Below are 88,509 nucleotides of genomic sequence, written 5' to 3'. Positions count from 1 at the left end.
CGAATCATTTGTAGAGTTGATACTACAAAGGTAACTTCAGCTTAACTATTTTCATTCTCTTTGGCGAGTTTTTTTTATCTCATGGGGATTTCATATTTATACTTGTATTATCCATAACCATTTCTACTACAGGAGGGTGCATTAAATAATGGTTTATATTTTTATTAAACTCTTCATTAGTCATATATAACGGTTGTGCTCCCTCAACCTGATTTACATGTTTATCTCCTTCTTGGAAAGCACTTCTACAAAGAATAGAGCCTCCGGTAAAGTAAGATTCAAATGAATGAGCATCTACAATAGGGATACCCAAACGCAGAAAACCAGAGAATAGAGGATAATTGGTAATAACAACTCCCAATATGGTTTTATCCTTATAATCTCCAATTAGATTGCAGAAATGTTCATGATTATTTTTAATATATTCCTTTTTCCTTTGAGCCTGGGAACATCCTTCTTTCAACCGTTTAAGTGCATTATGGTAATCTCTGACTTCCATCGGATATCGTATGCATTTCACTTCTGCTACAATCAGGGTCGAATCCATACTAATTAATAAGTCGATCTCTTCGGATTTCCCCCCGTCAATACGAAATTTCTTCTGTTCTATTACTATATAAGGAAACGTCTGTTTGGGTCTTCCGCTTATCAGTTTTTTTATAATATACTGCTCCAAATGTTTACCGCGGTCTTTCAATGATATCCCTCCTTTTTCCAGCCAATAGTCAATCAGGTTATAAGTCATTGGAAAAGTCAACGGCAATAAAGTAAACAGATAATCCGCTCCCTGACAAAGAAACGGAGTATTCCATAAATTAAGATACCCTGTCCCGTCATATTCTAAAAGAGATAAAAAAGAATGTATTTCTCCAGAACTAAAACCTGCACGTATTTTCAGATATTCTATTAAATCTCTTTTCGCAATTCTAAACGGATAAGAATAAAATCTTTCTTTTTCCATTATTGCAGTTTCCGGTATCTGAAGCTTAGAAGCAACGGTAAACAAATATGATACCAGGTTAAACATAAAAAACACTTTATCTATATCCAGGTTACCGTATGCCGAAAACGGGACTTTTTTAAGAAATTCGTAGTATGCGTTCAGGGATGCCTGCATATTCATGCCATGAGATATTTCTTCTTTATCCTGTCCATCAGAAAGTTTATATTTTAAATAACCATTCTCTACAGAACAATTCTTTATCCGCTTTTTTGCCTGATACGGATATTTGAAAGAAGAAGACATAAGGATCGAATACTGGCTAAAAACCCTCTGATACATTATCCGAAGGCCTGTTGCTTTTAATTTAAGTTCATGATGAGAGAAAAAATCAATTTTCAGCACCTTTTCATTTAATACAAAAAAGCCTTCATTCCAAACTGCATTTTCATAATTATATTTCATCATATTTATAATATTGCAGCTTTGGCATAAGTCCATGATAGTATCAACGCTATCCAGGTTCCCTTCAATCGGATCAACTATAAAATCATTTACATCTTTATACAGCAAATATTTCACAAGTGTATTCAAAGAGTCGACACCTGCTTCGACAAGTCCTGAGGCACTTATTTCTCCAATTGATTGATCCGGAGACTTTATTTTAAAATCGGCCTCATTTATAAATGAAAATACCTTTCCACCTTTATCCCTTTCCTTGTCAGGTTTGGCTCTATCCGAAAGCTCTTTCTGCACAAGTTGATAATCGCGGCTCAAAGCCGCAAACGAAAAATAAAGCAATTCTTTTTGTGAAAAATTACTTTTGGCTATAAGACTATCTAAATGTGCATATCCCTTTTTACTGAAATCACTCATAAGGAATGTTGTATCACATAAATGAAGTATCTGAATTATTCCAGACTTCTTTTCTTCATTCATATTAGTTTCCGAATTTGCAACAAATACAATATCTTCACGTATCTTCTTTATATTCTCTTTAGAAAAAGAAGGACTAAAAGGATTAAAGCCTTTTTGCTCCCTAATATTTTTCAAAGTATTATCAAATAGCAAATTAAGTTTTTCCATTTCCTTACGATTATGTATATCCGATAAACAGCAAATAAACAATACCTTATTACTTCCTCTTAAAAAGCAGTTATCCTTCTTCTCCCCTATGCTTCTGTTTGCGGGAATAAAGTTTCTTGGACTGGTGCACACGGTCGGATGAATGAAAGCCCGGGCCAAGCAGTTCTTGTTCGGCCATGCGATTTCCTTTTTTGGAGGCTTTGATGTAATCTTCTATTGAGATACTTTTCCTGACCTTGTTCCTCTGTATTTTCATAAATTCAATATTTACCATATTCACATACGAAGTTATACATAATATTTATATTTATTATCTTTACACGTAATTATACGACTTATATAAACTTAATACAGATATAACTACATTTGCTACTTAAATAAACAGAATATGGCAGACAACTACCTCGAAAAAAAACTAGAAGCTTATCAGACACGGAAAACATCCGGTACGAAAAGAGTAAACATTTTCCATAAAACCAGAAGGGTTTTTATTACCGGAGGAGCCGAAGGTATAGGTAAAGCCATAGTAAAAATGTTTCGCAGCGCAGGCCATCGGGTTGCTTTTTGCGACCAGAACGAGATAACAGGAAAAGAGACTGCTCTTCAAACAGGAACGGATTTTTATCACGTAGATATAAACGACAAAGATGCTTTAGAAAAGTGTATGCAACACCTATTTGCTGACTGGGGAGATATCGATATCATTATTAACAACGCAGGTATCAGCCAGTTTTCTCCTATTACGGAAACCAGTGTAGAGGATTTTGACCGGATTCTATCCGTCAATCTCCGCCCGGCATTTATCACCTCCCGGCAGCTTGCCCTGCACAGGCAATCGCAAGAAATCCCGAACCGGTTTGGACGGATTATCAATATAAGCTCCACCCGTTACCTGATGAGTGAACCGGGCTGCGAAGGATATGCGGCCTCCAAAGGCGGTATCTATTCGCTTACTCACGCATTAGCTATGTCACTGGCAGATCTGCACATCACTGTCAATTCCATTGCCCCGGGTTGGATACAAACACGTGACTACGATCAGCTTCTACCTGCCGATCATGCCCAACATCCTTCCAAACGGGTCGGAAAACCAGAAGATATTGCACGTATGTGCCTATTCCTAAGTCAGGAGGAAAACGATTTCATCAATGGAGAAAATATCACCATTGACGGAGGAATGACGAAAAAGATGATTTACACCGAATAGCATGGTACGCATATTAACTGAATTACACACGTCATTAGAATAACATTATAAACCAGGCTAACAGAATATGATAGAATTACCCGAAGCATACAGCAAATTATTTGCAGGCAAACGCATTGATTCGACAGAAGGGAAAGGGATATTTGTAGACATCAAGTTCGACAATAAGATATTCCTAAGTATTTTCGACGGTATAAATATGCGCTATAACGAGAGCAAAACAACTATTCCAAAGAAATACCAGATGCTGGGCGGCTACAAGTCGATATTGTCGAAAAACACATACGATTTGCCTTGTCCGCTCTGTGGCTACGGCATTGTGAAAGAAGCCTATATGGGAGGATCGGTTTACTATTGTCCCGAATGCCAAAAACTATAAAACCGCGCGGCATGTTTCATTTACTTCATATACAGGATTCGTCCCCTGCCCTGCCTCAACGGTTTACCTATCCTTTCCATTATATACCTCATCCGTTATGTGTACAGGCCGCCCAAGAAGTGCAAGCTTATCTGGAAAAACAAGAAGAATGGAGAGAGGAACTGGAACAAGGGAAGATGTTTGGTGTATTGATCACAAAGAACCATATGGGAAAACTGGGCTTTCTGGCAGCTTTCTCGGGTACGTTGGCCGGAAAGAACCTACATCCCTACTTCGTTCCTCCTATTTATGATTTGTTGGAACCGGAGGGATTCTTCAAACCGGAAGAAGACCGGATATCATCTATAAACAAGCAAATCGAAGCAATTGCAGGAAGTAAAGAATACCAGGCATGCAAACAACATCTGAGGCAACAAACAAAGGAAGCTGAATTGTCTTTAAAAGTTGCAAAAGCACAGTTAACCAATGCAAAAAAAAAGCGGGATGCATGCCGTATGAATCATCCGGATGCGGTAGAGCAAGCTGCTATGATACGTGAAAGCCAATATGAAAAGGCGGAGTTTAAACGGTTGAAAAATCACTGGAAAGAGCGGATCAGTTCTTTGCAAGCAAATGTAGAAACATTTGAACAAGAGATAAACCGGCTAAAGGCAGAACGGAAGGAACGCTCCGCCGCTTTGCAACAAAAACTTTTCGAACAATTCAGGATGCTAAACGCACGTGGTGAAAGCAAGAACCTGTTAGCAATCTTTGAGCAGGCTAAACATCAACTGCCTCCTGCCGGTGCTGGTGAATGTGCCGCTCCCCGTCTTTTGCAATATGCTTATCTGAAGAAACTGCATCCCATAGCGATGGCCGAATTCTGGTGGGGACAATCGCCCAAAGCGGAAATACGGCGGCATGGCTATTATTATCCGGCCTGCAAAGGGAAATGCGAGCCAATTCTCAACCACATGCTTCAGGGATTAGAGGTAGATCCGAATCCATTGGCAGAAGAGCTCCCAAAGGAAACAGAACTCCGTATCTTGTGGGAAGACGAATGGTTGGCGGTAGTGGATAAGCCAGCCGGAATGCCTTCTGTTCCGGGTAAGCTGCATCTGAACTCGGTCTACAGTGAGATGCAGAAACGATATCCGGAAGCAACCGGCCCTTTGGTGGCACACCGGCTCGACATGGCTACTTCCGGGCTATTGATAGTAGCCAAAACAATGGAAGTATATCAGAATCTGCAAATCCAGTTTAGTAACCGGACAATTAGGAAACGCTACATCGCTTTATTAGAGGGAAAGGTTTCTTTATTTCAGGGCATAATTGACCTACCTCTTTGCCTTGATCCGGAGGACAGACCCAGACAAATGGTGAGCGATAAATACGGAAAACGGTCTGTTACGGAATATCAGGTTCTAGGATATAAGGATGGCATAACCCGAATTGCATTCTATCCGTACACTGGACGAACGCACCAATTACGCGTTCATGCAGCTCATACATCAGGGCTGAATGCACCTATAATCGGAGATGAATTATATGGAAAAAAAGCTGAACGGCTTTATCTGGACGCCGTTGCCATAACATTCCGCCATCCTGTTACAGGAGAAACGATCTGCGTGGAGAAAGAAGAAACCTTTTAAAAAGAATCAGCGTTTAAACTTCAGGAAAGGAAGAACCAGGAAAGCCGGAATACAGCAAATCATTACCCAGACGAAGAAATACTGGTAGCCAATCTGCTCCTGAATCCAACCGGAAGCCATACCTGGCAACATCATGCCTAGAGCCATAAATCCGGTACTGATGGCATAATGTGAAGTTTTATATTCGCCTTCGGCAAACAACATCAGATACATGGTATAAGCAGTAAAACCGAAACCATAGCCAAACTGCTCGACAGCGACACAGGCGTTGATAATGAATATATTATCCGGCATAGCATACGCCATGTATAAATAAACCAGATTTGGCAATGAAATAGCCAAAGCCATAGGCCAAAGCCACTGCTTCAATCCTTTCCGCGCAATAGCCAGTCCGCCCAAAATGCCTCCCAGCAACAAAGACACTACACCAACCGTGCCATAAGCAAAACCTACCTGTGCCGTAGACAGCGCCAATCCGCCAGTCTCGCGACTATCCAGCAAAAAGGGAGAAGCCAGTTTCACCAGTTGCGATTCACCCAAACGATAAGTAAGCATAAAGAGTATTGCCGGAATAATACCTTTCTTACGAAAAAAACTGGCAAATGTCTTCATAAACTCAACCATGATGACAGACGGCGTAACCTGAGGACGCGGAGCATCTTCGGCCGGGCGAGGCAATACAGATCGATGCCATAAAGACAGTCCAACAAACAGACCTGCTATAATAAAGAAGATAATGCTCCAGGAGAAAGGAATACGTCCGGTAGACTTTTCCAGAAAACCGGCTAGCATAACCAGCAGACCTTGCCCGGTAATCATGGCCACCCGATAGAAGGTATTACGTATGCCGATGAAGAATGCTTGTTGATCCTGCGTCAGTCCCAGCATATAAAAGCCGTCGGCGGCAATGTCGTGTGTAGCCGAACTGAAAGCCATCAACCAGAAGAATGCCAACGTAGCCCGGAAGAAGAAATCGCCGGGAAGGACAAATGCAACGCCTGCCATGCCGGCTCCGATAAACAGTTGCATGGCGTAAATCCACCAACGCTTCGTCTTGATCAAATCCACAAACGGACTCCACAACGGTTTGATAACCCACGGAAAGTAAAGCCAACTAGTGAATAAAGCTATATCCGTATTAGATATATCGAGCCGCTTGTACATAATGACAGAGAGCGTCATTACGGCCACATAAGGTAAACCTTCCGCAAAGTACAATGAGGGAATCCAACTCCAGGGATTTTTCATAACTGAAAGATGTCTGCATCCTTCCATGCCGGAAATTTAGCACGAAAGTCATTTAGTTCGTTTTTCAGGAGCGTACATGTACGCATTATCTCTTCCCGCTTACCGGCATCGGCCATCTTTTTACCCCTGGGATCAAACACCATCGAATCTCCACGGTAAGAGAATCCTTTTCCATCTACACCCACACGATTCACGCCACATACATAACACATATTCTCTATGGCACGTGCCTGAAGCAGCACTTTCCATACTTTCTTGCGCGGCTCAGGCCAGTTCGCCACATAAATAAGGAGATCATATTCATTATTTACGTTCCGGCTCCAAACCGGAAAACGGAGGTCATAGCATACCAGCAAACGAATATTCCAATCTTTGTAACGAACAATTACACACTCATCACCGGCAGAAAAATGTTTATCTTCACCGGCCATGCGGAATAAATGACGCTTGTCATAGTAATATTCTTCGCCATCAGGCGTAATAAAGAATGCACGATTATAATATTTACCGTTTTCCTTTACTATAAAACTGCCGACAATAGCTATACCATACTTATGAGACCATTTTTTTACAGAACGTATTGTTTCGCCATCCATTGTATCTGCCTGCTTCTCTACTTCCATAGAAAAGCCGGTAGTAAATGTTTCCGGCAGAACGGCTATATCCGTTTTACCGCTTACACGGCGAAGCAACTCTCCATAATATTCCAAATTTTCATTCCGGTCTTCCCATATTATATGAGACTGAACCATACTGATACGCAAATTGTCGGCCATATTATTGCACATTAAATTTCAACAAAATTCTCCGGATGACAAGCCGTAATTCCACGATAATGCATACGTATTTCGTGTATATCCTTATCAACATCTCCCGTAGGATAAAATACACCTTTTGTTCCGACTTCTTTCTTTCCATAATCAAAGTAAGCCATCACTATCGGCACATTTGCTTTGAAAGCAATATAATAGAAACCCTTTTTCCATTCTTTTGCCCGCTTGCGCGTACCTTCGGGAGTAATTGCCAACTGGAATTTATCACGCGTATTAAATATTTCCACCATCTGTTCTGTAACAGATGTTCGTTTTTCGCGATCAACCGGAACTCCACCCAACCAATTAAACAACAGGTTAAAAGGAAAAAAGAACCATTCCTTCTTTATAAGGAAGCCTGCATTACACCCAATTGATGTATAAAATAACTTTCCTACGATAAAATCCCAGTTGCTGGTATGAGGCGCAACACATATTATGCATTTCGGCAATTCAACACCATCAACCGGGCCAAGTTTCCATCCTGCTAACCGGAGTATTGCTTTACAAATTTCTTTCTTCATGCTTACTTTTCTTTGCTCAGAGAGCCAATTTCGGTAGCAATGGCATTTACCTCCGACTGCAAGTCAGCTCTGAGCTTGCGATAATATTCTTTTACTAATGCCTTATTTTCCTTCGCATCAGGACGATTGGCACGACGTACATATTCATCTTGCATATCCAAGATTCGAGCCATCACAACATCGGCTTTTTCTTGATTTACGCCGGGAATATACAACTTGCATACTAGTGCTTCTGTAAATAAATCACCAGCCACATAGCTGATGTCTTTCTTTAAAATTCTTCTTTTAGCCATACTTCATTTGTATTTAAACTTCCACAAAGTTAGGAATATTGTTATTAAATACCTTTGAATAGTGAAGAAAAAACATAAAATAGACTATCTTTGCAAGCGTGAAATTACTGATTATAAACAATATCATATATGAGCAATAACATAACGACGCCAGAGTACCTGTTTGAAAGTAGCTGGGAAGTTTGTAATAAAGTAGGAGGAATTTACACTGTCCTTTCAACGAAAGCGCATACATTACAACAAATCTTTAATGACAAAATAGTTTTCATTGGCCCGGATGTATGGACAGACACAAAAACTCCTGACTTTATCGAAGATACAGTCTTGTTTGCCGATTGGAAACAACATGCATTATCCCAAGAGAAACTAAATATCAAGGTCGGCCGATGGAATGTTCCTGGAACGCCTCCTGTAGTCTTAGTCGACTTCAAACCTTTTTTCAAAGAGCGTGATGCTTTCTATTTTTCTATGTGGGAACATTTCAAGGTTGATTCGATGCATGCTTACGGAGACTACGACGAATCTTGCATTTTCGCTCTTGCTGTTGGCAAAGTAATAGAAAGCTTTTATCACTTTTATAAGTTGGAAAACAAGAAAGTAGCCGCCTTATTCAATGAATGGATGTTGGGAATGGGGGCACTTTATATCCAAAAACAACTTCCGGCCATTGCCACATTATTCACAACACATGCCACATCTATCGGTCGTTCCATTGCAGGCAATAACAAAGCTTTGTATGCCTATATGGATGGTTATAACGGAGATCAGATGGCCAGAGAGTTGAATATGGAAGCCAAACATTCACTGGAAAAACAAGCGGCTCACTATGTAGATTGTTTTACTACGGTTAGTGATATTACTGCCCATGAATGTAAGCAATTATTAGACAAGGCACCGAATATTGTTACTTCCAACGGCTTTGAACGCAACTTTGTTCCGGAAGGAAAAGTATACACAGAAAAACGAGCTATCGCACGTCGCACATTAATTAATGTAGCAGAGAAACTTTTGGGCAGCCCTATATCTTCGGATGCTTTATTAATTTCTACCAGCGGACGTTATGAATATCGAAACAAAGGTATCGATGTATTTATCGAAGCGATGAACCGCGTACGTACATCCGGTCGTTTGCAACGCGAAGCAATAGCATTCATTATGGTTCCGGCATGGGTTCGTGATGCCCGTGCAGATTTGAAAGAAGTTATAGAAAAAGATATTAAAACGACTTCACCTCTACAAGTACCTTTTATTACACACTGGCTACACCAAATGCGGGAAGATAAGGTATTAAACTATATTACACATGCAGGCTTTACGAATAAGGCATCCGACAAGATGAAAATTATCTTCGTACCTTGTTATCAGGACGGATCCGACGGTATATTCAATAAAGCTTATTACGATTTGCTCATTGGCATGGATGTCACCGTTTACCCTTCATATTACGAACCTTGGGGCTACACCCCATTGGAAAGTATAGCGTTTGGCATTCCTACAATTACAACAAACCTGGCAGGTTTCGGATTATGGGCTGCAAAAACAGTATCGGGAAATGATATTAACGAAGGCGTTGCCGTTGTTAATCGTACAGACTTCAATTATTTCGAAGTTGCCGATACTATTGCAAATTATATATTGTCTTACGCACAGAAAGACAAAAAAGAAACTGAAACCATCAAACAACATTGTTTTGACATTGCCAGCAAAGCCGAATGGAGCAAATTTATTACTTATTATAAAACAGCTTTCGGCATAGCATTAGAGCAAGCCCAGAAAAGAAACAACTAAACATAACTCATAATTAAGAAGATAATCCTATCTTTGCACAGTTTTACAAAAAGAAGAAAGATTATCATTTATTCATAAAAAGAAACTTATTAAACTTCACGATAATGAAAATCAAGGCGAATAACGCAAACAGTCCGATCTGGAAAGAGGTTTACTCACATTCAAAGCTTCCTCAGCAGTTGGAACCGCTTTACGAAATGGCTACTAACCTTTGGTGGGTATGGAATCATGAAGGTGCCAAACTATTCCGCAAATTAGATGAAAAGCTTTGGCAAACAACAGAAGGCAATCCTGTACTATTGCTACAAAAACTTCCATATAAACGTATAGAAGAAATTTTGGCAGACAAAGCTATTATAGCGGAAATGGAAAAGGTGTATGCCGATTTCAAAGCTTACGTAAATGTAAAGCCTGATACAACAAAACCATCGGTTGCTTATTTCAGTATGGAATATGGTTTAACGAATGTGTTAAAAATATATTCAGGAGGTCTCGGTGTACTGGCCGGCGATTATCTGAAAGAAGCCAGCGATTGTAATATAGATTTATGTGCCGTAGGCTTCTTATACCGTTACGGATATTTTACACAATCTTTGTCTATGGACGGACAACAGATTGCAAATTATGAAGCTCAAAACTTCAATACATTACCACTTACACAGGTAATGCAATCCAACGGAGAACCCATGTTATTGGAGGTTCCTTACCCGGGAAGAACAGTTTATGCACATATCTGGAAAGTAAGCGTAGGACGTATTCCTTTGTATTTGATGGATACAGATATTCCTCAGAACAGTGAATGGGATCGCTCTATCACCCATCAGTTATATGGTGGCGACTGGGAAAACCGTATGAAGCAAGAATATTTGCTGGGTATCGGCGGTATCATGATGCTAAACAAACTTGGTATCAAAAAACAAATCTATCACTGCAATGAAGGCCATGCAGCACTTATCAATGCTCAACGCCTTGTAGATTATATTCAAAAGGATGGATTGACCTTCAATCAAGCCCTTGAAGTAGTCCGTGCATCTGCTCTTTACACAGTTCATACTCCGGTTCCTGCTGGTCATGATTATTTTGATGAAGGCCTATTCGGTCGGTATATGGGCGAATTCCCAGGCAAACTTGGTATCAGTTGGCAAGAATTTATTGATATGGGACGTGAAAACCCCGGATCAAATGAAAAATTCTCAATGAGTGTATTTGCTTTGAATACATGCCAGGAAGCCAATGGTGTAAGCTGGTTGCATGGTAAAGTATCTCAAAAAATGTTCGCTCCGGTTTGGAAAGGATATTTCCCGGATGAACTACATGTAGGATATGTTACAAATGGCGTTCACATGCCAACTTGGGCTGCTACAGAAATGAAGAAATTCTATGCAGAAAAATTCGATAAAAAGTTCTTTAGCGACCAATCTAACAAGAAATACTGGGAAGCAATTCAAAACGTTCCTGATGAAGAAATCTGGGAAATACGCAAGACTTTAAAGAACAAACTGATTGATTATATCAAAGAACAATACAAAGGTAACTGGTTGAAAAACCAAGGTGATCCTTCAAAAGTAATGTCAATCCTTGAAAAAATCAATCCGAATGCACTAATGATCGGTTTCGGTCGCCGTTTTGCTACATACAAACGCGCTCACTTGTTATTTACTGATTTAGACCGTTTGGCAAAAATTGTAAATAACGAACAATACCCAATCCAGTTTGTATTCACAGGAAAAGCTCACCCGGCTGATGGTGGCGGACAAGGCCTGATTAAACATATTGTAGAAATTTCACGTCGTCCGGAATTCTTAGGAAAGATTATTTTCCTGGAAAACTACGATATGCGTTTAGCCCGTCGTTTAATCTCAGGCGTTGACGTATGGCTGAATACACCGACCCGTCCATTGGAAGCTTCCGGTACGTCTGGAGAAAAAGCGGAAATGAATGGTGTTCTTAACTTTTCCGTACTTGACGGATGGTGGTATGAAGGCTATCGCGAAGGCGCTGGTTGGGCATTAACCGACAAGCGTACTTACGAAAACCAACAGTATCAAGATCAATTAGATGCCGCAACAATCTACCATATTCTGGAAACCGAAATAATCCCGACTTATTATGCTAAGAACAGCAAGGGATATTCTCCAGACTGGATTCAGTATATCAAAAATTCAATCTCAAAGATTGCTCCCGACTATACAATGAAACGCATGTTAGATGATTATGAAAACCGTTTCTATAGTAAACTGGCTACACGTTCGGCTCATCTTCAGGAAAACAATTACGCAATGGCAAAAGAGATTGCAGCATGGAAAGAAGAAGTGGCAGAGCACTGGGATAGTTTCCAGGTAGAATCATTCACTTGCGACCAAGACTTATTGTTAAACGGTCCGGTTATTGGGCAGAATTACACATTTAATTTAGTTATCGACCGTCACGAATTACGAGGTATGCTCGGAGTTGATATGGTAATAACTAAAGAAGATCCGGAAAAACATACACTGGAACTTGTTTCTGTTGAATCTTTCAAACTGATGAAAGAAGAAGGTTCTAAATTATTCTTCTCTCTTACAAGTACTCCGACAGAGGCAGGCAACCTAAACTTAGGCTTCCGGGTTTATCCGGTAAATAAAGAATTACCTCATCGTCAGGATTTCGCTTATGTTCGTTGGTTACAACAATAATAATTCTGATAAACTATAAATATCAAAATGAAATGAACCCCGAAAGTTTTTTATCTAACTTTCGGGGTTCACTTCATTTTGCCACAACCTCTTACTGAATATTTTAGTTTTGTCCAATAACTGTAACGGTTTAGAGTGACTAATCACAAATCAAAAAACTCCTTAGAACGCATACGAAACACCTATAGAAGGCATTAAAGCATATACATTGTAATGTCCACCGAATGTACGAGGTTTTCCTAACAGATCGAGATCCGTATAAGAACCGTCGCGTCCGAAACCGGTCACATAAGAAAATGCGAAATCAACAGACAAAGATTCCAGCGGACGGAAACTCAAACCGGCCGTGATACCCAACTTATTCATACTCGGAGTCTCCGGATTCAGGTAATTATCCTCTACCGGAGTTTCATCGAAATAAGCACCTAAACGAAGATCGAGACGATTTGTTGCTGCAAACTGAGTTCCCAGACGATAAATACGTGAGTTTTTGTATTTCTTCGGAGCATCGATATCATATTGGCTCAATTCTGAAGCCGGATAGAAATTCACAACCAATGAGTTGTAAGCACCCCAACCGACGAACTGAACTTCTCCCGATACGATCCAACGATCCGTAGGCTTGTAAGTCAAACCGACATTCCAGTTATCCGGTAGCGGCAATTCAGCTGAGAAAGTAGCCTGGTCTAACGGGGGAATCTGAATACCATCTTTAGGAATACCCGGTATAGAACCCAGTTGGCTAATCAAACCATTCACCTGTTCCAACAATCCTTTGAAGCCTAATTCATTGGCATAGCTCAAACGAACATCACCTTCTTTTACACGGGCTTTTACTTTTGAACGGTAAGATACACCGACAGTAAATTTATCGTTAATATCGTACATGGCTCCGACATTGAACCCCAGACGAATACCGGCATCCCCCTTCAAAGAAGCAGAAACTGCAGATGTTTCGTCATATTTGGACATTTCTGACACGAGTTGATCAACAATCGGCTTATATTGAGGCATAGCTTCCAATATCGGACCGAGTTGCCCCATCATACTTTCAGCCAAACCTGTCATTGCACGCGGCGCTATCAAGGCACGGTTCAGTTCGATATTACCAAATTCCATCATCAGACCGGCACCAATACTCAGGTTATCCATAATCTTCCAGGAAACAGTAGGTTGAATATTGAACGCTTTTAAAGAGATATCCTGTACCAGGTGAGCGCCTTTCCAGTCGCGCCCCCAGTTAATGGCACTACCATAAGGGGTATTTACACTGATACCGGCAGCGAGGAAATCATAAATCTTAAAACCGGCATATACAAACAAAGGCGTACTTGCCTTATTATCCGTTTTTTGAACGTATCCATTATCTCCCGCAAACTTACCGTTGGCAAACACACCAGTTATACCGGCCGATAAGTCTACACTCTTATCCATAAAAACCATACCGGCCGGATTAAAATGCATACTTTCGGCCCCCAGTTTCATAGCAGTACCCACATGGCCCATACCAGACTGCTTTGTGCTTTGTGCATTTACCTGATAACCTTCTGCCGCAGCATAAGACATTGGAAGCATGGAAAGACATGCTAAAGCGATAATTTTCTTCATAAATTATTAATTAGTTAATACCTCATTCTATTGCCATCCCTGGCACAAACGGGGACAAAGATAAAATACTTTTCCTTACCATTGCACATTTTTAGTCAAATTGTGCGGCACAAAGAAGTGCTTTTTGTGCAAAACAGTTTATCAAACAAATGTACAATTGGTTTTAATGACTATCTTAGCTCATTATCTACAAATATTCATAGTAATGATTCAAAAAAACCATTATTATGATTTTCCAAAATCTTTACTATGAATTCGTTTTTTGCCAGAGGTCTGAAGGTTACTACTTTCGGAAATGTGATTCGTAAATTCAGTAGCCTACCGGTGTAGTAAAAAATAAATGTGAACTAATTATGTACTTATCTGATGAACCATGAATACAGCCAAAAGAAAAAGCCACTCCCGGATAATCCGGAAGCGGCTTTCTTCTATGACGTTTTACAGCTATTTCTAAAAGCTATTACTTACTTTGAGATGAATAATTTTTATTCAGATATTCTATCAATTCACCTGTAATATCATAAGCATCACCAGCCAATAAAATATTATCACCTACAGTATTGCTGAAAATTACCTGGAAATGTTTATCCTTATTAAATTCTTTCAACTGTGAAACCAGTGTATCACGAAGTTGCTCACTTACCCTCTGTTGTTCAGCAACCAATTCCTGAGCCAACTGATTATCCAAGTTCTGTAGTTCCTGTTGTTTATTGATCAAACGTTGTTGTTCAGATTCTGCGCGTTCACGGGTAAGAAATGCGTTATTTTCCACTTTACGCTGAAAGTCCTGCATTTCACTTTGCAATGACCGGGCTTTTTGTGTAATACTGGCACGGGAATTTTCTGATTTTTTCAAAATAATCTCATTCAGGTCTTTTGAATAATTGTAATTCTGTAAAAGAGAGTCAACATTGACATAGGCAATCGGAAGTATCCCTGTTGTATCCTCCCCGGAAGTAAATGTTCTTGTGACCTCAGATTCCTTTTTATCGGAAAATTGCATAATAAACAATATTATTACAGCCACAGCAAGCACACCGTTAATAACGTAGTTAATGTTCTTCATAAAGTGTAAATTAAATCTTTATTTATTCTTTTATTTCTTTCATTCTATCATATAGATTCTTTTGAGCCGCATCTTCTCTGTCCTGTGTTTTTGCACAATGTATACCCTTCTTTCCTAATGCCCTGTTACCATCGATATGTGTATTAGGAAACCTTCCTCCCTTTTTCAGCAACACTTTGATAGATAATAACACAACACTTATAACAAGAATTATGACAGCAAGCAATAACGTTGTAAGCATTTTCTCTATATTTGTGGACGCAAATATAAGAGTTTAACTGATTATAAAATATCTTTTCGGTATTTTATTCTACTTTTTTTCGAACATTATCCTTAGAGATACCATATTATTAACTATAGAGTAACATCTATAATACATCGTAACATTATGAAGATTACAGATTTAAAGCCAGAAATCGTATGGAAATTTTTCCATCAGGTAACACAAGTTCCCCGTCCGTCAAAAAAAGAGGGTAAAATGATCCAATTCCTTGAATCATTTGCCAAAGAGTACAATATAGCTATCAAAAAAGATGCTGCAGGCAATATCTTAATGTCTAAGCCGGCTACTCCGGGAATGGAAAACCGTCCAACCGTTATTTTACAATCGCACATGGATATGGTTTGCGAAAAAAATAACGGAACCGTTCACAATTTCGATAAAGATCCTATTGAAACTGTCGTAGAAGGGAATTGGCTCCATGCAAACGGAACTACACTTGGTGCGGATAACGGCATCGGCGTAGCTGCAGAATTAGCCATCCTGGCTTCCAACGATATTGAACATGGTCCTGTCGAATGTCTTTTCACAGTTGATGAAGAAACCGGGCTTACCGGAGCAAAAGCCATCGAAAAAGGATTTATGACCGGAGAAATCCTGCTAAATCTTGACAGTGAAGATGAAGGTGAAATATTTATGGGTTGTGCCGGAGGCAAAGACACACAAGCCGTTTTTCATTATCATCCGCAACCAACCTCTCCCAACATGCAATATTTCCGTATTGATATAAAAGGATTGAATGGAGGACACTCCGGCGGCGAAATACACAAAGGTTTAGGTAATGCCAATAAAATTCTGGTTCGTTTCTTATTCCTTTTAAAACAGAAATATCCGTTTGTTTTATGCTCTATTGACGGAGGTAATTTACGCAATGCCATTGCCCGCGAAGCACATGTTGTAATAGGCATTCGTCCGGAAGACAAAGAAAACGTACGCATCATGCTGAATCATTTCACTGCGGATATTGAAAATGAATTAAAGCATATCGACCCGAAAGTACAAATTACAATGGAATCTGCCGATCGTCCTGAAGTGCATATTGATAATACAACTACAGAAAAACTAATCCTTGCATTACATGCGTGCCCGCATGGTGTTATTGGCATGAGTCACGATATTGAAGGGCTAGTCGAAACTTCGACAAACCTGGCTTCCGTAAAGATGAAAGAACACAATACAATTGTTATAGGAACCAGCCAACGCAGTTCCATTGAATCATGTAAAATAGCCGTTGCCAACCAAGTAGCATCAACATTTTTACTTGCAGGCGCAGATGTAAGCCATGGAGACGGTTACCCCGGATGGGCTCCAAATCCAGATTCCAAAATACTGAAAGTTGCCCAGGAAACATACAAACGTTTATTTAATAAAGATGCCAAAATTATGGCTATACATGCCGGATTGGAATGTGGATTATTCCTCGAGAAATATCCTAACCTGGACATGATTTCATTCGGTCCGACTCTACGTGAAGTTCATTCGCCGAATGAACGCATACAGATTGATACTGTTGGTTTGTGGTGGAATCATCTAGTTGAATTATTAAAGAGTATTCCTGCAAAATAAAACAAAGTATTGTCCGTTATAAGAGAGGATGTACATAGCAATATGTTAATCCTCTTTTTTATGCCTCGATTTGGAAACATAATTAGAAAAAATTTGTTTATTGATAAGAAACAGAACAAAAAGGCATATTATTTAACATTTACAGAAAATGAAAAGATTAACCATAATAATATTCATTCTTTCCGCTGTAATACTGAATCTTTTATCAGGATGCGACGGACTGGACGAACATTATTCCACAAACCCAAACCACAGGCTGGACTTTTCTAAAGATACAGTAGCTTTTGACACCATATTCAGTACAATTGGTTCCACCACAAAACAATTGATGATTTATAACAACAATTCAGAAGCACTCAATATTGAATCCATCTTGCTGGCAGGAGGAGGAACGACAGGTTTCCGTATTAATGTAGACGGCAGAAAAGGAGACTCTTTCAGTAACGTCAGCATTCTTGCCAAAGATAGCATGTATGTTTTCGTTGAAGTGACAGTAGACCCAAATGGAACGGATCAACCTTTATTGATTGAAGATTCTATCGTGTTCGTCACAAACGGAATGCAACAATCTGTTATACTTGAAGCTTATGGACAGGATGTAAATTTATATAAAGGTGGGGTTACCATCACTAAAGACAGTATACTTACCGCCAATCGTCCTTATCTGATCTACGACAGTCTGGTTATCGCCCCCAACGCAAAAGTAACCATTGAAAAAGGTGCGACATTTTACATGCACGACAAAGCAAACATTATTGTACGTGGAACAATGGAAGCCAACGGCACCCAAGATCAACCGGTCATATTCCGTGGAGACCGGCTGGATTTTATATTGGATAATGTATTGCCTTACGACCGAACTCCGGGACAATGGGGAGGAATTATATTCAAAAAAGCCAGTTTTAACAACACAATGAATTACGTTATTGTCCGTAATGGCACGACAGGCATTTCTTGCGAATTATCAGAACCTGAATTAAGCAAACTAGAGATCAGCAATTCGCAGATAACAAATATGAGTAAAGATTTATTCAGTGCTATCAATTGTAACATTACAGCAACAAACAGTGAATTCAGTAATGCAAAAGGCAGCGTTGTTACGCTCATTGGTGGTAAATATTATTTTGCACATTGCACATTGGCCAATTATATGGTCTTATTAACGCGAGACAGCCAAAGCAAAGGTGAAGTGCCTAGTAAGACACTCAGAATATTTAATAATGCTACGGTCAACGAAAGCGGCCCATATCCAATTATACAGGCACAATTTGACAACTGTATTATAGATGGCAGCTTTTCAGCCGGAGAAAAGGAATTAGGAGGAGAGTTACAAATCACGTCCGGAGCAACCTTTAAATCGGAAAACACCAGTTTCGATTTTCTTTTTAATCATTGTCTGATTAAAACTAAAGGCGAAGCTAATAACAATTTTAAGGACGTTATCTTTATAACAAAAAGTCCGGAGTATATACAAACAGGAGAAAAAGAGAACAAATATGCTTTCGATTTCCGGCTTGCCAGTGATAAAGAAGAAGGCATAGGCAAAGCTGATTTATCTGTTGCCCGGAAATATCCAAAAGACCGTTATGGTATAGACCGGTTATCTAGTACTAACGGTCCAACTATTGGAGCGTATGAATATGTTCCAAAAGAAAACAATAAGCAATGAGATAAACCAGAACCTGAACTATGAAACTATTTACGTTTTTCTTCTTTTTGGTTACTTTCTCCGCGACAGCTCAAACCAATTTCAGAGTAATGAGTTATAATGTAGAAAATCTATTCGACACAACAGATAATCCGGATAAAGACGATAACGACTTTTTACCTTCCGGAAACAGACATTGGACTCAAAAGCGATATAATCTCAAATTACAACATATAGCAAAAGTTATATCTGCCATTGGCGAATGGGATACGCCGGCAATTGTAGGCCTATGTGAAATAGAGAACGATTCCGCATTAGTTCATCTTCTTAATCGTACACCATTACGCCAGCAACAATATCGCTATTGTATCACACAAAGTCAGGACAGACGGGGAATTAATGTGGCATTACTTTATCAACGGGATAAATTTAAATACCTTGGTCACAAAGCAGAGTCTATTTCATACTCACATAAAAAGCACAAACTATCACGCGACCTGTTACATGTATGGGGTAAACTAATTACAGAAGATACTTTAGACATTTTTGTCTGCCACTTTCCATCTCGCTACGGTGGAGAAAAAGAGAGTGAAACCGACCGTATAGACGCAACAACAACACTCATCAATCTATGTGATTCACTAAAGCAAATCCGTACCAGTGCACATTTCATCATTATGGGGGATTTCAATGACACGCCCGAGAACAAGAGCTTGACAAAAATAGAACAATCTTGTTTCCTGCACAACCTGTTTTCAAATCTGAAAGAGTTTTCACCTAAAGGAAGCCACAAATATCAAGGAAACTGGAGCCAGTTGGATCATATAATTATCAGCAGAGATTTAATCGATACCACAAAATCCTTCCACTACATTCCTCAAAGTGCTCGGATATACGCACCTCCGTTCTTGTTCACCAAAGATAAAACATGGCATGGAACCAGACCATTCAGAACTTATTATGGATTCAGATATGAAGGAGGTTACAGCGATCATTTACCTTTAATTGCCGATTTTATTATCTCCTACTAACAGTAAAATTACTCAAAACGGATACTACGAGCCGGATCAATTTTAGTTATCAAATAAGAAGGACCAAGCATCATCAGCATTGATATGCAAAGTGTCCCTATATTCAACAAAACGAGTGACAGAATATTCAAATCGACAGGCACTGCATCCAGATAATATATAGACGGGTCCAGGGTAATTATCTTAAAATGGGATTGCATCAGACATAAGAAAACACCTATTATATTCCCCCATAACATACCCTTACCTATCAGGAAAAATGATACATACAAAAAAATATGACGTATACTTGTATTATTCTGTCCCAAAGCCTTCAAAATACCAATCATATTCGTTCGCTCCAAAATAATAATCAGCAATCCTGAAATCATGGTAAAGCCAGCAACAGATAGCATTAACACCAATATTACCACAACATTAATATCTAATACGTCCAGCCAATTAAATATCATCGGGTTCAACTCTTTTATAGAGCGGGCATAGAACGTATTACCATTACGATCTTGTTTTTCAGCAAGATCAAAATATAAATCTTCAGAAATCTGATCCAAATTATCATAATTATCAACAAATAGCTCAAGGCCGCTCACCTGATCTTTTTCCCAACCGTTTAACCGGCGTATCTGTTTTATATCAGCAATAACAAAAAGCTTATCGTAATCAAGAAAACCCGTTTCATAAATGCCTGCAATATGAAATTTACGGGCACGAACATTATCCTGGACAAAATATGTAAGGAATGAATCTCCCACATTCAGTTGCAATAAATCAGCCAAATAACGGGAAATAATAACATCAGTAGAATTTTTATCCGGATCGATAGAAATGATATTTCCTTCTTTCAGATTATTCCGAAAAAATGTCCAGTCATAATCTGTATCTACTCCTTTCAGTACGATACCCTGGAAGTCATTCTCTGTCTTCAAAATGCCTGGCTTGGTTGCAAACGATTCAACATGCCGAATACCAGGAAATACACGAAGGTTTTGCAGCAAAGTGTCACTTATAGCAATTGGCGTTGATTCATACGAAGAGTTACTGTCAAAATTTGTAATTTGAATATGAGAGCCAAAACCGATTACCTTATTCCTGACTTCTTTTTTAAAACCTATGACAATTGCCACAGAAAGGATCATCACAGCAAGCCCTAAAGCAATGCCAATAATGGCAATACGAACAGCAGGAGATATAACTTTCCGATCACCCTCCTTGCTAAAATGTATTCTTCTTGCTATGAATAATTCTAAACTCAAAACAGTTGACAGTCAGCTTATATTGTTTTGCCCGGATAAGCCTCCAATGCTTTCTGAAGGACAATCAGAGCCTTAGCCAAATCTTCTTTCTTCAGGACATAAGCTATACGTACTTCATTTTTTCCCAAACCGGGTGTTGTATAAAAACCTGATGCAGGAGCCATCATAACAGTTTGTCCTTCAAAACTAAATTCACTCAAACACCATGCACAAAATTTATCAGCATCATCCACAGGAAGTTTTGCAACCGTATAAAAAGCTCCCATAGGAATCGGAGAATAACAACCAGGAATACGGTTCAGTCCGTCAATCAAAAATTTACGACGTTCTACATATTCATTGTAAACCTCCAACATATAGTCTTCCGGTGTATCCAGAGAAGCTTCGGCTATTATTTGTCCGATCAATGGAGGGCTTAAACGAGCCTGACACCATTTCATAACATTCTCTTTCACCATTTGGTTCTTCGTAATCAGTGCACCTATACGAATACCACATTCACTATAACGCTTAGAAACAGAATCTACCAAAACTACATTATTCTCAATTCCTTTCAAATGAAAAGCTGAAATATAAGGAGCTCCTGTATAACAAAACTCGCGATATACCTCGTCAGAAAACAAAAACAAGTCATACTTTTTTACTATATCACGAATCTGGTCCATTTCTTTTTGTGTATACAAATAGCCAGTCGGATTATTAGGATTACAAATCAAAATTGCTTTTGTGCGAGACGTTATCAGTTCTTCAAATTTTTCAACAGACGGAAGAGCAAATCCTTCGTCAATAGTAGAAGGTATAGTCTTAATTACAGCTCCACATGAAATAGCAAATGCCATATAATTAGCATAAGCCGGTTCCGGTACAATAATTTCATCACCCGGATCAAGACAAGCCATAAATGAGAAAAATACAGCTTCAGAGCCTCCGGTAGTAATAATTATATCATCAATATTTACATGAATATTGAATTTTTCATAATAAAGAACCAATTTCTCACGGAAGCTTCGTATTCCTTCACTTGGCGAGTATTCCAACACTTTCCTGTCTACATGGCGCATCGCATCCATCGCGACTTCGGGCGTAGGTAAATCGGGCTGTCCGATGTTAAGATGATACACCTTAATACCTTGTGCTTTTGCCTTATTGGCAAGCGGAACGAGCTTTCTGATAGGAGAAGCCGGCATATTGACTCCTCGTTGTGAGATGTTGGGCATTTTTTACTATTATTTTTTTCCTTTTGAAGGGCAAAGATAATAATAATTGATAATTGGGAATTGAAAATAAGAAATTAAATGCCCGGACGGGGAGAATCCTTACTGGCATGCATAGTTGAAACGAATGCATGTGGATCAATCTCTTTCACTCCATCCTTTAATTTCGGAAGATCTTTGCGTTCGGCTATCGTGAATATTATTTCCGTTTCCAGACCTTCATACATACCTTTTCCGTGAATAAACGTACCACGCATGCCTAGCTGATTCACAATCAGGTTCTTCATATCCTGTGTCTTCTTAGAAACGATAAATACTGCACGATTCGGATTTTCCACCTGAAACATTTCTACAATTTTCCCATATACAAAAATAGTAAACCACGAATACAACGGAACCGCCCAATCCCTGAAAACAATCAGCCCAAGCAACACGACTGCGGAGTCTAACACTATAATCATATTGCTAACTTTCAAATTCGAATCATTAGCAATAACACGCGCCAACACATCCGTACCCGCGCTGGTACTTTGGGCACGGAATATACATGTTACGCCTACTCCCAAAATGGCACCACCATAAAATGCCGCAATAAAAGCATCATTCTCCACCAGTGGGTCTGTCAGAAAATAAGATAGTGTATCAGTAAAGATGGAAATTAGCAAAAAGGTAACTATTGTTTTAGGCCCCGACGAAAGACCTATCTTTTTCATCGCCAGGAACATTAGCGGAATATTGAAACATAATGCAGTAGCCCCCATAGGCAAACCCTCCGGCAAAAAAGGAAACAATCCCTTTGTCACATAATGGATCACAATAGAAACACCATACACGCCTCCCGGTACAATTTTATACGGAGCAAGGAAAAGCACATAACTAAGAGCTTGCAAAAACGAACCCACAACAATCAATGAATAATCGGCTGCGTTTTTTTTCAATGTAGCATTAGAAGGTACTGCCATTTTTTGTTTCATATTTCGAATTAAGCGTTATTTGTAAAATGTTGCAAATATAGACAAAAAAAGATTTGAACTTAACGAAGAAAATAACTTTTCATTCCTATACTGAAAAGAAAGATTTGAAATTACCAGTTTGTCAAAAACATTCATATAAACGACCAATCTTAACTACAAATTACTTAGGAAGAACGTCTGTAAAAATGCTCTTCCTTTTTATATAACCACTCTTGTTAAATCTACAGAAGTCCTATATTTGTTCACCCAATATTGTTACATTTGTAAAAATAATTTTCGGAATAAAATGAATGAAACAGTTCTTGAAAAATTGAAAGTCCTGGCCGAATCAGCAAAATACGATGTATCTTGTGCCTCCAGCGGAACTTCACGTTCACATAAGAACGGAAGTATCGGCAGTGCTGCCGGTTGGGGTATTTGCCATAGCTTTGCCGAAGACGGACGCTGCATTTCCCTTCTGAAAATTATGCTCACCAATTATTGTATATACGATTGCGCATACTGTATAAACCGTAGAAGCAATGATATACGGAGGGCAACACTTTCCGTAACCGAATTAGTTAACCTCACAATCGAATTTTATCGTCGTAATTATATTGAAGGACTTTTCTTAAGCTCAGGTGTTGTCCGTAATCCGGACTACACAATGGAACGACTTGTAAAAGCGATAAAAGACCTTCGTTTAATTTATCACTTTAATGGTTATATTCACATGAAAAGCATTCCCGGAGCAAGTCAGGAATTAGTCAATGAAGCAGGACTATATGCAGACCGCTTAAGTGTGAATATAGAGATACCAAATGAAAAAAGCCTGCAAATATTAGCGCCTGAGAAAGATTTCCAAAGCGTATTTACACCTATGCGCTACATTCAGCAAGGTGTATTACAAAGCGCTGAAGAAAGAAAACGTTTCCGCTCTGCACCACGTTTTGCCCCAGCCGGACAAAGCACACAAATGATTGTTGGCGCAACAGCAGATACAGACAAAGATATTTTGCATCTTTCCTCTGCTCTTTATCAGAGACCAACAATGAAAAGGGTTTATTATTCAGGTTTTATTCCTGTCAATTCTTACGACAACCGTTTGCCTGCACTAAAACAACCGCCATTAGTCCGCGAAAACCGTTTATACCAAGCCGATTGGTTGTTGCGTTTTTATCAATTTAAAGTTGATGAAATCGTGAATGACACATATCCTGACTTAGATATAGAAATTGACCCGAAACTTTCATGGGCACTACGTCACCCTGAAAAATTTCCGGTAGATATAAATAAAGCCGATTATGAGATGTTGCTCCGCGTACCCGGAATAGGTATAAAATCAGCCCAGATAATCATTGTCTCCCGCCGATATTCAAACCTTGGAAGTGAACAATTAAAGAAAATAGGTGTTGTTATGAAAAAAGCCCAGTATTTCATTACCTGCCGCGAACTGCCGGTAAAGACAATAAACGAAGTGAGTCCCGAGGCTTTACGGCAGATATTAACGAAAAAAGCAAACACAAAAACAGACGACCGACAATTGATAATACAGTTTCAAGAATAGCAGATGATTATTTTTATTTATGACAAAACATTTGAAGGTTTGCTAACCGCAGTATTCGACGCTTATACCCGCCGGACATTCCCGGATGTTTTACTAACAGAAAAGGAACCTCTACCGCTGTTCTACGATGAAGCTGTAACTATATATACAGATGGGACAAAAGCAGAACGTGTATGGAAAGGACTGCAGAAAAAAATATCAGAATTGTCATTGTCCGGATTAAGCATTACGTGGTTGTCGGAACTACCGGAAGTAGACATGCTTTTGTTTCGTTATATACGCAAGGCAATTGATGCTCCGAAAACAATAGAATATAACCTGGGAGACCCGGATGTACTTGAAGTCTCAAAAATATGGAAAAAAGTGAGTCAGGAACGTTTACGTGTCATACAATTTTTACGTTTCCAGAAAGCTTCCGACGGAACTTATTTTGCAGCATTAGCACCATTATACAACGTATTACCACTCACTTTATCACATTTAACAGACCGTTTCGCCGATCAGAGATGGCTTCTTTACGATTTAAAACGTGAATATGGTTATTATTATGATTTGCAGGAAACAATAGAAGTACACTTCGAAAATAAAGATTCACATCTCATTTCGGGTTTATTAAGTGAAGATATAATGGATAAAGACGAAAAACTATTTCAACAAATGTGGTCGGCCTATTTCAAATCGATTGCCATAAAGGAGCGTTTAAATCCTAAACTTCACAGGCAAAACATGCCGGAGCGTTTCTGGAAATACATGCCTGAGAAAAAATAAAAGACAAAACAAAAATCATAAATAAATAAAGCTATGTTATCCAATTTTGATTTCCAACAGATGGCAAGTGCCTTTATCGTCTTATTCGCCGTAATCGACATTATTGGCTCTATTCCTATCATTGTAGAACTAAAACGACGTGGAAAAGGCGTTAATGCACTGAAAGCTACAACGATCTCATTTGGACTGATGGTAGGATTTTTCTATGTAGGGGATTATATACTCCAACTGTTTCACGTAGACATAGAATCATTTGCAGTTGCAGGTTCTTTTATCATATTCCTGCTGGCATTAGAAATGATTCTGGACATTGAAATATTCAAGAATCAAGGCCCTATAAAAGAAGCAACTCTTGTCCCTCTGGTTTTTCCTTTATTAGCTGGGGCAGGCTCATTTACTACATTACTTTCGCTAAGAGCCGAATATGCTTCTATCAATATTTTAGTTGCTTTGATATTAAATATGATATGGGTCTATTTTGTTGTCCGCATGACGGCTAAAGTGGAAAAAATATTAGGGAAAGGCGGCATATATATGATCCGGAAATTCTTCGGTATTATTCTGTTAGCTATTTCGGTCAGGTTATTCACATCCAATATCGCACTTCTTTTTGACGGCTTGCAGAAATAGAGAATAAATCCGGGAACATAACTTCACTGATCTTGTTTTCTATTATACAAGGCATTTTTATCCGGAAAAAAATCTATGAAAGGGCGAAAAATAGAAAGGCTAATAAAATCTATAGTTTCATCTGTCATTTTACTGTCAGCTGTCCTTTTCGTCCTGAACATGGTTTTAACCAATCGCCTGGAACGATTCCTTAAAAAGGAACTGGTTGAACGAACTTCTAAAGCGACGGACGGTTTTTACAAACTTTCTTTTAATGATTTGTCTATCAGTTTTTTTAAAGGCGAATTGAAAATCAGCGGCGTATCTTTTACCCCCGACCCGGCAACCTTTCATTTATGGGAATCAAAAGACAGCCTGCCCGACATATATATCAATGCAAAAGTCGGAACTATTGGTTTCAGAGGTGTAAACCTTACCTGGCGCTGGAATTTTAAAAGGTTGCATTTTCAATCTTTCGAAATCAAGTCACCCGAAATACATCTATTCAGCCCATTTTATGCCAACCACACAGCAGCAGAGATAAAACACAGCAAATCAAAAACATTATACGAAATTATATCACCTTACATTAATGTATTAAGCGTCCGTACACTTAACCTGGAAAATGCCAGTATATTTTATACCGTCCAGAACTCGTCCACACCTATTATATATGCACTTAACAATGTTAGCTTCCACGGATATGGTTTCTGGCTGGATTCTTTATCATCCACAAACGGTAAGTTATTATATTGCGACAACTTTGACTTTAAAACCAATCGCCCCCAGACATTACTGACAAACAATGATTTTTTACTCCAAACAGATAGTATCGCATTAGACACCCAAGATTCAATCATATACATCAAAGATATACGCATTCTTCCCCAAGAAAAATTATGGAACGAAAGAAAACAGAAGCCTGACAATTTTCTACTGGCCAATATACATGACATCGAAGCAAAAGGTGTTTTCTTTAAACGTAAACATGCATTGAATTACTTAGAAGCACATTCCTTTAATATTTCAAATCCTGACATAGAAGCATTCAATCTGGTAAATGAAAAATCAGGTTCTAATAAAGATTCAACAGATATTGCAAAAACAGATTCAATCGTACAGGCGTTATCTTTATATGATATTATTTCCCCAGTACTGCATAGTGTATCTATTCATCAAGTATCAGTCAACGATGCACACCTCAACTATTCCCAATCCAAACATCAATTCAAGGATATTTATCAAGTGGACAATTTTAGTTTCCGGGGGAATGAATTTCTAATCGATTCTCTTTCGTTTGAAAAATATGATCTGGGATATTTTCGCAGTTTTTCATTCAATGCCTCAGGAATAAATGGAATGATGCCGGCACATAACTATCACTTCCAGATAGAAAACATGATGTTAAATACAGAAACAAAACATTTCCAGATAAACAAAGTAAAATTAAATCCTATATCTACAAACACACACAAAGATTATATTTCCGGCCAAATAGATTCTGTCGGCTTAAATGGCCTATTCTATAAAAAAGGCACAAACTTAAGTATCTTAAATATGGGAAAACTAACAATTGTACGGCCCCAACTTACTTTCAAATGGTATCAAAAAAAGAAAATATTACCACCACAGTCCAGCAAAGCCCAATTTAACATTAAAAACATTTATAAGCAACTCGGTTCTTTTACAAATCAGGTCGTGTTAGATAAAATTAAAATAACAGAAGGTCGTTTTGAATACATAAACATAGTCAACGATAGTACAAAAACAGATGAGATAATTTCACCTTTTGATCTGGAATTAACAGGAGTCTATATAGATAATATCAAACAAAAATATAATCTAAAAGACATTTATTTCCAGACAAAAGACATAAAAATTCCATTAGACAACGGTTTTTACTTTTTAAACATCGGAACTTTGAAATTGAAGCAATCCCAGCTAATACTGGATAGCTTACATCTAGTATCGCCATATCCTAAAATGGAATTTGCTTATAAACAACCACAACATAAAGATTGGTTTGATGTAAAAATAGGAAATATCTCACTGACAGATATTGACATACCACATTACTTCACTCATAATCAATTAAAAATAGGAAATCTGAAAATAAAAGATGTATTATTGCAGAATTTTAAAAACAAAAAGATTTATGTCGAACCTCATATCGTCCCGATGGTTTACTCTTTTATTCAAAAAGCACCGGTTCTATTCACTATTGGGAATGCAGACATAAAAAATTTCTCTGTTATTTATGAAGAACTGGAAAAGAAAGGAACACTGCCGGGAAAGATCTATTTTACAGATATGAACGGACATTTTGCCGGTTTGACAAACATCATCTCCTCCAATAATCAATACATACGGCTAGATGCAAACGGTAAACTAATGGGGCAAGGTTACTTTGCGGCTACCTGGAAATTACCGGTTGATTCATTAAACGACCGGTTTTTACTACATGCCCAAATGGATAGTCTGAATTTAACCGCACTAAATGAAATCATCACACCGCTGGTTTCAGCCGAAATAAAAAGCGGGTGGACTAACGGATTTTCTTTTAATATGGATGCATCCAGTAAAGGCGGGGAAATAGAATTGCAATTTCCATATCGCAACCTTAAAGTTTCTTTGCAGAAAGAGAAGAATGGCGAAATTCACAGCAACGCATTTCTATCAGGTTTGGCCAATCTATTACTTAGGGATAACAATCCGAGCCATCCGGAAAAGGCAGACAGCAAACTCCGATACATAAACATGTACATAGAACGTGATCCATATCATTCAACATTCAATTACCTATGGCAGCTTCTTCGTCCGGCAGTTGCAGCCTCTGTCGGTGTATCAAAAACAGAACAAGATGTCGCAAAAGGTATTTCGTCTTTTTTCGGGAAAGTAAAACGCTTCTTTGAAGGGGAAAAAAAGAAATTTGAAGAACATGAAGAAAAGAGAGAACACAAATAAAAGATATGAGTTTAGAAAACCATAGTTATGATTTTTCCAACTCATAACTATGAATATCCAATGGGTATTCAAAAAAAGGAGACGGCCTAACTTTGATTGTTAGACAGCCTCCTTATTCAATCTTATAAATTTAACAATCGATTAAATACCTAATGATGCTTTAATCTGATTGATCTTTTCGACAGCCGCTTTTTCGGCTTCCGGAATATCATTCACACTGTTTATCTTAGAATGCACTTCGCAATAGAATTTAATCTTAGGTTCTGTTCCTGAAGGGCGGATTGAGACTTTCGTATTATCTTCCGTAAAATATTGCAATACATTAGAAGTTGTAGGCATATCCAGAGATAAAGTTTCATTATCAGCAAAACTATGACCTTTCAGCGAAGCATAATCATAGAAATATGTCACTTTTGAACCTGCTATTTCCTGCAATGGATTTTCGCGGAACTTCTTCATCATAGCTTCTATTTCTTCTGCCCCGCTCTTACCTTTCTTCACTACAGAAATTCCCTGTTCCTTTGAATATCCATATTCCACATAAATTTTCTGTAACAATTGGAATAATGATAATCCCTGGTCTTTTGCCCAGGCAGCAATTTCTGCAAGAATAGCACAGGCCGAAACAGCATCCTTATCACGAACAAAGTCTTCGCATAAGAAACCATAGCTTTCTTCACCACCACCAATGTAGTTTTTCTTGCCTTCATTCTTCTTCATTACATCGGCAATCCATTTGAAACCTGTATAAACATCATACAGTTCCACACCATTACGTTCTGCAATAGTACGAATTGTTTCCGTTGTTACAATCGTCTTCACAACATATTCCTTGCCCTGAATTTTACCTAGTTCTTTCCAGCGGGTAATCAAATAATAAACAAACATCAAAGCAGTCTGGTTACCATTCAACAGAACCCATTCGCCTTCGTTATTCTTAACAGCTGCACCTACACGGTCTGCATCCGGGTCAGAAGCTAATACCAGTTCTGCATCTGTTTCTTTTGCTTTTTCTACTGCCATAGATAACGCAGCCGGTTCTTCCGGATTGGGAGAGACAACAGTTGGGAAATCTCCGCTTACAACGTCTTGTTCAGGAACGTGAATAATGTTCGTGAATCCAAAAGCTTTCAAAGCATCAGGAACCAACTTAACGCCTGTTCCATGAATCGGAGTATAAACGATCTTCATATCTTTATGACGGACTATCGACTCCGGGGACAAAGATATTGTTGTCAGATCGTGAATATATTGATCATCGATTTCTTTACCAAGAATTTCAATTAATTCTTTGTTGCCTTTGAACTTGATATCGCTGGCATTGCGTATTTTATTTACTTCGGCAATTGTATTACGGTCATGCGGTGCTATCATCTGTGCTCCGTCATCCCAATATGCTTTATAGCCATTATATTCTTTCGGATTATGGGATGCAGTCAGGATAATTCCGCTTTGACACCCTAATTTGCGGATAGTATATGACATTTCAGGTGTAGGGCGAAGATTTTCGAACAAATAAACTTTGATACCGTTTGCAGAAAAAATATCTGCCGATATTTCAGCAAACTTGCGGCTATTATTACGGCAATCGTAACCAATTACGACTTTTATCTGATCTAAATCAGCAAATTCTTTTTTCAGATAATTAGATAAGCCTTGCGTAGCAGCACCAACAGTATAAATATTCATACGGTTAGAGCCAACACCCATAATTCCACGCAAGCCGCCTGTTCCAAATTCCAGATCTTTATAGAAACATTCTATTAATTCCGTAGCATCTTCGTTGTCTAACAAAGCTTGTACCTGCGCACGTGTTTCGGCATCATAACTCTTAGTAAGCCATCCTTGAGCCTTACTTCTGACCATTTCCAATAACTCGTTGTTTTCCATGTTTATATTGTGTTTGTTGTTGAACAAATTACTCTATTATAAAGAAAACAAATATACGAATTAATTGATTTAAACAAATCTTTCAACTATGATTTTCGACGTTAAAATGGTTTCAAATTCAAGCCAGTATCTTATCTACCAATTAAACGTGTGGTTATAAACAGATTGGTTGCCACAAGCATCTGTCACAACAAGTTCAAGGTCATGTTTGCCGGGTTTCAACCTTTCTTTATCAAAGCGATAAGTAATTACAGATTTATTATTCATTTCAAATAATACAAATTGCCCGTCTACAGTTCCTTTATATGTTTGCACACCGCTTAAATCGTCCGACAGCCGGAAAGCAATGCTTCGTTTGTTTACCCAGGTTGCCGGATTCAGAGGCGTGATAACCGGAGCTTTTATATCTTGCTTGATCATATAACTCCCCAATTCTTTAATGTCAGCATCTATCCAACCATTCCTGTAAACTCCGCCCATCCAGGATGCACGTCCATTCTGTACACGTACCACCCCATATTGTTGCTTATTTTCCAAAGTGTCATGTTGCAAACGCAGAGACAACTGTGCTGATTTATGCAATGGAACCGGCTGATTATGCAAAACGTGGATTGCAGACAATGCAGATTCATCTTCTTTCACCTCATATCTGAACAACACGTCGTCATATAAACTGCCACGTAGAATAGTAAGCCGTATACCTTTAGCACCAAACTTATTATCGCTTCCCCAATGGAAAAACTCTACACCGGAAGTATCCGGTTCCGGTATAGCTTGTTGTTTTCCTTCAATCCATATGGAAAGTTGAGTCGTATTACCAAATGTATCGGACAACCTATAAATTAAATGATAAGTTTTCGGTTCGTCCACAGAAAGTATACCCCGGTTTATTCCTTCCATAAACCGCAAACGATTACCCGGTTCTATAAAACTTTTCATATAAAATGAACGTTTGTTTTTCCAGGCCTCATAATCCGTAAAACTATTCAGATAACGGGTTTCATCAAATGCATAACGATCCAGGTTACTATGAAACAAAACCTGGCTGTCTGCCAATAAAGTAATTTCTTTCACTCCATAAATATTGGAAGTGTTATCCATATAATCATATGCTTTAACAGCCAGCCCGACATCACCCCACGCTTCCAACTTTCCTGTAACAGCCTGTTTTCCATCTTTAGAAGTAATAAGTTTCAACTCCTGTTTCTTGCTACTGCCATTCACAACACCTTGCCCTGATATAGGATAAATCATAACACCTTGTATTTTGGGCGCCCGTGTATCTGTGATTTTATCCCTGAAATAGTCAATCGGGTCAAGCACTTCTTCCGTTTCCGTATCTCGTACTTCAAAATGCAGATGAGGTCCTCCCGAGCTTCCCGTATTACCACTCAAAGCTACTATTTCACCTTTTTTCACCGGGAAAATATCAGGGGTAAGACTCAAGTCCACATTAAAACTCTCTTTTTGATATTGCTGCTCTTTCACATAGTCGGCAATCTTTTTAGAAAATTTATTCAAATGCCCATAGACCGTAGTTGTTCCATCTGGATGAGTCAAGTAAAGTCCGTTCCCATATCCCCAGGGACTAACCGAAATGCGGGAAACATATCCTTCCTCTACAGCATGCACAGGCTTACCTTCAACACCCTGTGTCTTAAAATCTATCCCCGAATGAAAATGATTATTTCTTAATTCTCCGAAATTTCCGCTCAATAGGATCGGAAAATCAAAAGGTGCTTGATATTCCTGCGCTGTAAGAGGTAAAGTTACAATAAAAGAAGTCAGACAAATGCCTGCTATAATATGATGTACTTGCATAATATCTTGTCGTTATATCGGACAAACATACGGAAAATATCTTTACTTTTTATCGGTCAGGAAATTTATCATCTGCACAATAGCCCGGCTACAAGCCGGACAGAATGGTGCATAATCCCGCATCATACAATGATCCATAGGACGATAAATACCTTTAGCAATATAGCCCCCGCCTTCAAACACCCCTATTCTATCTTTATTTTCATCATCCAATGGCGTTGGAACCGGAGTATTATCCGGCAGCAAATCTTTCCACTTAGTTTCGAAATTCACTAATGTTGTTATATTGGGTTCCCACGGTTCATATTTCAGATTATAAAAATCTACATAAGCAACAGAAGATGCGAAATATTCATCTGCCAATCCTGCAAAACTATGTCCGAATTCATGAACAAACACAACTTGGGTTTTTACATTATCCGCCGTACCCATTGCATAAAAATTATACATACCTCCGCCACCATACGTATCTGCATTCACAAGAATAAAAATAGCATCACAGGGTACGTTCCAAACGGCATCACGAATAGATTTCATATCAGGCGTTGTCAAATACCGGTCTATTCCGAACGTATAATAACCCGAGTTAAGTGCCGTGTTCTTAAAAACGCCTTGACCCGAGATATCCGTACCGGAGTCTTCCGAAATTAACCCAACCGCCCAAACGTTAAAATCATCCCTATACTTATCATAAGGGGCGGTTTTAAATAACGATTCGGCAAAACGCTTAACATCTGCAATAAACTTATCTTGTTCGTTTTTTGTATAACCTTCAGCCAAAAAGACCATATCTACTTTTTCTGCCGGATTTCCTTTATACTGAACTCGAGTAATGTTATTATCCTTCAGTTTTCCACGATCAATAAAAATACTGGAAGGATCCATTCCTGTTTTCAATAATGGATGAAATTTCATATCTTTCTTATCCCGGGCAGTAATTTCAATCAAAACCGGAGCTTTCGGATATGGAACAGAAATACTATTTGTCCATGACTGTGTTTCTTTATCAGCCTGTTCCGTAGTACGCCATTCCTCAAACAACGTATTAAAACCACGAGAATAAATCAGTCGATTATCGGCCTTGTTATATATATTCACATAATATCCGCCATAATTAAACTTATCTATCAAATTTTTCCGAGGTCCTCCCCAAACGGGTTCTTCCCGAAACTGTTGAATTGCAGCCGACTGAGATTTGGCATTTCCACTAAGAGCAAAATCTATCCGCAGACTTTTGGGAAGGAAATAAGTATCAAATTCATTTTGTGCCATACATGCCAGGCCACAAACCAAAAAGAACAAAAGAAAAGAAAGTCGTGTTTTCATAACAAGTAGTTTTCATTGGCTTTTAATTATGCATACAAATATAGGAAATATTTATCTCCTTACAGTCAATACGAAAACAAAGGAAGTGTAAACCAGAAAATGGAACCTTTTCCCAACTCCGACTCAAGCCCTATTTTTCCACCCAAAGCTTCTACAATTGTTTTACAAATAGGAAGACCTAAACCTGTTCCCTGGCTAAAATTATCTATTTTCACAAATCGCTCAAATATACTATCGTGATATTCCGGAGGAATACCTATACCTGTATCTGTAACAGAAATCTGAACAAATTCTCCCACAAGCTTATAAGATAATACAATTTGCCCTTTATCTGTAAATTTATACGCATTCGAAATAAGGTTTATAATAATCTGCCGGATTCTCTGTTCATCTGTATGGAGCAATAAATCAGGATGGGCATCTTTATCAAAAACAAAACGCAAATGGGTAAACTCCGATGCCATGTATATATTAGCTATTCCCTGGCATATGTGTTTTAGATTTATACTTTTTTTCTGATATTTCAAGACACCGGCTTCTATTTTCGAAAAATCAAGAATATCAGATATCAGCTGAAGTAACAACTCGTTATTTTTATTGATTATATCCTGAAAGTAACGACGTTCTTCAACAGTTTCCATTTCTGCCATAATTCCGGAAAAACCAACTATAGCATTAAGCGGGGTACGGATTTCATGACTCATGTTAGCCAGAAAAGCCGATTTCAACTTATCCGCTTCCCGTATTTTCTCCATCTCAAGCTCTGCCTTCTGTTTCTCTTCTTCCGCTTTTCTCAGTTTCTCTTCCATCTCCATTTTCAGGCGGTTCTCTGTATTATCACTGATAATAAGCAAATAGCCAATCTTCCCCAATTCTTCATCATGCAAAATCAACCCTCTTATCTGAAGATACTTAACACGGTCTGTAATAGTACTGCAATAATAATTACCAATCTTATCGAAATGAAAAGTAACAGGCAAATCAAAATTTTCATATCGTCTTAAGCAACCGGCAACATTTACAGGAAGATTCGGGTTCTCAAATAAATTAATTCCCAACAAACATTCCCGGCGACTCCCAAAAATCCGGGCATCTGCCTCATTTACATCAATCAGGAATCCATCCGTATCATATAATTCTACTCCAACAGGCAAGTTAGAAAATATCATCTGAAAACGCATATTACTTTGTAATAAACGTTTCCGGGAATCTTGAATATTCTCCAGGACATTCTGACGTTCTATAATAATAGAGAATATATTCGAGATAATACGAACATTTTCTATCTCTGACAATGTCCATTGGCGGCGGACACGAATAGCATCAAAACCAAGAAAGCCTCTGATTTTTCCATGAAAAGAAAGCGGCAACACCAACATAGACAATAATCCTTGCTTTTGAAATAATTTCCGGTCTATATGTGCTTCTTCGGGCAGATCTTTAATATCGTGAAGTACAATATCGTTTCCGGAAATAAGAGTATCAATCATCCATGGTATTGTTTCATAAGACAAAACAGATGAATCTTCTTTGGAAGTATCGACCCAGGTACTTGTAACCTCATACAAAAAATCAGCTACTTTATATTCAGTATCAAAAGTTGCGACATAAACCCAATCAGCATTAAAAAAGTCAATAAGTATTTTCATTGCTTTTTCTATGGCATCTTTTTCCTCTGAATTGAAAAGCAAAGCTATTACTTCCGAAATAATTTGTTTGATATTAGATACTGAGGCCATATATACCAGTATATAGTTTTCTGAAATTCTTTTGATATTCAAGACAGACAAATCTAGAAAATAAATTTCATTTAATATATTTTCAAACTAAAAAAGTATCAATTTAACACAAATAAGAAAGGTTGCATATAATATGCAACCTTTCTTGAACAGAATATACAACAAATTGTTTCAAATATACAAATTTCACATTATCTCTTTCCTAGTTTATGATCCATTATTCCAAAATGACATTCGCCATAATGTTTCAATTCATCAACAATAGACTTAGCCGTCGATTCTTCTTCCACCTGTTCACGCACAAAACCAAACAAGAAATCTCTAACTGCATGGTCTTTTTCGGCTTCTGCTATATCCATCATTTTATCGATCATTTCAGAAACATGTATTTCATGTTTATAGACATGTTCAAAAACTTCCAATGGATTGCCCCATGCAGACGGGACAACATTTATCTGACCGATTGTAATATCACCACCCCGGTCTATTGCGAAATCGATCATTTTGTGGGCATGCTCCATTTCTTCATCGGCTTGCTTACGCATCCAATGAGCAAAACCATTCAGACCTTCTTTCTGAAAATACACTGACATCGACAAATAGAGGTTAGACGACCACATTTCTGCATTCACTTGAACGTTGAATGCTTCCGTTAGTTTTTTACTTAAAATCATAGCATTATACCCTTTCAATATTAATTTGACACAATGATTGTGAAATGTTTATTGCAAAAATAAGTATTTATTTAATTTTAAGCTATACTTTCAACCTCTAATTCTTTGTTTTTTCTTAGCTTCTTTTACACAACTGATGATCTAAAATGGCAATATGGTGTTCGCCATACGATTTTAATTTTTCAACGATATTTTTAGCTGTTGCTTCTTCTTCCACTTGTTCACGGACAAATCCCCACAAAAAATCCTGTGTCGCCTTATCTTTTTCCGCAGAAGCAACATCAACCAGTTTATCTATAAGTTCAGAAATATAGGTTTCGTGTTTATATATGTGTTCAAAAATTTCAAGCGGACTTCCCCAAGCTGTAGGAACCGAATTAACCGGACTGATATTTACCTGTCCGCCACGCTGTACCGAATAATCAATCATACGATAAGCATGTTCTGTTTCTTCTTCAGACTGTTTACGCATCCAATGAGCACATCCGTCGAGTCCAAGGACCAGAAAATGCGCATACATAGACATGTACAGGTTAGCCGACCACATTTCTGCATTTATTTGCTCATTCAGAGCATCTGATAGTTTTCTACTTAAAATCATAATGGTTCGTTTTAATGAAATTATTTTATAATAAAACAAGCCACTAGAATTTTAGTTTATACCAAATAGAGATTATTTAATTTCTATTTTGACTGAAGCCCGCTGTAAGGAGAATAATATCTCCTATCTTTATACGTTCTAAACATATAACTTAATTATGCACATGAAAAAAAGAATTGAAATATTCATTGCCCGCCTGCAAGAAGCTGTAAAAGGTAATCCGATGGAAGTATTCCTTTCCATTCTGTTCTTTATAATCGGATGCTACCATCATAATTATAAAGGCCAAAATACAGAAATGGCGCTACTCTATTTTCCGGTTATCTTCTTATTTACCTACATCCTCAACCAACTAACATGGCAAAAACGACGTTGGCTCTATTACCTATCAGCACTGTCTTTCCTGCCATTCCTGTTCATAGACATCTCCAGACATTATCCAACCTATCTGGTCAGCCTTATTGCTATCCAACTAGCCTATTTGGCTGGATGCTGGAAGAAAGACAACAATGCATTTATGCAAATAGGGATTCATTATATAGGAGCTTTACTTTCAGCCGCCGTATTAGCATCCATTGCGTGGCTATTATCGCTTTCCATCTATTATTCCATCAGTTATATTTTTGAAATATGGGAAGGCCACGAATATGATTATATTTCTTACTCTTCCTGCTTTTTTTATCTCGGCATAATGCCTTTGCTATTTCTCATGTTCAACCAAAGAAAAGAGAATGTAAACTATGCTGGCAACAAAACTTTTAATGTACTGATGAACTATGTCCTTTCTCCCGCCCTATTGATATATGCTGTCATATTATATCTTTATTTTATTAAGATAACCGTCCTATGGTCGCTACCCAAAGGAGCAGTAGCTTATATTGTAGTCAGTTTTACTTCGGCTACTTTTATGTTAAAAGGATGTCAGGAATTTCTGGAAAAACGTCATTACGAATGGTTCTATCGTCATGCCAGCCTGGCTGTTTTTCCGGCACTAATCATGTATTGGGTCGGATCTTTATACCGCATCAACGAATATGGTTACACTGAACCACGCGTATATCTGGTCGTAACAGGGTTAATCCTAACCGGAACAGCCATCATGTTCATATTCAAACGTACAGCACATTATTTATACATCGCATGCCTGGCAGTAATACTTTTATCGTCCGTCACCTATATACCAGGAATAACCGCATCCGATATCGAACGTATTTCACAGTCTGCAAGAGGTAATACACAGTCTAAGGAAAAATATGTTTATCCGTCTTACATCGATTTAAACAATAACAACGCAATAGAGATAAAAGACTATAAAACCATACAACTTGTAGGTACCGACATGACCGATGGAATTTGGACAGATCAGGCTTATGATACATTTTATGTGTACCAGGGGAACAAAAACCTGCTGTTCAAAGAACAAATAGACACTTTTTTACTCCATCAAATGTATAAAATAGGCCTTACAGCAACCGATACGATACCAGACAGTGCTAATTCTAAAATTTTTGAACTAGACCTGGATTCAATCAAATTAGTAATCGGCCGCATATCCCTGACACGCGACTCCATTTATCATGTTTCTTATATCGATCCTGCATATTATTTACAACGTTAAATTTTCATCTTTATGGAAAAAGAAAAAGAACTGATACTTTTTTCCCAACGCATCCGGGCTTTAGCCCAAAACGGACTTACCTATTCGGATAACGAATATGACATCGAGCGGTATGAAGAACTGATACAAATCAGTGATAAAATAACCGCCCTTTCTGCCGGAATAGATAACGAAACTGTGCATGCATGCTATCATCCCTTAAAAGAATATACCACACCTAAGGCTGATATTCGCGCTGTTATATTCAACGAAAAAGACGAAATACTGCTTGTGCGCGAGAAAGCCGACGGACTTTGGTCTCTTCCCGGCGGTTGGTCGGATGTAGGATTCTCACCTAAAGAGGTTGCCATAAAAGAAGTAAAGGAAGAAACCGGATTCGACGCAGAAGCTGTCCGGCTATTAGCCGTCATGGATATGAGCAAACATCCTCACCCTGCTATTCCGTTTTACGTGTACAAATTCTTTATTCTTTGCAGGATAACCGGGGGGACATTCAACGAAACCTTTGATATTCTGGGAAAAGGCTTTTTCAAATTAGACCAACTTCCTCCATTATCTCTCGAGCGAGTACTTCCCGAACAAATAAAACAGATGTTCGGTTACTATAAAAATCCTTCGCAAACGGTCTATTTAGATTAGCTCCATTTGCCAAAGATTTTTAGTATGTTTGTCAATTCATAAAAAAACATAGTTAGTAATGAAAAGATACTGTCAGACTTTAGACCTGAAAGACGATGAAAATCTTATCCAGGAATACACCCACTGGCATTCACCGGAACATATCTGGCCAGAAATTCCCCAAGGCATCCGAGCCGTTGGTATCCTGAATATGGAAATCTATCGTCTTGGCACGCGTCTGTTCATGATTGTAGAAACTCCCGACGATTTCGATTGGAACACTGCATTCGCCCGTTTAGCGACAATGGAAAAACAGGCCGAGTGGGAAGCCTTTGTAGACCAGTTCCAAAAAGCCGCACCAGGAAGCAATTCTTCCGAAAAATGGCAGCGTATGGAATGTATTTTCAAATTACCACAACCTAATAAATTAAATGAAGACAACAAATAAACAATCACTGGTTTCCGCACCAAATGGAAAAAACTATCTTATACCTTTCATACTTATTACAAGCCTGTTTTTACTTTGGGGATTTGCCCACGGACTACTTGACGTACTCAACAAACACTTCCAGGGCGTTTTTACTATGACAAAAGCCCAAAGCGGACTCGTACAATTTTCTACTTATATAGCCTATTTCCTCATGGCTCTTCCTGCAGGAGCATTTATGAAACGGTATGGATATAAAAAAGGTATCATCCTCGGGCTATTGCTCTTTGCAGGCGGTGCATTTGCTTTTATTCCCGCTGCCTTCTTGCATTCGGCTACCCCTTTTCTCATAGCTCTGTTTATCATTGCATGCGGCCTTTGCATACTCGAAACAGCAGCCAATCCTTACTCAACAGTTTTAGGCCCTGCCCAATCGGCTGCCCAACGCCTCAACCTTTCTCAATCATTCAATGGTTTAGGATGGATATTAGGTCCGTTAGTAGGTGGCTTGCTTATATTCGGTGCACCCGAAAATGATTCGTTCGCACTTACAAAGCCATATATATTAGTAGGCAGTATCGTATTGCTGGTAGCCTTGTTATTCATCTTCACCAAATTACCTGAAATAAAAACAGCTAACGACACCGCAATCTCCGAATCCGGCAAAAAAACATCAATTTGGAAACACCGGCAATTTGTTCGTGCCGTCATTGCCCAATTCTGTTATTGTGCAGCACAAACCGGAATATTCAGTTTTTTCATCAACTATGTTACCGAAACCGATCCTCAAACAAGCAACATCGAAGCCTCCCGGATACTGGCCTTCGGAGGTATGGCCTTATTTATGGTAGGTCGCCTTACTGGTAGCTTCACCATGAAATGGATGTCGCCAAACCATCTGCTCACATGGTTTTCGTTAGCCAACATAATCTGCATGAGCCTCGTCACCGCTACATTAGGCAGTATCTCCCTCTATGCCCTCTACCTATCCTTTTTCTTCATGTCTATCATGTTTCCCACCATCTTTGCATTAGGTCTTGAAGGTATGGGCGTATATACGAAAAAAGCCTCCTCCTATATTGTAATGGGGGTAGCTGGCGGAGCATTCAGTCCTATGTTGATGGGGTACATAGGAGAAGCCAATATGGCAATTGGTTTCTTTGTTCCATTAGTAGCTTTCATTTATATATTTTATTTTGCAGTCCGATGCCATAAAACAAATCCATAACAAAAAAGGGTAAGAACATTGTTTGTTCCTACCCTTTTTTCCTAGTCGGGATGAGAAGACTCGAACTTCCGACCTCCACGTCCCGAACGTGGCGCGCTAGCCAACTGTGCTACATCCCGTTGCTTTTATTATTACGGCTGCAAAGGTAGTAATAAAATCAAACCTGCAAATAAAATCTGCCATTTTTTTTCAAAAAACAATCCATCACTTCTCTCCCTTTTAGCACAATTCTATTTTTTTCCAACGAACTCTTGTAAAATTGAAAACAATGTTTACCTTTGCACCCGTAATCAAAACAAGGTGCCATAGCTCAGTTGGTAGAGCAAAGGACTGAAAATCCTTGTGTCCCCGGTTCGATTCCTGGTGGCACCACTTTTTAAGAAGGCAAAACGATGTAAATCCCTGAATTTCAAAGAAGTTCAGGGATTTTTTATTTCCAAGAACAGGCAAAATAAGTGGGATTGAAGCAGACGGCACGTCCTTATTCAAGGGACGGTTTTTAAAAGCCCGGAATGTTCCACAATAGAAGTGTTACTTCATTCTTTTACAGCACGTTGCGCTATTTTACATAACAGGGTTCTCGGTTCGATTCCCTAACTTGTATCATTAAAAATTGAACCGTATGGAAAGAAAAAGATTCAGCGTGTTGTTCTTCATCAAGCGTAGCAAACTGTTAAAAAACGGGGAAGCACCCGTGCGTGTGCGTGTCACTTATGACCGCTTATACGTGGAACTTCAACTAAAACGGAGCGTCAAAGTCCCACTCTGGTCGCAGGAAAAAGAGAAATCGACAGGTAAAGACCGCAATTCAGTAGAACTTAACCATTATATTGATGCCTTGCGTGTGAAGTTCTACCAAATCTATCAAGACTTGGAGTTGGAGGGAAAGATTATTTCTGCCCGTGCCATAGTAAACCGCTATCAGGGGAAAGACGAAACTTTCAAGACATTATATAATGTATTCAAGGAGCATAACGACAACTGCCGGAAGCTAATCGGGACGGACTATGCCGACATCACCGTAAGACGTTACGATAACTGCCTGAAATATCTCATGGAGTGTCAATTCATCCGCAGAAGCCTTACATTATGAGTATTCCGACAATAGCCGAAAAAAATCTCTGTTGCAATAATTGTTTCATTATATAAATAGTTATGTTACATAATATTACTAAAACAATAAACAGCCGAGTATAATTCCGTTTTGAACTCTACTCGACTGTGTATTAACAAAATAATGTAACAATAAAAGAATTATAATTCTATCCTCATTTTACAAATTTTGCTTTTTTCAAATATTCAATACTTTTATGTGCAGCCTCAAATATCTCTTCCATAATTTGTTCTGATGTGTATACACTGCCGTCAACGTTTGTCTTTTCACGCAATTTCTTTGGGGTTTCAATTTCGACCACATAATCATTCATCTTGTTTTTATAAAATTGCTTGAAAATATTTTCAAAGTCTATTAACCCACTTTCACCGATAACAAATTCATCTTTAATATGCAGGATTTGTATGCGTTTAGGATATTTTTGCAGGTACACTACGGGGGATTTGCCACCTATGGTACACCAATAAACATCTAATTCAAAACAAACCAACTCAGGGTCTGTATGCTCAACTAAATATTCCCACATGACATCATCGCTATCTTTTAACTTGTTGTATTCTGAAGCATGGTTATGATAGCCAAGTTTAAGTCCGTATTCGGCTGCAATTTTCCCCATTCGATTAAAGTAATCGCACATACGTTGTACTTCTGTCACCGTATAATTTACTTGATAACTTGGTATGATGAAATATTTTCCCCCACATGCTTTTTGAATCTCAAAAAGTTGACGCCAACGGTTCATGATTTCATTTTCTTTACCTATTTCTTCTTGAATACTGGAATGAGTAGAAATAATTTCTGCACCGGACTGATTACAAATTGATTTAAATTCATTAGCTGGCATTCCGAATACATTGGGATCGCCTCCCCATTGTACCAGTTCAAAAACATTATACCCCATACGTGTAAGTCGATTGATAGATGTTTGAGGGTCTTTTTTCATAGCATCCATAACTGAATAAAGTTGGATGCCAATTTTTTTATCTTTTGCAAATACTGCTTCAGACTTTATAAGTAGAATTGCTACAACAAGAATTGAAAATACTTTAAAAATACTATTTCTCTCCATATCCTATTTTAAATTAATAATTACTATGATCTATATCTTTTAGGTATAAAAAAATCTTCTTCTGTAAGATTGCACCTTTGAGCGATGCGCTTACAATAATCAAGTCTTCCTACCGTATGGTTTCGTGAATCGGAGCCAAAAACGAATTTTAATCCTGCTTTTTTTGCCATTAAAATGAAATCTTCATGTGGGACATGTGCTGTATCGTTTATTTCTATTGCAATATCTCTTGAACGAGCAGCATCAACAATTTGCTGTAACCTCTTCTTTGTCCAAAGGATGTCGTATTTCCTTTGTATGCAACAAGGGAGAAAAAGAGGACAAGCAAATACATCCAACGGCTCACTTCCGGTAAGAATATCCATGTAATGTTGCATGTTACGTTTCATAAATTCATCCGGGTCATCTATATATGCATCATATTCCCATAACATGATTGTTTCCCCATAGCCATTTCCTTTTGTTACAATTTGCGGATCCATAGCTATATAATCAGCCTGCGCTATTAATTCGGAAGATAAATTTTTCGACCATCCCGGACTCATAGGCTGCAAACCGATATAAACTGGATACGGTTTTATTGCGTTGATATATTCTTTTAATTGAGCATCGTTGGTAATACCCCACGGGGCAATATTTTCCATGACGCCGATTTTCATATTTAGCTGTTGGGATTTGGCAACAATATCCTCAATCGTTAGATTTTCGGAACGGTGAACATGTAAATCCATCATGGGGAACTTGAATTTATCCATTGTTTTATACTTCGAACTCTCCATTTCTGCCGCAAAATTTATATTCAAAAAAGTACTTGCACAGAGTAACCCGGATATTTGTAGAAAAGTTTTTCTGTCCATAATTTATGTCTATTCCGTTATTTCAATAAGATTATTTTCAGGTCCCTGTATACAGCTTTCATAATACCCATCACCTGTTTTCCGAGGACCACTAATCACTGTATACCCATTATTTCTCAATATATGAGTAAGATCGTCTACAACTTCTTTGCTACCTACAGAAAAAGCGATATGAGTATATCCACTTGGAAACATCTCCTTTTCCTGAATGAGGACTTCGGGACGATTCATGATTTCTAATCGTGAACCATCTGCAAAAGTTAAAAAATAGGTTCTTAATCCTGTTTTAAGATTATAATACATTTGATTGGCTTGCGCAGAGAAGAAACGAACAAAAAAATTTTTCATATTCTCTAAATCATGCACATACATCGCCATGTGATCTAACTTAATCATTGCTATATTTTTTGCAGGCAAAGTTAATTCATGGCAAATCTATATATTTGTTCCATTTTCCATAAAGATTGTCTTATATTTGCATATGTATTTATATTCTCTAATTACTTGCAACAATATAAATATAAAACAATGTTATTGGAAAAACAATCATTTTCGTATGATTACGTTCGACTTTCTCCCACAGAGCAAATAGGGCTGCATAGACAATCTTCATGGGAATTGACACTTATTGTCATAGGTTCCGGTATAAAACTTATTGGAGATACTACAGAACCGTTTCAAAGTGGTGAAGTCGTGATAATACCGCCTGAAATCCCCCATTGCTGGTATTTTAATGGCAATAATACTGATACAGAGGGTAAAATAGTAAACATCACACTGTCATTTACTAATGAATTTCTTGATCATTGTTCACTAAATTTTCCAGAACTGCACCAATATATTGAAAATTAAAAAAAAAATCAAGAAGCTCTAAAATATAATGATTCCCAATCTATAACCATCGCATCTATTTTAAAATCAATGTATAAACAAAATGATGTGGAACGCCTTTCCTCATTAATAAGATTATTAGCTATTTTGCCATTGGCAGATAAAACTCATACTGTAGGAAAGTATAAAGAGAAAGACAGGAAACAGGAACGACTGGACATGATACGTATTTTTGTAATTTGTAATGCATATAGGAATATTTCCCTTGACGATGTTGTTCGTCATGTTGGAATGAATAAATCGGCTTTTTGCACATTTTTCAAACAATCTATAGGAAAAACTTTCATTACTTATTTAAATGAATATAGGATAAAACTAGCTTGCCAATTATTAAAACAAGAAAATATATCAATATCAGAAATATGTTACCATGTAGGTTTTACTGACATTCCATATTTTAACCGTGTATTCAAGAAACACAAAGGATGTTCTCCTTCTCAATATCGTTGTGAGCAATAAAGTTGTAAAAACATCAATAATAAAACTTTATAACAGAATAATTATATTGGTAGTTTTTAAAGAACGAGAAATATAGGCTAAATAAAGCATTTTACTCGTTTCCAAATTGTTGCTCGTTACTCTTTGTTCTTTTTAAACAACTATTAATCAATAGATAATACTTTTGTTTCCATAGAAGATAATGTAGTTTTTGAAAATATAGTAAAAGCTAAAAAAAGTTCTTGGAAATATTGATAATTCTAAATAAATATCTACTTTTACACGCAGAAATCAAACCTAAGACACAAAATTGTGTTGAATGGTGCAAAGCTGTGAAAACCTTATTCAAAGGACTAACATCGTAATAAAGATATAACTTATTGAGAAATAGTGTTGTACAAACCGATTTCCGATTCCTGGTGGCACCACTTTTAAAAGACTTCAAATTTGGCTAATCTCTGAAAATTAAATACTTCAGGGATTTTCTTTTTCCCATAATCCGCATATTTTTGGCAAAATTACGCACTTCCGTAGTGCTAAATCGTGGACAATTTTAGTCTTGAAAAAATCTCCGGAAATTTAACATCCGGGGATTTACCGATTATTCTACTACAAGCATTTTATCATTTACCAAAACCTTGTTCGATTCAGTAACATATACATCTCTTACTATTCCATCTATCGGGCTTCGGATCTCGTTCTCCATCTTCATGGCAACAAGTACACACAAAGGAGTGCCGATTTTTACCTCATCTCCGGTCTTTACATAAACTTTCTGAATAACTCCCGGCAAGAACCCCGGAACATCCACTAAAGTAAGCAACGGAATATTAAATGCATCACAAAAGCGCACAAAACGGGCAGCTTTTACCGACGCATTTATGTCCAAAGTTCCGGCTAATGCTGCGGGCTGGTTAGCAACAACGCCAATCGTTTTTCCATTCAGTCGAATGTAACCGATGACAATATTTTTTGCATATTCTTCCTGCACTTCAAAGAAATTATTGTCGTCTGCCACAGAGAGAATCAATTCCTTTATATCATATGGTTGGTTCGGATTGGTGGGTACTAATAAATCCAATTGCGGATCGGTGCGGTTCGGACTGTCTGAAGTCGGCACAAAAGGAGGTTCTTCCATATTGTTGTTTGGCTATGCGATCTTCTCCGCCTCCTAACTCTGCCTGGTGGTTTAGAGACTTTAATTGTTCAATTCTTTCTTTCATGGTGCTCCGATATTTTTATCCTATAAATTTACAGGGCTTTATTATCAAAACATCCAAGAGTTGAATATAGTTCATCTATTATCCAATAGAAAGAATCTATTAAAGTGTTTTCTGCTAATAGATACTAAAATCCTGTGGCTTAATTACAATGCCAATACGCAACATGCTTTTGAACTTATTATAATCGAGTAAGCCTTCGCCATAGCCATTATAGTACTGAAGGAATAGATATTGGTTTTCGTTGTTATTAAATTTGTAACTCAGCTCCAACTGGGTATTAAAACTGAGCCAAGTCTTGCGTTTCGTCAAAATCAGACCACAGTTGAACCGTTTATTATTGGTACGGTAATTTACTGCCATTTGGAATATACCTTTATATTTCAACAAGTCTTTATTATACTTGCCATCGACAATAGGAATCCATGTACTAAACTGAGTTTCCCAATTATTATTAAGGACTACAGCTGCAGCAAATGTTATCCTGTTCCAACTTCGCGAAGCCGTGCTGTCTTTCCCATTAGATTCATGTTCCAGCATCAGATAACCTTTTCCTATATATTTATTATGATGTATAATAAGATGCCCCAATCCTATTCCGGGGTTAAAATTAAGGTCGCGCATGGGAAGAGAACTCTGGAAAACATTCCAAAAGGCTTTTTGTGTATATTGCAGGAAAAGATAAGTGTCAAAAGGTAATTTACTTTTAGTAAGACGCTGGGCAATACTCAACTGGAATTTCACATCCGAATTGGTTGCCGTAGGTTTATGCCCGATCGTAGTTCCGCCAATAAAATAGTTATCTTTAAACAAAGTAAAATAAGACATCTTATCCAATACAGCACGTACACTATCGGCATTATAACTTTCTTCTGGGTCATGTATCAGAACCTGGGAAAAAGCACCACCACAGAAGAAAAAAAGCAAGCATGTTAAAACGGTCTTTTTCATAAACAAACTTCAAGCATTTCTAATTTATCCGCAAATATAGGAGAAATGCCACCAGAATTTTTGGCTTAAATAACATGAGTTGTAGTCATTTCACCTACGATGTATTTATATAAACCAAAATTAAATAACTTAGTTCATCTTATTCGGCTTTTCATCATAAGGTAATTGAATAGAAAAACGGCTATGCAAATCCAAATATCCGCCCAGTTTTTCGGCAATAAGCGAGCAAATAGAAAGCCCTAAGCCCGTCCCCAGGTCTTCATCATTTTGTTTATATATCTCCATAAACAATTAAATCAAAAAGTTTCGGTGCTGTTATATTCTTTTATTTGTGTAAGTTTGCTCCATGAAAAATGTATATAGTTTTTACAAAGAAAATATAGAAGCCTATACACGGCGCTCGAACAGCTTAAAAAAGAAAATCCATCTAATGGGAAGCATCCGTTTAGCACTGGTTGCAGCGCTTATTTGTTGTATATGGTTACTCAGGAACGAAAGCCCGTTGTTGCTAACTATTGTTACAATTGCATTTATTATTCCTTTCGCTTTATTGATGTGGTATCACAATAAATTATATGCCAAGAAAGAGTATTCCGAAGCGCTAATCAAATTAAATACAAACGAACTGAATGGACTGGATTATGATTTCAGTGCTTTCGACGGGGCACCTGAGAAAAGTTCGTCCGAACACGATTTCAGCCTTGATCTGGATTTATTCGGCAACCGTTCCATATTTCAATCCGTCAACCGTACTGTAACAATATTCGGACGCGAACTTTTGGCAAGCTGGTTTATGAGTCCGTTGACACAAAAAGAAGCAATATTAAAGCGTCAGGAAGCCGTAAAAGAACTCTCCACCCTATCCGGTTTGCGACAGCATTTTTACGTGACCGGTATCAAACAAACAGGAAGCAAAAATGACCTGCAAATGCTCTCTACGCTGGTTAATGGCAAACTTATGTTTGCCAACAGTCCGTTATGGAAAGCCCTTGTATGGATTGTTCCCGGCTTATGGTTGCTTATCACTACCGCCTGCCTGTTGAATATCATCAGTTACTCCGTACTAAGTATATACTTGTTAATAAGTCTATTTATAGCTTATCTCCGTAGCAAGCAAATCAACAACCTGTATAATTCCGTTGATAAAATGAATAAGATATTCTCCATTTATTCAAAGTTGATGGAAAGCATTGAAGGAGATCAGTTTCAATCAAGCGAGTTAATATCAATCAGTAAAGAACTATCCCACACTGATGGGACGGCATCGCATACGATAAAGAAACTGTCCCAATATATCGGAGGATTGGATCAACGGTTTAGTGCTGCCGGAATCATACTTAACATTCTGTATCTACGTGATACGCGCTTTGCTATTTCTCTGGAAAAATGGAAGATGGAACATGCAGACCATATCAAACACTGGATCGATGCCCTTGCCCATTTTGACGCACTCAGTTCATTAGGAGGTTTTGCTTTTAATCATCCTGATTATATCTACCCTGATATTGCAAACAATTACTTCGAGATGGAAGGCAAAGCTCTCGGGCATCCTTTGTTAAACCGGGATGTTTGTATCAAAAACGATATCAACATCGAAAAAAGCCCGTGGTTCCTGATTATTACCGGAGCAAATATGGCCGGTAAAAGCACCTACCTGAGAACAGTCGGTGTCAACTATTTATTGGCCTGCATAGGAACTCCCGTATATGCAGAGTCGCTCACAGTTTACCCGGCAAAGATGGTTACCAGCTTGCGTACTTCCGATTCTTTAGTAAGCAACGAATCTTACTTCTTTGCCGAATTGAAAAGGCTGAAAATGATAATAGACCGCTTGCAACAAGGTGAAAAGCTATTCATTATTCTGGATGAAATATTAAAAGGGACAAACTCCATTGACAAACAAAAAGGTTCCATCGCTTTGATGAAACAATTAGTATCATACAAGACTTGCGGAATTATTGCAACCCACGATTTAGTACTTGGAAACCTCGAAAAGGAATTTCCGGAACAAATAAAAAATTATCGCTTCGAAGCTGATATAAAAGATGACGAATTATCTTTTTCTTACAAGCTGCGCGAAGGAATTGCCGAAAATATGAATGCCTGTTTCCTGATGAAGAGAATGGGAATTACCATTTAAAATAATCCATCCGAATGAAATCCAAACAGGCTTCAGTTATTTTTTCCCATATTTTGCCTTTATTCCCGGCAATTCTTTCTGAATATCGGCTATTCGATGCGAATCACTCGGGTGAGTACTCATAAATTCGGGCGTTGCTCCTCCTTTGCCTGCCGACATTTTCTGCCAGAAATTAACAGCCACATCCGGATTATATCCGGCCATAGTCATAAACACTAATCCCATATAATCGGCCTCCGATTCATGTTTACGCGAAAAGGGAAGCATCACTCCATATTGAGATCCTACTCCATACACAGTATTAGCCATTTGCTGTACAGCCGTACTTTTATTACTAACAGCGGCGCCCAGAATAGCAGCACCGTATTGAGTCATCAATTGCTGGCTCATCCGCTCATTACTATGTTTGGCAACTGCATGAGCCACTTCGTGTCCCAGAACAACAGCCAATTCATCATCTGATGAAACTAATGGCAATAATCCCTCATATACCACAATTTTTCCACCCGGCATACAAAAGGCATTGACCTGAGGGTCTTTTACCAAGTTAAACTCCCATTTAAAATTCTTAATCTCATTTTCCATGCCATTAGCTTTTAAATAGGTTTCCGTTGCAGCCGCGATCTTCTTACCAACACGCGTCACCATATCATTCTGCGACTTGTTTGCAGATTTCTTTGCCGTTTTAATATAATCATTGTATTGGGTCAGACTAGATGACAACACTTCCTGATCCGAAACCAATAAAACCTGTTTACGACCTGTCAGGGGCACACTGGAACAGCCCGCAAGAATCAACAGGGCACACAATAAACTTGCAACCTTTTTCATAACTTTTATCTTTTTGTTGTTTCTTCCAAATACAAAGATAATGTATCTTTGATAATAGTATAACAAAGAATCCGGGGGTTTGGATGTATTTTAAATCTCCCCGATCTTTTTCCAATTTCATCCCGATGATTTTGTGAAATCATCGGGATGAATAAATTATATCAAAAACAAGTACCAAAATGTATATTTATTCAATTATTCGATTTATATTTGCAGCCTGTTTGCATAAATATACAATATGAGTACTAAAAAAGAACGATTGGACGCTATTTGCCGCATCATACAAACGGAAGCTATAAGTAATCAGGAAGAATTGCTCAGATCATTGACATCAAGCGGATTTTCCACTACTCAAGCAACCCTTTCACGCGACATCAAGCAACTGAAAGTAGCTAAAGTACACGACGGGAATGGAAATTATGTATATCGTTTACCGGAGCATGCAGCACTTATGCAATCAGATCAAGATTTGGGTCATAGCCATCCTAACATCGAGTTTTCGGGTAATCTGGCCGTTGTAAAAACACGCCCGGGTTATGCAATGGGAATTGCTTCGGACATCGATACACATGCCCCGCAAGAAATATTGGCAACAATTGCCGGTGACGATACAATCTTGATCATTCCTCGCGAAGGCATTAGCCGGAACAGGATCATAAAAGCTCTATCGAATTTTATATAAGGTAACAACGGAATAATATCCGCACACAAACAAGTAGATTAAGAACAAACAAATACAATGGAACAAGGAGTAGAAATTGATGTTATGGTAGCCGATGCTTCACACGAAGTATATGTTGATATCGTTTTAGAGACAATAGAAGCTGCTGCTAAAGTACGCGGAACCGGTATTGCCAAACGTACACACGAATATGTTGCTCAAAAAATGAAGGAAGGAAAAGCAATCATTGCTCTTGCAGGTGATGAATTTGCAGGTTTCACCTACATCGAATCATGGGGAAATAAGCAGTATGTGGCAACATCCGGACTTATCGTTGTTGAAAAATTCCGTGGCCTGGGATTGGCAAAGCGTATTAAAGACGCGTCATTTGCCCTGGCCCGCTTACGATGGCCGAAGGCTAAGATATTCAGTCTGACTTCGGGCGCCGCTGTTATGAAAATGAATACAGCTTTGGGATATGTTCCTGTAACATTCGACGAACTGACAGACGACGATGCTTTCTGGCATGGATGCGAGGGTTGCATTAACCACCATATATTGATGGAAAAACAACGTAAATTCTGTATTTGCACAGCCATGCTTTACGACCCGGAAAAACATAAAGACAATTCAGAACACAAGAATAATAAATAAAACAATATAATAAAATGAAGAAAGTAGTAGTAGTTGCATTTAGCGGCGGTCTTGATACCTCTTTCACAGTGATGTATCTGGCAAAGGAAAAAGGATATGAAGTATATGCAGCATGTGCCAACACTGGCGGTTTCAGTGCAGAACAATTAAAGCAAAATGAAGAAAATGCCTACAAACTGGGCGCAACCAAATATGTTACAATTGACGTAACAAAAGAATATTACGAAAAGAGCCTTAAATATATGGTATTCGGAAACGTTCTCCGTAACGGTACTTATCCTATTTCAGTAAGTTCAGAACGTATTTTCCAGGCATTAGCCATTGCCCGCTATGCTAATGAAATTGGTGCTGATGCCATTGCTCACGGTTCAACAGGTGCAGGAAACGACCAGATCCGTTTTGACATGACTTTCCTTGTTCTGGCTCCGAATGTAGAAATCATCACGCTGACGCGTGATATGGCACTGACGCGCGACTACGAAATCAACTACCTGAAAGAACACGGCTTTGTGGCAGATTTCACCAAGTTGAAATATTCATATAACGTAGGTTTATGGGGTACATCTATCTGCGGAGGCGAAATACTTGACTCAGCCCAGGGTTTGCCCGAAAGTGCTTATTTAAAACAGGTTACTAAAACCGGCAGCGAACAACTCCGTATCGAATTCAAAAACGGTGAAGTTCATGCCATAAACGGAGAAGTGTTTGAAGATAAAATCAAAGCTATTCAAAAAATAGAAGAGATCGGCTCCGCTTATGGTATAGGCCGTGATATGCATGTGGGTGACACAATTATCGGAATCAAAGGCCGCGTAGGTTTTGAAGCCGCCGCCCCGATGCTGATTATCGGTGCACACCGCTTCCTTGAAAAATACACCTTGAGTAAATGGCAGCAATACTGGAAAGACCAAGTTGCCAACTGGTACGGCATGTTTTTGCATGAAAGCCAGTACTTAGAACCGGTTATGCGCGACATCGAAGCCATGTTGCTGGAATCACAACGTAATGTAAACGGAACGGTTATTCTTGAACTTCGTCCGTTGTCATTCTCTACTGTAGGCGTGGAATCCCAAGACGACCTGGTAAAAACCAAATTCGGCGAATATGGCGAAATGCAAAAAGGCTGGACGGCCGAAGACGCAAAGGGCTTCATCAAGGTTACTTCCACTCCGCTCCGCGTTTATTATACAAACCATAAAGACGAAGAGATTTAAGACATGATTAAAATTGGAATTATAGGAGGTGCAGGTTATACGGCAGGAGAATTGGTCCGCCTGCTGCTTAATCATCCGGATGCCGAAATTGTATTTGTAAACAGTACCAGTAACGCTGGCAACCTTATTACCGATGTACACGGCGGTCTTTATGGTGAAACTGATATGCGCTTTACCGACCAGCTTCCATTGGACAGTATCGATTTGCTTTTCTTCTGTACTGCCCACGGCGATACAAAAAAGTTCATGGAAAATAATACGGTTCCGGAAAATGTGAAGATTATCGACCTTAGTATGGATTACCGTATCAAAAGCGATGAACACGATTTTGTTTATGGATTGCCGGAACTGAACCGCCGCCGTATCTGCGGTTCAAAACATATTGCAAACCCAGGATGTTTTGCTACCTGCATTCAGTTGGGTGTTTTGCCTCTGGCCAAACATCTGATGTTGAATTCCGAACTTCACGTAAATGCAATAACCGGTTCTACCGGAGCAGGCGTAAAACCTTCGTCAACATCACATTTCAGCTGGCGCAATGATAATATATCAATATATAAACCATTTACACATCAGCATCTGGCAGAAATAGGACAAAGCCTGCAACAATTACAGAACAGTTTCAGCAGTGCTATCAACTTCATTCCGGTAAGAGGTAATTTCTCCCGTGGAATCTTTGCCACGACTTATCTGGATTGCAAGATTGAACTAAACGAAATCAAGCGTATATACGAAGAGTACTACGATGATCATTCGTTCACTTTCCTGACAGAAAAGAACCCGGATCTGAAACAAGTGGTTAATACTAATAAATGTCTTATTCATCTGGAAAAGCATGGCGATAAACTCCTCATCATTTCAATGATAGACAATCTGCTGAAAGGTGCCAGCGGACAAGCAGTGCACAACATGAACTTACTGTTCGGCCTGGAAGAAACCGTAGGGCTGCATTTGAAGCCATCAGCATTTTAACAAACATCATCCATTATGAATTTATTCGACGTATATCCATTATTCAATATAGAGATCGTAAAGGGAAAAGGTTGCCACGTATGGGATGCCCAAGGTACCGAATACCTCGATCTTTATGGCGGGCATGCTGTTATTTCCGTTGGACACAGCCATCCCGCTTATGTAAAAGCAATCACAGAGCAAGTAAATAAGTTAGGCTTTTATTCCAATTCAGTAATCAATAGCCTACAACAAAAACTGGCGGACAAATTAGGAAAAGCTTGCGGATATGATGATTATTCGCTTTTCCTGATCAACTCTGGAGCAGAAGCAAACGAAAATGCCCTAAAACTGGCTTCTTTTCATAATGGAAAGAAACGTGTCCTGGCTTTTAAGCATGCTTTCCACGGTCGTACATCGGCCGCAGTACGTGTTACCGACAACCCGAAAATCATCGCCCCGGTAAATGAAGACCTTGCTGTAACCTATCTGCCCATCAACGACATTGCCGCTGTAGAAGCGGAGTTAAAAAAAGGCGGAGTTTCATCCGTCATCATCGAGGGCATTCAGGGCGTAGGCGGAATACAGCTACCTACAGATAAGTTCATGCAGGATTTACGTGCCCTGTGTTCCCAATACGAAGCCTGTCTTATTCTAGACGAAATACAATCCGGCTATGGACGTAGCGGAAAGTTCTTCGCACACCAATATGCAGGTATCAAACCGGATCTAATCACCGTAGCAAAAGGTATAGGTAATGGTTTTCCGATGAGTGGATTGCTTATCAGTCCGATGTTTAAGCCTGTTTACGGCATGTTGGGAACAACATTCGGCGGAAACCACCTGGCTTGTGCTGCTGCCATTGCAGTACTCGACATTATGGAGACTGAAAATCTGATAGGCAACGCTTCCAAGGTAGGTGCATATCTATTAGATGAATTACATAAACTACCAGGAATCAAAGAAGTACGCGGACGTGGTTTGATGATCGGTATCGAATTTGAAAAGTCGATCAAAGAAGTGCGCAGCAAGCTGCTGTTTGAAGAGAAAGTATTCACAGGTGTAGCCGGGACAAATACAATCCGTTTACTTCCTCCTCTTTGCCTCAGCATGGCAGAAGCACAAGAGTTTATGAAACGTTTCAAGAAAGTTCTCAACGCTTAATTAGTTCTTTATTTAATATAAAGCCGCTGTCTGGATATTTCCGGACAACGGCTTTTATGATACAATTTATTGCATCAAATACAAAATAAAAGGACTTCAATATATCGCAAACGAAATTGAATCGGAAAAATTAAAAATCACAGGTTTTTATCCGGACTGGGCCCAACCCTCATTAAATATAATCCGGTTTCTTCTTTACGCATTTATGATTGCCATGATCTATCCTTATCTGCCAGGTTCAGACTCTAGAGTATTTCAAGGTATCTCTGTTGATGCAGTAAAGCCTACAGCAAAATAATAAACGAACGAATTTAGAAATAGTTAAAATTGTTCCTCTGTAAAACAAAATACAGGGGAACTTTTGTTATATCCCCAAACGTCACTTTAAAACACAATGTAAATGAAAAAGTATTTTATCGCTGTAGCAGCCCTGGGACTTTTGGCTGCATGTAGCGGGAATAAATCCCAACAAAATGTTCCCGTTGAAGTAGAAGAAGAAAGCGTAACAGTAGCCGAAGCTGTCCCGGTGGAAGTTGCTGTACCTATCATTCCTTCGATGAAAGAAAAGACAGCCAAGCCTGTCAATATGCGCGATTCATTAAAAGCTGAGCCGAAAAAAGGTGCCGTAATCCAAAAGAAGTATAAAGGCAAAGTAACAAATAAAAAAGCTGCTGCTTCGAATGCTCAAAATGCTCCCGAAGTTGATTACGATCTGACTATGTATTATCAACAAGATGACACCGACAATGGCGTTTATGAAATGGATGCAGTTTATCTCACTGAAGACAACGGACAAAGTAAAACGTATAGTTCTACCGGAAAAAGACAGGTAAAGAAAGGAACTCCTGCTGATGCAAATGCAACAGTATATGCTCTTATTCCAAGCGATGGTAGTCAGATTATTTATTTCCTGGTAAGTGGAAATACACTTATTATGTTAGATGAACAACTACAGCCGGTATCCGGTGATATAAGTTATGTATTAACAGAAGTACAATAATAAAGCAGCACATCTTTGTATATATAGAAAAGAGGCTATTCCCTGTAATTACAGAGAAAGCCTCTTTTCATTTTTATAATCTAATGTATATTATTTAATTCCCAACTTAGTTCTGATAGCTTTTGGCAAAGCATCTTTGTGAACAACAATATTCATTGTTTTGTATTTCACAAAAGGTTCGGAAACATACCAAGTTCCTTTGTACTTATTATCCGTGCCCCAAGAGTTCTTCACCATATAAAACTTCTTACCATTTTGATCTTTTGCAATACCGTATATCTGCATACCATGATCATCGGTTGTTTGATAATTATCATAAGCAGTCTGGCGCATTTCCTGAGTAATAGTTAGTTCATCACAAGGCTTCTCCAACATTTTTTTGATTTCTTCATCTTTCTCTTTTTTAGTCAGGCCTAACCAACGATCTTGGTCAGAACCACTGCGTTCCAATGATTCAATATCAGGAATAACACCAATACCATTACGAGTATAACCTTTCTCGCTAACATCAGACCCCCAAGCAATAGTATAGCCCGTATTAATAGCGTTATCAAAAACTTCCATCAATTCGTCGATCGGTAAATTATATGAATCGGCCCAACGCCAGTTATCTTCTACCTCTATCGGGAAAGTCGTATAAAAAGGATGATGAGTAAAAGATGTCAACGATACATAATCATCCATATTAAGCCCTAATTCTTTAGCAAAACTTATAGGTGTATATTCTTTGCCTTTATAAGTAAATGTTTTAGGAAATTCTCCCAGATAAGCATCAATAATACCGTCGAATCCTTTCTGCCATGCAGTAGACAGTTTTCCATTCGGATTTTTAATCAAAGCATTCAGATATGCAGTTGCCACTTGTTCCATTTCACTGTGAGCATGCATATCTTCGCCATACTGCAAACCAGTCATAACTTCTTCCGGAACAATACCATAATTCTTCCAGGCATATAAAACATCCTCAAAAGAACCGCCCTGGGCAAAATTCAGCTTACCATGTAAACGCACAAATTTATCCGCTTTATCTTTATAAGAATGATTCACAATATACATTTCCGAAAGATCATATTCTCCTTTTCCCATACGGAGTAATTCTGATTCAAGAAATCCTAATGTTGAAAAACACCAGCATGTTCCTGTACGATTTTGATTTTTAACCGGAGTAATTTTCAATTCTTTAACGGGAGTAAAAACATATTCTCCCTTTGCATCCTGTGCACTCAATGTTGTAAGCGAACATGCCAGCAATAAACCAGCGGCGATAAGTTTCTTCATCTTTCTGTTATTGATTTTTTTATTAGCAATTAATCTTGTTTGCAAATGTAATAGATTTATTTTATATACTTTTGTATCGAAGATGATTATTAATTAAATAAGCAACAAATGAAAATAGCAATTATAGGTTCGGGAAATATAGGAGGAGCTATCGGGCGGGGCCTGGCTCAAAGTTCTATATTCAAAGCATCTGACATTATTTGTACAGCCCAATCGGAAGACACATTAAATAAAATGAGGGACATTAATCCTGATTTTATTCTTACCCATAACAATATTGAAGCTGTAAGTAATGCCGATATCATCATAATTGCTGTTAAACCGTGGCGTGTAGCTACAGTTATCAACGAAATCAAACCCGTACTTAATTATGAAAAACAAATTATCGTATCTGTAGCAGCAGGCATCACCTTTGAAGAATTAAACAATTTTCTCATCAAGGATATTGATTGTGATAATGCTGTCGCTCCTGCAATTTTTCGAATTATGCCCAATACGGCAATCGAAGTTCTCAGCAGTATGACTTTCATAGCAGCCTATAATGCATCCCAGGAACAAACAAATTCAATTCTTAATATATTTAATGAATTAGGAAATACTTTATTAATAGATGAACGATTAATGGCTGCGGGCACAGCTTTAGCTTCCAGCGGTATAGCATTTGCACTCCGTTACATTCGAGCTGCAATAGAAGGCGGTGTGGAATTAGGTTTTTATCCAAAACAGGCACAAGAAATTGTTGTACATACTGTTAAAGGAGCCGTAGATCTATTAATCGAAAACAAAAGTAATCCTGAAGCCGAAATAGATAAAGTAACCACTCCAGGGGGAATTACGATTAAAGGCTTGAATGAAATGGAATTATCCGGATTTACATCAGCAGTAATAAGAGGCTTAAAAGCTAGTAAATAAAACAAAAAAAACAGAAAGAAAAATAAGATTGATTAGCATTCGATATAACCTGTTGAAATAACAAACAATTTTATTTTTCTTTCTTCCGAAACCACATTGAGTAACAGGCAAATAAAAAAAATCTCACCTTTCGAGAATGTTAAAAGCGCACATCGCGTTAAATTTTAACATTTAAAATACAAATTTTGTTTTCAAAACATATTATATTCGCAGCGTCATTTATTAAAATATTTGACAAATAAATTGTTTTGAACAAAAACTACCATCAATAAAAAGAAAATCACAGCATACAAGCGAGTATGCAAATTATCCACTTATAAAAATAACCTTGTATGAGTAAAAATGTCAAACAAAGGAAAAAGCTCGTTCAAACAGCATTGATCTGCGGGCTCTTATCCGGCATTGGAACAATTAATGCGAACGCAGTTATTCCTTCTGAAGGAGTAACAGTCTCACAACAAAAAGAAATTGTTGTAAAGGGTACAGTAAAAGACAGAAATGGAGAAACCATTCCAGGAGCAAACGTCGTAGTAAAAGGAACAAACATCGGTACTACAACAGACTTCGACGGGAACTTTTCTATGCAAGCTCCGGCAAATGCTATTCTTGAGGTGTCTTTTATCGGTTACAAAACTACTGATGTAGCAGTTAATAATCAAAACAACATCAATGTTGTTTTGTCTTCAACAGTTGAAGAACTCGACGAAGTTGTTGTAACTGCTCTTGGTATCAAACGCGAAAAGAAAGCGTTGGGTTATGCTATGCAGGAAATTAAAGCCGAAAGCATGGCAGAAGTCCGTTCTGAAAGTGTAGCAAACATGCTACAAGGTAAAGTTGCAGGTGTACAAATTTCTCAATCAGCGACAGGCGTCGGAGGTTCTACCCGTGTTATATTACGTGGTACAACATCTTTGAGCGGTAACAACCAACCGCTATGGGTTGTAGACGGTATGCCTATCAGTGACAAACAAACCGGCGATGCAAACCAATGGGGTGGTATCGACTACTCTGGTGCTGCTTCCGAAATTAACCCAGAAGACATTGAAAGTATTTCCGTGCTAAAAGGTGCCAATGCCGCTGCTATGTATGGTTCTCGTGCACAAAACGGAGTTATTATTGTAACTACAAAAAAAGGGCAATCCGGAAAATTACAGTTAGAATATAACGGAAACATCCATTTTAGCAAAGCCTACGATTCTTACGAATACCAAAATGTTTACGGACAAGGTTCTGGTGGTACTTACACAGTAGGTGCAACCGAAAGCTGGGGTCCTAAAATGACTGGCCAAATGGTAGACAATTGGCGTGGCCCTAACGGTATTTATAAAGATAGCCGTTATGATGCACAAAACGCACTACTACCTCAAAACAGCTATATCGATGATTTCTATCGTACAGGCGTCAATTACACTAATACTTTGACTGCATCCGGAGGTTCTGAAACAGCAACAGCCCGTTTCTCTTTCTCAGATTCAAGAAACGAGGGTATCACTCCCGGACATTCTTTGAACAAACAATATTATGACCTTGGAGCTGAATTAAAAGGCAAATACATTGACATAAGCGCAAAAGTTAATTACATGCGCCAAAAAGGTGAAAATCGTCCGGCATTAGGAGAATACGGTATCATGAGATCTCTTATCACTATGCCGCGTGGTATTCGTTTGTCTGATTTGAAAGATCCTGTCGGATTAGACGGATATACAGTGAACTGGTCAGGCCAAAGTAATGAACACAGAAATCCATATACAGATACAATGTCTGAAAATGGAAACAGAGACGACCGTAATCGTATTATTGGAAAATTGCAATTGGTTGGTAAAATCACTGATTATTTAAAGATAACAGGACGTGTTGGTATTGACTGGTATCATGACCAAATCAGAAATTACGGTTCTTACACCCAAACATATACATCAACGTCTTATACCCACACTATGGCAACGAACCAAGAATTCAATGCCGATTTGATGGCTAACTTCAATAAACAGTTTGGTGATTTTTCAGTTACTGCCAATTTGGGTGCAGCAATGACCAGCTTTAAATGGAACAATGTAAATGGTTCATCCGGTTATTTCAGTATTCCTCACTTGGTTGCTTTAAGTAATGGTAATAACCAAACCACATCTGAAGGTTACAGTAACAAACATGTAAATTCCGTATTGGGAAATGCAACTGTTGGATGGAAAAGTAAACTTTATTTAGATGTTACAGCCCGTAACGACTGGTCTTCTACATTACCAGCAAATAACCGTTCTTATTTTTACCCTTCTGTAAGTTTGTCTGGAATCATGTCTGAAATATTAACATTACCGGAGCAAATTTCATTCTGGAAACTTCGTGCATCTTATGCTCAAGTAGGTAACGACACTAATCCATATCAATTATTAAGTGTCTATTCACTGAATAAAACAAATGGTGAAATATTAAATGCAACAGCTGCAACAGTATTCCTATTGACAAACCTGAAACCGGAAGATACCCGTTCTTTCGAAGTTGGTACTGAGTTCCGTATGTTTAATGGCCGTTTAGGTTTCGACTTGACATATTATAACGCGAATACATTAAACCAGATTCTGAAAGTTGCAGTTCCTATATCTTCCGGTTACTCTGAAAAGCTGATCAATGCCGGTAAGATGAAGAGTTATGGTTGGGAAGTTTCATTAACAGGTACACCGATCCAAACAAAAGACTGGACTTGGGATGTAACTTTAAACTGGGGATTAAACCGTACAAAATGTATTGAACTCGATCCGAGCTTAAAACAATTCACTATTGGAGAAGAAACCCGTATCGGTAAAGTTATCGTTAAAGAAGGCGGTCGTTATGGAGACATCATGGGTAACGGATATGAACGCGATGCAAATGGTCGCTTGCTTATTGGTGACAATGGTCTACCTATCAAAGAATCGAACAAAATTGTCGGAAATATGACTCCGGACTGGACCGGTTCATTCAGCACTTCTTTAAGATGGAAAAATCTTTCTTTGAATGCTTTAATTGATATTCGTTGCGGAGGCGACTTTATTTCAACTACTGACGCATACGCAACAGCAGCTGGTACTTCTGCTAGAACTCTTGATCGTGAAAATGAAATAGTAGTAAACGGTATCGTAAAAAGTACAGGAAAAGAAAATACCCAAACAGTTAGTGCTCAAACATACTGGTCTGCAGTAGGTGGAGCTTACGGTGTTGCCGAAGAATATCTATACGATGCTTCTTACGTAAAACTTCGTGAATTATCAATTGGCTATACATTGCCAAAAGCATGGTTAAGAAATCTACCTATACAAAGTGTAAAACTTTCAGCAGTTGGTCGTGATTTATTCTACATTTTCAAAAATGCTCCAATAAATCCAGAATCTTCATTCGGCCGTTCAGACTATGCACAAGCATTTGAATATGCAGCATTGCCTTCAACTCGTTCACTTGGTTTTACCCTTAATGTTAAATTCTAATTTCACAATTTATTATGAAAATGTTCAAACAAAAAATAACATTAATCATCGGTTTGGCCGCGGGCATTTTAACCAGTTGTACTGGGAACTTTGATGATATGAATGTAGATCCCCAAAAGCCAACGGCAGTAAGTCCGTCGCTTCTTTTGCCAAAGATGCAGGAGTATGGTTTCAATTGTCGTTCATGGGAATATCAGGTTGGTGAAAATTTACATACCAATCAGTATGCACAATATATAGCTTGTTCTTCCACCGGATTTCCTACAGATCGTTATGACTGGAAAGACAGCTGGGTAAAGGACGCTTACTGGAAGGCTTATTATTTGTATTTTGCAAATAACTTGTATTCTACAAAAAATTCTTTGGAACAACACCCGGAATATAGCAACATGTATCAGGTTATGCGTATTCTAGGTACGATGGTAGCTTCAAGAACAACAGACGTATTTGGAGACATACCATACTTCGAAGCAGGTCAAGGTACTTTATCACCTAAGTACGATAGTCAAAAGGATATTTACTACGACTTATTCAAAGAACTGGATGAAGCTATTGCAAGTCTAAAAGCAAATAAAAACGATGAACTTCAAAGTAAATACGGAACATCTGATATTATTTACGGTGGAGACCTGGATAAATGGATAAAATTAGGTAACTCAGTTCGTCTGCGTCTAGCCATGCGTCTTTCATATATAGATCCTGAAAAGGCAAAAGCAGAAGGAGAGAAAGCTCTTAAAGATGTATTAATGGAAGGCAATGATGATACAGCAGGAATAAAACAGGATACAAGAAGCAACGGACACTCATTATGGTGTATCAGCTTCTGGAACGAATTCCGTGTAAGTAAAACAATCATAGACGTAATGTTGAATGAAAGTAGCATTGAGGACCCACGTCTGCCACTACATTTCAGCCAAACAGAAGGATATGTAAACGGAACTTCTGATGTAAGATGGAGAGGACTCCCTAACGGACTTCCTGCAAGTATGATGAACAACAAAGACAAATATCCTGATTATTTGCCAGAAAACACCTCTTGTATTTGGGGATATAACTCTTGCGGCAACTGGAATTCAAATCCAAAAGGTTCAAAAGTGACTGCTCCAAGCTCATACTATGCACAGGTTACAAAACCGTTCATTGTTTTCAATTATGCAGAAGTTTGTTTCTTGAAAGCTGAAGCTGCAATCCGCGGATGGGCAGGAGCTGGTGATGCTAAAGCAAATTACGAAGCAGGTATTCGTGCTTCATTTGCAGAGGCTCGTGAAAATGCAGATCCAACTGTTTATACAACCGACAACGACGATGCATATATCAATGGTGGTAATGTTAAATGGGATGAAGGTGCGGACTTTGAAGGTAAATTAAAAAGAATTATTACTCAAAAATGGATCGGTATCTATCCGAATGGCGTAGAAGCCTGGTCTGAATTCCGCCGTACAGGTTACCCAGATTTCACACCTGTTGTAGAAAGTGATTTAGATTTACTTCCAAAAGGAACATTCATCAAAAAGCTTCGTTATATCGATGACGAACAATCTTTAAATCCCAACTCAAAAGATCCTAGTCTGAACCAAGGTAAAGGTGATGGACAAAACGTAAGAGTTTGGTGGGATACCGGCAGATATAAATAATTTATTCTATATAAATATTTAATTGAGAAACGCATGGATTAACATTAATCCATGCGTTTTTTTTAAAAAGATATCCGAAAATATTAAAAAGAAAGGAAATATATTTTAACTTTGGCCGATATGGATAGCGAAACTAGCATTCGCTTATAAAAACGACAAAATATGGCTACAAATTTTTCTTTTACGGATAGCAATTCAAAAAATGCAGCGCTAAAAAAGCGAATCATTCAGTACCTTATTCTATCAGGCAACTCTTCCATTGCCGACATATCTAAAGAGATGGAATTAAGTGTCCCTACTGTTACCAAACTTATCATGGAATTGCTGGAAGATGGTTACCTTCTTGATTCCGGCAAACAAAACACAAATGGTGGACGTAAACCCAACATCTACGGATTAAATCCTGAATCCGGATATTTTGTCGGCGTAGACGTACAAAGGAAACGGGTTTTACTTGCAACTATTGATTTTAATGGTAAAATAATCGATCAAAACGATATTATCCCTTATATATTAGAAAACACCCCGGAGGCGCTAGAACAATTATGTTCTATCATAGAAACGTATATAAATAACCTTCCTATCGAGAAAAATAAAATTTTACAAGTCGGAGTTAATATGACAGGGCGGATTAATTCACTGTCCGGATATTCTTATAGCTATTTCTACTTTAACGAACGACCGCTCTCACAAATTATAGAAGAATACATACACATCCCTGTTAATCTGGAAAATGATTCACGGGCCATGATGTATGGAGAGTACATGGCAGGTTCAGTAAAAGGAGAAAAAGACATTCTGTTTATCAATATAAACTGGGGGCTCGGAGCTGGAATTATAACAGACGGAAAATTATATTATGGCAAATCCGGATTTTCAGGGGAATTCGGTCATATAAGTGCTTTCGATAATGAAATCATTTGCAAATGTGGCAAAAAAGGATGTCTGGAAACAGAAGCTTCAGGATATGCCATTCAACGAATATTACAGGAACGCTATGCCCAAGGAAGCACAACAATTCTTTCCGATAAAATAGAAGGTGATGGAGATATTACATTATCCGATTTTGTAGATGCCGTATTAAAAGAAGACGTTTTATCTATTGAAGTATTGGAATATGTAGGCAATAATTTAGGACGTTGGATTGCCGGACTTATTAATATTTTCAATCCGGAACTCGTAATTTTAGGTGGTCCTATTTCACAAACACAAGACTACATTCGTCTCCCTATCAAAAGTGCTATTCGCAAATACTCTCTTAATCTCGTAAATCAAGATACTAATTTAATAATTTCAAAACTTGGCGAACGTGCAGGATTATTAGGTGCCTGTTATCTTTCAAGAAGTAAAGTACTTGATATGTTATAAAAATTAATTTATTAATCTTTCCTGTTTCTTTATACATATTTATTAAAATATTTCATTTATATTTGTTGCACACATAAAAATAATGCGCAATAAGATTTAATATGGAAAAAGAAATAGGAGGATTTAATATGGATTTTAAACAATTAGCGGAAAAATACAAAAGCGAATTATTAGATAATGTAGTTCCTTTCTGGCTGGAAAAATCACAAGACCACAAATACGGAGGTTATTTCACATGCTTGACACGTGAAGGAGATGTTTTTGACACTGATAAATTTATCTGGCTGCAGGGCAGAGAGGTTTGGCTCTTCTCCTACTTATATAATAAAGTAGAAAAAAAACAAGAATGGCTGGATTGCGCAATCCAGGGAGGAGAATTTTTAAAAAAATATGGACATGATGGAAATTACAACTGGTATTTTTCATTAACAAGAGATGGAAAACCATTAGTAGCTCCGTATAATATTTTCTCATATACATTTGCAGCCATGGCATTTGGCCAACTTAGCTTAGCAACAGGTAACAAAGAGTATGAAGATATAGCAAAAACCACATATCAGAAAATCCTGTCTAAGATGGATAACCCTAAAGGCAAATGGAATAAATTAATGCCAGGTAGCAGGGATCTGAAAAATTTTGCTTTGCCAATGATCATGTGCAATCTCTCTCTTGAAATAGAACACTTATTGGACGAAGAAACAATGTCTAAGACAATAGATGTATGTCTGCATGAAGTTTTAGATGTGTTCTACCGTCCAGAATTAGGACTTGTTGTCGAAAATGTAACTGCCGACGAAAAACTTTCTGATTCTTTTGAAGGCCGTGTTCTTAATCCTGGGCATTCAATTGAAGCAATGTGGTTTATTATGGACTTAGGTGTTCGCCTAAACCGTCCGGAGTTAATTCAAAAAGCAGTTGACATTTCTTTGAAAATGGTCAAAAAAGGATGGGATGAAAAATACGGAGGTATTTTCTATTTCATGGACCGTTTAAACTATCCTCCACAACAATTGGAATGGGATCAAAAACTTTGGTGGGTACACATCGAAACAATGATTTGTATGTCTAAAGGATATGCATTAACCGGCAACAAAGAATGTCTAGACTGGTTCAGCAAAGTTCAAGATTACTCATGGGCTCATTTTAAAGATCCCGAATACCCGGAATGGTACGGTTATCTGAATCGTCAAGGTGAAGTGCTTTTACCATTGAAAGGTGGAAAATGGAAAGGATGCTTCCACGTTCCGAGAGGAATGTATCAGTGCTGGCAAATAATGGAAAAATGTAAAGGCTTGAAATAAAATCAAGCCTTTACATCACACAAAGACATATTAACCACGATTATAAATCCTTATTCTAATAAAAACTATCAACCTAATAATATTTATGTCTAATTAAAAAGTTTAATTATGAAGGTCCACTTAAAATTTTCAAAAGCAAAGACCAATAGGGTAAAACCATTGGTTCTATGTTTGGCAATTGCAGGTATGGCTGTCGGCACCTACCAACCGGTATTCGCAGACGAATCCCCAATCGCAACAATCGTTAACCAGCAAAAAACTATTTCTGGTAAAGTAGTCGATGAAAATGGCGAACCAATCATCGGCGCAAACATCGTGGTAAAAGGTACCACTATTGGTATAATTACGGATATTAACGGAGAGTTTACACTACAAGTCCCATCCGATCAAAGTATCCTAGAAATATCTTATATAGGATATAAATCTGTAGAGATTTCTGTTAAAGGACAGAAATCTCTAGACATCAGACTGATGTCAAACGCTGAAAATTTGGATGAAGTTATTGTCGTTGGTTATGGCACTCAAAAGAAAGTTAATTTGACGGGAGCCGTACAAAGCGTTTCAAGTGAACAACTTGTCAAACGAAATGTGGCCAACTCTTCACAAGCTTTACAAGGCTTAATCCCTGGTGTTGTGGTAGGTCAAAGTTCTGGAGCTCCCGGAGCTGAAGCCTCAATTCAAATTCGTGGTACCGGTTCTATCAATTCATCCGCATCTCCTTTAATTTTAATTGACGGGGTTGAAGGTGATATGAACTCAATTGATATGAATGCAATTGAATCAATTTCTGTATTAAAGGATGCAGCTTCTGCTGCCATTTATGGTTCAAAAGCATCTAACGGTGTTATATTGGTTACAACCAAGCGAGCACAAAACACAGGCGTAAAAGTCTCTTATAATGGATATGTAGGTTTCCGTACACCTGCAGAAATGCCGGATCCGGTTAACGCAATTGAATATATGGAAGCCGTAAACATTGCTCGTGACAATCAGGATATGTTACCACAGTATTCGGAAGAACTTATCAACACTTATAAGACTCAAGGAGCTGATAACATTCACAATTTTGATACAAATTGGAAAGAGCTACTATTTAAAAATACGATGCTGACTCATAACCACTCTGTAAGTGTCAGTGGAGGTTCTGATCGTATCAAGACATTTGCTAATGCATCTTACAACTACGAAGATGGTTTAGTACCTAATAATGATTACAATCGAAAAGCTTTAAGAACTAACACTGATGCCAAAATCACAGATTGGTTATCTGCCGGTCTTAATTTAAATATCCGTAGAACTGTATCAAAACAGCCTAATGCAGGAGCTGCATCTATTATTAATCAAGCATTAACTTATACTCCTGTTTTTGGAGGTATTAACGCTGATGGGACATGGGGAAACGGACAAAATGGAATTAACCCAATTGCACAAGCAAAAGTTGGAGGAGTGAATACTTCAGATAACAATGATATCAATGTAAAAGGAACATTAGTTTTAACTCCACTTAAAGGTCTTGAAATATTAGGAAGTTATGACACAAGGAAATATGAAAATAAATCCGATAACTTCACGAATACATACGATACATATGAAGCTGGTAACTATATCATGACATATCCAACTACAGGAAGGGCTAGAAGTGAATCATGGAGTAGACTTATAAGAAACCAATTTAATGCACAAGTTTCTTATGAAAATACATTCAAAGAAAAGCACTATTTTAAAGGATTCCTAGGTTTCCAAACCGAAGAAATAAAAAATAAAAGCATGGGGGCTGGACGCAAAAATTTCTACTATGATGGATATGAACAATTAAATCATGGTGACGCTTCCACATCCACCGCTTCAGGAGGTAGATCTGAATTTGCGATGATGTCATATATTGCACGTTTCAACTACACTTTTGCAGACAAATATTTAATTGAACTAACAGGACGCTATGATGGCTCATCCCGTTTTACTTCAAATAATAGATGGGGATTCTTCCCTGCAGCATCTGCGGGATGGAGAATATCAGAAGAGTCATTCTTTGAACCTTTAAAAGATAAAATTAGTAATTTAAAAATTCGTGCTTCTTATGGTACATTAGGGAACCAAGATATTACCGGTTATTATCCATATGCATCTACACTAAGTTCCGGTGCAGGGTACTGGTTTAATGAAAAATATACAACTGGTATATATGCATCAAGCATGTCCAATGCTAATATCACATGGGAAAAGTCAACACAAGCAAACTTCGGACTAGACCTCACAGCTATTAATTCCAAATTAAATGTAACATTTGATTATTATATCAGAAATATAACAGATATGTTGCAGATATTTCCTGCACCTATATACGTTGGTTTAAGTTCTAGTTGGGAAAATGCAGGATCCATGAAAAACAATGGATGGGATTTATCTATCAATTGGAGAGATAAAATTGGAAAAGTAAATTACAGCATAACTGCATTATTATCTGATGTAAAAAATGAAATAACCGATCTATATGGCAACAAATACATTAATGATAATAATACAACACAAGAAAGACATCCTATCTATTCTTGGTATGGCTATGTTGCTGATGGATTCTTCCAATCACAAGCAGAAATAGATAATCCAGATCAACCCGTATATGGAGGAAACAAAGCAAACGTAAAACCGGGCTATATCAAATATAAGGATATAAGTGGACCAGAAGGAACTCCTGACGGAAAAATAGATGACTATGATCGTACTATAATTGGTGACCCGCAAGCTCGCTACACATTCAGTTTAAATTTAGGTGCGGAATGGAATAACTTTGACTTTTCTGTATTTTTACAAGGTGTTGGTAAAAAAGATATTTATTCTCAAGCATACGGAACAAGACCATTCTACATCGGAAGAACTATATTCCGTAATCAGTTAGATAGTTGGTCCGAGACTAACAGAGACGCTAAATTCCCTTTATTGCTAATTGATGGAAGTGGTAGTAATATGAATAATATACCATCCTCATTCTGGGTTAAAAGCGGAGCTTACATGCGTGTAAAGAACGTTACAATCGGTTATACTCTACCGAAAAAAATTCTCAGCAAAACAAAAATAGACAACCTGCGTTTCTATATAAGCGGTCAGAATTTATTTACTATATGTAATGTTTATGACGGTTATGATCCTGAAAGTGATATAGGCAGTTTTTATCCTGTAATGCAGGTATATACATTTGGAATAGATTTAAGATTTTAATAAAATACAGTTATGAAAAAATTAGTATTATATATATTTGGACTGATAACAATTGGAGTTAGCACTACATCGTGTAGTGACTTCTTAGACAGAGCAGATACTAATGACGGTTATACCAGTAATGGTTTCTTTAATAGCGAAATTTCAATTAAAGAGGGTGTAACCGGTATCTATGCAAACATGTACATGAATCTGGGCTATAATGTTCCTCATGTTATAACATTAGACCATTTTACCCCTCTCGCCTTAGAAAGAAATGAGAATACGACTATCGGTGCCGGTGGTGGTCTCAATCCTGAAAATGCCTCTGTACAAAGTTTTTGGACATTTCTATATACAAATATAGCACGTGCTAACGAACTTATTTCTGGAGCAAAAGCATATGAAGAGACACTGAATGCAAAATCTTTTCAATATTTAGCAGAAGCTCATGTACTAAGAGCGTTTTGTTACTATTACTTGATTGGATTATGGGGTGATGTTCCTTTCTTTGATACACCTGTAACAACAGAACAATACAGTGTATCAAGAACATCTAAAGTAGAAATATTAGATTTTATTATAAAAGACATAAACAGTGTAGCAGAACAACTTCCATGGATTGCCGAAGATAGAGGACGTGTCGATAGAGCCTTTGCATACGGTGTTATAGCACGTGCCGGATTACTTGGAGGAGGTCTGAATTACGGAGGAAAAAGTTCAGAATATTTTAAAGCTGCTGCAGAGGCGGCATCTAAAGTCATCGGTCAAAGAGGATTAGCTCAGAATTTTGAAGATTTGTGGACTATTGCTGGACAAGCCAAAAGCGACGTTCGCAATGAATTCATATTTGAATTACCTTATAGCAATACTGCCAGCGTTCAAATGATTAATGTAATTGCATTTGGACAAGTTTCCCGAATTCAAGGACAAACGGGACGCCATCCTAGTTCAATGTTAGCCGACACATATGAATGTATCGATGGTAAACGTATCGATGAATCGCCATTATATGATCCACGCCATCCCCAGAAAAACAGAGATCCCAGATTCGGAGCAACACTTTGGATGCACGGAGATACATGTACAACAAATAATGGTTCTATAAACACCATTATATTGGAAGCATATGAATTAACAACCAAGCAGTATAATTATACGACAAATACATGGGAAGAAAGAAATAATGACGATATGAATAGTGCTGCAGCTTGGGCAAGTTTCTGCAATGCTGGTGTGGGTTACATCTGGGCAAAATATAGCAAAGAAATAGATGAAAATATCAGTAGCGCTAGTTGTAACGTTCCAATAATGCGCTATGCTGAAATATTGTTAAGCTATGCAGAAGCTAAAATTGAATTAAATGAACTAGATCAGTCTGTATACGATGCCATCAATCAAGTACGTAACCGTGCAGGTATGCCTGACGTATCAGCAGACCGCATAGGAAACCAAGACAAAATGCGTCAACTAGTAAGACGTGAACGTAAAGTGGAATTTGCCTTGGAAGGTCTTCATATTTTTGATATGAGAAGATGGGGCATCGGAGATATAGAAAATGATCAACCGTCTTACGGATTACCATTGCCAACAATCCGTTATGAAGGTATGTCTGCCACTGATATTCCTAATTTCAAAAAGAGTGCACGTCACGATTTAAATGACATTCCAAGTTATGATATATACAAGAGTAAATTAAAAGTTAGAGATGTAAATCGTTATTGGGATAAAAAATTTGAATTATGGCCTATTCCTCAACAGGAAAGAAACCGTAATCCAAACCTAGCACAAAACGAGGGTTATTAATAACAAGAATACAAAATCATGCCGGAGCAATTCCGGCATGATTATTTTCAATAAAAAAGATATGAAGAGGATATATCATGATAACACGTAGAGATTTTTTAAAGCTAACAGCAGCTAGTAGTGCGCTGGTATCATTCGGCAACGTTACCGAAGCAAAGAATAAAATTCAGCAATTTACTCAAGTTCCATCCTTTTGCGAAGAGTCTGAACGCAATATTCCTATTATAGAAGAAACCGATATCGTCATTATTGGAGGTAGTTCCGGAGCCGTTTCTGCGGCTGTTTCTGCAGCAAAAACAGGAAGCAAAGTTTTTTTAATAGCAGGCATGCCTTATCTGGGAGATGATATTTGCGGTTCATTCATGTACCAAATAGACAAAAAAGAAGAACAGGCACAAACAGCAATTGCCCGAAAAATATTTTTAATAGAAGAAGATCCAAGAATCTCATATAATAATCTCCCGGAAAAAGATATTTTATATACCCAACAACAAGCCCCTACTCCCTTACATGTAAAAACCACCTTAGAAAACGAATTAATCAACAACGATATACATTTCCTATACAGTAGCTTACCTACTAACGTTTTAATTGATAAAAACGGTAATATTGCCGGTGTTGTCATTGCAAACCGTTCGGGTAGACAAGCCATTCGTTGTAAAGGTATTATTGACACAACAACGACAGCCGTCATTGCAGAAATGTGTAATGTTCCTTTTACAGAATTCAAACCGGGAAAACAAACATTTACTTACACTGTAGTAGGAAACAAAGCGATTGAATCGCCAAAGATTTCGAAGGTAAACACTATGCCATTTACTGTTAAATCAGATGGCAAAGAATATCCGGTAATCCGTTATACCTTCGATTACGAAATAAAAGACAAATCTTATGCATCCTTAATGGAAGCCGAACAATATATCCGGGATATTACTTGGGATGCAGACCAAGTTGACAGTTCCGATCTTCTATGGTATACTCCTTCATGGCATATCATATCAGCTGGGGAAAAGCTGAATTCTCTCTTATCAATGGAATCCATCCCCAAAAAGCCTTTTGTTCATAATGTTATAAAATACTCACCGGATGGGTTCGAAACAATCCGTTCCGCTTACGAATTACCCAAACAAGCATTTGCATGTCAAGGAGTCAAAAACCTTTGGGTTGTAGGGCCATGTGCGGCAGTTCCACGGGATGTAGCCGGCTGGTTATCCCGCCCGGTCAATGCAATGGCGTTAGGAGAAATGATGGGGGAATTTGTTGCCAGCAATCTACAAGACACCCAATTAGCGACTGATTATCAAATTTCAAGTCCTAAAGGAACAGCTTCTTATTGTGGAGAAGTAAAAGAACTTTTATATCCTCTACGTCCGAATCTGGATAAAGGCTACGTAAAAACCAATCAATCTATTTTGCCTGTATTAGGCCAATACGACGTAGTCGTTATGGGAGGCGGTACCGCCGGGGCACCAGCCGGAATTTCTGCTGCCATGCATAATGCCAAAACTTTGGTTTTAGACTACCTCCATGGTCTCGGAGGAATAGCAACTCTAGGCTTTATTGGCTGTTATTGGGATGGTTTCCGCGAAGGTTACACAGCAGAAATTGACAAAGCCGTACGTAATATGGCTCCTGCCGATCATCCACGTCAGATTAAGTCTGACGCCAAGTTCCGTGCCGACTGGAAAATAGAATGGTACCGTCAACAACTCCGCAAACATAAAGCCGAACTATGGTACGGTGTCATCGGATGCGGAGCATTAGTACATAAAGGAAAAGTGGAAGGTCTTATTGTCACAACACCTTTCGGCCGTGGCGTTATATTATCGAATATTGTTATCGATAGCACCGGAAGTGCAGATATAGCCATTGCAGCCGGAGCAGATTACGAATATACGGGAAAGAAGACCCTTGCCGTACAAGGAGCCGGACTATCCCGTTTCGAACCAAATGACTATTACAATAATACAGACTGGACTCTTATTGATGATACGGATATATTAGATGTCAGTCGTCTTTATGTACAGGGCAAAGCAAAATACAAAGGATTTTATGATTTAGGAAAACTCCCTCAAACACGTGAAAGACGCCGTATTATAGGAGATTATACAGTCACTGTATACGACGTAATCAATCATAAAAGATATCCTGATACCATATCATATCATAAAAGTTCATTTGACACGCATGGCATGACAATCGATCCTTTCTTCACATTGAATCCTCCAGGCAAACGTCACGTAATATATGACGCAGATGTACCTTTAAGATCTCTGTTACCCCGCGGATTGGAAGGAATCATTGTCACAGGCTTGGGAGCAAGCGCACACAGAGATGCCATGCCTGTAATCCGCATGCAGCCATGTCTTCAAAACCAAGGTTATTCTGTTGGCTATCTGGCAGCATTGGCAGCAATTGATAAACAATCATTAAGGAAAATCAACATCCGGAAGATTCAAAAGCATCTTGTTGAAAAAGGAATACTTCCGGCTCGCGTACTCACAGACAAGGAAACTAAAACTTATTCTGACAAGGAATTCGAAGTTGCAGCCCGCCAGGTTGTGGAAGAGCGTTATAAAGGCCTTGAAATATTACTTACCGATCCAGCCAGATGCATCCGCATAGTCCGCAAAAATATATCCGGAGCATCAGGCGATGCCCGTCTTATCTATGCTAGTATCCTCTGTATTTTAGGAAATAAAGAGTTTGCGCCTGTTGTTGCAGATGCGATCAAGGCCTATGATGTTTGGGATGAAGGATGGCATTATACTGCATCGGCTCAATTCGGCGAATGCATGAGTCCGCTGGACAGTCTCATCATTGCACTCGGAAGCACAGGAGATGCATCTGTTCTTCCCGTCATTTTGGAGAAAGCAAACCAATTGAAACTGGAAGATCATTTTTCACACTATCGTGCTATATGTATAGCATGTGAAAAAATTAAAAGTTCCGAGGCTACACCTGTATTAGCCCGACTCCTTACTATTGAAGGCATGCGGTATAATGATATACCTTCATACAGGATAGCACAAACCAGAATAGTTCCTTATGTTCATGATATTTCATACAGAAATCGTATACTAAAAGAGCTTCATTTGGCCAAAAGCCTTTATCTTTGTGGAGATAACAACAAATTAGGTGAAAACACACTAAGCAGATACGCGTGCGGATTGGAAGGACACTATGCACGCTTCGCTCGGGAGATATTGACTAATAAATACTGATGAACTTTTATGAAACGAATTGTATTTTCATGTTTTTTTGCATGTATTTGGACTATCTTTCTAACCGCATGCCAACAACCAAAGGAAGTAGACGTACTTATTATCGGAGGCGGTGCCAGTGGAACCGCAGCCGGTATACAAGCTGCACGATTAGGAGCCAATACGCTTATTGTTGAAGAATATGAATGGTTAGGCGGTGCTCTGACATCAGCAGGAGTAAGTTGTATTGATGGAAATTATCGGTTACCTTCCGGTATATTCGGAGAATTCCGTAATGAGCTTTCAAATTATTATGGAGGAACAGACAGCCTGCGTACTTCATGGGTATCGGCCGTAGCTGCCGAGCCCAGTGTTATGAATAAAATATTCAAGCAAATGGCAGAAAAGGAGAACCGGCTTGATTTATGGTATAACTCCACTGTTCAAAAAATCGAAAAAATGCCCAGAGGCTGGCGTGTTGTGATCGATAAAGGAGGAGAGTATCAACTATTGGAAGCAAAAGTATTGATAGATGGTACCGAATTAGGAGATGTTGCCAAAGCCTGTGGCGTTAAATACGACATAGGAATGGAAGCCAAGAGTTTATCCGGCGAAGATATTGGCCCGGAGGTATCGAACAATATTATTCAGGATCTCACATACGTTGCAATATTGAAAGATTATGGCAAAGACGTTACCATAGCCAAGCCCGAAGGCTACGATCCCTCGATATTCTATTGTACCTGCAAATACCCTAAATGTAAAAACCCCAAAAAGGGCAGTGTCTTGTGGGATAAAGACAGAATGATTACTTATGGTAAATTGCCGAATAATAAATACATGATCAACTGGCCTATCGAGGGTAACGATTATTATCTGAACATCATTGAAATGAAGCCTAAAGAACGCAAAGAAGCATTGCAAAAAGCAAAAAACTTCACTATGTGTTTCATTTATTATTTACAAAATGAATTAGGCTTTAATACATTAGGTCTTGCCGACGATGAATTTCCGACAGCAGACAAATTGCCATTTATTCCATACCATCGCGAATCAAGAAGAATACACGGACTCGTTCGCTTCAATGTCAATCACATGGCATCTCCATATGCGCAACCGGAAAAGTTATATCGTACGGCTATCGCAGTAGGAGACTATGCTGTTGACCATCACCATGCCCGATATCCCGAAGCAGACAAGCTCCCGGAACTACATTTCTACCCAGTTCCTTCTTACGGACTGCCATTAGGAGTTATCATTCCAAAAGATGTTGATCACTTGCTGGTTACAGAAAAGTCTATTTCTGTATCCAACCTGGTAAACGGAACAACCCGCCTGCAACCCATATTGGTACAGATAGGACAAGCGGCAGGTGCTTTGGCCGGACTGGCTGTAAGAGAAAAGAAAGATGTTTCAGAAGTATCAATACGTGAAGTTCAATCTGTATTACTCCGGGGAGGATGCTATCTGCTACCTTTCCTGGATTTACCCAAAACTGACAGGAACTTTGCCGCCTTGCAACGTATTGGAGCAACAGGTATCCTGAAAGGACGCGGTACAAACCGGGGGTGGTCTAACGAAACCTGGTTTGATGCAGATTCTGCATTAACTGCCGAAGCATTGCTTCCGGGATTGAAAGACTACTATCCCAACTTCAACCCCAAAATACAGAATAAGGAAATAACTGTTAAAGAAGCAATCCAATTGACTTATGATTTAATGGAATACAACAATAGCCCTGCATACGAAAAGAATCTGGATGATTTTATCAATAGTATTGCTCCACGCTGGGATTCGGCAAAACTTAGTAATTTTTCATTAGATAGAGCTATTACCCGCAAAGAGTTTGCTGTGTTGTTAAATTATTATGTAAATCCATTCGAAACCATTCCTATAGACATCAAAGGAAATATAATAAACAAATAACTTAATATTTTTTATCATGACAAATAGTAGAAGAGAATTTCTCAAACAGGTATCGGTTACAAGTGCTGTTCTTGCAACCGGCAGCCTTGCCTCATGCGCTGATAAGAGTAATTGTTCTAAAGACGGCAACAAACAATCTTCCGGCGAAAACATCGAAAGTACATTAATTGTCCCCAAAGCACAGGGTTTAAAGATAAGCGGAACATTTTTGGACGAAATATCACATGACATTCCTCATCAAAACTGGGGAGAAAAGGAATGGGATCAAGACTTTGCCTACATGAAAGCCATTGGTATTGATACCGTAATTGTTATCCGTTCAGGATATCGCAAATTCATCACCTACCCTTCCGAATATTTAATGAATAAATTCGGTTGTTACAAACCTTCAGTCGATTTGATTGACATGTACCTGAGACTGGCCGACAAATACAACATGAAGTTCTACTTCGGTTTGTACGATTCGGGTAAGTATTGGGATACAGGCGATCTTACCTGGGAAATAGAATCCAACAAATACGTTATTGAAGAAGTATGGAAAAAATACGGTCATTATAAGAGCTTCCAGGGTTGGTACCTCTGTCAGGAAATCAGCCGCGCTACCAAAGGTGCAAAAGATGCTTTCAGTAGCCTGGGCAAACAATGCAAGGAAGTATCCGGAGGATTACCTACTCTTATTTCACCTTGGATAGACGGTAAAAAAGCTGTTGATGCAGCCTCTGGTTCATTGAGTAAAGCGCAGGCAGTTTCTGTCGAGGAACACGAAAGAGAGTGGTCTGAGATCTTTGAAGCCATCAAAGGCAATGTTGATGCCTGCGCTTTCCAGGACGGACATATAGACTATGACGAACTGGATGCATTCTTTAGCGTCAACAAGAAAATGGCAGACAAATATGGTATCGAATGCTGGACAAATGCTGAATCATTTGACCGCGACATGCCTATCAAGTTTCTGCCAATTAAATTCGACAAGTTACGCATGAAGTTAGAAGCTGCAGCCCGTCAGAACTATGATAAGGCCATCACTTTCGAGTTCTCACATTTTATGAGCCCGCAGTCTGCATACCTTCAGGCAGGCCACTTGTACGACCGCTATAAGGAATACTTCAACATATAATAAAGAAAAGACTGTAATTTATGAACAACAACAATGTTAACATGGGATATGTAATATTCCTATCTCTCGTTGCTGCTTTAGGCGGATTCCTTTTCGGATATGACACAGCAGTTGTATCCGGAACCAATCAGCAAGTAGCTAAATTATTCGGGCTTGATGAGATGCAACTGGGCTGGTACGTAGGTTGCGCACTGGTCGGTTCGATCGGCGGTGTATCTGTTGCCGGTATTTTAGGTGATATGTTCGGGCGTAAACGCACAATGTTATTCTCCGCCATCCTTTTCTCGCTTTCTGCCATAGGCTGTGCAGTAAGTACGGATTTCACAATGCTTATTGTTTCCCGCATCTTTGTAGGTGTAGGTATCGGTATTGTTTCCATCATATCTCCGTTATATATATCAGAAGTAGCTGTTGCAAAATATCGCGGCAGCCTTGTATCACTTTACCAGTTCGGTGTAACAGTCGGTATGGTAGGAGCCTATCTGGTAAACCATCTTTTGCTGAACCTGGCCGAAAGCGGTATGGCAACAATAACCGATCCGGCATCCGTCTCTCTATTCGAAAAAGTATTCTATACCGAATCGTGGCGCGGCATGTTAGGAATGTGTGCCGTTCCTTCCGTTATATTCTTTATAGTGATATTCTTCATACCGGAAAGCCCGCGTTGGTTAATTCTAAAACGTCGCGACGACAGTGCACAGCATATTCTGCAACGTATCTATGGAAGTATCCAGGAAGCGGTAAGCCAGTTGGAAAGTACCCGCCAGATGGTAATAAGCGAGGATTCCTCAAAGTCAGGCCAATGGGCTTATCTTTTCAAGCCGGCTATCTTTAAGATGGTACTTATTGGTTCTGCCATTGCCATTCTGGGTCAGTTTATGGGTGTAAATGCCGTGCTATACTACGGTCCTACAATCTTTGAACAAAGCGGGCTTTCAGGCGGCGATTCATTATTTTACCAGGTACTTGTTGGTTTGGTTAACATGATTACTACTATCATTGCATTGTTTATCATCGACAAAGTAGGACGTAAGAAACTGGTATACTGGGGAGTTTCAGGTATGATTTTAGCATTATTGCTAATTGCATTCTACTTCCATAACGGTGAAGCAATGGGCATATCAAGTATATTCCTGTTGGTATCATTCATGTTCTACATTTTCTGTTGTGCAATCTCAATCTGTGCGGTAGTATTTGTTCTTCTATCAGAAATGTTCCCGATTCGCGTGCGTGGTCTTGCCATGTCTATTGCAGGATTCTCTTTATGGATCGGTACATACCTGATCGGACAGTTAACCCCGTGGATGCTGAAGAACCTGACTCCGGAAGGAACATTCCTATTGTTTGCCGCCATGTGTATTCCTTACATGTTTATCATGTGGAAACTGATTCCCGAAACAACCGGACGCTCATTGGAAGAAATTGAAAAAATGATTTCAGAGTAAAGACGCTTTTCCATAGGATCTTTGCTTTAAACTGATAAGCCGGAGTTTTTATAAAAAACTCCGGCTTTCTTTATATATTCTTTATAGCAAATCTACTTATTATCCTTATCTCTGATTTCTACCCTGCGTATCTTACCGCTGATTGTTTTAGGCAGTTCGTCTACAAATTCAACAACACGAGGATATTTATAAGGAGCGGTAACCTTTTTAACGTGTTCCTGAAGTTCCTTTACCAGAGCTTCGCCGGCTTTCGACTTATAATCTTTAGCCAATACAATTGTGGCTTTTACCACTTGTCCGCGTATTTCATCGGGTACACCGGTAATGGCGCACTCTACAACTGCCGGATGTGTCATCAACGCACTTTCCACTTCAAACGGGCCGATACGATAGCCGGAACTTTTAATCACATCATCGGCACGGCCAACAAACCACAGATATCCGTCTTCATCACGCCAGGCAACATCACCTGTGTAATATAACCCATCATGCCAAGCTTCATGCGTACGTTCTGCATCCCGATAATATTCTTTAAACAAACCAATAGGCTTACCATTAACTGTATGGATTACGATTTGTCCCTGTTCTCCGTCTTCTGCTTTTGTCCCGTCCGGGCGCAAAAGGTCTACATCATATTGAGGATTTGGAACCCCCATCGATCCTGGCTTTGGTTCCATCCATGGGAATGTAGCAACCGTCAGAGTCGTTTCCGTCTGGCCAAAACCTTCCATCAGCTTAATACCCGTAAGCTTATAAAATGTATCGTACACGGCAGGATTCAACGCTTCGCCGGCTATCGTACAATACTGCAGCGAAGAAAGATCATACTTGCTAATATCTTCACGTATAAGGAAACGGAAAATAGTAGGCGGGGCACACAATGAAGTAATACGGTAATCCTGAATCATCTGCAACATATCGGCCGGTGTAAACTTTTCATGGTCGTACACAAATACCGTAGCACCGGCAATCCATTGGCCATATAGTTTACCCCAAACTGCTTTTCCCCAACCGGTATCGGCAATCGTAAGGTGCAAACTGTCTTTATGCAGGTTGTGCCAAAAGCTACCCGTAACGATATGTCCCAAAGGATAAGTAAAGTCGTGAGCCACCATTTTCGGGTTGCCTGTTGTACCTGAAGTAAAATACATCAGCGAAATATCGTCATTACTATTCGCACGTGCCGGACGTACAAATGGAGCAGCATTTCTTATACCTTCATGAAAGTCATCAAAACTTCCCAGTTCAGGGCCTACAGAAACAACAGTCTTAATAGACGGTGAATCGGCAAGCGAATCTTTTATATGGGAAAGTATAGGCTCTTCTCCGGCACAAACTATCATCTTTATATCAGCCGCATTGGCACGATATACGATATCTTTCTTCGTCAATAAGTGAGTAGCAGGAATAACGACTGCCCCCAACTTATGCAATGCTATGATACTGAACCAAAATTCATATCTGCGTTTCAATATAAGCATCACCATATCTCCGTGCCCTATACCTAAAGACTGGAAATATGATGCTGTCTGGTCGGTATATTTTTTCAGATCGGCAAAAGTAAAATCAATATGCTCTCCGTGGTCATTCGTCCAACAAAGCGCTTTCTTATCCGGTTCTTCGGCAGCCCATGCATCTACTACATCATAGCCGAAATTAAAGTTCTCAGGCACTTTTATCCTGAAGTTTTTCTTAAAGTCCTCTTGCGACGTGAAAGTCGTTTGGTCTATGAATCTTTCTAACATATTCTCTTAATTGATAATCGAAGACAAGGATTCCGATTCCTTAGCTTCCCAAGTCTTAATTTATAAAATGATCGCCAAAAAACTTACTTTTTCTCCATCCAAAGCCTTCATTCCATGAGGCAACTCAGAGTTAAAGTAGATACTGTCTCCTTCTTCCAGTATCAATTCTTTATTATTTATCTGCAAAAGCATACGTCCGCTCAATACAAGATTATATTCCTGTCCTGGATGCGAGTTCAGATAAACAGGCTCTTCATCCGGCTTAGGATGAACAGTCACCAAAAAAGGATCGGCCTTTCGTCCGGCAAAACCAGCCGCCAGTGATTGGTATTTATAGGCTTTGGTACGCTCTACAGCTATACCTTTTCCTCTACGGGTAACAAAGTAAGCACTCATCTTCGGTTCGTCTCCAAACATTAGTGTAGTCAGCTCAACACCATAAGCCTGAGATATCTGATGGAGTACACTTACCGAAATATCCACCGTACCGCTTTCAAGCAAAAGATATTCATCCGTGGTGATGTTGCATACTCTGGCAAGTTCTTCAGGCGTAATCTCCAATGCATCACGCAACCCGGCCAGACGTTCTGCAATTTGTCGTATCTGCTCATTCATCTGATGTAGTTTTTTATTATGATTAAGATGCACCAAAGGTAAGAAGAAATACAGCACTTTCTAATAAAAAGTACAGGAATAAATAATCTTTTCAGCAAGGCAAAAATTAATTACTACCTAGGTAAAAATTAATTTTTACCTAGGTAGTAATTAATTTTGCCCCTGGTCAAAAGAATAAAAGTATAGTATCAAACGATTAAAAAGTCCGCAGAACAAAAATAAATCAAGGTAAGAAAATACTTCTCACTACAAATTGACCGTCTACAAAGAAATAAGGGCTTAGAAAGGCTGATTTGATTTCACGAAATATAGCCCTAAAGGTTGCTCAACTGATAAACTTTCCAGATCTTTGCTACATGAAAAGACAGATAATAGCATATGAGAACTACTACAAAGATTTTTTCAATACTCTCGATAAGGGAACACAAGAAAAGGTTCTGTATGGTTTGCTTATGCTAAAGACTCAAGACCGATTACCGGCCAAGTATGTAAAATCCATACGAGACGGTTTGTTTAAACTTAGAAAACCCAAAAAACACCTGATAAAGAAATAGATAAAGCATTAAAACTAAAGGAAGAATATTATGAGCGAAAAAGAACTAAAGATGTTTGATGTCGATGCACAATTAGACGTAGCATTTGGCAAAGAAGGAACTCCGGAGCGTAGAGCCGCTGAGGATAAGGCTCACGCTTTCTTTACAGGACAAATTATAGAGGAAGCCCGAAAGAAGGCCAACATGACACAGGCGGAACTTGCAGAGAGGATCGGGACAAATAAATCTTACATTTCCCGTGTTGAGACCGGCAGAACGGAACCGAAGGTATCTACCTTCTACCGTATCGCCTCAGCTTTGGGATTAACTGTTGAGTTGAACCCGGTCATGTAAGAAGTGCTAGAATGAACCGGGGCAAACTACAACTAAGTTGCGTTTGCCCCGCGTTAGGAATATATTCGGAAGCGATGAAAAACAAATTCCGGTTTGTTATTCGAATTTAATTACTTCAACCGGACACTCATCGGCAGCTTGCTTGATGCCTGCTTCAAAGTCGGCAAAAACAACACCTTCTCTTACTTCTGAGTGATCTGATACAGTAAATACTTCAGGGCAAACCGACTCGCAGTTGCCACAGGCTATACAGCCGTCTTCTATCCAAACTCTACTTATCGCCATAATTCTTTCCTTTAAGATGATTAACTTGTAATAATAACAATCCCATATACCGGAATGTTGCGACACTTTGTCAACACTTACCCATCCTTTAAAAATATTTTAACTATAATACTGTCTATTTTCTCATAATATTCCGTAAGTTTACAAACATATAACATTATGTATTTAACCTTATATAAAATCTGAATTACAATGGATAACGCAATTTTCAGCTTTCCGAAGCCAATTAACGAGCCAGTGAAAGCCTATGCTCCCGGTTCTGCCGAAAAGAAAGTATTAAAACAAACCCTCGCACAACTTAGTTCCGAAGAATGGGATATTCCCCTGGTGATAGGAGGAAAAGAAATCCGTACAGGAAATACCGGAAAAGTGGTCATGCCGCACGATCATCACCATGTACTGGCAACTTACCACAAAGCCGGCGAAAAAGAAGTGCAAATGGCAATTGACGCCGCCATGAAAGCACATAAAGACTGGTCGGAATTGCCTTGGGTGGAACGCGCATCCGTTATGCTTCGTGTTGCTGAATTGATTTCCACTAAATACCGCTATCTGGTAAATGCGTCCGTAATGTTAGGCCAGAGCAAAAACCCGATGCAGGCAGAAATTGATGCCCCTTGCGAACTAATTGATTTCCTGCGTTTCAGTACATTCTATGCAAGCCAGCTTTATGCTGATCAGCCTTATTCCGAGACCGGTATATTGAACCGGATGGAGTATCGCGCCCTCGAAGGTTTTGTATTCTCGCTTACGCCTTTCAACTTCACCTCTATAGCATCCAACTTAAACCTGGCTCCTGCCATGATGGGAAATGTTTGCGTATGGAAGCCATCTACCACCGCTATCCATTCCAATTACCTGTTGATGAAAATATTCCGGGAAGCAGGCTTACCCGATGGTGTTGTCAACTTTATCCCCGGCCAGGGAAGCGTAATCGGCAAGGTCGTTACAACCAGCCGTGATCTGGCAGGTTTCCATTTTACAGGTTCGACTTCCACCTTCAACACCCTTTGGAGACAGATGGGAGAAAACCTTGGCACCTATAAATCTTATCCGAAAATCGTAGGAGAAACAGGTGGAAAGAATTTCATATTCGTGCACCCATCCGCTCCTACAACTGATGTTGCAACAGCCATTGTACGCGGTGCATTCGAATATCAGGGACAAAAATGTTCTGCCGGCTCACGCGCTTATATACCGGCTTCACTCTGGAAAGAAATAAAAGAACAGGTAGGCGAAATGCTGAAAGAAATCAAGATGGGAGACGTACAAGACTTTTCCAACTTTATAAACGCAGTGATAGATGAAGCATCATTCGACAATATTATGAGCTACATCAACTACGCCAAGCAATCGCCCGACGCGGAAGTAATCTTCGGCGGACATGGAGACAAGTCAAAAGGTTACTTTGTGGAACCTACTGTTATCCAAACCACCGACCCTATGTTCAAATCAATGGTGGAAGAAATATTCGGCCCGGTTATTACGGTATACGTTTACGATGATGCCAAATATGAAGAAACACTCGAATTGTGCGACCGCACTTCTCCATATGCTTTAACAGGCTCTATCTTTGCCCGCGACCGTTATGCGATAGACGTTGCATTCAACAAACTCCGCTATGCCGCCGGTAACTTCTATATCAACGACAAGCCTACCGGTGCTGTTATTGCCCAACAGCCATTCGGAGGTTCAAGAGCTTCGGGAACGAACGACAAGGCAGGTGGTCCGTTGAACCTGATCCGATGGACAAATCCGCGGACTATCAAGGAAGCGCTTGTTCCACCAACAGACTATAAATATCCATTCTTGGGAGAAAAATAATTAATTCCGGACAACCTGATAAATCAACTTCACAAATCGAATACTATGTTGGATTTTAATAACACCGAGATTGCTTTCTCGGCTAAATCACAGGGCGAACTAAAGAATGCTTACCTTCTTTTTAACACCATAAAACATCCGTGGCTGGTAAAGTGCGCAAAGATAGGAAGCTCGATTGCCATCAAGATTCATTTTCCTTTGGCATGGGCTGTAAAGCCTACACTTTACAAGCAATTCGTAGGAGGCGAAACTTTGCAGGATTGTGCTGGGGTAATCAACCATTTAACGAAGTTCAACGTTAAATCGACGCTCGACTTCTCCGCCGAAGGCGAACAAACCCCTGAAGGCATCCGCGCCACGTTTGAAGAGACTTTAAGATCTATAGACTACGCAAAAGGAAATCCCAATCTGGCTTACGCCGTGTTTAAGCCTTCAACCATAACAACCGACGAACTACTTTGCAAAGCTTCCGAAAAACGCAGTGAGCTGACTATCGAAGAAGTAAAACAATTCAGGGAATTCCGCGAACGTTTCATGGCTCTTTGCCAACGCGCTTACGATAACGATGTCCGTATTCTTGTGGATGCCGAAGACTATTGCTTTCAGGACGCCATCGACGAATTGACAGACGATGCCATGCGCCGGTTCAACAAGAAACGCGCCATCGTCTTTGCCACATTGCAAATGTACCGTCATGACCGCATGCCGTACCTGCGCCGCATATACGATGACACAATAGAAAAAGGCTATATCGCAGGAGTCAAGTTTGTAAGAGGCGCCTACATGGAAGAAGAACGTGCCCGCGCCGCAGCATTGGGTTATCCCGATCCCATCTGCAAAGACAAACAGGCTACTGATGAAAACTATGATGCCGGAGTAGCTTTCGTAATGGATCATCTGGATCGTTTCGAAATGTTTATGGGAACCCACAACGAAGAAAGCAATTATAAGCTGGCTAAGCTGATGGATGAAAAAGGAATCCCGCACAACGACTCCAGAATCTTCTTTGCCCAATTGCTGGGAATGAGTGATAACATTTCATTCAACCTTGCCCACGAGGGATTTAATGTTACCAAATATGTTCCGTACGCTCCCGTTCGGGATGTACTTCCTTATCTGATACGACGGGCAGAAGAAAACACATCCGTAGCGGGGCAAACAAGCCGCGAGCTTCGTATGCTAAAACACGAAATGCAGCGTCGTACACAAACAAGAAAATAAATGAGGTTGTGTCCACCGGACGCAGATAACGCAGAACACACAGAAAAACGCAGACTGATTTTATTAATAATCAATAGGGTCTGCGTTTCTCTGTGCTCCGTCTGCGTTCCTTAATTCCGATTTTTGACACACCTTCAAACTCATTCAAATACCAAAATGTTAATTCTACAGCCATATTGACTTCCTTTTCGATTATAGTATCTATATTTGTAAACTAAAGTATCACAAATATGGCATATCAGTTTACAAGAATAGCAATCAAAATCGGAAGCAACGTACTCACGCGCAAAGACGGATCGCTGGATGTCACCCGTATGTCAGCACTAGCAGATCAGGTTGCAGAGCTTCATCAGCATGGTGTAGAAGTAATCCTAATATCATCCGGAGCCGTAGCTTCGGGACGAAGCGAAGTGAAGCCAAACAAAAAGCTGGATCACGTATCTGCCCGCCAACTTTACTCTGCCGTAGGCCAGGCAAAATTAATAAACCGGTACTTCGAACTGTTCCGCGAACACAAAATAGCTTGCGGACAAGTATTGACCACCAAGGAGAACTTTGGTAGCCGTACGCACTATCTCAACCAGAAGCACTGCATGGAAGTAATGTTGGAAAACAAAGTAATTCCCATTGTAAACGAAAACGATACCATCTCCGTTACGGAACTGATGTTTACCGACAACGACGAACTGTCCGGCCTCATCGCCACCATGATGGGCATGGATGCACTCATCATATTAAGTAATATAGACGGTATATACAACGGCAACCCGCAAGACCCGGCATCCGAGGTAATCCGGACAATAGACAACGGCAGACAGGACTTGTCCGAATATGTACAAACAAGCAAATCTTCATTCGGACGCGGCGGTATGTTAACCAAATGCAATATCGCCCGCAAGGTAGCCGACGAAGGCATCACCGTTATCATTGCCAACGGCAAGAAAAACAATATCCTGCTGGAATTATTGGCTAAAGGAAGCGATACGGTTTGCACACGCTTTCTTCCTTCGCCCAAACCCGTAAGCAGCGTAAAGAAATGGATCGCCCATTCCGAAGGCTTTGCCAAAGGAGAAATCCATATCAACAAAGGTGCCGAGGAAGCACTTCTCGACCCGAAGGCAACCAGTATCCTGTTGGTTGGCGTAACACATATAAAAGGAGAATTTGAAAAAGACGACATCGTAAAAATAATCAACGAAGAAGGTATACAATTAGGCGTAGGCTGTGCCGGCTATGATAGCAAGGAAGCTACCCGGCTTATCGGGCACCGCGATTTGAAACCGCTGATACATTACGATTATTTATATTTAGACCAGGCATAAAAGTATGAGTATAATAAAGACATTGGAACAAGCAGTAAACGGATCGCGTTCATTACTGACGTTAAGTGATAACAAGATCAACCGGATTTTGCAAGACACGGCACAAGAATTATTAAACTGCCAGTCATACGTATTGGCAGAGAATGCCAAAGATCTGTCGCGAATGGATCCGGCCAATCCGAAATACGACCGGCTGAAACTCACCCCCGATCGACTGGAAGGAATTGCCGGAGATATGCGTAACGTAGCCACCCTGTCCACCCCGCTGGGCAAAACACTGGATGAAGCAACCCGTCCCAACGGAATGGTGATACGGAAAATAACCGTGCCTTTCGGCGTAATAGGCGTAATTTATGAAGCCCGGCCGAATGTTACTTTCGATGTGTTTTCGCTCTGCTTCAAAAGCGGTAATACCTGTGTATTGAAAGGAGGATCGGATGCAGACTGTTCAAACAGAGCTTTAGTCGGGATTATACACCGCGTACTTGAGCGCCATACTATAAATCCGGCAGTCTGTACACTGCTTCCCCCTGGCAGGGAATCGACAGCCGAACTATTAAATGCAATCGGGCTGGTAGATTTGATCATTCCGCGCGGAAGCAGTTCGCTTATCAACTTTGTACGTGATAATGCCCGTGTTCCGGTAATTGAAACCGGTGCAGGAATCTGTCATACTTATTTCGATAAAGACGGAGATAAAGAGAAAGGCCAGGCCATTGTGAACAATGCAAAGACACGTCGCGTAAGTGTGTGCAACGCATTAGACTGCCTCATTATCCACCACGACCGCCTGTCCGATCTACCCTACATTTGCAGCAAGCTGCAAAACAGCCGGGTGATAATTTATGCCGACAAACCTGCCTATGCCGCACTCTGCAACCAATACCCGTCCGAATTACTCCGGCCTGCCGCCCCCGACAGTTTCGGAACAGAATTTCTGGACTACAAAATGAGCATCCGCACCGTAAACACGTTTGACGAAGCCTTGCAACATATCTCACGCTACAGTTCGAAGCACAGCGAAAGCATTGTCAGCGAATCAGGCGAAGCCATCCGCAAATTCCAGCAAATGGTAGACGCCGCCTGTGTGTATGCAAACGTATCTACAGCCTTTACCGACGGTGCACAATTCGGCTTCGGTGCCGAAATAGGTATCAGCACACAAAAGCTGCATGCCCGGGGTCCAATGGCATTGCCCGAACTCACTACATACAAATACATAATCGAAGGAGAAGGACAAGTAAGAGAATAACGTTCCAATTCGTTCATTATAGATACCAAATCGTTCGTATCTCCAGCCAGGCCCAGGATAGAAAAAAGAGTGTTTCTACAGATGAACAGAACGCGATGAGCCGTTTTTATTCACGCACTTCCTTCTTCCGGCAGTTCAAAGAGATCACAGGCAAAAGCCCGAGACTGTATTCCGTAAACAAGCGCAGATTTACGCAGATATTTTTCCTTACCGCACAAGAAATCCCTATCTTTGCCCCCGCAACATCTCATAAACAAGATGAAATACATTCCTTGTATAAGACATATATCTGCGGAACATACATGTTCCGCAGTCCTTCTTCATGAAGAAGGAAATTTTGCAAAAAAAACGTAACCTTTCCTCCACCCACCTTTTTCACGTAAAAAACAATCAAAACATAGCAGGCTGCCCTTGCAGCCTGCCGAAAACGTGTGTCCGTACCACACGGAAAACCTCCGTATACCTACAAAAGTATCACCGACGCACCGGCGGAGCCTCCGTACACCTA

General features: G+C 39.0%; 69 protein-coding genes, 2 tRNA genes and 5 pseudogenes. 45 read left to right on the top strand and 31 right to left on the bottom strand.

Annotated features, from left to right (window positions below; translation table 11 throughout):
- Positions 1–79: 79 nt before the first annotated feature.
- Positions 80–2,026 carry a hypothetical protein gene (locus C4S38_RS13120; protein ID WP_103984076.1) on the bottom strand — a complete coding sequence of 649 codons (1,947 nt, stop codon included), beginning with the start codon at positions 2,024–2,026 and terminating at the stop codon, positions 80–82.
- A 70-nt stretch (positions 2,027–2,096) separates the two neighbouring features.
- Positions 2,097–2,282 (bottom strand): hypothetical protein, encoded by a 186-nt coding sequence (locus C4S38_RS13115; protein ID WP_146059489.1) that lies wholly within the window; start codon positions 2,280–2,282, stop codon positions 2,097–2,099.
- 132 nt (positions 2,283–2,414) lie between these two features.
- On the opposite strand from C4S38_RS13115, the gene C4S38_RS13110 reads away from it, so the two are divergent.
- The 3 genes and pseudogenes from C4S38_RS13110 (at position 2,415) to C4S38_RS13100 (ending at position 5,243) form a co-directional block, all read left to right on the top strand.
- Positions 2,415–3,233, top strand: a complete 819-nt coding sequence (locus tag C4S38_RS13110) for an SDR family NAD(P)-dependent oxidoreductase (RefSeq protein WP_103984074.1) — start codon at positions 2,415–2,417, stop codon at positions 3,231–3,233.
- 238 nt (positions 3,234–3,471) lie between these two features.
- A pseudogene (locus tag C4S38_RS16115) lies at positions 3,472–3,612 on the top strand (endonuclease VIII); the annotation flags it as partial.
- An 11-nt stretch (positions 3,613–3,623) separates the two neighbouring features.
- On the top strand, positions 3,624–5,243 hold the full coding sequence (locus tag C4S38_RS13100) for an RluA family pseudouridine synthase (RefSeq protein WP_103984073.1): 1,620 nt from the start codon (positions 3,624–3,626) through the stop codon (positions 5,241–5,243).
- Positions 5,244–5,249: 6 nt separating this feature from the next.
- Here C4S38_RS13100 and C4S38_RS13095 read toward each other — a convergent pair whose 3' ends face one another.
- The 4 genes from C4S38_RS13095 to C4S38_RS13080 are packed head-to-tail and all read right to left on the bottom strand — an operon-like array spanning position 5,250 to position 8,120.
- A complete protein-coding gene (locus C4S38_RS13095) occupies positions 5,250–6,491 on the bottom strand; it encodes an MFS transporter (RefSeq protein WP_103984078.1) in 1,242 nt (413 codons plus the stop codon).
- Positions 6,488–7,267 (bottom strand): amidohydrolase, encoded by a 780-nt coding sequence (locus tag C4S38_RS13090; RefSeq protein WP_103984072.1) that lies wholly within the window; start codon positions 7,265–7,267, stop codon positions 6,488–6,490. Before C4S38_RS13090 ends, C4S38_RS13095 begins: the two co-directional genes overlap by 4 nt.
- Positions 7,268–7,278: 11 nt before the next feature.
- Positions 7,279–7,827: a 1-acyl-sn-glycerol-3-phosphate acyltransferase gene (locus tag C4S38_RS13085; RefSeq protein ID WP_103984071.1), complete on the bottom strand. Its 549-nt coding sequence runs from the start codon at positions 7,825–7,827 to the stop codon at positions 7,279–7,281.
- 2 nt (positions 7,828–7,829) lie between these two features.
- Positions 7,830–8,120, bottom strand: coding sequence for a hypothetical protein (locus tag C4S38_RS13080; protein ID WP_103984070.1), 291 nt, complete (start codon positions 8,118–8,120; stop codon positions 7,830–7,832).
- 129 nt (positions 8,121–8,249) lie between these two features.
- Between C4S38_RS13080 and C4S38_RS13075 the strand changes: the two genes are divergently transcribed.
- Positions 8,250–9,908 (top strand): glycosyltransferase, encoded by a 1,659-nt coding sequence (locus C4S38_RS13075; protein WP_103984069.1) that lies wholly within the window; start codon positions 8,250–8,252, stop codon positions 9,906–9,908.
- A gap of 104 nt (positions 9,909–10,012) precedes the next feature.
- A complete protein-coding gene (gene glgP, locus C4S38_RS13070) occupies positions 10,013–12,583 on the top strand; it encodes an alpha-glucan family phosphorylase (protein ID WP_103984068.1) in 2,571 nt (856 codons plus the stop codon).
- Positions 12,584–12,745: 162 nt separating this feature from the next.
- On the opposite strand, the gene C4S38_RS13065 is transcribed toward glgP, so the two are convergent.
- The 3 genes from C4S38_RS13065 to C4S38_RS13055 form a co-directional block, all read right to left on the bottom strand.
- Positions 12,746–14,191, bottom strand: coding sequence for an OmpP1/FadL family transporter (locus C4S38_RS13065; protein ID WP_099463336.1), 1,446 nt, complete (start codon positions 14,189–14,191; stop codon positions 12,746–12,748).
- A gap of 460 nt (positions 14,192–14,651) precedes the next feature.
- Positions 14,652–15,257 carry an OmpH family outer membrane protein gene (locus C4S38_RS13060; RefSeq protein ID WP_103984067.1) on the bottom strand — a complete coding sequence of 202 codons (606 nt, stop codon included), beginning with the start codon at positions 15,255–15,257 and terminating at the stop codon, positions 14,652–14,654.
- Between the two features lie 22 nt (positions 15,258–15,279).
- Positions 15,280–15,498: a hypothetical protein gene (locus C4S38_RS13055; protein WP_099463345.1), complete on the bottom strand. Its 219-nt coding sequence runs from the start codon at positions 15,496–15,498 to the stop codon at positions 15,280–15,282.
- Between the two features lie 147 nt (positions 15,499–15,645).
- On the opposite strand from C4S38_RS13055, the gene C4S38_RS13050 reads away from it, so the two are divergent.
- The 3 genes from C4S38_RS13050 to C4S38_RS13040 all read left to right on the top strand — a co-directional run bounded on the left by C4S38_RS13050 (position 15,646) and on the right by C4S38_RS13040 (position 19,782).
- A complete protein-coding gene (locus tag C4S38_RS13050) occupies positions 15,646–17,103 on the top strand; it encodes an aminoacyl-histidine dipeptidase (RefSeq protein ID WP_103984066.1) in 1,458 nt (485 codons plus the stop codon).
- Positions 17,104–17,251: 148 nt separating this feature from the next.
- Complete coding sequence (locus C4S38_RS13045; RefSeq protein ID WP_103984065.1) at positions 17,252–18,772, top strand: hypothetical protein; 1,521 nt, start codon at positions 17,252–17,254, stop codon at positions 18,770–18,772.
- Between the two features lie 20 nt (positions 18,773–18,792).
- Complete coding sequence (locus C4S38_RS13040; protein ID WP_103984064.1) at positions 18,793–19,782, top strand: endonuclease/exonuclease/phosphatase family protein; 990 nt, start codon at positions 18,793–18,795, stop codon at positions 19,780–19,782.
- 8 nt (positions 19,783–19,790) lie between these two features.
- Here the strand turns inward: C4S38_RS13040 and C4S38_RS13035 are convergent, their stop codons facing one another.
- The 3 genes from C4S38_RS13035 to C4S38_RS13025 form a co-directional block, all read right to left on the bottom strand.
- On the bottom strand, positions 19,791–21,035 hold the full coding sequence (locus C4S38_RS13035; protein ID WP_103984063.1) for an ABC transporter permease: 1,245 nt from the start codon (positions 21,033–21,035) through the stop codon (positions 19,791–19,793).
- Positions 21,036–21,052: 17 nt separating this feature from the next.
- Positions 21,053–22,252 carry a pyridoxal phosphate-dependent aminotransferase gene (locus C4S38_RS13030; protein WP_103984062.1) on the bottom strand — a complete coding sequence of 400 codons (1,200 nt, stop codon included), beginning with the start codon at positions 22,250–22,252 and terminating at the stop codon, positions 21,053–21,055.
- 74 nt (positions 22,253–22,326) lie between these two features.
- Entirely contained in the window at positions 22,327–23,223 is an 897-nt protein-coding gene (locus tag C4S38_RS13025; protein ID WP_103984061.1) for a YitT family protein, read from the bottom strand.
- Between the two features lie 286 nt (positions 23,224–23,509).
- Between C4S38_RS13025 and C4S38_RS13020 the strand changes: the two genes are divergently transcribed.
- The 4 genes from C4S38_RS13020 (at position 23,510) to C4S38_RS13005 (ending at position 29,110) form a co-directional block, all read left to right on the top strand.
- Positions 23,510–24,769 carry a putative DNA modification/repair radical SAM protein gene (locus tag C4S38_RS13020; protein WP_103984060.1) on the top strand — a complete coding sequence of 420 codons (1,260 nt, stop codon included), beginning with the start codon at positions 23,510–23,512 and terminating at the stop codon, positions 24,767–24,769.
- A gap of 3 nt (positions 24,770–24,772) precedes the next feature.
- A complete protein-coding gene (locus C4S38_RS13015; protein WP_103984059.1) occupies positions 24,773–25,537 on the top strand; it encodes a TIGR03915 family putative DNA repair protein in 765 nt (254 codons plus the stop codon).
- Between the two features lie 33 nt (positions 25,538–25,570).
- A complete protein-coding gene (locus C4S38_RS13010) occupies positions 25,571–26,167 on the top strand; it encodes a MarC family protein (protein ID WP_099463354.1) in 597 nt (198 codons plus the stop codon).
- Positions 26,168–26,326: 159 nt separating this feature from the next.
- Positions 26,327–29,110 (top strand): hypothetical protein, encoded by a 2,784-nt coding sequence (locus C4S38_RS13005; RefSeq protein WP_234999377.1) that lies wholly within the window; start codon positions 26,327–26,329, stop codon positions 29,108–29,110.
- Positions 29,111–29,251: 141 nt separating this feature from the next.
- On the opposite strand, the gene C4S38_RS13000 is transcribed toward C4S38_RS13005, so the two are convergent.
- The 6 genes from C4S38_RS13000 to C4S38_RS12975 form a co-directional block, all read right to left on the bottom strand.
- Positions 29,252–31,000 carry a phospho-sugar mutase gene (locus C4S38_RS13000; protein WP_099463356.1) on the bottom strand — a complete coding sequence of 583 codons (1,749 nt, stop codon included), beginning with the start codon at positions 30,998–31,000 and terminating at the stop codon, positions 29,252–29,254.
- A gap of 135 nt (positions 31,001–31,135) precedes the next feature.
- Positions 31,136–32,821, bottom strand: coding sequence for a M23 family metallopeptidase (locus tag C4S38_RS12995; protein ID WP_103984057.1), 1,686 nt, complete (start codon positions 32,819–32,821; stop codon positions 31,136–31,138).
- 42 nt (positions 32,822–32,863) lie between these two features.
- Entirely contained in the window at positions 32,864–34,147 is a 1,284-nt protein-coding gene (locus C4S38_RS12990) for a M64 family metallopeptidase (RefSeq protein WP_103984056.1), read from the bottom strand.
- 65 nt (positions 34,148–34,212) lie between these two features.
- Positions 34,213–35,886 (bottom strand): GAF domain-containing sensor histidine kinase, encoded by a 1,674-nt coding sequence (locus C4S38_RS12985; RefSeq protein WP_103984055.1) that lies wholly within the window; start codon positions 35,884–35,886, stop codon positions 34,213–34,215.
- Positions 35,887–36,077: 191 nt separating this feature from the next.
- Positions 36,078–36,560, bottom strand: coding sequence for a ferritin (locus tag C4S38_RS12980; protein WP_103984054.1), 483 nt, complete (start codon positions 36,558–36,560; stop codon positions 36,078–36,080).
- Positions 36,561–36,675: 115 nt separating this feature from the next.
- Positions 36,676–37,158, bottom strand: a complete 483-nt coding sequence (locus C4S38_RS12975) for a ferritin (RefSeq protein ID WP_199163400.1) — start codon at positions 37,156–37,158, stop codon at positions 36,676–36,678.
- A gap of 166 nt (positions 37,159–37,324) precedes the next feature.
- Between C4S38_RS12975 and C4S38_RS12970 the strand changes: the two genes are divergently transcribed.
- The 4 genes from C4S38_RS12970 to C4S38_RS12955 are packed head-to-tail and all read left to right on the top strand — an operon-like array spanning position 37,325 to position 41,052.
- Positions 37,325–38,779 (top strand): DUF4153 domain-containing protein, encoded by a 1,455-nt coding sequence (locus C4S38_RS12970; RefSeq protein WP_103984053.1) that lies wholly within the window; start codon positions 37,325–37,327, stop codon positions 38,777–38,779.
- Positions 38,780–38,791: 12 nt separating this feature from the next.
- On the top strand, positions 38,792–39,418 hold the full coding sequence (locus C4S38_RS12965; protein WP_099463362.1) for an NUDIX hydrolase: 627 nt from the start codon (positions 38,792–38,794) through the stop codon (positions 39,416–39,418).
- Positions 39,419–39,476: 58 nt separating this feature from the next.
- Positions 39,477–39,845 (top strand): L-rhamnose mutarotase, encoded by a 369-nt coding sequence (locus C4S38_RS12960; RefSeq protein WP_103984052.1) that lies wholly within the window; start codon positions 39,477–39,479, stop codon positions 39,843–39,845.
- A complete protein-coding gene (locus C4S38_RS12955) occupies positions 39,829–41,052 on the top strand; it encodes a sugar MFS transporter (protein ID WP_103984051.1) in 1,224 nt (407 codons plus the stop codon). The genes C4S38_RS12960 and C4S38_RS12955 overlap by 17 nt, the downstream gene beginning before the upstream one ends.
- 45 nt (positions 41,053–41,097) lie before the next feature.
- On the opposite strand, the gene C4S38_RS12950 is transcribed toward C4S38_RS12955, so the two are convergent.
- Positions 41,098–41,171 (bottom strand) — tRNA-Pro (locus C4S38_RS12950).
- 180 nt (positions 41,172–41,351) lie between these two features.
- Here C4S38_RS12950 and C4S38_RS12945 point away from each other — a divergent pair.
- Positions 41,352–41,424: transfer RNA gene (locus C4S38_RS12945), tRNA-Phe, on the top strand.
- A 250-nt stretch (positions 41,425–41,674) separates the two neighbouring features.
- A pseudogene (locus C4S38_RS12940) lies at positions 41,675–42,112 on the top strand (Arm DNA-binding domain-containing protein); the annotation flags it as partial.
- 208 nt (positions 42,113–42,320) lie between these two features.
- Here the strand turns inward: C4S38_RS12940 and C4S38_RS12935 are convergent.
- The 3 genes from C4S38_RS12935 to C4S38_RS12925 all read right to left on the bottom strand — a co-directional run bounded on the left by C4S38_RS12935 (position 42,321) and on the right by C4S38_RS12925 (position 44,488).
- Positions 42,321–43,235 carry a sugar phosphate isomerase/epimerase family protein gene (locus C4S38_RS12935; RefSeq protein WP_103984050.1) on the bottom strand — a complete coding sequence of 305 codons (915 nt, stop codon included), beginning with the start codon at positions 43,233–43,235 and terminating at the stop codon, positions 42,321–42,323.
- Positions 43,236–43,258: 23 nt separating this feature from the next.
- Positions 43,259–44,014, bottom strand: coding sequence for a PHP domain-containing protein (locus C4S38_RS12930; RefSeq protein WP_146059487.1), 756 nt, complete (start codon positions 44,012–44,014; stop codon positions 43,259–43,261).
- A gap of 87 nt (positions 44,015–44,101) precedes the next feature.
- Positions 44,102–44,488 carry a VOC family protein gene (locus C4S38_RS12925; protein ID WP_394340856.1) on the bottom strand — a complete coding sequence of 129 codons (387 nt, stop codon included), beginning with the start codon at positions 44,486–44,488 and terminating at the stop codon, positions 44,102–44,104.
- A 132-nt stretch (positions 44,489–44,620) separates the two neighbouring features.
- On the opposite strand from C4S38_RS12925, the gene C4S38_RS12920 reads away from it, so the two are divergent.
- Positions 44,621–44,944 (top strand): cupin domain-containing protein, encoded by a 324-nt coding sequence (locus tag C4S38_RS12920; protein ID WP_103984048.1) that lies wholly within the window; start codon positions 44,621–44,623, stop codon positions 44,942–44,944.
- A gap of 69 nt (positions 44,945–45,013) precedes the next feature.
- Positions 45,014–45,442 carry a helix-turn-helix domain-containing protein gene (locus C4S38_RS12915; protein ID WP_103984047.1) on the top strand — a complete coding sequence of 143 codons (429 nt, stop codon included), beginning with the start codon at positions 45,014–45,016 and terminating at the stop codon, positions 45,440–45,442.
- A 580-nt stretch (positions 45,443–46,022) separates the two neighbouring features.
- Here C4S38_RS12915 and C4S38_RS16110 read toward each other — a convergent pair.
- The 4 genes and pseudogenes from C4S38_RS16110 to C4S38_RS15745 form a co-directional block, all read right to left on the bottom strand.
- Complete coding sequence (locus C4S38_RS16110) at positions 46,023–46,214, bottom strand: biotin/lipoyl-containing protein (RefSeq protein ID WP_262497706.1); 192 nt, start codon at positions 46,212–46,214, stop codon at positions 46,023–46,025.
- Positions 46,194–46,571: pseudogene (locus C4S38_RS12910) on the bottom strand (carboxyl transferase domain-containing protein); the annotation flags it as partial. The pseudogene C4S38_RS12910 and the gene C4S38_RS16110, both read right to left, overlap by 21 nt.
- A gap of 187 nt (positions 46,572–46,758) precedes the next feature.
- On the bottom strand, positions 46,759–47,592 hold the full coding sequence (locus C4S38_RS12905; protein ID WP_099463443.1) for a phospholipase A: 834 nt from the start codon (positions 47,590–47,592) through the stop codon (positions 46,759–46,761).
- Between the two features lie 129 nt (positions 47,593–47,721).
- Positions 47,722–47,877, bottom strand: a complete 156-nt coding sequence (locus tag C4S38_RS15745) for an ATP-binding protein (protein ID WP_146059486.1) — start codon at positions 47,875–47,877, stop codon at positions 47,722–47,724.
- Between the two features lie 61 nt (positions 47,878–47,938).
- Between C4S38_RS15745 and C4S38_RS12900 the strand changes: the two genes are divergently transcribed.
- On the top strand, positions 47,939–49,732 hold the full coding sequence (locus tag C4S38_RS12900; protein WP_103984046.1) for a MutS-related protein: 1,794 nt from the start codon (positions 47,939–47,941) through the stop codon (positions 49,730–49,732).
- A 36-nt stretch (positions 49,733–49,768) separates the two neighbouring features.
- On the opposite strand, the gene C4S38_RS12895 is transcribed toward C4S38_RS12900, so the two are convergent.
- Positions 49,769–50,563, bottom strand: a complete 795-nt coding sequence (locus C4S38_RS12895; RefSeq protein WP_103984045.1) for a M48 family metallopeptidase — start codon at positions 50,561–50,563, stop codon at positions 49,769–49,771.
- Positions 50,564–50,801: 238 nt separating this feature from the next.
- Between C4S38_RS12895 and C4S38_RS12890 the strand changes: the two genes are divergently transcribed.
- The 7 genes and pseudogenes from C4S38_RS12890 to C4S38_RS12860 all read left to right on the top strand — a co-directional run bounded on the left by C4S38_RS12890 (position 50,802) and on the right by C4S38_RS12860 (position 56,207).
- Positions 50,802–51,245 carry an arginine repressor gene (locus C4S38_RS12890; RefSeq protein ID WP_099463447.1) on the top strand — a complete coding sequence of 148 codons (444 nt, stop codon included), beginning with the start codon at positions 50,802–50,804 and terminating at the stop codon, positions 51,243–51,245.
- A 57-nt stretch (positions 51,246–51,302) separates the two neighbouring features.
- Positions 51,303–51,878, top strand: coding sequence for a GNAT family N-acetyltransferase (locus tag C4S38_RS12885; protein WP_103984044.1), 576 nt, complete (start codon positions 51,303–51,305; stop codon positions 51,876–51,878).
- A gap of 14 nt (positions 51,879–51,892) precedes the next feature.
- Positions 51,893–53,092 carry an argininosuccinate synthase gene (locus tag C4S38_RS12880; protein WP_103984043.1) on the top strand — a complete coding sequence of 400 codons (1,200 nt, stop codon included), beginning with the start codon at positions 51,893–51,895 and terminating at the stop codon, positions 53,090–53,092.
- A gap of 3 nt (positions 53,093–53,095) precedes the next feature.
- Positions 53,096–54,064, top strand: a complete 969-nt coding sequence (gene argC, locus C4S38_RS12875) for an N-acetyl-gamma-glutamyl-phosphate reductase (RefSeq protein WP_099463450.1) — start codon at positions 53,096–53,098, stop codon at positions 54,062–54,064.
- Between the two features lie 15 nt (positions 54,065–54,079).
- Positions 54,080–55,207: an aspartate aminotransferase family protein gene (locus C4S38_RS12870; RefSeq protein WP_099463451.1), complete on the top strand. Its 1,128-nt coding sequence runs from the start codon at positions 54,080–54,082 to the stop codon at positions 55,205–55,207.
- Positions 55,208–55,274: 67 nt separating this feature from the next.
- Positions 55,275–55,478, top strand: a pseudogene (locus tag C4S38_RS16105) (mechanosensitive ion channel family protein); the annotation flags it as partial.
- A 129-nt stretch (positions 55,479–55,607) separates the two neighbouring features.
- Positions 55,608–56,207, top strand: a complete 600-nt coding sequence (locus C4S38_RS12860; protein WP_099463452.1) for a copper resistance protein NlpE N-terminal domain-containing protein — start codon at positions 55,608–55,610, stop codon at positions 56,205–56,207.
- Positions 56,208–56,297: 90 nt separating this feature from the next.
- Here the strand turns inward: C4S38_RS12860 and C4S38_RS12855 are convergent, their stop codons facing one another.
- Positions 56,298–57,485 carry a C1 family peptidase gene (locus C4S38_RS12855; RefSeq protein WP_099463453.1) on the bottom strand — a complete coding sequence of 396 codons (1,188 nt, stop codon included), beginning with the start codon at positions 57,483–57,485 and terminating at the stop codon, positions 56,298–56,300.
- A 108-nt stretch (positions 57,486–57,593) separates the two neighbouring features.
- Here C4S38_RS12855 and proC point away from each other — a divergent pair, with 108 nt between their 5' ends.
- The 11 genes from proC to C4S38_RS12800 all read left to right on the top strand — a co-directional run bounded on the left by proC (position 57,594) and on the right by C4S38_RS12800 (position 78,850).
- A complete protein-coding gene (gene proC, locus C4S38_RS12850) occupies positions 57,594–58,397 on the top strand; it encodes a pyrroline-5-carboxylate reductase (RefSeq protein ID WP_099463454.1) in 804 nt (267 codons plus the stop codon).
- 332 nt (positions 58,398–58,729) lie between these two features.
- Entirely contained in the window at positions 58,730–61,855 is a 3,126-nt protein-coding gene (locus C4S38_RS12845; RefSeq protein ID WP_103984042.1) for a SusC/RagA family TonB-linked outer membrane protein, read from the top strand.
- Positions 61,856–61,869: 14 nt separating this feature from the next.
- Complete coding sequence (locus C4S38_RS12840) at positions 61,870–63,489, top strand: SusD/RagB family nutrient-binding outer membrane lipoprotein (RefSeq protein WP_099463456.1); 1,620 nt, start codon at positions 61,870–61,872, stop codon at positions 63,487–63,489.
- A 162-nt stretch (positions 63,490–63,651) separates the two neighbouring features.
- Positions 63,652–64,857: an ROK family transcriptional regulator gene (locus C4S38_RS12835; RefSeq protein ID WP_099463457.1), complete on the top strand. Its 1,206-nt coding sequence runs from the start codon at positions 63,652–63,654 to the stop codon at positions 64,855–64,857.
- Between the two features lie 128 nt (positions 64,858–64,985).
- Entirely contained in the window at positions 64,986–66,158 is a 1,173-nt protein-coding gene (locus C4S38_RS12830) for an AGE family epimerase/isomerase (RefSeq protein ID WP_099464056.1), read from the top strand.
- A gap of 108 nt (positions 66,159–66,266) precedes the next feature.
- Positions 66,267–69,374, top strand: coding sequence for a SusC/RagA family TonB-linked outer membrane protein (locus C4S38_RS12825; RefSeq protein ID WP_103984041.1), 3,108 nt, complete (start codon positions 66,267–66,269; stop codon positions 69,372–69,374).
- Between the two features lie 12 nt (positions 69,375–69,386).
- On the top strand, positions 69,387–71,159 hold the full coding sequence (locus C4S38_RS12820; protein ID WP_103984040.1) for a RagB/SusD family nutrient uptake outer membrane protein: 1,773 nt from the start codon (positions 69,387–69,389) through the stop codon (positions 71,157–71,159).
- Between the two features lie 77 nt (positions 71,160–71,236).
- Entirely contained in the window at positions 71,237–74,383 is a 3,147-nt protein-coding gene (locus C4S38_RS12815; RefSeq protein ID WP_103984039.1) for an FAD-dependent oxidoreductase, read from the top strand.
- 9 nt (positions 74,384–74,392) lie between these two features.
- The gene (locus tag C4S38_RS12810) at positions 74,393–76,288 is read left to right on the top strand and encodes an FAD-dependent oxidoreductase (protein WP_103984038.1); all 1,896 of its coding nucleotides are present in this window, start codon (positions 74,393–74,395) and stop codon (positions 76,286–76,288) included.
- A 13-nt stretch (positions 76,289–76,301) separates the two neighbouring features.
- Positions 76,302–77,405: a DUF4434 domain-containing protein gene (locus tag C4S38_RS12805; RefSeq protein ID WP_099463462.1), complete on the top strand. Its 1,104-nt coding sequence runs from the start codon at positions 76,302–76,304 to the stop codon at positions 77,403–77,405.
- A 20-nt stretch (positions 77,406–77,425) separates the two neighbouring features.
- Entirely contained in the window at positions 77,426–78,850 is a 1,425-nt protein-coding gene (locus C4S38_RS12800) for a sugar porter family MFS transporter (protein WP_103984037.1), read from the top strand.
- 92 nt (positions 78,851–78,942) lie between these two features.
- Here C4S38_RS12800 and C4S38_RS12795 read toward each other — a convergent pair whose 3' ends face one another.
- Together C4S38_RS12795 and C4S38_RS12790 are read right to left on the bottom strand one after the other, a co-directional pair.
- Entirely contained in the window at positions 78,943–80,595 is a 1,653-nt protein-coding gene (locus C4S38_RS12795) for an AMP-binding protein (protein ID WP_099463464.1), read from the bottom strand.
- 60 nt (positions 80,596–80,655) lie between these two features.
- Positions 80,656–81,210: a helix-turn-helix domain-containing protein gene (locus C4S38_RS12790; protein WP_103984036.1), complete on the bottom strand. Its 555-nt coding sequence runs from the start codon at positions 81,208–81,210 to the stop codon at positions 80,656–80,658.
- A 356-nt stretch (positions 81,211–81,566) separates the two neighbouring features.
- Here C4S38_RS12790 and C4S38_RS16100 point away from each other — a divergent pair.
- Both C4S38_RS16100 and C4S38_RS12780 read left to right on the top strand, forming a co-directional pair.
- A pseudogene (locus C4S38_RS16100) lies at positions 81,567–81,823 on the top strand (type II toxin-antitoxin system RelE/ParE family toxin).
- Complete coding sequence (locus C4S38_RS12780; protein WP_103984035.1) at positions 81,795–82,097, top strand: helix-turn-helix domain-containing protein; 303 nt, start codon at positions 81,795–81,797, stop codon at positions 82,095–82,097. Before C4S38_RS16100 ends, C4S38_RS12780 begins: the two are co-directional and overlap by 29 nt.
- A gap of 96 nt (positions 82,098–82,193) precedes the next feature.
- Here C4S38_RS12780 and C4S38_RS12775 read toward each other — a convergent pair whose 3' ends face one another.
- Positions 82,194–82,382: a ferredoxin gene (locus C4S38_RS12775; RefSeq protein ID WP_099463468.1), complete on the bottom strand. Its 189-nt coding sequence runs from the start codon at positions 82,380–82,382 to the stop codon at positions 82,194–82,196.
- A 192-nt stretch (positions 82,383–82,574) separates the two neighbouring features.
- On the opposite strand from C4S38_RS12775, the gene pruA reads away from it, so the two are divergent.
- From pruA to C4S38_RS12755, 4 genes are all read left to right on the top strand, one after another.
- The gene (gene pruA / locus C4S38_RS12770; protein ID WP_103984034.1) at positions 82,575–84,206 is read left to right on the top strand and encodes an L-glutamate gamma-semialdehyde dehydrogenase; all 1,632 of its coding nucleotides are present in this window, start codon (positions 82,575–82,577) and stop codon (positions 84,204–84,206) included.
- Between the two features lie 45 nt (positions 84,207–84,251).
- Entirely contained in the window at positions 84,252–85,427 is a 1,176-nt protein-coding gene (locus C4S38_RS12765; RefSeq protein WP_103984033.1) for a proline dehydrogenase family protein, read from the top strand.
- A 230-nt stretch (positions 85,428–85,657) separates the two neighbouring features.
- Positions 85,658–86,749: a glutamate 5-kinase gene (gene proB, locus C4S38_RS12760; protein ID WP_103984032.1), complete on the top strand. Its 1,092-nt coding sequence runs from the start codon at positions 85,658–85,660 to the stop codon at positions 86,747–86,749.
- A 4-nt stretch (positions 86,750–86,753) separates the two neighbouring features.
- Entirely contained in the window at positions 86,754–88,001 is a 1,248-nt protein-coding gene (locus tag C4S38_RS12755; protein ID WP_103984031.1) for a glutamate-5-semialdehyde dehydrogenase, read from the top strand.
- Positions 88,002–88,509: the final 508 nt, after the last annotated feature.

It is taken from the genome of Parabacteroides chinchillae (assembly GCF_900108035.1).
In the GTDB taxonomy this organism is placed as follows: domain Bacteria; phylum Bacteroidota; class Bacteroidia; order Bacteroidales; family Tannerellaceae; genus Parabacteroides; species Parabacteroides chinchillae.
This window is presented reverse-complemented; position numbering and strand designations above follow the sequence as displayed.

Coding starts and splice junctions, on each gene's coding strand:
- C4S38_RS13120 (WP_103984076.1), bottom strand. CDS start 2,026: ATGGAAAAACTTAATTTGCTATTTGATAATACTTTGAAAAATATTAGG.
- C4S38_RS13115 (WP_146059489.1), bottom strand. CDS start 2,282: ATGAAAATACAGAGGAACAAGGTCAGGAAAAGTATCTCAATAGAAGAT.
- C4S38_RS13110 (WP_103984074.1), top strand. CDS start 2,415: ATGGCAGACAACTACCTCGAAAAAAAACTAGAAGCTTATCAGACACGG.
- C4S38_RS13100 (WP_103984073.1), top strand. CDS start 3,624: ATGTTTCATTTACTTCATATACAGGATTCGTCCCCTGCCCTGCCTCAA.
- C4S38_RS13095 (WP_103984078.1), bottom strand. CDS start 6,491: ATGAAAAATCCCTGGAGTTGGATTCCCTCATTGTACTTTGCGGAAGGT.
- C4S38_RS13090 (WP_103984072.1), bottom strand. CDS start 7,267: ATGGCCGACAATTTGCGTATCAGTATGGTTCAGTCTCATATAATATGG.
- C4S38_RS13085 (WP_103984071.1), bottom strand. CDS start 7,827: ATGAAGAAAGAAATTTGTAAAGCAATACTCCGGTTAGCAGGATGGAAA.
- C4S38_RS13080 (WP_103984070.1), bottom strand. CDS start 8,120: ATGGCTAAAAGAAGAATTTTAAAGAAAGACATCAGCTATGTGGCTGGT.
- C4S38_RS13075 (WP_103984069.1), top strand. CDS start 8,250: ATGAGCAATAACATAACGACGCCAGAGTACCTGTTTGAAAGTAGCTGG.
- glgP (WP_103984068.1), top strand. CDS start 10,013: ATGAAAATCAAGGCGAATAACGCAAACAGTCCGATCTGGAAAGAGGTT.
- C4S38_RS13065 (WP_099463336.1), bottom strand. CDS start 14,191: ATGAAGAAAATTATCGCTTTAGCATGTCTTTCCATGCTTCCAATGTCT.
- C4S38_RS13060 (WP_103984067.1), bottom strand. CDS start 15,257: ATGAAGAACATTAACTACGTTATTAACGGTGTGCTTGCTGTGGCTGTA.
- C4S38_RS13055 (WP_099463345.1), bottom strand. CDS start 15,498: ATGCTTACAACGTTATTGCTTGCTGTCATAATTCTTGTTATAAGTGTT.
- C4S38_RS13050 (WP_103984066.1), top strand. CDS start 15,646: ATGAAGATTACAGATTTAAAGCCAGAAATCGTATGGAAATTTTTCCAT.
- C4S38_RS13045 (WP_103984065.1), top strand. CDS start 17,252: ATGAAAAGATTAACCATAATAATATTCATTCTTTCCGCTGTAATACTG.
- C4S38_RS13040 (WP_103984064.1), top strand. CDS start 18,793: ATGAAACTATTTACGTTTTTCTTCTTTTTGGTTACTTTCTCCGCGACA.
- C4S38_RS13030 (WP_103984062.1), bottom strand. CDS start 22,252: ATGCCCAACATCTCACAACGAGGAGTCAATATGCCGGCTTCTCCTATC.
- C4S38_RS13025 (WP_103984061.1), bottom strand. CDS start 23,223: ATGAAACAAAAAATGGCAGTACCTTCTAATGCTACATTGAAAAAAAAC.
- C4S38_RS13020 (WP_103984060.1), top strand. CDS start 23,510: ATGAATGAAACAGTTCTTGAAAAATTGAAAGTCCTGGCCGAATCAGCA.
- C4S38_RS13015 (WP_103984059.1), top strand. CDS start 24,773: ATGATTATTTTTATTTATGACAAAACATTTGAAGGTTTGCTAACCGCA.
- C4S38_RS13010 (WP_099463354.1), top strand. CDS start 25,571: ATGTTATCCAATTTTGATTTCCAACAGATGGCAAGTGCCTTTATCGTC.
- C4S38_RS13005 (WP_234999377.1), top strand. CDS start 26,327: ATGGTTTTAACCAATCGCCTGGAACGATTCCTTAAAAAGGAACTGGTT.
- C4S38_RS13000 (WP_099463356.1), bottom strand. CDS start 31,000: ATGGAAAACAACGAGTTATTGGAAATGGTCAGAAGTAAGGCTCAAGGA.
- C4S38_RS12995 (WP_103984057.1), bottom strand. CDS start 32,821: ATGCAAGTACATCATATTATAGCAGGCATTTGTCTGACTTCTTTTATT.
- C4S38_RS12990 (WP_103984056.1), bottom strand. CDS start 34,147: ATGAAAACACGACTTTCTTTTCTTTTGTTCTTTTTGGTTTGTGGCCTG.
- C4S38_RS12985 (WP_103984055.1), bottom strand. CDS start 35,886: ATGGCCTCAGTATCTAATATCAAACAAATTATTTCGGAAGTAATAGCT.
- C4S38_RS12980 (WP_103984054.1), bottom strand. CDS start 36,560: ATGATTTTAAGTAAAAAACTAACGGAAGCATTCAACGTTCAAGTGAAT.
- C4S38_RS12970 (WP_103984053.1), top strand. CDS start 37,325: ATGAAAAAAAGAATTGAAATATTCATTGCCCGCCTGCAAGAAGCTGTA.
- C4S38_RS12965 (WP_099463362.1), top strand. CDS start 38,792: ATGGAAAAAGAAAAAGAACTGATACTTTTTTCCCAACGCATCCGGGCT.
- C4S38_RS12960 (WP_103984052.1), top strand. CDS start 39,477: ATGAAAAGATACTGTCAGACTTTAGACCTGAAAGACGATGAAAATCTT.
- C4S38_RS12955 (WP_103984051.1), top strand. CDS start 39,829: ATGAAGACAACAAATAAACAATCACTGGTTTCCGCACCAAATGGAAAA.
- C4S38_RS12935 (WP_103984050.1), bottom strand. CDS start 43,235: ATGGAGAGAAATAGTATTTTTAAAGTATTTTCAATTCTTGTTGTAGCA.
- C4S38_RS12930 (WP_146059487.1), bottom strand. CDS start 44,014: ATGGAGAGTTCGAAGTATAAAACAATGGATAAATTCAAGTTCCCCATG.
- C4S38_RS12925 (WP_394340856.1), bottom strand. CDS start 44,488: ATGATTAAGTTAGATCACATGGCGATGTATGTGCATGATTTAGAGAAT.
- C4S38_RS12920 (WP_103984048.1), top strand. CDS start 44,621: ATGTTATTGGAAAAACAATCATTTTCGTATGATTACGTTCGACTTTCT.
- C4S38_RS12915 (WP_103984047.1), top strand. CDS start 45,014: ATGTATAAACAAAATGATGTGGAACGCCTTTCCTCATTAATAAGATTA.
- C4S38_RS12905 (WP_099463443.1), bottom strand. CDS start 47,592: ATGAAAAAGACCGTTTTAACATGCTTGCTTTTTTTCTTCTGTGGTGGT.
- C4S38_RS15745 (WP_146059486.1), bottom strand. CDS start 47,877: ATGGAGATATATAAACAAAATGATGAAGACCTGGGGACGGGCTTAGGG.
- C4S38_RS12900 (WP_103984046.1), top strand. CDS start 47,939: ATGAAAAATGTATATAGTTTTTACAAAGAAAATATAGAAGCCTATACA.
- C4S38_RS12895 (WP_103984045.1), bottom strand. CDS start 50,563: ATGAAAAAGGTTGCAAGTTTATTGTGTGCCCTGTTGATTCTTGCGGGC.
- C4S38_RS12890 (WP_099463447.1), top strand. CDS start 50,802: ATGAGTACTAAAAAAGAACGATTGGACGCTATTTGCCGCATCATACAA.
- C4S38_RS12885 (WP_103984044.1), top strand. CDS start 51,303: ATGGAACAAGGAGTAGAAATTGATGTTATGGTAGCCGATGCTTCACAC.
- C4S38_RS12880 (WP_103984043.1), top strand. CDS start 51,893: ATGAAGAAAGTAGTAGTAGTTGCATTTAGCGGCGGTCTTGATACCTCT.
- argC (WP_099463450.1), top strand. CDS start 53,096: ATGATTAAAATTGGAATTATAGGAGGTGCAGGTTATACGGCAGGAGAA.
- C4S38_RS12870 (WP_099463451.1), top strand. CDS start 54,080: ATGAATTTATTCGACGTATATCCATTATTCAATATAGAGATCGTAAAG.
- C4S38_RS12860 (WP_099463452.1), top strand. CDS start 55,608: ATGAAAAAGTATTTTATCGCTGTAGCAGCCCTGGGACTTTTGGCTGCA.
- C4S38_RS12855 (WP_099463453.1), bottom strand. CDS start 57,485: ATGAAGAAACTTATCGCCGCTGGTTTATTGCTGGCATGTTCGCTTACA.
- proC (WP_099463454.1), top strand. CDS start 57,594: ATGAAAATAGCAATTATAGGTTCGGGAAATATAGGAGGAGCTATCGGG.
- C4S38_RS12845 (WP_103984042.1), top strand. CDS start 58,730: ATGAGTAAAAATGTCAAACAAAGGAAAAAGCTCGTTCAAACAGCATTG.
- C4S38_RS12840 (WP_099463456.1), top strand. CDS start 61,870: ATGAAAATGTTCAAACAAAAAATAACATTAATCATCGGTTTGGCCGCG.
- C4S38_RS12835 (WP_099463457.1), top strand. CDS start 63,652: ATGGCTACAAATTTTTCTTTTACGGATAGCAATTCAAAAAATGCAGCG.
- C4S38_RS12830 (WP_099464056.1), top strand. CDS start 64,986: ATGGATTTTAAACAATTAGCGGAAAAATACAAAAGCGAATTATTAGAT.
- C4S38_RS12825 (WP_103984041.1), top strand. CDS start 66,267: ATGAAGGTCCACTTAAAATTTTCAAAAGCAAAGACCAATAGGGTAAAA.
- C4S38_RS12820 (WP_103984040.1), top strand. CDS start 69,387: ATGAAAAAATTAGTATTATATATATTTGGACTGATAACAATTGGAGTT.
- C4S38_RS12815 (WP_103984039.1), top strand. CDS start 71,237: ATGATAACACGTAGAGATTTTTTAAAGCTAACAGCAGCTAGTAGTGCG.
- C4S38_RS12810 (WP_103984038.1), top strand. CDS start 74,393: ATGAAACGAATTGTATTTTCATGTTTTTTTGCATGTATTTGGACTATC.
- C4S38_RS12800 (WP_103984037.1), top strand. CDS start 77,426: ATGAACAACAACAATGTTAACATGGGATATGTAATATTCCTATCTCTC.
- C4S38_RS12795 (WP_099463464.1), bottom strand. CDS start 80,595: ATGTTAGAAAGATTCATAGACCAAACGACTTTCACGTCGCAAGAGGAC.
- C4S38_RS12790 (WP_103984036.1), bottom strand. CDS start 81,210: ATGAATGAGCAGATACGACAAATTGCAGAACGTCTGGCCGGGTTGCGT.
- C4S38_RS12780 (WP_103984035.1), top strand. CDS start 81,795: ATGAGCGAAAAAGAACTAAAGATGTTTGATGTCGATGCACAATTAGAC.
- C4S38_RS12775 (WP_099463468.1), bottom strand. CDS start 82,382: ATGGCGATAAGTAGAGTTTGGATAGAAGACGGCTGTATAGCCTGTGGC.
- pruA (WP_103984034.1), top strand. CDS start 82,575: ATGGATAACGCAATTTTCAGCTTTCCGAAGCCAATTAACGAGCCAGTG.
- C4S38_RS12765 (WP_103984033.1), top strand. CDS start 84,252: ATGTTGGATTTTAATAACACCGAGATTGCTTTCTCGGCTAAATCACAG.
- proB (WP_103984032.1), top strand. CDS start 85,658: ATGGCATATCAGTTTACAAGAATAGCAATCAAAATCGGAAGCAACGTA.
- C4S38_RS12755 (WP_103984031.1), top strand. CDS start 86,754: ATGAGTATAATAAAGACATTGGAACAAGCAGTAAACGGATCGCGTTCA.